At 62.3% G+C, this 108383-nt stretch carries 125 protein-coding genes (2 of these 125 only partly in view); 73 read left to right on the top strand and 52 right to left on the bottom strand.

Annotation, left to right across the window (positions count from 1 at the left end; all coding sequences use genetic code 11):
* Nucleotides 1-55: the beginning of a putative quinol monooxygenase gene (locus tag GQ59_RS01775; protein ID WP_037076757.1), read on the bottom strand. 266 nt of this gene lie to the left of the window's left edge; 55 of the gene's 321 nt are visible here — the first part of the coding sequence; the start codon lies at nucleotides 53-55; its stop codon lies off the left edge, out of view.
* 361 nt (nucleotides 56-416) lie between these two features.
* Between GQ59_RS01775 and GQ59_RS01770 the strand changes: the two genes are divergently transcribed.
* Nucleotides 417-1436 (top strand): sensor histidine kinase, encoded by a 1020-nt coding sequence (locus GQ59_RS01770; RefSeq protein ID WP_051903740.1) that lies wholly within the window; start codon nucleotides 417-419, stop codon nucleotides 1434-1436.
* A 177-nt stretch (nucleotides 1437-1613) separates the two neighbouring features.
* Here the strand turns inward: GQ59_RS01770 and GQ59_RS01765 are convergent, their stop codons facing one another.
* On the bottom strand, nucleotides 1614-2921 hold the full coding sequence (locus GQ59_RS01765; RefSeq protein ID WP_037076753.1) for a flagellin N-terminal helical domain-containing protein: 1308 nt from the start codon (nucleotides 2919-2921) through the stop codon (nucleotides 1614-1616).
* A 296-nt stretch (nucleotides 2922-3217) separates the two neighbouring features.
* Here GQ59_RS01765 and urtA point away from each other — a divergent pair, with 296 nt between their 5' ends.
* From urtA to ureG, 17 genes are all read left to right on the top strand, one after another.
* On the top strand, nucleotides 3218-4507 hold the full coding sequence (gene urtA / locus GQ59_RS01760; protein WP_037076750.1) for an urea ABC transporter substrate-binding protein: 1290 nt from the start codon (nucleotides 3218-3220) through the stop codon (nucleotides 4505-4507).
* A gap of 192 nt (nucleotides 4508-4699) precedes the next feature.
* Nucleotides 4700-6325, top strand: coding sequence for an urea ABC transporter permease subunit UrtB (gene urtB / locus GQ59_RS01755; protein ID WP_037078072.1), 1626 nt, complete (start codon nucleotides 4700-4702; stop codon nucleotides 6323-6325).
* Nucleotides 6322-7491, top strand: a complete 1170-nt coding sequence (urtC, locus tag GQ59_RS01750; protein WP_037076747.1) for an urea ABC transporter permease subunit UrtC — start codon at nucleotides 6322-6324, stop codon at nucleotides 7489-7491. The genes urtB and urtC overlap by 4 nt, the downstream gene beginning before the upstream one ends.
* 16 nt (nucleotides 7492-7507) lie before the next feature.
* Nucleotides 7508-8269, top strand: a complete 762-nt coding sequence (urtD, locus tag GQ59_RS01745; protein ID WP_037076744.1) for an urea ABC transporter ATP-binding protein UrtD — start codon at nucleotides 7508-7510, stop codon at nucleotides 8267-8269.
* 1 nt (nucleotide 8270) lies between these two features.
* On the top strand, nucleotides 8271-8966 hold the full coding sequence (gene urtE, locus GQ59_RS01740; RefSeq protein WP_007762131.1) for an urea ABC transporter ATP-binding subunit UrtE: 696 nt from the start codon (nucleotides 8271-8273) through the stop codon (nucleotides 8964-8966).
* Nucleotides 8967-9184: 218 nt separating this feature from the next.
* Nucleotides 9185-10342, top strand: a complete 1158-nt coding sequence (locus tag GQ59_RS01735) for a CE1 family esterase (RefSeq protein ID WP_162183275.1) — start codon at nucleotides 9185-9187, stop codon at nucleotides 10340-10342.
* Entirely contained in the window at nucleotides 10279-11124 is an 846-nt protein-coding gene (locus GQ59_RS01730) for an urease accessory protein UreD (RefSeq protein ID WP_037076738.1), read from the top strand. Before GQ59_RS01735 ends, GQ59_RS01730 begins: the two co-directional genes overlap by 64 nt.
* A gap of 18 nt (nucleotides 11125-11142) precedes the next feature.
* The gene (locus GQ59_RS01725) at nucleotides 11143-11445 is read left to right on the top strand and encodes an urease subunit gamma (RefSeq protein ID WP_007773806.1); all 303 of its coding nucleotides are present in this window, start codon (nucleotides 11143-11145) and stop codon (nucleotides 11443-11445) included.
* Nucleotides 11446-11456: 11 nt separating this feature from the next.
* The gene (locus GQ59_RS01720; protein ID WP_037076734.1) at nucleotides 11457-11708 is read left to right on the top strand and encodes a DUF1272 domain-containing protein; all 252 of its coding nucleotides are present in this window, start codon (nucleotides 11457-11459) and stop codon (nucleotides 11706-11708) included.
* Nucleotides 11709-11719: 11 nt separating this feature from the next.
* The gene (locus GQ59_RS01715; RefSeq protein ID WP_037076732.1) at nucleotides 11720-12025 is read left to right on the top strand and encodes an urease subunit beta; all 306 of its coding nucleotides are present in this window, start codon (nucleotides 11720-11722) and stop codon (nucleotides 12023-12025) included.
* An 11-nt stretch (nucleotides 12026-12036) separates the two neighbouring features.
* Nucleotides 12037-12435, top strand: a complete 399-nt coding sequence (locus GQ59_RS01710; protein ID WP_037078067.1) for a lysozyme inhibitor LprI family protein — start codon at nucleotides 12037-12039, stop codon at nucleotides 12433-12435.
* Nucleotides 12436-12462: 27 nt separating this feature from the next.
* Nucleotides 12463-13260, top strand: a complete 798-nt coding sequence (locus tag GQ59_RS01705) for a hypothetical protein (protein ID WP_037076730.1) — start codon at nucleotides 12463-12465, stop codon at nucleotides 13258-13260.
* A 13-nt stretch (nucleotides 13261-13273) separates the two neighbouring features.
* Complete coding sequence (gene ureC / locus GQ59_RS01700; RefSeq protein ID WP_037076726.1) at nucleotides 13274-14983, top strand: urease subunit alpha; 1710 nt, start codon at nucleotides 13274-13276, stop codon at nucleotides 14981-14983.
* A gap of 25 nt (nucleotides 14984-15008) precedes the next feature.
* Nucleotides 15009-15680 (top strand): TIGR02117 family protein, encoded by a 672-nt coding sequence (locus GQ59_RS01695; protein ID WP_037076722.1) that lies wholly within the window; start codon nucleotides 15009-15011, stop codon nucleotides 15678-15680.
* Between the two features lie 14 nt (nucleotides 15681-15694).
* Entirely contained in the window at nucleotides 15695-16159 is a 465-nt protein-coding gene (gene ureE / locus GQ59_RS01690; protein ID WP_037076719.1) for an urease accessory protein UreE, read from the top strand.
* Nucleotides 16160-16201: 42 nt separating this feature from the next.
* The gene (locus tag GQ59_RS01685; RefSeq protein WP_051903780.1) at nucleotides 16202-16834 is read left to right on the top strand and encodes an urease accessory protein UreF; all 633 of its coding nucleotides are present in this window, start codon (nucleotides 16202-16204) and stop codon (nucleotides 16832-16834) included.
* Between the two features lie 43 nt (nucleotides 16835-16877).
* Nucleotides 16878-17489 (top strand): urease accessory protein UreG, encoded by a 612-nt coding sequence (ureG, locus tag GQ59_RS01680; protein WP_037076715.1) that lies wholly within the window; start codon nucleotides 16878-16880, stop codon nucleotides 17487-17489.
* 128 nt (nucleotides 17490-17617) lie between these two features.
* On the opposite strand, the gene GQ59_RS01675 is transcribed toward ureG, so the two are convergent.
* The 8 genes from GQ59_RS01675 to GQ59_RS01640 form a co-directional block, all read right to left on the bottom strand.
* Nucleotides 17618-18301, bottom strand: coding sequence for a Crp/Fnr family transcriptional regulator (locus tag GQ59_RS01675; protein WP_037078064.1), 684 nt, complete (start codon nucleotides 18299-18301; stop codon nucleotides 17618-17620).
* 196 nt (nucleotides 18302-18497) lie between these two features.
* Nucleotides 18498-21833, bottom strand: coding sequence for an efflux RND transporter permease subunit (locus GQ59_RS01670; RefSeq protein WP_037076714.1), 3336 nt, complete (start codon nucleotides 21831-21833; stop codon nucleotides 18498-18500).
* 11 nt (nucleotides 21834-21844) lie between these two features.
* A complete protein-coding gene (locus GQ59_RS01665; RefSeq protein WP_084682935.1) occupies nucleotides 21845-23080 on the bottom strand; it encodes an efflux RND transporter periplasmic adaptor subunit in 1236 nt (411 codons plus the stop codon).
* A gap of 293 nt (nucleotides 23081-23373) precedes the next feature.
* Nucleotides 23374-24348: an ABC transporter substrate-binding protein gene (locus GQ59_RS01660; protein ID WP_037076711.1), complete on the bottom strand. Its 975-nt coding sequence runs from the start codon at nucleotides 24346-24348 to the stop codon at nucleotides 23374-23376.
* 60 nt (nucleotides 24349-24408) lie between these two features.
* The gene (locus tag GQ59_RS01655; protein WP_037076707.1) at nucleotides 24409-25536 is read right to left on the bottom strand and encodes an ABC transporter permease; all 1128 of its coding nucleotides are present in this window, start codon (nucleotides 25534-25536) and stop codon (nucleotides 24409-24411) included.
* Nucleotides 25533-26417, bottom strand: coding sequence for an ABC transporter permease (locus GQ59_RS01650; RefSeq protein ID WP_037076704.1), 885 nt, complete (start codon nucleotides 26415-26417; stop codon nucleotides 25533-25535). Before GQ59_RS01650 ends, GQ59_RS01655 begins: the two co-directional genes overlap by 4 nt.
* Nucleotides 26418-26465: 48 nt before the next feature.
* Nucleotides 26466-27257 carry an ABC transporter ATP-binding protein gene (locus tag GQ59_RS01645; protein WP_037076700.1) on the bottom strand — a complete coding sequence of 264 codons (792 nt, stop codon included), beginning with the start codon at nucleotides 27255-27257 and terminating at the stop codon, nucleotides 26466-26468.
* Nucleotides 27254-27634 (bottom strand): hypothetical protein, encoded by a 381-nt coding sequence (locus GQ59_RS01640; RefSeq protein ID WP_152564186.1) that lies wholly within the window; start codon nucleotides 27632-27634, stop codon nucleotides 27254-27256. The genes GQ59_RS01645 and GQ59_RS01640 overlap by 4 nt, the downstream gene beginning before the upstream one ends.
* Before the next feature lie 178 nt (nucleotides 27635-27812).
* Here GQ59_RS01640 and GQ59_RS01635 point away from each other — a divergent pair, with 178 nt between their 5' ends.
* Complete coding sequence (locus tag GQ59_RS01635) at nucleotides 27813-28226, top strand: cupin domain-containing protein (RefSeq protein ID WP_037076696.1); 414 nt, start codon at nucleotides 27813-27815, stop codon at nucleotides 28224-28226.
* Between the two features lie 56 nt (nucleotides 28227-28282).
* Here the strand turns inward: GQ59_RS01635 and hydA are convergent, their stop codons facing one another.
* The 3 genes from hydA to GQ59_RS01620 are packed head-to-tail and all read right to left on the bottom strand — an operon-like array spanning nucleotide 28283 to nucleotide 31678.
* Nucleotides 28283-29737 carry a dihydropyrimidinase gene (gene hydA, locus GQ59_RS01630; RefSeq protein ID WP_037076693.1) on the bottom strand — a complete coding sequence of 485 codons (1455 nt, stop codon included), beginning with the start codon at nucleotides 29735-29737 and terminating at the stop codon, nucleotides 28283-28285.
* The gene (locus GQ59_RS01625; protein ID WP_152564217.1) at nucleotides 29734-30366 is read right to left on the bottom strand and encodes an endonuclease domain-containing protein; all 633 of its coding nucleotides are present in this window, start codon (nucleotides 30364-30366) and stop codon (nucleotides 29734-29736) included. The genes hydA and GQ59_RS01625 overlap by 4 nt, the downstream gene beginning before the upstream one ends.
* Before the next feature lie 58 nt (nucleotides 30367-30424).
* On the bottom strand, nucleotides 30425-31678 hold the full coding sequence (locus GQ59_RS01620; protein ID WP_037076690.1) for a Zn-dependent hydrolase: 1254 nt from the start codon (nucleotides 31676-31678) through the stop codon (nucleotides 30425-30427).
* 256 nt (nucleotides 31679-31934) lie between these two features.
* Here GQ59_RS01620 and rutR point away from each other — a divergent pair, with 256 nt between their 5' ends.
* Nucleotides 31935-32579, top strand: a complete 645-nt coding sequence (gene rutR, locus GQ59_RS01615; protein WP_007773843.1) for an HTH-type transcriptional regulator RutR — start codon at nucleotides 31935-31937, stop codon at nucleotides 32577-32579.
* Nucleotides 32580-32654: 75 nt separating this feature from the next.
* Here rutR and GQ59_RS01610 read toward each other — a convergent pair whose 3' ends face one another.
* Nucleotides 32655-33692: a glutamine synthetase beta-grasp domain-containing protein gene (locus tag GQ59_RS01610; protein WP_037076685.1), complete on the bottom strand. Its 1038-nt coding sequence runs from the start codon at nucleotides 33690-33692 to the stop codon at nucleotides 32655-32657.
* Nucleotides 33693-34139: 447 nt separating this feature from the next.
* Between GQ59_RS01610 and GQ59_RS01605 the strand changes: the two genes are divergently transcribed.
* The gene (locus GQ59_RS01605; protein WP_037076682.1) at nucleotides 34140-34337 is read left to right on the top strand and encodes a DUF2735 domain-containing protein; all 198 of its coding nucleotides are present in this window, start codon (nucleotides 34140-34142) and stop codon (nucleotides 34335-34337) included.
* 63 nt (nucleotides 34338-34400) lie between these two features.
* Here the strand turns inward: GQ59_RS01605 and GQ59_RS01600 are convergent, their stop codons facing one another.
* Nucleotides 34401-35441: a YeiH family protein gene (locus GQ59_RS01600; RefSeq protein ID WP_037076679.1), complete on the bottom strand. Its 1041-nt coding sequence runs from the start codon at nucleotides 35439-35441 to the stop codon at nucleotides 34401-34403.
* Between the two features lie 114 nt (nucleotides 35442-35555).
* Here GQ59_RS01600 and GQ59_RS01595 point away from each other — a divergent pair, with 114 nt between their 5' ends.
* From GQ59_RS01595 to GQ59_RS01560, 8 genes are all read left to right on the top strand, one after another.
* The gene (locus GQ59_RS01595; RefSeq protein WP_037076676.1) at nucleotides 35556-36455 is read left to right on the top strand and encodes a LysR substrate-binding domain-containing protein; all 900 of its coding nucleotides are present in this window, start codon (nucleotides 35556-35558) and stop codon (nucleotides 36453-36455) included.
* Between the two features lie 225 nt (nucleotides 36456-36680).
* On the top strand, nucleotides 36681-36905 hold the full coding sequence (locus GQ59_RS01590; protein WP_037076672.1) for a DUF680 domain-containing protein: 225 nt from the start codon (nucleotides 36681-36683) through the stop codon (nucleotides 36903-36905).
* A gap of 87 nt (nucleotides 36906-36992) precedes the next feature.
* Nucleotides 36993-37220, top strand: a complete 228-nt coding sequence (locus GQ59_RS01585) for a hypothetical protein (RefSeq protein ID WP_037076669.1) — start codon at nucleotides 36993-36995, stop codon at nucleotides 37218-37220.
* A 97-nt stretch (nucleotides 37221-37317) separates the two neighbouring features.
* Nucleotides 37318-37545 carry a hypothetical protein gene (locus GQ59_RS01580; protein ID WP_037076667.1) on the top strand — a complete coding sequence of 76 codons (228 nt, stop codon included), beginning with the start codon at nucleotides 37318-37320 and terminating at the stop codon, nucleotides 37543-37545.
* Between the two features lie 87 nt (nucleotides 37546-37632).
* Nucleotides 37633-37860, top strand: a complete 228-nt coding sequence (locus GQ59_RS01575; RefSeq protein WP_037076669.1) for a hypothetical protein — start codon at nucleotides 37633-37635, stop codon at nucleotides 37858-37860.
* Between the two features lie 97 nt (nucleotides 37861-37957).
* Complete coding sequence (locus GQ59_RS01570; protein WP_037076667.1) at nucleotides 37958-38185, top strand: hypothetical protein; 228 nt, start codon at nucleotides 37958-37960, stop codon at nucleotides 38183-38185.
* Between the two features lie 87 nt (nucleotides 38186-38272).
* A complete protein-coding gene (locus GQ59_RS01565) occupies nucleotides 38273-38500 on the top strand; it encodes a hypothetical protein (RefSeq protein ID WP_037076665.1) in 228 nt (75 codons plus the stop codon).
* Nucleotides 38501-38641: 141 nt separating this feature from the next.
* On the top strand, nucleotides 38642-39124 hold the full coding sequence (locus tag GQ59_RS01560) for a hypothetical protein (protein WP_037076663.1): 483 nt from the start codon (nucleotides 38642-38644) through the stop codon (nucleotides 39122-39124).
* Between the two features lie 19 nt (nucleotides 39125-39143).
* Here GQ59_RS01560 and preA read toward each other — a convergent pair whose 3' ends face one another.
* Both preA and GQ59_RS01550 read right to left on the bottom strand, forming a co-directional pair.
* On the bottom strand, nucleotides 39144-40457 hold the full coding sequence (gene preA, locus GQ59_RS01555; RefSeq protein WP_037076661.1) for an NAD-dependent dihydropyrimidine dehydrogenase subunit PreA: 1314 nt from the start codon (nucleotides 40455-40457) through the stop codon (nucleotides 39144-39146).
* Nucleotides 40458-40472: 15 nt separating this feature from the next.
* The gene (locus GQ59_RS01550; RefSeq protein ID WP_037076659.1) at nucleotides 40473-41846 is read right to left on the bottom strand and encodes an NAD(P)-dependent oxidoreductase; all 1374 of its coding nucleotides are present in this window, start codon (nucleotides 41844-41846) and stop codon (nucleotides 40473-40475) included.
* Between the two features lie 226 nt (nucleotides 41847-42072).
* Between GQ59_RS01550 and GQ59_RS01545 the strand changes: the two genes are divergently transcribed.
* On the top strand, nucleotides 42073-42477 hold the full coding sequence (locus tag GQ59_RS01545) for a DUF2325 domain-containing protein (RefSeq protein WP_037078056.1): 405 nt from the start codon (nucleotides 42073-42075) through the stop codon (nucleotides 42475-42477).
* Complete coding sequence (locus GQ59_RS01540) at nucleotides 42458-42679, top strand: hypothetical protein (protein WP_037076657.1); 222 nt, start codon at nucleotides 42458-42460, stop codon at nucleotides 42677-42679. Before GQ59_RS01545 ends, GQ59_RS01540 begins: the two co-directional genes overlap by 20 nt.
* A 20-nt stretch (nucleotides 42680-42699) precedes the next feature.
* Here GQ59_RS01540 and GQ59_RS01535 read toward each other — a convergent pair whose 3' ends face one another.
* From GQ59_RS01535 to xylF, 6 genes are all read right to left on the bottom strand, one after another.
* Complete coding sequence (locus GQ59_RS01535; protein WP_244447897.1) at nucleotides 42700-43020, bottom strand: DUF423 domain-containing protein; 321 nt, start codon at nucleotides 43018-43020, stop codon at nucleotides 42700-42702.
* Nucleotides 43021-43075: 55 nt separating this feature from the next.
* Nucleotides 43076-43465 (bottom strand): group II truncated hemoglobin, encoded by a 390-nt coding sequence (locus tag GQ59_RS01530; protein ID WP_037076652.1) that lies wholly within the window; start codon nucleotides 43463-43465, stop codon nucleotides 43076-43078.
* 125 nt (nucleotides 43466-43590) lie between these two features.
* Complete coding sequence (locus tag GQ59_RS01525) at nucleotides 43591-43770, bottom strand: hypothetical protein (RefSeq protein ID WP_037076649.1); 180 nt, start codon at nucleotides 43768-43770, stop codon at nucleotides 43591-43593.
* 208 nt (nucleotides 43771-43978) lie between these two features.
* The gene (locus GQ59_RS01520) at nucleotides 43979-44764 is read right to left on the bottom strand and encodes an ATP-binding cassette domain-containing protein (RefSeq protein WP_037076646.1); all 786 of its coding nucleotides are present in this window, start codon (nucleotides 44762-44764) and stop codon (nucleotides 43979-43981) included.
* A 14-nt stretch (nucleotides 44765-44778) separates the two neighbouring features.
* Nucleotides 44779-46104 carry a sugar ABC transporter permease gene (locus GQ59_RS01515; RefSeq protein WP_037076644.1) on the bottom strand — a complete coding sequence of 442 codons (1326 nt, stop codon included), beginning with the start codon at nucleotides 46102-46104 and terminating at the stop codon, nucleotides 44779-44781.
* A gap of 195 nt (nucleotides 46105-46299) precedes the next feature.
* Nucleotides 46300-47340, bottom strand: a complete 1041-nt coding sequence (gene xylF, locus GQ59_RS01510) for a D-xylose ABC transporter substrate-binding protein (protein ID WP_037076642.1) — start codon at nucleotides 47338-47340, stop codon at nucleotides 46300-46302.
* Nucleotides 47341-47541: 201 nt separating this feature from the next.
* Here xylF and GQ59_RS01505 point away from each other — a divergent pair, with 201 nt between their 5' ends.
* Both GQ59_RS01505 and GQ59_RS01500 read left to right on the top strand, forming a co-directional pair.
* Nucleotides 47542-48768, top strand: coding sequence for an ROK family transcriptional regulator (locus GQ59_RS01505; RefSeq protein WP_037076639.1), 1227 nt, complete (start codon nucleotides 47542-47544; stop codon nucleotides 48766-48768).
* A 46-nt stretch (nucleotides 48769-48814) separates the two neighbouring features.
* On the top strand, nucleotides 48815-49039 hold the full coding sequence (locus GQ59_RS01500; protein ID WP_037076637.1) for a hypothetical protein: 225 nt from the start codon (nucleotides 48815-48817) through the stop codon (nucleotides 49037-49039).
* On the opposite strand, the gene GQ59_RS01495 is transcribed toward GQ59_RS01500, so the two are convergent.
* Nucleotides 49036-49518: a hypothetical protein gene (locus GQ59_RS01495; RefSeq protein ID WP_037076635.1), complete on the bottom strand. Its 483-nt coding sequence runs from the start codon at nucleotides 49516-49518 to the stop codon at nucleotides 49036-49038. The genes GQ59_RS01500 and GQ59_RS01495 overlap by 4 nt on opposite strands.
* A 116-nt stretch (nucleotides 49519-49634) precedes the next feature.
* Between GQ59_RS01495 and GQ59_RS30470 the strand changes: the two genes are divergently transcribed.
* A complete protein-coding gene (locus GQ59_RS30470) occupies nucleotides 49635-49856 on the top strand; it encodes a type II toxin-antitoxin system Phd/YefM family antitoxin (RefSeq protein ID WP_051903735.1) in 222 nt (73 codons plus the stop codon).
* Nucleotides 49795-49980, top strand: a complete 186-nt coding sequence (locus GQ59_RS30860; protein WP_244447887.1) for a PIN domain-containing protein — start codon at nucleotides 49795-49797, stop codon at nucleotides 49978-49980. The genes GQ59_RS30470 and GQ59_RS30860 overlap by 62 nt, the downstream gene beginning before the upstream one ends.
* A 1-nt stretch (nucleotide 49981) precedes the next feature.
* Here GQ59_RS30860 and GQ59_RS01485 read toward each other — a convergent pair whose 3' ends face one another.
* From GQ59_RS01485 to GQ59_RS01475, 3 genes are read right to left on the bottom strand one after another with little or no spacing between them, the layout of a single operon-like run.
* Complete coding sequence (locus GQ59_RS01485; protein WP_037076633.1) at nucleotides 49982-50830, bottom strand: transglutaminase family protein; 849 nt, start codon at nucleotides 50828-50830, stop codon at nucleotides 49982-49984.
* 27 nt (nucleotides 50831-50857) lie between these two features.
* Complete coding sequence (locus GQ59_RS01480; protein ID WP_037076631.1) at nucleotides 50858-51799, bottom strand: alpha-E domain-containing protein; 942 nt, start codon at nucleotides 51797-51799, stop codon at nucleotides 50858-50860.
* Between the two features lie 12 nt (nucleotides 51800-51811).
* The gene (locus GQ59_RS01475; RefSeq protein WP_037076629.1) at nucleotides 51812-53221 is read right to left on the bottom strand and encodes a circularly permuted type 2 ATP-grasp protein; all 1410 of its coding nucleotides are present in this window, start codon (nucleotides 53219-53221) and stop codon (nucleotides 51812-51814) included.
* A 345-nt stretch (nucleotides 53222-53566) separates the two neighbouring features.
* On the opposite strand from GQ59_RS01475, the gene GQ59_RS01470 reads away from it, so the two are divergent.
* Both GQ59_RS01470 and GQ59_RS01465 read left to right on the top strand, forming a co-directional pair.
* Nucleotides 53567-54442, top strand: a complete 876-nt coding sequence (locus GQ59_RS01470; RefSeq protein ID WP_037076627.1) for a DMT family transporter — start codon at nucleotides 53567-53569, stop codon at nucleotides 54440-54442.
* Between the two features lie 85 nt (nucleotides 54443-54527).
* Nucleotides 54528-55271, top strand: a complete 744-nt coding sequence (locus GQ59_RS01465; protein WP_037076624.1) for an SDR family oxidoreductase — start codon at nucleotides 54528-54530, stop codon at nucleotides 55269-55271.
* Between the two features lie 57 nt (nucleotides 55272-55328).
* Here GQ59_RS01465 and GQ59_RS01460 read toward each other — a convergent pair whose 3' ends face one another.
* The 3 genes from GQ59_RS01460 to GQ59_RS31710 form a co-directional block, all read right to left on the bottom strand.
* Nucleotides 55329-57035: a DEAD/DEAH box helicase gene (locus GQ59_RS01460; RefSeq protein ID WP_037076621.1), complete on the bottom strand. Its 1707-nt coding sequence runs from the start codon at nucleotides 57033-57035 to the stop codon at nucleotides 55329-55331.
* A gap of 408 nt (nucleotides 57036-57443) precedes the next feature.
* A complete protein-coding gene (locus GQ59_RS01455; protein WP_037076619.1) occupies nucleotides 57444-57800 on the bottom strand; it encodes a hypothetical protein in 357 nt (118 codons plus the stop codon).
* 158 nt (nucleotides 57801-57958) lie between these two features.
* On the bottom strand, nucleotides 57959-58267 hold the full coding sequence (locus tag GQ59_RS31710; protein ID WP_152564185.1) for a hypothetical protein: 309 nt from the start codon (nucleotides 58265-58267) through the stop codon (nucleotides 57959-57961).
* Between GQ59_RS31710 and GQ59_RS01450 the strand changes: the two genes are divergently transcribed.
* Nucleotides 58260-61970, top strand: a complete 3711-nt coding sequence (locus GQ59_RS01450) for a response regulator (protein ID WP_037076618.1) — start codon at nucleotides 58260-58262, stop codon at nucleotides 61968-61970. The genes GQ59_RS31710 and GQ59_RS01450 overlap by 8 nt on opposite strands.
* Nucleotides 61971-62087: 117 nt before the next feature.
* Complete coding sequence (locus tag GQ59_RS01445) at nucleotides 62088-62297, top strand: hypothetical protein (RefSeq protein ID WP_037076616.1); 210 nt, start codon at nucleotides 62088-62090, stop codon at nucleotides 62295-62297.
* A gap of 84 nt (nucleotides 62298-62381) precedes the next feature.
* Here the strand turns inward: GQ59_RS01445 and GQ59_RS01440 are convergent, their stop codons facing one another.
* Nucleotides 62382-62894: a chemotaxis protein CheD gene (locus GQ59_RS01440; RefSeq protein WP_051903734.1), complete on the bottom strand. Its 513-nt coding sequence runs from the start codon at nucleotides 62892-62894 to the stop codon at nucleotides 62382-62384.
* Nucleotides 62895-63308: 414 nt separating this feature from the next.
* On the opposite strand from GQ59_RS01440, the gene GQ59_RS01435 reads away from it, so the two are divergent.
* A complete protein-coding gene (locus GQ59_RS01435; RefSeq protein ID WP_037078052.1) occupies nucleotides 63309-63677 on the top strand; it encodes a hypothetical protein in 369 nt (122 codons plus the stop codon).
* 68 nt (nucleotides 63678-63745) lie between these two features.
* Here the strand turns inward: GQ59_RS01435 and mnmC2 are convergent, their stop codons facing one another.
* A complete protein-coding gene (mnmC2, locus tag GQ59_RS01430) occupies nucleotides 63746-64468 on the bottom strand; it encodes a tRNA (5-methylaminomethyl-2-thiouridine)(34)-methyltransferase MnmC2 (protein WP_037076614.1) in 723 nt (240 codons plus the stop codon).
* Between mnmC2 and GQ59_RS01425 the strand changes: the two genes are divergently transcribed.
* The 12 genes from GQ59_RS01425 to GQ59_RS01370 all read left to right on the top strand — a co-directional run bounded on the left by GQ59_RS01425 (nucleotide 64467) and on the right by GQ59_RS01370 (nucleotide 72310).
* On the top strand, nucleotides 64467-65657 hold the full coding sequence (locus GQ59_RS01425; RefSeq protein WP_037076613.1) for an NAD(P)/FAD-dependent oxidoreductase: 1191 nt from the start codon (nucleotides 64467-64469) through the stop codon (nucleotides 65655-65657). The genes mnmC2 and GQ59_RS01425 overlap by 2 nt on opposite strands.
* A 123-nt stretch (nucleotides 65658-65780) precedes the next feature.
* Entirely contained in the window at nucleotides 65781-66488 is a 708-nt protein-coding gene (locus GQ59_RS01420; RefSeq protein ID WP_037076612.1) for a DUF1045 domain-containing protein, read from the top strand.
* A gap of 97 nt (nucleotides 66489-66585) precedes the next feature.
* Nucleotides 66586-67407, top strand: coding sequence for an AraC family transcriptional regulator (locus GQ59_RS01415; RefSeq protein ID WP_037076611.1), 822 nt, complete (start codon nucleotides 66586-66588; stop codon nucleotides 67405-67407).
* 107 nt (nucleotides 67408-67514) lie between these two features.
* Nucleotides 67515-68183: an AzlC family ABC transporter permease gene (locus GQ59_RS01410; protein ID WP_051903733.1), complete on the top strand. Its 669-nt coding sequence runs from the start codon at nucleotides 67515-67517 to the stop codon at nucleotides 68181-68183.
* Nucleotides 68180-68482, top strand: coding sequence for an AzlD family protein (locus GQ59_RS01405; protein ID WP_037076609.1), 303 nt, complete (start codon nucleotides 68180-68182; stop codon nucleotides 68480-68482). The genes GQ59_RS01410 and GQ59_RS01405 overlap by 4 nt, the downstream gene beginning before the upstream one ends.
* 71 nt (nucleotides 68483-68553) lie before the next feature.
* Nucleotides 68554-69480 (top strand): allantoinase PuuE, encoded by a 927-nt coding sequence (gene puuE, locus GQ59_RS01400; protein ID WP_037076608.1) that lies wholly within the window; start codon nucleotides 68554-68556, stop codon nucleotides 69478-69480.
* Nucleotides 69477-69974, top strand: coding sequence for a 2-oxo-4-hydroxy-4-carboxy-5-ureidoimidazoline decarboxylase (uraD, locus tag GQ59_RS01395; RefSeq protein ID WP_037076607.1), 498 nt, complete (start codon nucleotides 69477-69479; stop codon nucleotides 69972-69974). The genes puuE and uraD overlap by 4 nt, the downstream gene beginning before the upstream one ends.
* A gap of 68 nt (nucleotides 69975-70042) precedes the next feature.
* A complete protein-coding gene (locus tag GQ59_RS01390; RefSeq protein WP_037076606.1) occupies nucleotides 70043-70333 on the top strand; it encodes a nucleotidyltransferase family protein in 291 nt (96 codons plus the stop codon).
* Nucleotides 70330-70692, top strand: coding sequence for a HepT-like ribonuclease domain-containing protein (locus GQ59_RS01385; protein ID WP_037076605.1), 363 nt, complete (start codon nucleotides 70330-70332; stop codon nucleotides 70690-70692). Before GQ59_RS01390 ends, GQ59_RS01385 begins: the two co-directional genes overlap by 4 nt.
* A 15-nt stretch (nucleotides 70693-70707) precedes the next feature.
* Nucleotides 70708-71208, top strand: coding sequence for an ureidoglycolate lyase (locus GQ59_RS01380; RefSeq protein WP_037076603.1), 501 nt, complete (start codon nucleotides 70708-70710; stop codon nucleotides 71206-71208).
* On the top strand, nucleotides 71205-71561 hold the full coding sequence (gene uraH / locus GQ59_RS01375) for a hydroxyisourate hydrolase (protein WP_037076601.1): 357 nt from the start codon (nucleotides 71205-71207) through the stop codon (nucleotides 71559-71561). The genes GQ59_RS01380 and uraH overlap by 4 nt, the downstream gene beginning before the upstream one ends.
* Entirely contained in the window at nucleotides 71561-72310 is a 750-nt protein-coding gene (locus tag GQ59_RS01370; RefSeq protein ID WP_037076599.1) for a metallophosphoesterase family protein, read from the top strand. Before uraH ends, GQ59_RS01370 begins: the two co-directional genes overlap by 1 nt.
* 4 nt (nucleotides 72311-72314) lie before the next feature.
* Here GQ59_RS01370 and GQ59_RS01365 read toward each other — a convergent pair whose 3' ends face one another.
* Together GQ59_RS01365 and GQ59_RS01360 are read right to left on the bottom strand one after the other, a co-directional pair.
* Nucleotides 72315-72716 carry a type II toxin-antitoxin system HicB family antitoxin gene (locus tag GQ59_RS01365; RefSeq protein ID WP_037076597.1) on the bottom strand — a complete coding sequence of 134 codons (402 nt, stop codon included), beginning with the start codon at nucleotides 72714-72716 and terminating at the stop codon, nucleotides 72315-72317.
* Complete coding sequence (locus tag GQ59_RS01360) at nucleotides 72713-72907, bottom strand: type II toxin-antitoxin system HicA family toxin (protein WP_037076595.1); 195 nt, start codon at nucleotides 72905-72907, stop codon at nucleotides 72713-72715. The genes GQ59_RS01365 and GQ59_RS01360 overlap by 4 nt, the downstream gene beginning before the upstream one ends.
* A 34-nt stretch (nucleotides 72908-72941) precedes the next feature.
* Between GQ59_RS01360 and GQ59_RS30855 the strand changes: the two genes are divergently transcribed.
* Nucleotides 72942-73070 carry a type II toxin-antitoxin system YoeB family toxin gene (locus GQ59_RS30855; protein ID WP_341872372.1) on the top strand — a complete coding sequence of 43 codons (129 nt, stop codon included), beginning with the start codon at nucleotides 72942-72944 and terminating at the stop codon, nucleotides 73068-73070.
* A gap of 72 nt (nucleotides 73071-73142) precedes the next feature.
* Nucleotides 73143-73886 carry a hypothetical protein gene (locus tag GQ59_RS30465; protein ID WP_051903732.1) on the top strand — a complete coding sequence of 248 codons (744 nt, stop codon included), beginning with the start codon at nucleotides 73143-73145 and terminating at the stop codon, nucleotides 73884-73886.
* 212 nt (nucleotides 73887-74098) lie between these two features.
* Here the strand turns inward: GQ59_RS30465 and GQ59_RS30850 are convergent, their stop codons facing one another.
* From GQ59_RS30850 to GQ59_RS01345, 3 genes are all read right to left on the bottom strand, one after another.
* Nucleotides 74099-74236 (bottom strand): DUF1127 domain-containing protein, encoded by a 138-nt coding sequence (locus GQ59_RS30850; protein ID WP_084682931.1) that lies wholly within the window; start codon nucleotides 74234-74236, stop codon nucleotides 74099-74101.
* 458 nt (nucleotides 74237-74694) lie between these two features.
* Nucleotides 74695-75840 (bottom strand): alpha-hydroxy acid oxidase, encoded by a 1146-nt coding sequence (locus GQ59_RS01350; RefSeq protein ID WP_037076593.1) that lies wholly within the window; start codon nucleotides 75838-75840, stop codon nucleotides 74695-74697.
* Nucleotides 75841-75952: 112 nt separating this feature from the next.
* Nucleotides 75953-76288, bottom strand: coding sequence for a winged helix-turn-helix transcriptional regulator (locus tag GQ59_RS01345; protein ID WP_037076592.1), 336 nt, complete (start codon nucleotides 76286-76288; stop codon nucleotides 75953-75955).
* Nucleotides 76289-76435: 147 nt separating this feature from the next.
* On the opposite strand from GQ59_RS01345, the gene GQ59_RS01340 reads away from it, so the two are divergent.
* The 4 genes from GQ59_RS01340 (at nucleotide 76436) to GQ59_RS01325 (ending at nucleotide 78373) form a co-directional block, all read left to right on the top strand.
* Nucleotides 76436-76762 carry a nuclear transport factor 2 family protein gene (locus GQ59_RS01340; RefSeq protein WP_037076591.1) on the top strand — a complete coding sequence of 109 codons (327 nt, stop codon included), beginning with the start codon at nucleotides 76436-76438 and terminating at the stop codon, nucleotides 76760-76762.
* Entirely contained in the window at nucleotides 76762-77565 is an 804-nt protein-coding gene (locus GQ59_RS01335) for an SDR family oxidoreductase (protein ID WP_037076589.1), read from the top strand. Before GQ59_RS01340 ends, GQ59_RS01335 begins: the two co-directional genes overlap by 1 nt.
* A 291-nt stretch (nucleotides 77566-77856) precedes the next feature.
* Nucleotides 77857-78102 (top strand): type II toxin-antitoxin system Phd/YefM family antitoxin, encoded by a 246-nt coding sequence (locus GQ59_RS01330; protein WP_037076588.1) that lies wholly within the window; start codon nucleotides 77857-77859, stop codon nucleotides 78100-78102.
* A complete protein-coding gene (locus GQ59_RS01325; RefSeq protein ID WP_037076585.1) occupies nucleotides 78092-78373 on the top strand; it encodes a type II toxin-antitoxin system RelE family toxin in 282 nt (93 codons plus the stop codon). Before GQ59_RS01330 ends, GQ59_RS01325 begins: the two co-directional genes overlap by 11 nt.
* 45 nt (nucleotides 78374-78418) lie before the next feature.
* Here the strand turns inward: GQ59_RS01325 and guaD are convergent, their stop codons facing one another.
* Both guaD and puuD read right to left on the bottom strand, forming a co-directional pair.
* Nucleotides 78419-79735 carry a guanine deaminase gene (gene guaD, locus GQ59_RS01320; protein ID WP_037076582.1) on the bottom strand — a complete coding sequence of 439 codons (1317 nt, stop codon included), beginning with the start codon at nucleotides 79733-79735 and terminating at the stop codon, nucleotides 78419-78421.
* Nucleotides 79732-80958 carry a urate hydroxylase PuuD gene (gene puuD / locus GQ59_RS01315; protein WP_037076580.1) on the bottom strand — a complete coding sequence of 409 codons (1227 nt, stop codon included), beginning with the start codon at nucleotides 80956-80958 and terminating at the stop codon, nucleotides 79732-79734. Before puuD ends, guaD begins: the two co-directional genes overlap by 4 nt.
* A 305-nt stretch (nucleotides 80959-81263) precedes the next feature.
* Here puuD and GQ59_RS01310 point away from each other — a divergent pair, with 305 nt between their 5' ends.
* Nucleotides 81264-81623, top strand: a complete 360-nt coding sequence (locus GQ59_RS01310) for a hypothetical protein (protein ID WP_037076577.1) — start codon at nucleotides 81264-81266, stop codon at nucleotides 81621-81623.
* 75 nt (nucleotides 81624-81698) lie between these two features.
* Here the strand turns inward: GQ59_RS01310 and GQ59_RS01305 are convergent, their stop codons facing one another.
* A complete protein-coding gene (locus GQ59_RS01305; protein ID WP_037076574.1) occupies nucleotides 81699-82595 on the bottom strand; it encodes a LysR substrate-binding domain-containing protein in 897 nt (298 codons plus the stop codon).
* A gap of 117 nt (nucleotides 82596-82712) precedes the next feature.
* Between GQ59_RS01305 and GQ59_RS32495 the strand changes: the two genes are divergently transcribed.
* Complete coding sequence (locus GQ59_RS32495; RefSeq protein WP_037076570.1) at nucleotides 82713-82940, top strand: hypothetical protein; 228 nt, start codon at nucleotides 82713-82715, stop codon at nucleotides 82938-82940.
* Complete coding sequence (locus GQ59_RS33525; protein WP_084682930.1) at nucleotides 82835-83452, top strand: nuclear transport factor 2 family protein; 618 nt, start codon at nucleotides 82835-82837, stop codon at nucleotides 83450-83452. The genes GQ59_RS32495 and GQ59_RS33525 overlap by 106 nt, the downstream gene beginning before the upstream one ends.
* Here GQ59_RS33525 and GQ59_RS01290 read toward each other — a convergent pair.
* Together GQ59_RS01290 and xdhC are read right to left on the bottom strand one after the other, a co-directional pair.
* Nucleotides 83433-84365 carry a LysR substrate-binding domain-containing protein gene (locus tag GQ59_RS01290; RefSeq protein ID WP_037076565.1) on the bottom strand — a complete coding sequence of 311 codons (933 nt, stop codon included), beginning with the start codon at nucleotides 84363-84365 and terminating at the stop codon, nucleotides 83433-83435. The two genes, GQ59_RS33525 and GQ59_RS01290, sit on opposite strands and share 20 nt — an antisense overlap.
* Nucleotides 84366-84681: 316 nt before the next feature.
* Nucleotides 84682-85515 carry a xanthine dehydrogenase accessory protein XdhC gene (gene xdhC / locus GQ59_RS01285; protein WP_037076562.1) on the bottom strand — a complete coding sequence of 278 codons (834 nt, stop codon included), beginning with the start codon at nucleotides 85513-85515 and terminating at the stop codon, nucleotides 84682-84684.
* Between the two features lie 223 nt (nucleotides 85516-85738).
* Here xdhC and GQ59_RS01280 point away from each other — a divergent pair, with 223 nt between their 5' ends.
* Complete coding sequence (locus GQ59_RS01280) at nucleotides 85739-86653, top strand: DMT family transporter (protein WP_037076559.1); 915 nt, start codon at nucleotides 85739-85741, stop codon at nucleotides 86651-86653.
* A 17-nt stretch (nucleotides 86654-86670) separates the two neighbouring features.
* Here GQ59_RS01280 and xdhB read toward each other — a convergent pair whose 3' ends face one another.
* From xdhB to GQ59_RS01265, 3 genes are all read right to left on the bottom strand, one after another.
* On the bottom strand, nucleotides 86671-89007 hold the full coding sequence (gene xdhB, locus GQ59_RS01275; RefSeq protein ID WP_037076557.1) for a xanthine dehydrogenase molybdopterin binding subunit: 2337 nt from the start codon (nucleotides 89005-89007) through the stop codon (nucleotides 86671-86673).
* Nucleotides 89007-90479 carry a xanthine dehydrogenase small subunit gene (gene xdhA / locus GQ59_RS01270; RefSeq protein ID WP_037076556.1) on the bottom strand — a complete coding sequence of 491 codons (1473 nt, stop codon included), beginning with the start codon at nucleotides 90477-90479 and terminating at the stop codon, nucleotides 89007-89009. The genes xdhB and xdhA overlap by 1 nt, the downstream gene beginning before the upstream one ends.
* A gap of 66 nt (nucleotides 90480-90545) precedes the next feature.
* Nucleotides 90546-91322 carry a 3-hydroxybutyrate dehydrogenase gene (locus tag GQ59_RS01265; RefSeq protein WP_037076554.1) on the bottom strand — a complete coding sequence of 259 codons (777 nt, stop codon included), beginning with the start codon at nucleotides 91320-91322 and terminating at the stop codon, nucleotides 90546-90548.
* Between the two features lie 202 nt (nucleotides 91323-91524).
* Here GQ59_RS01265 and GQ59_RS01260 point away from each other — a divergent pair, with 202 nt between their 5' ends.
* The 3 genes from GQ59_RS01260 to GQ59_RS01250 all read left to right on the top strand — a co-directional run bounded on the left by GQ59_RS01260 (nucleotide 91525) and on the right by GQ59_RS01250 (nucleotide 95458).
* A complete protein-coding gene (locus tag GQ59_RS01260; RefSeq protein ID WP_037076552.1) occupies nucleotides 91525-92451 on the top strand; it encodes a manganese catalase family protein in 927 nt (308 codons plus the stop codon).
* 118 nt (nucleotides 92452-92569) lie between these two features.
* Entirely contained in the window at nucleotides 92570-94063 is a 1494-nt protein-coding gene (glpK, locus tag GQ59_RS01255; protein ID WP_037076551.1) for a glycerol kinase GlpK, read from the top strand.
* Nucleotides 94064-94183: 120 nt separating this feature from the next.
* On the top strand, nucleotides 94184-95458 hold the full coding sequence (locus GQ59_RS01250) for a D-alanyl-D-alanine carboxypeptidase (RefSeq protein WP_152564215.1): 1275 nt from the start codon (nucleotides 94184-94186) through the stop codon (nucleotides 95456-95458).
* 57 nt (nucleotides 95459-95515) lie between these two features.
* Here GQ59_RS01250 and GQ59_RS01245 read toward each other — a convergent pair whose 3' ends face one another.
* From GQ59_RS01245 to GQ59_RS01230, 4 genes are all read right to left on the bottom strand, one after another.
* Complete coding sequence (locus tag GQ59_RS01245) at nucleotides 95516-95944, bottom strand: VOC family protein (RefSeq protein WP_037076546.1); 429 nt, start codon at nucleotides 95942-95944, stop codon at nucleotides 95516-95518.
* A gap of 92 nt (nucleotides 95945-96036) precedes the next feature.
* Complete coding sequence (locus GQ59_RS01240) at nucleotides 96037-96492, bottom strand: GFA family protein (protein WP_037076544.1); 456 nt, start codon at nucleotides 96490-96492, stop codon at nucleotides 96037-96039.
* Between the two features lie 50 nt (nucleotides 96493-96542).
* Nucleotides 96543-97250, bottom strand: coding sequence for a glutathione S-transferase N-terminal domain-containing protein (locus GQ59_RS01235; RefSeq protein ID WP_037076541.1), 708 nt, complete (start codon nucleotides 97248-97250; stop codon nucleotides 96543-96545).
* 85 nt (nucleotides 97251-97335) lie between these two features.
* Complete coding sequence (locus tag GQ59_RS01230) at nucleotides 97336-98205, bottom strand: N-acyl homoserine lactonase family protein (protein WP_037076538.1); 870 nt, start codon at nucleotides 98203-98205, stop codon at nucleotides 97336-97338.
* 135 nt (nucleotides 98206-98340) lie between these two features.
* Between GQ59_RS01230 and GQ59_RS01225 the strand changes: the two genes are divergently transcribed.
* The 3 genes from GQ59_RS01225 (at nucleotide 98341) to GQ59_RS01215 (ending at nucleotide 100917) form a co-directional block, all read left to right on the top strand.
* Nucleotides 98341-99204, top strand: a complete 864-nt coding sequence (locus GQ59_RS01225) for a helix-turn-helix domain-containing protein (RefSeq protein WP_037076535.1) — start codon at nucleotides 98341-98343, stop codon at nucleotides 99202-99204.
* A gap of 73 nt (nucleotides 99205-99277) precedes the next feature.
* Entirely contained in the window at nucleotides 99278-99667 is a 390-nt protein-coding gene (locus GQ59_RS01220; RefSeq protein WP_037076533.1) for a YciI family protein, read from the top strand.
* Complete coding sequence (locus GQ59_RS01215) at nucleotides 99664-100917, top strand: RNA polymerase sigma factor (protein ID WP_037076531.1); 1254 nt, start codon at nucleotides 99664-99666, stop codon at nucleotides 100915-100917. Before GQ59_RS01220 ends, GQ59_RS01215 begins: the two co-directional genes overlap by 4 nt.
* A gap of 20 nt (nucleotides 100918-100937) precedes the next feature.
* Here the strand turns inward: GQ59_RS01215 and GQ59_RS01210 are convergent, their stop codons facing one another.
* Nucleotides 100938-101237 carry a DUF1905 domain-containing protein gene (locus GQ59_RS01210; protein WP_037076526.1) on the bottom strand — a complete coding sequence of 100 codons (300 nt, stop codon included), beginning with the start codon at nucleotides 101235-101237 and terminating at the stop codon, nucleotides 100938-100940.
* Nucleotides 101238-101388: 151 nt separating this feature from the next.
* Between GQ59_RS01210 and GQ59_RS01205 the strand changes: the two genes are divergently transcribed.
* Entirely contained in the window at nucleotides 101389-101859 is a 471-nt protein-coding gene (locus GQ59_RS01205) for an SRPBCC family protein (protein ID WP_037076524.1), read from the top strand.
* A 120-nt stretch (nucleotides 101860-101979) separates the two neighbouring features.
* On the opposite strand, the gene GQ59_RS01200 is transcribed toward GQ59_RS01205, so the two are convergent.
* Nucleotides 101980-103344 (bottom strand): GGDEF domain-containing response regulator, encoded by a 1365-nt coding sequence (locus GQ59_RS01200; RefSeq protein ID WP_051903731.1) that lies wholly within the window; start codon nucleotides 103342-103344, stop codon nucleotides 101980-101982.
* 251 nt (nucleotides 103345-103595) lie between these two features.
* On the opposite strand from GQ59_RS01200, the gene GQ59_RS01195 reads away from it, so the two are divergent.
* Together GQ59_RS01195 and map are read left to right on the top strand one after the other, a co-directional pair.
* A complete protein-coding gene (locus tag GQ59_RS01195) occupies nucleotides 103596-104639 on the top strand; it encodes an LLM class flavin-dependent oxidoreductase (protein ID WP_037078044.1) in 1044 nt (347 codons plus the stop codon).
* Nucleotides 104640-104706: 67 nt separating this feature from the next.
* On the top strand, nucleotides 104707-105462 hold the full coding sequence (map, locus tag GQ59_RS01190) for a type I methionyl aminopeptidase (protein ID WP_037076521.1): 756 nt from the start codon (nucleotides 104707-104709) through the stop codon (nucleotides 105460-105462).
* Nucleotides 105463-105511: 49 nt separating this feature from the next.
* On the opposite strand, the gene GQ59_RS01185 is transcribed toward map, so the two are convergent.
* Nucleotides 105512-105727, bottom strand: a complete 216-nt coding sequence (locus tag GQ59_RS01185) for a hypothetical protein (RefSeq protein ID WP_037076517.1) — start codon at nucleotides 105725-105727, stop codon at nucleotides 105512-105514.
* 202 nt (nucleotides 105728-105929) lie between these two features.
* On the opposite strand from GQ59_RS01185, the gene GQ59_RS01180 reads away from it, so the two are divergent.
* On the top strand, nucleotides 105930-107108 hold the full coding sequence (locus GQ59_RS01180; RefSeq protein ID WP_037078041.1) for a YbfB/YjiJ family MFS transporter: 1179 nt from the start codon (nucleotides 105930-105932) through the stop codon (nucleotides 107106-107108).
* A 129-nt stretch (nucleotides 107109-107237) separates the two neighbouring features.
* On the top strand, nucleotides 107238-108383 hold the 5' portion of the coding sequence (sbmA, locus tag GQ59_RS01175) for a peptide antibiotic transporter SbmA (RefSeq protein ID WP_037076514.1). Its footprint extends 123 nt past the window's final position; only the first 1146 of its 1269 coding nucleotides appear in the window; its start codon is at nucleotides 107238-107240; the stop codon falls past the right edge of the window.

The raw sequence follows: 108383 nt of genomic DNA, 5'->3' as shown, positions 1-108383 counted from the left end.
AGCGGTCGCGCTGGCCTGGGAAGATATCGAAGCGAATGAGGTAGGTGACGGGCATGGATTGATCCTTTTCACGTTGCAGAGCCGGATCCTGGGATAGATGCCGTCGGTCGCCGCGTCGATTACCTGGCAGGTCATATATCGCACGCGCAATGCTCCTCGGGAGGATGTAGCACTTCACCAATCCGAGGCCTTGAACGGTGGAACGATGCCCACAGGCGCTCATGGCGGTTGGCAACTCGCACCGGCGAAAGCCTGATGCCTCGGGAATACTCCCATAGGTCGATTTCTTTGCGCATTTCGCTCATCTATGCTAACGTAGGTTGGCTTACAAAAAGGCTGACGCTTGCTCGAGCGAATTCCATGCCGGGGAAGGCTTTCGCTCCGCGAGCCTCCGGTCCCTTAAAGGGACATTATCCATGACTATCGCCGCTCCTCTTCCGCCAACAGGTGTGATGAGCCTTGGCCTCGCAATCGTTTCCACCTCCGCCGCGCCGCTCTTGCTGCTGGACGGGACGTTGATGGTGCTGGCCGGCAGTTCTTCGTTCTGCCGCGAATTTGAGATCGATCCCGCAGCTGTTTCCAACCGCCCGTTTTCCGAGCTTGGTGACGGTGAGTGGAATGTACGAAGCCTCTCGTCGCTGCTGGAGGCCACGGCGTCGGGAAGCGCAGATATCAACGCTTATGAAATGGACCTGAAACGAAAAGACCGTCCCCCCCGACAATTGGTATTGAGTGCCCAGAAGCTGGACTACGGCGATGTTGAAGGGGTCCGCGTGCTCCTTTCCATCGCCGACGTCACCGATGTGCGCCTCGCCGAAAAGCTCAGGGACGACCTGCTCCGGGAAAAGGAAATCCTGCTGCGGGAGATCCAGCATCGGGTTGCCAACAGTCTCCAGATCATCGCGAGCATCCTGTTGCAAAGCGCCCGCAAGGTTCAGTCGGAAGAAACCCGTTCGCATTTAACGCTCGCGCATGGACGCGTCATGTCGATCGCAGCGGTTCAGCGACAGCTGGCGGCAACAAATGCCGGCGATGTCGAACTGCGGACCTACTTCACGCAACTTTGCAAAAGCCTCGCCGCGTCGATGATTTTTGATCCTGAGGAAATATCGATCAAAGTGAATGTGGACGACAGTGTTGCGACGGCGAATGTGTCGGTCAGTCTCGGCCTTATCGTCACCGAACTCGTCATCAACGCGCTGAAACATGCGTTTCCCGACCAGCGAAATGGCAAAATCGTGGTTGATTACCGTTCTGCCGATGGGTTTTGGTCGCTTTCGGTGGACGACGACGGCGTCGGCATTCCAGACGATCCGGCACACTCGCAGCCCGGACTTGGTACGGGGATTGTCGAAGCGATGGCAAAACAGCTCGATGCGACATTCACTCTTCAAAGCCTTAACCCCGGCACCAGGGCCGAAATCGTGCACGCCTGAATTTCCCCCGCCATCGGTTGCCGGACACGAAGTCTTCCAGGCCGCGGCTGAACCGATCATCGCTGCGTTCAATCGCTCGTTGAACCTCTCACCTGATCCGGTCCTCAAAGTGTTACGTCTCACCTCCGGGGGGATCGACCCGGCGTTTCTTCCTTGCCGTCGAGGATGGCGGTCTCATTACTGGAAGAGAGACAGGATGTTTCGCGCGTCCGAATTGGCGATGGAAAGCGACTGGGTCGCCAGTTGCTGCTGAACTTGCAGTGCCTTGAGCCTGCTCGATGCCTCGCTCATATTCGCATCGACGAGGCGTCCGATGCCTCTGTCGAGACTGTCCGCGAGACTGTTTCCAAAGTCTTCCTGCATCGCGATCCTCGACCTCAGCGAGCCAAGGTAGGCACCGGCCGATATGACCTTCTGCTGCATCTCGTCGAGAACCAAGGTGATTGTCGGAAAGTCGATGTCGGGATCGGTAACGTCGATATCGAGAATATCGATACCCTCCGGCGGCAGCGTCCGGGTGTGGACGGGCGGCTGAACGGTGATCAGCTCTGCGGCGAGAGGAAGGGTGGCGCGAAAGAAGATATTCGGCGCGCCGCCCTGAGCCGCAAACAGGATGTCGGGGGGCGCCTTGTTGAGAAACGTTGCCTGAAGGAGGACTTTCGCCCAATCCGCCGTGCTTTCGATATCTCCGTCGAAGCCATATCCTATCTGGCCTCCGAGTGCCTGGTCGACGACAGTCTTGGTGATCACGAACGTGTCGTTGAACGTACCCACTGAAAAGGCGACCGTGACGACGTCGAATTTCGTAATCGTGAAGGGCTGGTCGAATACCGGGCCTGGCACGTCGCCATAACCCGATGTCGAAAATCCGAGCAATCCACCGATCGTGCCGAGGCCATAACCGAGATCCGGATCAGGTTCCTTCTGCAGAATTCCGCCGCCGCCATTCTTGAACAGGACGAGTTTCGACAGATCGACGTCGATGGTTCCGACGGAAACGGTCCCGTCCTCGCTGCGATTGAACGATGATACGACAGACGTCTTCGCGCCTGCTTCGCTGGCCTGACCCTGCATGTCCGACCGCAGCCAGTTCTGGCCGGCGAAGCTTGCGGAGTTGGATATCGAGACGATCTGCTGCTTCAACTGCTCCAGTTCTTCCTGGATCTTGTTCTTGTCTATTCCGTCCTGCTGGGCGGAGACGACCTTGGCCATGAACGCCGCCAGGATATCGGTGGTCGCAGCGATGCCTTCATAGGCCGTCTCGACCTTTGCGGCTCCAAGGCCAAGGGCGTCGTGCACGGCCGAGAGAGCACCATTGTCAGATCGCATGGTGGTGGCGATCGACCAATACGCCGCGTTGTCGGAGGCTTGTTCGATACGTAAGCCGGTCGCGACCTCCCGCTCTGCCCCGAACATCTGGTTGTCGAGGGAGCGAAGCATTTGGAGCGCAGAAGTAGCTCCAGCATTTGTGAGGATGCTACTCATAGTACCTTACACCGGAAACAACTCCTCACGCCCTAACTAAGCGTCGGATTATACAATCGAAATATAGTTAATATATCGTATATGGTTAATATATCATGAGGGCGCTCGTTACTGGCCGTGACGGCCTGTTTCGCCCGAAGATGCCACCCGGGCTCCCACCCCGGCGCCGTTCTTCCCCCTTCTCCCCCTCCGGTACGTCATTCGACGTATACGGTTTTGCGATGCAGCAACCGATAGTCGCTTAAGCAACGGTTAAGTTCTTCGTTGCGGACGAACGAGAAGAGGGGTTCGAACCAATGACATTCAAATCCAAACTGGGTGGCGCGCTGCTCGCTGCCGTAATGTCGACGACGGCGCTGCAGGGTGCTTTCGCCGCTGACGACACCATCAAGATCGGTGTTCTGCACTCGCTTTCGGGCACCATGGCCATCTCTGAGACCACCCTCAAGGATGTCATGCTGATGCTCGTCGCCGAGCAGAACAAGAAGGGCGGCGTACTCGGCAAGAAGCTCGAAGCCGTCGTCGTCGACCCGGCATCCGACTGGCCGCTGTTTGCCGAAAAGGCCCGCCAGCTGATTTCCAAGGACAAGGTTGCCGCCGTTTTCGGTTGCTGGACCTCGTCTTCGCGCAAGTCGGTCCTGCCGGTCTTCGAAGAGCTGAACTCGATCCTGTTCTACCCTGTCCAGTACGAGGGTGAAGAATCCTCGCGCAACATCTTCTACACGGGAGCCGCCCCGAACCAGCAGGCCATCCCGGCCGTCGACTACCTGGCGAAGGAAGAAGGCGTCAAGCGCTGGGTTCTGGCCGGTACCGACTACGTCTACCCGCAGACGACCAACAAGATCCTCAAAGCCTATCTGATGTCGAAGGGCGTTGCCGAGTCCGACATCATGATCAACTACACGCCGTTCGGTCATTCCGACTGGCAGACGATCGTCTCCGACATCAAGAAATTCGGCTCGGCCGGCAAGAAGACCGCCGTCGTCTCGACCATCAACGGCGATGCCAACGTTCCGTTCTACAAGGAACTCGGCAACCAGGGCATCAAGGCCGAAGACATTCCGGTCGTCGCCTTCTCGGTCGGCGAAGAAGAGCTCGCCGGTCTCGACACCAAGCCGCTCGTCGGCCACCTGGCCGCCTGGAACTACTTCCAGTCCGTCGATGCTGATGTGAATGCCGAATTCATCAAGGAATGGAAGGCTTTCACCAAGAACGACAAGCGCGTCACCAACGATCCGATGGAAGCCGCCTATATCGGCTTCAACGCCTGGGTAAAGGCCGTCGAGGCTGCCGGCACCACCAACACCGATGCCGTGCTGGACTCGATCATCGGCGTCTCCGTTCCGAACCTGTCGGGTGGCACGTCCACCGTCATGCCGAACCACCACATCACCAAGCCGGTGCTGATCGGTGAAATCCAGGCTGATGGCCAGTTCGACATCGTTCAGGAAACCGCACCTGTGGTCGGCGACGAGTGGTCCGATTACCTGCCGGACAGCAAGAACCTGATCTCCGATTGGCGCAAGCCGATGTCCTGCGGCAACTTCAACGTTGCTTCCGGCAAGTGCGGCGGCAAGGGCAGCTGATCCCAGTCTCTGCTGATTTGATGGGGCAGTCATTGCCCCTCACCCTAACCCTCTCCCCGCTCGCGGGGAGAGCGGAGTGCCTTTCGGCACAACGTTTCCTGAGCCGTCCACTGACGGGCAGGAGGTCGCCACGGATCTCCTTCGCCCCGCTTGCGGGGAGAAGGTGCCGGCAGGCGGATGAGGGGCGATGTCATGATGATAAAATTTTTTCTTCGCGTATTTTTTCTTTGCGTTGTGTCCGCGCTGGCGTTGCCGTCTTATGCACAATCCGGTGCAGGCGCCGATCCCAGGTCGCTGATCGACGCGCTTTCCAAGGCGGATTTTGGCGAAGCTGAAAAACTGATCGGCCAGCTCGCCGCCACCGGCGATGCCCGGCTCGTGCCGGCGCTCAATGCCTTTTCCGAGGGCGACCTCTATTTCCGAAAGTCCGACAACCTGGTGTTCATCGGCAAGTCGGCCGGCTCCAACTACGAGCTGATCGATCCGGTGACGGGCGCCTCCGCCGGACAGGCCGCCAAGAACGCGGTCACCAAGATCAAGATCAACAACAGCCTTCGCCGCGTCATCCGCTCGGCCATGGGTGGCCTGACGCTATTGAGCCCGGATCGTGGGGTCCGGCTGCAGGCGGCCGATGCGGTGCTCCGCTCGCCGAGCGCCGAAAACCTCGAGCTCCTCGAAACCGCAATCTCCAAGGAGACGGACGGCGAGGTCAAGGCCCGCATGGTAGAGGCGCGCGCCGTGTCGCTGCTCTCCTCCGACCGCTCTGTCGACGAAAAGCGGGCCGCGATCCAGACGATCAAGAATTATGGGGGCCGCAACGCGATCGGCATCCTGATGGGCGCATCCGCGTCGCTCGATCCGAGCCTCAAGGCTGACGTCGATGCGGCGATCGCCAGTATCGAAAGCGGGCAACGGCTCTGGGATATCGGCCAGAACGTCTGGTACGGCGTCTCGCTCGGTTCGGTCCTGCTGCTGGCGGCGATCGGGCTGGCGATCACCTTCGGCGTCATGGGCATCATCAACATGGCGCATGGCGAGATGGTCATGCTCGGCGCCTATTCCACCTTCGTGGTGCAGCAGGTCATCCGCGACAGCGCTCCGGGACTGTTCGACTGGTCGCTGGCGATCGCGCTTCCCGTCGCCTTCCTCGTCACCGGCGCCGTGGGCTTCGTCATCGAACGCGGCGTCATCCGCTTTCTCTACGGCCGGCCTCTCGAAACGCTGCTCGCCACCTGGGGCGTCTCGCTGATCCTGCAGCAGACCATCCGCTCGATCTTCGGCCCCACCAACCAGGAAGTCGGCAATCCGTCCTGGATGTCCGGCTCGTTCCCGGTCGGCGGCATGACGATCACCTGGAACCGCATGTGGATCATCGCCTTCTCGCTGTCGATCTTCGTGGCGCTGCTGGTGGTGATGAAAAAATCCTCCTTCGGCCTCAACATGCGCGCCGTCACCCAGAACCGCCGCATGGCGTCGTCGATGGGCATCAAGACGCCGTGGGTCGACGCCTTCACCTTCGCGCTCGGCTCCGGCATTGCCGGCATTGCGGGTGTCGCGCTTTCCCAGATCGACAACGTCTCGCCGAACCTCGGCCAGAGCTACATCATCGACAGTTTCATGGTCGTGGTGTTCGGCGGCGTCGGTAATCTCTGGGGCACGCTGGTCGGCGCGCTGTCGCTCGGGGTGCTCAACAAGTTCCTCGAACCCTCGGTCGGCGCCGTGCTCGGCAAGATCCTGGTCCTGGTGCTGATCATCCTCTTCATCCAGAAACGTCCGCGCGGTCTCTTCGCGCTCAAGGGAAGGGCGGTGGAAGCATGATTTCCGGCTTTGTTTTCCGCGCCCTCGAAGGCCGTATCGTCGCCGCCGTCGGCATCCTTCTGGCCATCGGCATCCTGGTGCCGGCACTCAACCTTTTGACCCCGCCCGACAGCGCCTTGCATATCCCGACCTATGTGATGTCGCTGTTCGGCAAGTATCTCTGCTATGCGCTGCTCGCGCTGGCGCTCGATCTCGTCTGGGGTTACTGCGGCATCCTCTCGCTCGGCCACGGCGCCTTCTTCGCGCTCGGCGGTTATGCGATGGGCATGTATCTGATGCGCCAGATCGGTTCTCGGGGCGTCTACGGCAACCCGATCCTGCCGGACTTCATGGTCTTCCTCAACTGGAAGGAACTGCCCTGGTTCTGGTACGGTTTCGACTGGTTCGTCTTCGCCATGGTCATGGTGCTCGTCGTGCCCGGCCTGCTCGCCTTCGTGTTCGGCTGGTTCGCCTTCCGCTCCCGCGTCAACGGCGTCTACTTGTCGATCATCACCCAGGCGATGACCTACGCGCTGCTGCTCGCCTTCTTCCGCAACGACATGGGTTTCGGCGGCAATAACGGCCTGACCGACTTCAAGGACATTCTCGGTTTTTCCGTCCAGGCGGACGGGACGCGTGCGGTCCTGTTCTTCATGTCGGCACTGATGCTGTCGCTCTGCCTCATCCTCGCCTCCGCCATCGTCCGCTCGAAGTTCGGCAAGGTGCTGGTCGGCGTGCGCGATGCGGAAAGCCGGGTGCGTTTCCTCGGCTTCCGGGTCGAGAACATCAAGCTCTTCACCTTCGTCGTGTCCGCCATGATGGCGGGGATTGCCGGCGCGCTGTTCGTGCCGCAGGTCGGCATCATCAATCCGGGCGAATTCGCGCCGGCGAACTCGATCGAAGTGGTCGTCTGGACGGCCGTCGGCGGGCGCGGCACGCTGATCGGGCCGATCATCGGCGCGATCCTCGTCAATGGCGGCAAGAGCTTCTTCACCGGTGCGTTCCCCGAGATCTGGCTGTTTGCGCTCGGCGGCCTGTTCATCGCGGTCACGCTCTTCCTGCCGAAGGGCATCGTCGGAACGATCCAGCACGGCTTCAAGGCCCGCAAGGCGCTGAAGGCTGCGGCGGAGGCCGAAAAGGGCAGGGGCGGTACTGAGACGGTCGCCCAGGCTCAGGCGGCGGAATAGGCGGGGACAGGACACCATGAACACGATTTCCGAAACACGACAGAAAAGCCTGCTCTATCTCGAAAACGTCTCGGTCTCCTTCGACGGATTCAAGGCGCTGAACTCGCTGTCCTTCGTCGTCGAGCCCGGGGAACTGAGGGCGATCATCGGCCCGAACGGCGCCGGCAAGACGACGATGATGGACATCATCACCGGCAAGACGAGGCCCGATACCGGCACCGTGCTGTTCGAGGATACGATCGACCTGACGAGACAAGACGAGGCGGATATCGCCCAGCTCGGTATCGGCCGCAAATTCCAGAAGCCGACCGTGTTCGAAAGCCACACCGTCTGGGACAATCTGGAACTGGCGCTCAACCGGTCGCGCGGGGTTTTCGCCACGCTGTTCTACACGCTGTCGCCGGAGGACAAGGCGCGCATCGAGGAGATCCTCGAGACGATCCGCATGATCCACCGTAAGGACGAATACGCCGCCAACCTCAGCCACGGCCAGAAACAGTGGCTGGAGATCGGCATGCTGCTCGCCCAGGAGCCGAAACTGCTTCTGGTCGACGAACCCGTCGCCGGCATGACCGATGCGGAAACGGCCGAGACGGCGGTGCTGCTCAAGGAAATCGCCAAGACTCGTTCGGTGGTCGTCGTCGAACACGACATGGGCTTCATCCGCGAACTCGGCGTCAAGGTGACCTGCCTTGCCGAAGGTTCGGTGCTCGCCGAAGGCTCGATCGATTTTGTTTCGAACGATCCGAAGGTGATCGAGAATTACCTGGGGCGCTAACATGCTGACAGTCAACAACGTCAATCTTCACTACGGCGCGGCGCAGGCGCTGCGGGGTGTCTCGATTCATGCGGATATGGGCAAGATCACTTGCGTGCTGGGGCGGAACGGCGTGGGGAAGAGTTCTCTTCTCCGCGCCGTCACCGGCCAGCATCCGGTCAGCGCCGGCACGATCAGCTTCCAGGGGGAGGTGCTGAACGGTCTTGCACCCTATAACCGCGCCAAGCATGGCATCGGCTACGTGCCGCAGGGCCGGGAGATCTTCCCGCTGCTCACCGTCCAGGAAAACCTCGAAAGCGGATATGCGCCGCTCGCCCGCAAGGACAAGTTCATTCCCGACGAGATCTTCTCGCTGTTTCCGGTGCTGAAATCGATGCTCGGCCGGCGAGGCGGGGACCTCTCCGGCGGCCAGCAGCAGCAGCTCGCGATCGGCCGTGCCATGGTCACCCGTCCGAAGATCCTCGTGCTCGACGAGCCGACTGAGGGCATCCAGCCGTCTATTATCAAGGATATCGGCCGGGCGATCCGCTACCTGCGCGATTCCACCGGCATGGCCATTCTCCTGGTGGAGCAGTATCTGGACTTCTGTCGGGAGCTGGCCGACCAAGTCTACATCATGGATCGTGGCGAGATTGTGCACGAAGGCGCGGCCGAGACTCTGGATACGGCAGAAGCAAGGCGGCATCTGACCGTCTGAGACTAGTATTTTTACTGGTGAATGTTTGTATCGCGTTGCAGCACTTCGTGCGTTTCAAAGCCAGCTAATATATGTTAACAACGCTGCGTTTTCAGGGCATTCCGCATCTTTGTTGACAACCCCCCGCACCCCATGATGAGGCGCTGATGGTCTTTGTACGCGTTGCCGGTTTCTCTCGTTCCGCTCTTACACGCATGGTTGCTGTAGGAGCGGTTTTTTTGGGCGCCACGACCTTTCTGGGGTCAATGACCGGCAGCGCCCTTGCCGCAGGCTGCGGCCAGCCAATGGAAGCCGGTCGCCACAGGATCACTATCGAGACCGACGGTATTGCCCGGTCGGCCATCTATTTCATTCCCTCATCCTATACCGGCAAGGACAAGGTTCCGCTGGTTTTCGATCTCCATGGTAGCCACAGCAACCCTGAAGGGCAGCTGAACAGAAGCTCCTGGGACAAGGTCGCGGAGAAACACGGCTTCATCGTTCTGGCCCTGCAGGGCAGCCTGTCTGGAAGCTCCGCCGGCACCTATGCCTGGAACGTACCTTTCGTCACCGCACAGCAGGGCGGTCTCGACGAGATTGCCTATATCAAACAGGCCCTGAACACCGCAAAGCAGCAATTCTGCATCGATCCGGCCCGCATCTATGCCTCGGGTTATTCCGGTGGCGGCCGCATGTTGTCGGCCTATCTCTGCTCCGGTCATGACGATTTCGCCGCCGCCGGCTTCGTGCATTCGCTGCGCGCCGGACGCCCGGTCGAGACCGACGGCAAATGGGGTCCGGATACACAGGGCTGCAATCCGGGCCGGCCCATCTCGATCATGGCTTTTGCCGGCGTCAAGGATGCAGCCAACCCTTACGCGGGCGGCGGCAGCGCCTATTGGCAGTACGGCTTCAAGACAGCAGTCCAGCGTTGGACCGAACTCGACGGCTGCAAGGGCAATGGCGACACCAAGACGGTCGACGGCGTGACCTTCAGTCTCTACAGTACCTGCAAGAACGGTGCACGCGTCGCATCCTACGTCTTCGCCGACGGCACGCATGACTGGCCGAAGCCGGTTGCCGCCACGGAAGCGGTGATCGCCGCTGCCAAGGACGGTGCCGCGAGCGTGACCAAGGTGGCCGCGGTCACCGTCGCCAAGCCGGCATTCGACGCCAATATTGATCCGGCCTCGCGGATGTGGGATTTCTTCGGCAAGGCCGACAGCACCGACGTCATCGCTACCGCAGCATCCGCCAGGAACGGTTCTGCGGCCAAGTCTGGCACGGGCGTTGCTTCGGGCTGCGGAACCGAAGCCGATCTTCAGGGGACGACGTGCAACAGCAACCAGCCGATCGATATGCGCCGCAGCGGGCAAGGGGTGCAGGACGCCTTGTAACCAAGGCTTTCGGCGGGCGGACACGGCTCGCCGAATTCTATCAGGAAGGCTGCGCAAAAATTCGCCTTCCGGAAACATTTTCGCCTGAAATGGAGGCGATTTTAATCAATACGTCGGGGGGGCTGACGGGCGGCGACGTGATCGAATGGTCCGTCGCCGCTGCCGCCTCCACAAGGCTGTCGGTCACCACCCAGGCGAACGAAAAGATCTACAAGGCCTCGTCCGGCACGGCCTCCGTCTCCACCCACGTCACCGTCGGCGAAGACGCCTCGGTCCACTGGCTTCCTCAGGAAACCATCCTTTTCGACCAGTCCTCGCTGACACGCCGGCTTGACGTCGATCTCTCCGAAACGTCGGAATTCCTGGCCGTCGAGGCGGTCCTGCTCGGCCGCAAGGCGATGGGCGAGGCCGTCGAGAACGGTTTCTTCCGCGACCGCTGGCGGGTGCGCCGCTCCGGCCAGTTGATCCATGCGGAAGAGATGAAATTCGAGGGGGAGATCGAGCAACTTTCCCAGGCCGCCGCCGTGCTTTCCGGCCAGGTTGCCTTCGCGACGCTGTTCTATACCGGCCCGCTCGCCGAAATGCTCTTCCCGAAACTCCGCCAGATTCTCGACGACACACCCGGCGGAGCCAGCCTGTGGACTGGCGGGGCCAGCCACTGGAACGGCAAGCTGATCGCCCGGCTGGTGGCGCCGACCGGCTTTGATCTGAGAAAAATCCTGACACCGGCAATTTCCGTATTGCGTAACGGCGCGCCAGTGCCGAAAGTCTGGAACATCTGATCTTACTGCGGGAACCCCATGAACCTGACGCCCAGAGAAAAAGACAAACTGCTGATTTCCATGGCGGCGATCGTCGCCCGCCGCCGGCTGGAACGCGGGGTCAAGCTCAACTATCCGGAAGCGATCGCGCTCATCACCGACTACGTGGTGGAAGGCGCGCGCGACGGCCGCTCGGTCGCCGACCTGATGGAAGCCGGCGCGCATGTCGTCACCCGCGATCAGGTGATGGAAGGCATCGCCGAGATGATCCACGACGTGCAGGTGGAGGCGACCTTCCCGGACGGGACCAAGCTCGTCACCGTGCACGAACCGATCCGCTGAGGAGGCGGCCCATGCTGGCACTGCGCCCGAACTGCGAATGCTGCGACAAGGACCTTGCACCGGACAGCCGCGAAGCAATGATCTGCACCTTCGAGTGCACGTTCTGCGCCGATTGTGCGACCGACGTGCTGGAAGGCACCTGCCCGAATTGTTCAGGCGAGCTGGTGCGCCGGCCGGTGCGTCCGGCGGCCGCACTGCTAAGCAATCCGGCATCCACCAAACGTGTTCTCAAGGCCGAGGGCTGCGCGCCCAAGGCGGCTTGAAGGAGAGATTCATGATTCCCGGTGAAGTGATTGCCGCAGAAGGCGAAATCGAGCTCAATTCTGGTGCTCCGACCGTGTCTATCGAGGTCTCTAATACCGGCGACCGGCCGGTACAGGTGGGCAGCCATTACCATTTCTTCGAGACCAATAACGGGCTTTCCTTCGACCGCGACAAGGCGCGCGGCATGCGGCTCGATATCCCGGCCGGAACCGCGGTGCGTTTCGAACCCGGCCAGACCCGCTCGGTGACGCTGATCCCCCTCTCGGGCAAGCGCGAAGTCTACGGTTTCCAGCAGAAGATCATGGGTGCGCTGTGAAATCCGTTTTCATGGCTGCTGCCGTCTGCCTGGGGTTCTGCGCCCTGCCGGCATTTGCCCAGGAGCCGAAGGCCAATTGCAAGAACCCTAAGACACAGATGGAGATGAACATCTGCTCGCAGCGGGATTTTGATGCAGCCGACAAGGCGTTGAACGCCCAATACCAGACAACCCGCAAGGCGATGAAAAACTGGGACACGGATAGTTCGGCCGATCTCAAGGGGGCCGAGGATGCGCTCGTGAAAGCCCAGCGCGCCTGGGTCGCCTATCGCGATGCTCAGTGCATCTCCTTCGGCTTCCAGGCCCATGGCGGCTCGATGGAACCGATGCTGATTTCAGGATGCCAGGCGGACCTGACCCGCAAGCGCACCGCCGAATTGAAAGAGCTGACCGAGGCGATGGGGAATTGATGCGGAACATGCTGAGCGAAGCGTCCGATGAATAGCGAACACATAGTCTATATTCCCCGTCGCGCGAAGGTTATCATAACGGTTCTTGCCTTCTTCATCTTCCTGCTCTCGATATCGGTTGTCTTGTTCTCGCTGTTGACCGGCGTCGATGCGAGTCTCGTGACGACCGCTTTGACACTTGCCCAGACATGTGCGGCGGGTCTCAGTGTCATCGCACTGATCTTCTATACGAAATTCAGTGTCGGCGTGGCGTTTCTCAAGGAGCGCACGGCAACCTATCTGATGAAGGAAATTCCCGAGGCGTTGCGTATCGTTGATTGCGACGAGGACGATTTTCGGGAGCTTGATGCTTCCTACTCCGCGAAACCTGTGTCATCGAGGACAAGGATTCTCATCAAATACGATGACGGCAACCACTATTGCCAATACCGAGTCCTCGCCTACGGCCTCGACCAGCGTCTGTATGTTCAGGTGAATGTCAAGAGAATGGTGGTTTCCTATTTTCTCGCCATCGGTTCAATGGATGACGAGGAGATCCGTAAGCGCCTGGAATATGTCGTCAAAGCGGCAGAAACAGCCGGCTACACCTATAAATACGAACACGTCCACGACAGTGCCGACAGAAGTGTGACCGTCCAGTTGCGGCTGTTCCGTTCGTTGCCCGATGAATTCCTCGTGAATGCCGGCGAGCGCCTGTATATTGCCAACGATTTGGCAAGCATGACGCGCGCGCTCATAAGGGCGCTGCCCGAGAGAGTCGTAGAATTGCCCCCGCCCCCGGCTGACGCGACCAATTTGCATAAAACACCGCAACCGTTGTCGTAATGGAGTCCATCCCATGCCCCACAAGATGTCCCGCGCCTCCTATGCCAGCATGTTCGGTCCGACCACGGGCGATCGGGTGCGGCTTGCCGATACCGAGCTCTTCATCGAGGTGGAGAAGGATTTCACCATCTATGGCGAAGAGGTGAAGTTCGGCGGCGGCAAGGTCATTCGCGACGGCATGGGCCAGAGCCAGGCGACGCGGGCGGAAGGCGCCGTCGACACCGTCATCACCAATGCGCTGATCGTCGATCATTCCGGCATCTACAAGGCTGACGTCGGTTTGAAGAACGGCCGTATCCACGCGATCGGCAAGGCCGGCAATCCGGATACCCAGCCGGGCGTGACGATCATCGTCGGCCCGTCTACCGAGGCGATTGCCGGCGAGGGCAAGATCCTGACGGCCGGCGGCATGGATGCGCATATCCACTTCATCTGCCCGCAGCAGATCGAGGAGGCGCTGATGAGCGGTGTCACGACCATGCTCGGCGGTGGCTCCGGCCCGGCGCATGGAACGCTTGCCACCACCTGCACCGGCGCCTGGCATATCGAGCGGATGATAGAGAGCTTCGACGCCTTCCCGATGAACCTGGCGCTGGCCGGCAAGGGCAATGCCTCGCTGCCGGCTCCACTCGAGGAGATGATCCTCGCCGGTGCCTCAAGCCTGAAGCTGCACGAGGACTGGGGCACGACGCCGGCCGCGATCGACAATTGCCTGACGGTTGCCGACGCCTTCGACGTGCAGGTGATGATCCACACGGATACGCTGAACGAGAGCGGCTTCGTCGAGGATACCGTCGCCGCCATCCGGGGTCGCACTATCCACGCCTTCCATACGGAAGGGGCGGGCGGTGGTCACGCGCCCGACATCATCAAGGTCTGCGGCAATCCGAACGTCATCCCGTCTTCCACCAACCCGACCCGGCCCTATACGGTCAACACGCTCGCCGAACATCTCGACATGCTGATGGTTTGCCATCACCTGTCGCCGTCGATCCCGGAAGACATCGCCTTTGCCGAAAGCCGCATCCGCAAGGAAACGATTGCTGCCGAAGACATCCTCCACGATCTTGGCGCCTTCTCGATCATCTCGTCCGACAGCCAGGCCATGGGCCGCGTCGGGGAAGTCGCGATCCGCACCTGGCAGACCGCCGACAAGATGAAGCGCCAGCGCGGCAGCTTGAAGGAAGAAACCGGCAATAACGACAATTTCCGCGTCAAGCGCTACATCGCCAAATATACGATAAACCCGGCCATCGCCCATGGGGTTTCCCATGAGATCGGTTCGGTCGAGGTCGGCAAACGGGCGGATCTCGTGCTCTGGAACCCGGCCTTCTTTGGCGTAAAGCCGGAAATGGTGCTGCTCGGCGGTTCGATCGCGGCGGCGCCGATGGGCGATCCGAACGCCTCGATCCCCACCCCGCAGCCGATGCACTACCGTCCGATGTTCGCCGCCTACGGCAAGCTGCGCACCAATTCGTCAGTCACTTTCGTCAGCCAGGCTTCGCTCGATGGCGGTCTTGCCCAGCGTCTCGGCGTCGCGAAGAAGCTGGTGGCGGTCAAAAACACCCGAGGCGGCATTTCCAAGGCCTCGATGATCCACAATTCGCTGACGCCGCATGTGGAGGTCAACCCGGAGACCTACGAAGTGCGGGCCGACGGCGAGTTGCTCACCTGCGAACCTGCGACCGTGCTGCCGATGGCGCAACGTTATTTCCTGTTCTGAGGCGCTGGCACCTCGGAGCCCATTGATGAAGACGTTCTTGCGCTGGCTCCTTGCCGCGGTTCTGTTCGTGGTTGTCGCGGGGGCCGTCGGGACCTTCATCCCGCGGCCGCTGTTTGCGCCGAGCCGGGCGGCGGAACCGGTGGCGCAAAGGCGCATTCTGGTTCTTTCCAACCCGATCCACACGGACATTGCCATTCCGCTCGCTGAAGATACCCGCGACGCCTTTGCTTTTTTGGGGCGGTCCGGAATCCCCGTTGCCAGTCCCGGTGCGGAATGGCTGGTGCTCGGTTGGGGTGGGCGGGCCTTCTATCTTGAAACGCCGACCTGGGCGGACTTGAAGCCGATTCCGGTATTGCGGGCACTGACGATCGACAGTTCGGTCATGCATGTGGACGTTGCCGGCGGGATCGATGAAAGCCATCCGGCGGTGATGCCGATCGACCTGGAGGCGGCGGAATTCCAGCGGCTTTTGGCGTTCATCCAGACGAGCTTCAGCCGTCAGGCAGGCGAGGTGGCTGTGGTGCCGGAGGCGGGCTATGGCGATAATGACCGGTTCTTCGAGGCGAATGGCTACTTCAACGCGTTTGCCGGCTGCAACACCTGGGCCGCCGCGGCACTTCGTGCCGCCGGATTGCGCACCGGCCTCTGGAATCCGCTGCCGCAGACGCTTACGCTATCCCTCAAGCTTTTCAATTGATCCCGGAGTTTTCCATGCAGCACGTCCATTCCTATCATCCGGCCGGCGTGGTCACCGACCCACCAGTCGATATCGTCACGCTGCCTCATGATCTGCGGCATCTGCGCCGCAAGCTGCTGCATCTCTCCAATGGCGAGATGGTGATGCTCGACCTCAAGGAGGCTGTGCTCTTTCATCATGGCGACCGGCTGGTGCTCGACAACGGCGACACGGTCGAGGTGCAGGCAGCCCCCGAAAAGCTCTTCGAAATCAAGGGCCGCGATACGCTGCATCTGATCGAACTCGCCTGGCATCTCGGCAACCGGCATCTCTCGGCGCAGATCGAGGAGGGGCGTATCCTCATCCTGCGCGATCATGTCATCCGGGCGATGCTGGAAGGGCTGGGCGCCACGGTTGCCGAGGTCGAGGAAGGTTTCCAGCCGGCCCGTGGCGCCTATCATTCGCATGGTTCTCACGGCCACGACCATCATGGACATTGAACCTTCGTGACCAACCTCGACACCAAGGTGCTTCTGAGGCTGATGGCCTGGCTCTCGCCGGCCTTCCCGATCGGCGGTTTCGCCTATTCGGGCGGGCTCGAACGGGCGGTGCACGATGGCCTTGTCAAGGATGCGGCGGGGCTGATCGCCTGGCTGTCGAGCCTGCTGCGGCACGGCGCCTTGTGGAACGACGCCGTGCTGCTCGGCGAAGCCTGGCGGCGGTTCGAGGACGGGGCTGCGTTGAAGGAGACAGCCGAACTGGGGCTGGCGCTTGCCGGCTCAGCAGAGCGCCACGCGGAGACGCTGTCGCTCGGCAAGGCGTTCGCCGCGGCGGCATCCGCATGGCCTCATTCGGTTCTCGACCGCCTGCCGCCGGCCGTGCCCTTCCCCGTCGCAGTCGGTGCGATTGCGGCAGGGCATGGCGTGCCGGCGGCCCAGGCGCTTGCCGCCTATCTGCATGCCGCCGTCTCGCAATCGGTGTCTGCCGGTATCAGGCTGGGGGTTTCCGGGCAGGTGGAAGGGGTGGCCGTGCTTGCGGACATCGAGGACCTGGTCAGCCAGATTGCAGAGCAGGCCAGCCGGACGACACTCGACGGTCTCGGCGGCGCGGCAGTGCAGGCGGAAATCGCCTCTCTCCGGCATGAAACACAGCATTCGCGGCTTTTCCGCTCCTGAAAGCGGGCCTAAGCTGGGACATGAAAGAATGAAAGGACGACACATGAAATCGACGAATGGACCTCTGCGCGTCGGCATCGGCGGCCCTGTCGGCTCGGGCAAGACGGCATTGACCGAGAAGCTCTGCAAGGCGATGCGGGAGGATTTTTCCGTCGCGGTCGTGACCAACGACATCTACACCAAGGAAGATGCCGAGGCGCTGGTGCGTATGCAGGCTCTGTCTTCGGACCGCATCGTCGGCGTCGAGACCGGCGGTTGCCCGCATACCGCCATCCGCGAGGATGCGACGATCAATCTGCAGGCGATCGCGGGCCTGAACGAGCGTATACCCGACCTCGACGTGGTGTTCATCGAATCCGGCGGCGACAATCTCGCGGCGACCTTTTCGCCCGATCTTGCCGACATCACCATCTATGTGATCTCCACCTGCCAGGGCGAGGAAATTCCGCGCAAGGGCGGTCCCGGCATTACCCGCTCCGATCTGCTGATCATCAACAAAAAGGATCTCGCGCCTTACGTCGACGTCGATCTCGACGTGATGGACCGGGACGCGTATCGCATGCGCGAGGCCAAGCCGCATCTGTTTACCGACCTGAAGCGCGGCGTCGGCGTGGACCATGTGGTCCGGTTCCTAAAGGAGCAGGGCGGGCTTTAAAGAATCGAGGCCGGTGGCTCCTCGAAGCCACCGGCCTTGTCCGCATGCCGCGGTCCCGCCGCCAGTGTCGCAGCATGCATCCAAAGAGAGCCCGGACCCGCCCGGCCGGTCTCGCTTTCCCTCGAATTTCAGATTTCGCGCAAGGCCTGCACGTCGCCGACCTGGATCACGCGCCCGCGCACCGTCACTCCGGTCCGCCGGAGAGTGGAAAATGCGCGGGAGAGCGCTTCGGGAGCCAATCCCAGCATGCCTGCGAGCAGGTTCTTCTGGAAAGGCAGGCGAATGGACGCCGGGCCGCCGTCCACCGGGCACCGGGTCAGGATATAATTTGCCACCCGCTGCGGTGCCGTATGCAACCTGTCGTTGGCTACACAGTCCATGGTGGTTATGAGGTGTTTCGAGAGCGAGGTGATCACCGCCTTGGCGATATCCCGCTCCTGTTCGGCTAGGTCCCGCACCGCCTGCATGTCGAAGCGGGCAAGCGTCGTAGCTTCGGCCGTCTGGGCATGATGGTGGTACTTGGTGCCGCCATAGAGAAGACATTCGGCGAACGTGTCGCCCGGGCTGCAGATACGGATGTCCGCCTCGCGGCCGTCACGATTGAGCTGGTAGAGTCGTACGTAGCCGCTGAGAACGCAGTAGAAAGCGTCGGCATCCTCGCCCTCGCGAAAGATCGACTTGCGGTTCGTCAGACTGACGACACTCATGGTCGACATCATCCGGACGAGAGAATTGCCGGTCAGACTGGTCAGGAAAGGCGTCTTCATCAGGACGGCCCGGTCCCTGTTGTTGAGCTTGAAATTGCTGTTCATCATGTCCGCCGTCTCTTCCATAACCTGAACCGCCGCGCATTCCCGATATCGCTAAAATAACAGGTTCATGAAATCTGAATTTGACATCGATCAAATCTGTAATTTTTTTCTGCAATCTCCGCGAGTTGGCCTGTTCCAACGAAAAACGCCGGGCCCAGGGGCCCGGCGTTGTCGAAAATACGGTTCGGAGATGGGGTTATTCGGCGGCCAGCGGCGGCAGGCGCAGCACCTTGCTGCTGGCTTGGGCACCGGGAGAACGATCGTCGTTGGCGCTCGTCTGCCGTTCCATTTGGTTGAGGCGTTCTTCCAGGGACGCGATCGACTGCGCGTTCTTGCGAGCCTCTTGGCTGAGTTCCTCGTTGGAAAGACCGAAGTCCTCCTCTTCCTTCTTGCCGACCATGCGGCCGAAGATCTTGCCGAGCAGGCGCGACAGGTCGTCCATGATCAGGAAGAAGGACGGCACGACGAGAAGCGAGAGCACCGTCGAGACGATGATGCCGCCTATCACCGCGATCGCCATCGGCGCACGGAAGGAGCCGCCTTCGCCGACGCCGAGCGCCGAGGGCAGCATGCCCGCAGACATGGCGATCGAGGTCATGATGATCGGACGGGCGCGCTTGCGGCCGGCTTCCACCATGGCATGGACCCGTTCCAGGCCTTGACGCTTCATTTCGATCGCGAAGTCCACCAGAAGGATGGCGTTCTTCGTGACGATGCCCATCAGCATCAGGATACCGATCAGGACCGGCATCGACAGCGCGTTCTGGGTAATGATCAGCGCCACCGCCACGCCGCCGATCGCAAGCGGCAGCGAGAACAGGATGGTGAAGGGCTGGATGACATCCTTGAAGAGCAGAATCAGCACCACGAGCACCAGCATCAGGCCCATCAGCATCGCGTTGCCGAAACTCTGCTGCATTTCGGCTTGCACCTTGGCATCGCCACTTTCGGCCAGACGAACCGTCTTCGGCAACTCGGTCTCGCTGACGATCCGCTTGAATTCGGCCGATGCGGTATCCAGCGCGGTGCCGAAGGGCACGTCGGAGCCGATCGCTACGACGCGGTTGCGGTCATTGCGCTTGATTGAACTCGGACCTTCCGAATAGTCGATGTCGGCAACGTTGTAGAGCGGCACACTGGCACCTGCGGCGGTCTTGATCTTGAGCGCCCGGATCGAGGCCAGATCGCGCCGGACGTCGAGCGAAGCCTGGACACGGATCGGGATCTGCCGGTCGTCGAGCGAGATCTTGGCAAGGTTGGCATCGACATCGCCGATGGTTGCGACGCGGACCGTCTCTGCGATCTGCTGCGGCGTGATGCCGAGGCGCGAAGCCTCCGCCATACGCGGCCGAATCTGCAGTTCCGGACGGGGCAGGGCGCCTTCCGAGGAGACGTTGAAAAGGACCGGCGAGGCCCGCAGCTTCGATTCCAGCATGCTGACGGCGTCGTTCAGGTCCGCCTCGTTGGTGGAGAGGAAGTTGAACGAAAGGTCGCGCTCGGCGCGGTCGTTGACCTTGGATATCCGCACGTCCGGAATGGAGCTGACGGCGGCGAAAATGTCCTTTTCGACATCCCATTGCGGACGCGTGCGGCCATTTTCCTTCAATCTCGGCACGACGTCGCGGATCAAGGGGATCGATCCCAGGCCCTTGTTGACCAGGGTCTTGACCAGCGAATGATCGATATTCTCCAGGATGACGCGCACGGTTGCGCGGCGCAGTTCGAGGTCGCCCTTCGGGGACGCTCCCCCGAGGATGAAGACGCTCTCCACACCGTCGATATGGCGAACCGCGTTATAGATGACGTCGGTGCTGGCGCCCGTTTCGTCGAGCGTCGCATTCGGCGGCAATTCCACCGACAGCACGACGCGCGAGGAATCGTCCGGCGGCAGGAAGCTGCCGGGGACCTGGGATAGCAGCATCACGGAGCCGATCAGGAAACCGATCGCGGCGAGCATCGTCGTATAACGCCAGTACCAGCGGCGGGTCGTGCCGGTGACAAGGCGCGTATAGGCCTTCATGATCCAGCCATCGTTGTCGTGATGGTCTTCCATCCCGTCTTCGGGGCTCATCAGATAGGCGGCCATCAGCGGCGTGATCAGTCGCGCAACCGCGAGCGAGAAGAACACCGAGAAAGCGACGGTCAGGCCGAACTGGATGAAGTACTGGCCCGGAACGCCCGGCATGAACGACACCGGCACGAACACGGCGATGATCGTGAAGCTGGTGGCGATGACGGCGAGGCCGATTTCGTCGGCGGCTTCGAGCGCGGCCTTGTAGGGTGTTTTACCCATCTTGATATGCCGCGCGATGTTCTCGATCTCGACGATCGCGTCATCGACGAGAATACCGGTCGCGAGCGTCAGCGCCAGGAAGCTTACGAGGTTCAGCGAGAACCCCATGAGGTCCATGATCCAGAAGGTCGGGATCGCCGACAGCGGCAGGGCGACCGCTGCGATCAGCGTCGCGCGCCAGTTTCTCAGGAACAGGAACACCACGATGACGGCGAGGACCGAGCCTTCCACCAGCGTGTGGAGGGCCGCTTCGTAATTGCCGTAGGTGAAGTAGACCGAGTCGTCGACCATTTCGATCGCGACGTTCGGATTGGCCTTGCGCACTTCGTCGAGGCTGGTGGCGACGGTTTCGGCGACCGAGACCTCGCTTGCGCCCTTGGCGCGGAACACGGCGAAGGTGACCGACGGCGTGCCGTTGAAGCGCGAGAAGGACTTCGGCTCTTCATAGGTGTCGGTGATGGTGCCGAGTTCGGTCAGCTTGACGAACTGGCCGTTGGGCAGCGTGATGGTCGTGTCGGCAAGCTGAGCGACGCTGCGGGCATCGCCGAGCGTGCGGATCGTCTGTTCGTTGCCGGCCACCTGGCCGCGGCCCGAGCCGAGATCGACGTTGGTGCCGCGCATCTGGGTGCTGACATCGGCAGCGGTAATGCCGTAGGCATCCAGCTTGGCGGGGTTCAGCGATACCCGGACCTCACGATCGGAGCCGCCGTAACGGTCGATACGGCCGACGCCGGCCTGGCCCTGCAGGGCGCGCTTGACCGTGTCGTCGACGAACCAGGAGAGTTCCTCGAGGGTCATGTTCGGCGAGGAGACGGCGAATGTCTGGATAGCCTGGCCTTCGACGTCGACCTTGGTGACGACGGGTTCCTCGATGCCGGCGGGCAGGTCGCTGCGGATCTTGTCGATCGCGTCCTTGGTGTCCTGCACGGCCTCGGCGGTCGGCTTTTCGATGCGGAAAACGACGACCGTCTGCGACTGCCCGTCCGTCACCGTCGACTGGATTTCGTCTATGCCGCTGATCGAGGCAACGGCGTCCTCGATCTCCTTCGTCACCTGCATTTCCAGCTCGGCGGGGGCAGCCCCGCTCTGCGTGACGGTGATCGACACGACCGGAACGTCGATATTCGGGAAACGGGTGATCGGCAGCGCGTAAAACGACTGAATGCCGACAACAAGCAGCAGGGCAAAACCGAGCAGCGGCGCAATCGGATTGCGGATCGACCAGGCGGAGAAGTTCATGCGGCTCAACCTCAGTTCGCGATGGTGGCGGGTTCGGCCGGGACCGGGGCGATCTTGTCGCCGTCCCGAACGAAGGCGCCGGCCTTCGCAACGACAATGTCACCGGCCGTAAGGCCGCTGACGACCTGCACGAAACCGCCATCCTGGATGCCGGTTTCAATCTTCACCTGCTTGACCACATTGTCCTCGACCTTGCGGGCGGTGGAACCGTTCCGCCCGGTGGTGACGGCGGAGAGCGGCAGCGCCAGGGCATTGGTCTCGGCGATGACGATCTCGGCACTGGCATACATGCCCGAGCGCGCGCCGCTCTTGTCGTCGATGACGATATGGACCGCCCCGAGGCGGGTCACCGGATCGACCGTCGGGGAGACGAGCCGAACCTTGCCCTCGATCTTCACCTTGCCGCCGGCGACCGTGACGATCGCCTTCTGGCCGGCCTTGATCTTCTGGATGTCGGTCTCGGAAAGATCGGCGACCAACTCGATTGCGCTATCCTTGATGATCGTGAAGAGCGGATTGCCGGTGCCGCTGGCGATGGCGCCGACCTTGGCATTGCGCACCGAGATCACGCCGGCGACGGGCGCCTTCACGCCGGTCCGGGCGAGCTTCAGATTGATGTCGTCGATCTGCGCATCCACCACCTTGATATCGGACTGTCCGACCGCCACCGCCTGCTTGGCGGCGTTCAGCTTGGCGTCGGATACCTCAACGAGCGCGTTTGCCTGTTCGAGTTGCGAAACCGTGCTGGTGCCGCTCTGGCTCAGGCGTTGCGTGCGGTCGCGCTGGCGCTTGGCGTCTGCCAGGTTGGCTTCGGCCTCGATCACCTGCGCTTTATATTGCGCAAGACCGGCCTCAGCTTTTGCCTTGTTGGCCTGCAGTTGGCTTTTCTCAAGGATCAGCGCGTCCTCGTTCAACGTGGCGAGCACGCTGCCTGCCTTCACCTCGTCGCCGACATCGGCATTCAGCGTCTTGATCGACAGGGCCTCGACAAGCGGCTGGACATAGACTTCCTCGACGGGCCTGACGGTGCCGGTCGCGATGACGCGGTCGATGAGCGGCTTTTCGACCGCTTCCGTGACAATGATCGAGGGCAGCTTGATTTCCGTCTGCGCCGGGGCCGGCGCCGCCGCGTCCTGCGCAACGGCAGAATTGGGGATCAATGCGGAGACCGCGGCAAGCGCGATACTGGCGCCGAGTGCAAGGCGAAGAGCCGGGATACCGGCAGACTTGGTAAACTTGCGAAACATGCGGTTACTTTCAAACTGAAGGTAAGGGGCAAATATTCCGCTGGGAACCGCTCCGGTCACGTAACGCCCCCTCAGCGTACGATGACCCGGATCAAGGTGGTAGCCGCGTAAAACGGTTACAAGACCGGCAGCGAAAGATTCATCAACGCTGCACTTTTACGTGTTTGCGTTGCACAAATCAATCCGTCGCCCTTATGAGACGAATGAGTTTTAGTTATGTTTTGAGTGAGAAAAATTTCAAAAACGCGCGGTGTGGAGCCGCGCGTTCTCTTTTAGTAGGTCGGCGGCGATTATTATTTCAATGCGGCGTCGGTGATCTCGCTCGTATAGGCGCCTTCCGGCTTCTTGGTGATGATCTTCTGGTCGAGCAGCGCCTTGACCGTTCGGTCGTAGGTGGCGGTGTCGAGCTTGCCGGTGCCGGTGCCGATCAGCTTGGCGACTTCACCCATCATCCGCTTCTGGTGGTTTTCGTCCTGGCCGCCATTGTCCATGACGATTTCGGCGGCTTCAGCCGGATTGGCGATGGCATATTTCCAGCCCTTCATCGACGCGCGGACGAACTTCACCATAGTCTCCTTGAACTTCGGGTCCTTGAGCTTGGTGTCCATCACGTAGAGACCGTCCTCGAGCAGGTCGTTGCCCATGGCGGAGAAGTTGAAGACGGTAAGCTGGTCCGGCTTGAAGCCGGCGTCGATCGCCTGCCAGTATTCGTTATAGGTCATGACCGAGATGCAGTCCGCCTGCTTCTGAATGAGCGGCTGCACGTCGAAACTCTGCTTCAGGACGGTGACGCCGTCCTTGCCGCCGTCGGTCTTGAGGCCGAGCTTGTTCATCCAGGCGAAGAACGGATATTCGTTGCCGAAGAACCAGACGCCGAGCGTGCGGCCCTTGAAGTCGGCTTCGGTCTTTACCGGGCCGTCCTTGGGGCAGATCATCTGCAGGCCGGATTTCTGATAGGGCTGTGCGATGTTGATCAGCGGCACGCCCTTTTCGCGGGCAACGAGCGCGCCGCCCATCCAGTCGACGATCACGTCGGCGCCGCCACCGGCGATAACCTGTTCGGGGGCGATGTCCGGGCCGCCCGGCTTGATGGTGACGTCGAGGCCTTCATCCTTGTAGAAGCCCTTATCCTTGGCAACGTAGTAGCCGCCGAACTGGCCTTGAGCCACCCATTTCAGCTGCAGGGTCACCTTGTCGGCGGCCATCGCCGCCTGGGCTGCGGCAAGCGACATGGCGCCCGCCATCAGTGCAACGAGAATTTTTCTCATGTTTTTTATCCTTCCCTCTGAGGTTTGCCGGACCCGCCGAAACGGGCCGGATTTCAGCGCCTAACCACCGCGGTTAGACGGATGCCAGAACGTCGTCGCTCTTTCGCCAAGCGCCACGACGCCATAAAAAACCGATCCGATGAGCGCTGCAACAGCGATTTCGGCCCAGACCATGTCGACATTCATGCGGCCGATCTCGGTCGAGATCCGGAACCCCATGCCGACGATCGGCGTGCCGAAGAATTCCGCGACGATCGCACCGATCAGCGCCAGCGTCGAGTTGATCTTCAGCGCGTTGAAGATGAAGGGCATGGCAGCCGGCAGACGCAGCTTGATCAGCGTCTGCCAGTAGTCGGACGCGTAGGAGCGCATCAGGTCGCGTTCCATGGCGCCCGAGGCACCGAGCCCCGCCACCGTGTTCACCAGCATCGGGAAGAAGGTCATGATGATGACGACCGCGGCCTTCGACTGCCAGTCGAAGCCGAACCACATGACCATGATCGGCGCGACGCCGATGATCGGCAGCGCCGAGACCATATTGCCGATCGGCAGCAGCCCGCGGCGCAGGAAGGCGATGCGATCGGCAAGGATCGCGACGACGAAGCCGGACGCGCAGCCGACCACATAACCGAACAGCACCGCCTTGAAGATCGTCTGCTGCACGTCGGCCCAGAGGATCGGCACCGAGCTTACGAGCCTTGCGCCGATCGAGGACGGGGGCGGCAGGATGATGAAGGGGATGCCGGCACCGCGCGTCGCTGCTTCCCAGAGGATCAGGATCCAGGCACCGAAGATCGCCGGAATCAGCAGCCGGAGGAACGTATCGCCGGCGCCGGACTTGGGGCTTATGTGGGACAACACAGTGACGCAGCGCCAGGCGAGCAGCCAGCAGGCCGCGACCAGCAGGAAGAAAGCAAGCGTCGCCTTGCCCTCGTTGCCGGTAATGCCCGCGAGCAGCAGCCAGACGGCCAGATGGGCCGCGACGAACAGGATCGTGGCGAGGAGGGGCTGGGAGAGCTTGGTGAACGACACCAGCGCCGCACCGGCAACCAATAGGAAAACCATGACGATGGCGCCGGTGCCGAAAGGTGAGGGTGCATCTTCCGCCATCAGCGGCAGGGACGTGAGGGCGACGAGGCAAAGGACCAGGGCAACTGCGCCCTGCCAGGAATGAAGAACGCGCTTCATGCCGGCCTCCCGCCCATGGAGCGATCGACGATCTTGGCGATGATGCCGACGATGGTGACCAGAAGTGCCGCAAGCACCGAGCCGGCGATCAGCGCCGCCCAGATATCGATCGTCTGGCTGTAATAGGCCGCGGCCAGCAGTTTCGAGCCGATGCCGGCGACGGCCCCGGTCGGCAGCTCGCCGACGATCGCGCCGACCAGGCTTGCGGCGATCGCCACCTTCATCGAGGTGAACAGGAAGGGGATCGAGGCCGGTACCCTCAGTTTCCAGAAGGTCTGGGCGCCGCTGGCATAATAGGTGCGCATCAGGTCGAGCTGTATGATCTCGGGCGAGCGCAGGCCTTTCACCATGCCGACCGCGACGGGGAAGAAGGAGAGATAGGTGGAGATCAGCGCCTTGGGGATCAGGCCGGTGATGTTGATCGCGCCGAGCACGACGATCACCATCGGCGCGACTGCAAGGATCGGCACGGTCTGCGAGGCAATGATCCACGGCATCAGGCTGCGGTCGAGCGCCTTCAGATGCACGATGCCGACTGCGATCAGGATGCCGGTCAGCGTGCCCATGGTGAAGCCGAGGACGGTCGAGGAGAGCGTCACCCAGGCATGGTAGACGAGGCTGCGGTTGGACGTGACGCTGCGCAGAAACGTGTTCTCGAACACGTTGCCGACCACCTGATGCGGCGCCGGCAGGATAGGCTTCGGCTGCACCATGGTCTTGCCGATGAATTCCACGGTGGTGGAGGTGACGTTCGCCCGCCGGTCGAGATCGCGCTGGAACGGCGCGTTCATGAAATAGGCGGCGACGTACCAGACGGCGACGATGGCGACGAGGATGGTGAGGACGGGGACGATGCGGTTCCGGAAGGAGTCGGGTTTCATGCCGCGGTCCTCCAAGGTTTCGGGGCGTGGCCACCGGAATGGGAAGCTCTACTCCTCATAACTATGCCCCGCCCTCAATCCCTCTCGCACCCGATGGGCTATCTCCAGGAACTCCGGCGTCTCGCGGATTTCGAGCGGGCGTTCCTTGGGCAAGGTCGATTCGATCACGTCCGTCACCCGGCCCGGGCGCGGCGACATGACGACGATGCGGGTGGAGAGGTAGACCGCCTCCGGAATGGAATGAGTGACGAAACAGATGGTCTTTTGCGTCCGCGCCCAGAGTTTCAGAAGTTGTTCGTTCAGGTGGTCGCGGACGATTTCGTCCAGCGCGCCGAACGGTTCGTCCATCAGCAACAGGTCGGCGTCGAAGGCGAGCGCGCGGGCGATCGAGGCGCGCTGCTGCATGCCGCCGGACAATTGCCAGGGGTATTTCTTGCCGAAGCCTGCGAGGTTGACGAGATCGAGGGTGCGCTCGATGCGGGCTTTACGATCGGCTGCCGAATAGCCCATGATCTCCAGCGGCAGGGCAATATTCTTCTCGATCGTCCGCCAGGGATAAAGCGCCGGCGCCTGGAAGACGTAACCGTAGGAGCGGGACTTGCGCGCCTCTTCCGGCGTCATGCCGTTGACGGTGATCTCGCCGGCCGTCGCCTTTTCGAGGTCTGCGATGACGCGCAGGAAGGTGGTCTTGCCGCAGCCAGACGGGCCGATGAAGGAGACGAAATCGCCCTTGTTCACCGTGAGGTCGACATTCGACAGCGCATGGACTGGCCCGTCACTGGTCTCGAAGGTGAGGCCAAGCTTTTTGGCCGAGACGACGGAGGATGGAGCATTGTTCATCGGCATTTCGGCATGGGTCCCAGTCTGGTGCCGTCGGTGAAGCTGACGGTGTAGCCCTTGGCGGATTTGGTGAGCGTCGCCGTGTCTTCCGGCCCTTTTTCCCCTTCGGCATCGCATTGTGCCTTGATGGTGAAACCGTTCGCCGTCTTTTTCGCCGCGCCCTTGAATTCGCATGCGGAAACGGAGGTCGTCACGCCATCATCGTTCAGCAGCAGGAAGTCGTCGGCGCCGGACGATTCGCCGGTCTTGGCGTAGGTGCAGCCTTCCTTGCTGCCATAGGCGCTGTCGAGGAAGGTCGCTGCCCTGGCGGGAACGGCAATCGACATTGCGGCAATGACCGCCGACGCGATGCTGAAGCAGATGGTATTCAACGACATTTCCAGAAAGTCCCCCATTCAAGTCCGTCTGCCAAGCGTACAGTATAGATATCGTCGTTGAGCAAGCTACCGATCATTGCCGCATGCGGGAGCGCGCGCTTTTCGGCTGTCCCGGCTCCCGTCCTCGCACCGCCATGATATGCTGACGGCAGATCCCGTTCGACAGAGGAATTTGCCAATGGACAGTGCATCAAAACCCACCTGCCGTGTCGTGAAGCCGGGCGCCGCCTATGACGGCAAGCAGGGCCTGAGCTATTTCGAGGGGATCGCTGCGGAAACGGTCGGCTCCAAGGGCATCTGCATGCATCTCCTCACCATCCCGCCGGGCGCGCGGGCCAAGGCGCATCTGCATGAAACCCACGAGACGGCCATCTACGTCCTCTCCGGCTCCGCCGTCACCTGGTATGGCGACCGGCTGGAGGAATGCGCCGAACTCTCGGCCGGTGAGATGATGTACATCCCCGCCGGCGTGCCGCATCTGCCGGCCAACATTTCCGACGCGCCCTGTTCGGCGGTGATCGCCCGCACCGACCCGAACGAACAGGAAAGCGTCGTGCTGCTGCCGGAGCTGGACGGGCTGGTGAAGGGGTAACGGCCGCGCCGCGGCACACCGGGGGGAATTCTGCGGAAAGAACATCGGTTTCCCGTTCAAACCCCACTGGCCGGAATGCCTGACCGTTCCACCTTGCGCGGCGAGGTCAGTTCCTTCCAGGTCGATAGCGCCTTGTTGACCGCAGGATAAGGCTCGCGCTTGACGAACTGGCCGTGGCCTTCCTGCGTCTTGACCGCCCCGTCCTCGATCGCGACCACGCCGCGGGTCAGGGTGTAGCGCGGCAGGCCGGTCACTTCCTTGCCTTCGAAGACGTTGTAGTCGATCGCCGACTGCTGGCTCTTGGCGGTGATGGTCTTCGAACGCTTCGGGTCCCAGACGACGATATCCGCGTCGGCGCCGACCAGGATCGCGCCTTTCCTCGGATAGACGTTGAGGATCTTGGCGATGTTGGTGGAGGTCACCGCCACGAACTCGTTCATGGTGATGCGGCCGGTCGCGACGCCATAGGTCCACAGCATCGGCAGGCGATCTTCGAGGCCGCCGGTGCCGTTCGGGATCTTGCGGAAATCGCCGAGGCCGGTGCGTTTCTGGTCGGTCGTAAACGCGCAGTGGTCGGTTGCCACCACCTGCAGCGAACCGGAGGCAAGACCCGCCCAGAGGCTGTCCTGATGCTGCTTGTTGCGGAAGGGCGGGCTCATCACCCGGCGGGCCGAGTGGTCCCAGTCCTTGTTGAAATATTCGCTCTCGTCGAGTGTCAGGTGCTGGATCAGGGGCTCGCCGTAGACGCGCATGCCGTTCTGGCGGGCGCGGCGGATCGCTTCATGGGCCTGTTCGCAGGACGTGTGGACGACGTAGAGGGGGACGCCCGCCATGTCGGCGATGATGATGGCGCGGTTGGTCGCCTCGCCCTCGACGGAGGCAGGACGGGAATAGGCATGCGCCTCGGGGCCGTTATTGCCCTCGTCCATCAGTTTGGTCTGCATGGCGGCGACCACGTCGCCGTTTTCGGCGTGAACCAAGGGGAGGGCACCGAGCTCGGCGCAGCGCTGGAAGGAGGCGAACATCTCGTCGTCGTTCACCATCAGCGCGCCCTTGTAGGCCATGAAATGCTTGAAGGTGTTGATGCCGTGATGGGAAACGACTGCCTTCATCTCGTTGAAGACCTGCTCGCCCCACCAGGTGACCGACATGTGGAAGGAATAGTCGCAATTGGCGCGGGTCGCCTTGTTGTCCCAGCGCTTCAGCGCATCGAGCAGCGACTGGCCGGGTTCGGGCAGGCAGAAATCGACGACCATGGTCGTGCCGCCGGCAAGCGCTGCCCGCGTGCCGCTCTCGAAGTCGTCGGCGGAATAGGTGCCCATGAACGGCATTTCGAGATGTACATGCGGATCGATACCGCCCGGCATGACATAACAGCCGGCGGCATCCAGCGTGGTGTCGCCGGAAAGGTTCGGCCCGATTTCGATGATCTTGCCGCCGTCGATCTTCACGTCCGCCTTGTAGGTCAGGTCGGCCGTGACGATGGTTCCACCCTTGATGACTGTGGTCATTGTTGTTCCCCTGTCTTTTCAATTTCGGTGAGATTTGACGGATAGTAGCGTGCTGTGTCGCAGCGCTCGGTCATTTGACCGTCCAATGCGGCTAATATCGTGTCCAGCACGGCGCGTCGTTCACGGGTGATCTCGTGGTTCCAGAAGCGCAGGACGGAGTAGCCTTTTGCGTTGAACCACCCTCTCCGGGTTATATCGGGTTGGCTTTCTGCGTGATGGAAGCCATCGATTTCGACGACCAAGCGTTCCTCGCGACAGATAAAATCGACCACATAAGGTCCAAGAGGAACCTGGCGCGAGAACTTGTAGCCGTTCAGGAGGCGGTTTCGCAGCTCACTCCAGAGGCGGTATTCTTCCTCGGTTTCGTTCTTGCGGAGCCGGCGCGCCTGCTTTGTTTTTCCGGGGCGCCGTTTGGTAATGTCATCTGCTGGCATGCTGCGCACCCCCTCATCCGACCCTTCGGGCCACCTTCTCCCCGCTGGGGAGAAGATGTTTCTTGCCTTACCGTTTTCGACCCTGCCTGAACCTCGCATGCGACGATGTGGATTTAAAGGTGCCAGCGCGGCGCACTCCCTCTTCTCCCCAGCGGGGAGAAGGTGGCCCGAAGGGTCGGATGAGGGGGAGCTCATCGAAGATGAGCAACTGTCCATCAAAGATGCGGACGTGTTCACCGAAAAGCGCATCAGCTCACACCACAATCTCCGCCGTCTCCAGCACGGCATGGAAGAGCACGTCCGCTCCCGCCGCCGCCCATTCCTTGGAAATTTCCTCCGCCTCGTTGTGGCTGAGCCCGCCCACGCAGGGGCACATGATCATCGTCGCGGGCGCCACCCTGGCGGCCCAGCAGGCGTCGTGGCCGGCGCCGGAGATGATGTTCATATGGCTGTAGCCGAGTTTTTCGGCCGCTTCGCGGACACGGCCGACCAGGACCGGATCGAAGGTCACCGGGTCGAAATGGCCGACCGCCTCGACCGAACAGCCGACGCCGAGCGGTTCGCAGATCTCGGCCGCCTGTTTCTCGATCACCGCCCGCATGCGGTCGAGCTTTTCCTGGGACGGGGTGCGGATGTCGACGGTGAAGACCACCTTGCCCGGCAGCACGTTGCGGGAGTTCGGCGAGAAGAACACCTGGCCGACGCCGCCGACGGCGCCCGGCTGTTCGGCCATCGCCACCGCCTGCACCATTTCGAGGATGCGGCCGAAGGCAAGGCCGGCATTGACGCGCAGGTTCATCGGCGTCGAGCCGGTATGCGCCTCGCGTCCGGTCAGGGTGAATTCCAGCCACCAGAGGCCCTGACAGTGGGTAACGACGCCGATCTGCTTGTTCTCGGCTTCGAGGATCGGTCCCTGTTCGATATGGTATTCGAAATAGGCGTGCATCTTGCGGGCGCCGACCTCCTCGTCGCCGAGCCAGCCGATGCGCTTCAGCTCGTCGCCATAGGTCTTGCCTTCGGGATCCTTGCGGCCATAGGCATAGTCGATCGAATGCACGCCGGCGAAGACGCCCGAGGCCAGCATGGCCGGCGCGAAACGCGCGCCTTCCTCGTTTGCCCAGTTGGTGACGACGATCGGGTGTTTCGTCCTGATCCCGAGGTCGTTCATGGTGCGCACCACTTCCAGCGCGCCGAGCACGCCGAGAACGCCGTCATATTTGCCGCCGGTCGGCTGGGTGTCGAGATGGCTGCCGACATAGACCGGTAGCGCATCCGGATCGGTGCCGGCGCGGGTCGCAAACATCGTGCCCATCTTGTCGACGCCGACGCTCAAACCTTCGGCCTCGCACCACCTCTTGAAGATGTGGCGGCCTTCGCCGTCCGCATCGGTCAGCGTCTGGCGATTGTTGCCGCCAGCAATGCCGGGGCCGATCTTCGCCATGTCCATGAGCATGTCCCACAGACGATCGCCATTGATGCGCAAGTTCTCGCCGGGTGCTGCCACCATTTTTTCATCCTCGCCTGTTTTACGTCCACCCGTTGCGGGCGGCATGCTTGTCGTTCCCGTCGGTCCTTCGCATGGCGCCCCGATCTGATAAGAGGGCATGCGAAGATCGGCATTGCGTTTATTCCGCTTGTCGCCGATAATTTGACCGCTTGGTAAAACATTACTATTTCCGCCGCGCCACTCAAGACGAAAATCACGAAAAATCCAGAGGAATTTCGAAAGCGCCGGGTGGACGCGGAAGAGGGCAAGGACAGGCATGGCCATCCCGAGGGCGGCGAAGACGCAGAGACGCACGCGCATCCAGGAGGAGAAGGAGGAGCGCATCCTCGAAGCGGCGCTCGACGTGTTTTCCCAGAACGGTTTCCGCGGCGCCACGATCGACCAGATCGCCGAGGCGGCCGGCATGTCGAAACCCAATCTCCTCTATTATTTCCGTACCAAGGAGGCGATCCACCGCCAGCTGATCGACCGGGTCCTGTCCACCTGGCTGGAGCCGCTGCGTGCCTTCGATGCGGAGGGCAATCCGGAATCGGAGATCCGCTCCTATATCCGCCGCAAGCTGGAAATGGCCCGCGATTTCCCGCGCGAAAGCCGGCTGTTCGCCAATGAAGTGCTGCAGGGCGCGCCGCATATCGAGGACGAGCTGAAGGGCCCGCTGAAGGCGCTTGTCGACGAAAAGGCGGAGGTAATCCGCGCCTGGGCACGATCCGGCAAGATCACCAAATGCGATCCATACCACCTGATCTTCTCGATCTGGTCGACCACCCAGCACTATGCCGACTTCGACGTGCAGGTGCGCGCCGTGCTCGGCCAGGATTATGCGGGAGAGGGGCGTTTCGAGGATGCGGCCCGGTTTCTCGAACAGCTCTTCATCGACGGGCTGCGGGCGCGCAAAGCCTGATCCTCACCTCAAGGCCGGAAACGAAAAACGCCGGCACAAGGCCGGCGTTTCCGTATTGTCGAGTACCGGCCTTTATCAGGCGGCGGCAGAAGCCCGGTTGGTCGGGACTTCGGCGATCGTCTTCAGAACCTGGGATGCGATCTGGTAGGGGTCGCCCTGGGAGTTCGGACGGCGGTCTTCCAGGTAGCCCTTGTAGTCGTTCTTGATGAACGAGTGCGGCACGCGGATCGAGGCGCCGCGGTCGGCAACGCCGTAGGAGAACTTGTTCCACGGAGCGGTTTCGTGCTTGCCGGTCAGGCGCTTGTCGTTGTCCGGGCCGTAGACGTTGATGTGGTCCATCAGGTTCTTGTCGAAGGCAGCCATGAGCGCTTCGAAATAGTCCTTGCCGCCGACTTCGCGCATGTACTTGGTCGAGAAGTTGCAGTGCATGCCCGAGCCGTTCCAGTCGGTGTCGCCGAGCGGCTTGCAGTGATATTCGATATCGATGCCGTACTTTTCAGTCAGGCGCTGCAGCAGGTAGCGTGCCATCCAGATCTGGTCGGCGGCTTTCTTGGAGCCTTTGCCGAAAATCTGGAATTCCCACTGGCCCTTGGCCACTTCGGCATTGATGCCTTCATGGTTGATGCCGGCGGCGAGGCAGAGATCGAGATGTTCTTCGACGATTTCGCGGGCGACGTCACCAACATTCGAATAACCGACGCCGGTGTAATACGGACCCTGCGGAGCCGGGTAGCCCTGTTCCGGGAAGCCGAGCGGGCGGCCGTTCTGGTAGAAGAAGTATTCCTGCTCGAAACCGAACCAGGCATCCTCGTCGTCGAGAATGGTCGCACGGGCGTTCGAAGCATGCGGCGTGACGCCATCCGGCATCATGACTTCGCACATGACGAGAACGCCGTTGGTGCGGGCCGGATCCGGATAAATCGCAACCGGCTTCAGCACGCAATCGGAGGAGCGGCCTTCGGCCTGCATGGTCGACGAACCGTCGAAGCCCCACAGCGGCAGCTGTTCGAGCGTCGGGAAGGTGTCGAATTCCTTGATCTGCGTCTTGCCACGCAGGTTCGGTACCGGGGTGTACCCGTCGAGCCAGATGTACTCGAGCTTATACTTGGTCATATTTTATCTCTCAGGCCGTGACGTTCATGGTTGAGCCATCCTGAGGAAGCGGCATCGCGACGATACCGCGCCTCCGGGGTAACCAGAAGAACGCATTTCCCGTGCCAGTTTGCATCGGAGCGACGGTTTTGGATTAAAAAAGTGTAAACGAGGGGTCGCAGGCGGAGCGCTGAGAGGGATTAAAGGTGCTGTAGATCAGCACGTTCTCATGGAATCTCCGAGTTTTAAAGGTTCTATCAAGATTGCTCGGAACCGGCGTCGGTTGGCACACGTTTCCCCGCCGGAGGTTCCTGTGAGCAAAATAGATCGCCGGGACCGCGCCACCACTCATTTAGCGCCTAGCGCGAGTCGCTAAAATGATATAAAATCGTGCAATAAGCACAAAAAATGTGCAGATTTGTGCTCTGTGTGTGTTTGAATGCACCTTTGGAGTTAGGAGACGATAGGATGACAATTCACATCCATCGTGAGTCAGCAACCATCTACCAGTTTCCGGTTCGTCCGAGACGGCGGCTGGATGACGGCCGGACCGTGCCGACTGGAATCCACGATGTCGCCCTGAGCGTCGTCGATACCAATTGCTGGTATCACGACGAGGCAGTGCGGGATTCCGAGCCGAAGAACGACCAGCCGAAGCCCTGCTGACCATAGATGACGAAAGGCCGCGCCAGTGGTGACGCGGCCCGTGTTTCTTCGATCTGTTTTTCCTCAAAATGCGAACAGCTTCAGCATCGCGTAGCCGAAAACCGCGATGAATAGCCAGCCGAACGCGCCGAGCGCGAGCGGCCGCCAGCCTTCCGCCTTCAATTTGCGGATATCGGTCTGCAGGCCCATGGCCGCCAATGCCATCGATAGCAGAAAACTCGTCGCGGTCACGAGCGTCTGGCTCACGCCGGCAGGAATGGCGACCGCGCTGTTGACCAGCATCATCCCGATAAAGCCGAGCACGAACCACGGCATCGGCGCCGAGGCCTTCGATGAGCCTTCAGCGCCGGAGCGCATGGCGAGCGCCAGCGTCATGATCAGCGGCGCCAGCATGACGACGCGGGCGAGCTTGGAAATGGTGCCGAACTGGCCTGCCACATCGCCGCCCTGAAAGGCGGCCGCGACGACCTGCGCGACTTCGTGGATGGTGGAGCCGGTCCATAGGCCATAACCGCGGGCGTCGAGCCCGAGCGGGGCGGCGAGCAGCGGATAGGCGAGCATCGACAGCGAACCGAACAGCGTCACGCAGGCGACCGCATAAGCGACATGCTCCTGCTTGCCGCGCACCACCGTATTGGCGGCGATGACGGCCGAGGCGCCGCAGACCGAGGTGCCGGCGGCGATCAGGTCGGTCAGCGACCTGTCGACGCCCATGGCGCGGCCGACCAGACGGATCGCCACGAAGGTGGTCACCAGCGTCAGCGCCACCATGGCAAGGCCTGCGCCGCCGAGGGAGAGGATCTGGCCGGCCGTCACCTGCAGGCCGAGTAGCACGATGCCGAAACGCAGGATTCGCTTCAGCGAAAAGCCGATGCCTGGCTCGACGGCTGTCGGGACAGGGGCCAGATTTCGGATCAGCATACCGAAGACGATCGACAGGATGAGTGGGCTCAGCGTCGTCCAGCCTGTGAGGTTGCGGACGGTGAGGGCGACCATAGCAATCGCGGCGGTCAGGAGAAGTCCAGGAAGAAGCTGAGTGAAAGCTGGCCAATAGGGAGAGGAGAGGTGGGCGCGCTGTTCCGCAGTCGGCTGGATCGGCTTCATGATTTTTCCACGAGAGTCTCAATTCGTCGAAAATCATTCTCTCTTTTACAAAAACACAAATCCAATTGATAAGTTTTCTGATATCGTTCGATAAAAACGAATGGTTTTGAGACGATGACCCTCGATCAGCTCCGAATTTTTCTCGAAGTCGCCACCCGCGAACATGTGACCCGCGCGGCTGAGGCGCTGAACCTCACGCAGTCGGCGGTGAGCGCGGCGATCTCGGCCCTGGAGGCGCGGCATGCGGTGATCCTGTTCAACCGGGTCGGGCGGCGGATCGAACTCACCGAAGCGGGAAAACTGTTCGTGCCAGAGGCGCGCGCCGTTTTGGAGCGGTCACAGACCGCCGAGCATGTGCTTGCCGATCTCGGCGGGTCGGCCTCGGGCATCCTGCGTGTCCATGCCAGCCAGACGGTGGCGAGCTATTGGCTTCCCGCCCGGCTGGTCAGCTATCACGAGCGGTTTCCGCGCGTCGATCTCCGGCTCACCGTCGGCAATACCCAGAGTGCTGCCGATGCGGTGCTGACCGGGGCGGCGGAACTCGCGGTCGTCGAAGGCGAAGTGTTTCTGGTCGGGCTCAAACGCCGAAAGGTGGCGGAGGACAGGCTGGTGCTGGTCGTCGGCAGCCGCCACCCCTGGGCGGACGGGCGAAAGATCCGCTCGAGCGATCTTCTGGAAACCAATTGGATCATGCGCGAACTGGGATCGGGCACCCGCTCCGCCTTCGAGGCGCAACTCATCAATCTCGGCATCGAGCCGCAGTCATTGTCGGTTGTCCTTGAAATGCCGTCGAACGAAGCGGCGATGGCGGCGGTGGAGGCGGGGTTGAGCGCCACGGTGCTTTCAAGCCGGGCAGCATCATCCCACTCCTTTTCCGGCCGGCTTCACATTGCCGATTTCCCGATGCCGCTGCGGCAGTTTTCGGCGCTTTTCCACGGCGAGCGCCACGTTACCCGCGCGCTGCGCGCCATGCTCGACCTGCTGAACGAGCCCGCTGAAGACAGCTCCCGGTAATCCTCCCGCCAAATCCCCACGCAGGTGCATGCTTTTTGTGTGAACGATAAAATTTAAATCGTTCAACATTTGCGAACAATACGTCCGCAACTTGCTGTCTATTCCCGACGGCCGACTTGCACCATCTTGAGCATCAGAAGCGCGGCAACGAGCTTCGGAAGACAAGATCAAACACACGGAGGGGCTTCGAGAAACTCGGCTCCACCCCATGCAAGGAACAAGACAATGACCAGAATTTCCTCCGCCATCGCCGCCGCCCTCATCGCTTCGGCTTCGTTCGGTTCTGCCGCTCTCGCCGAAGGGGACTACTACCAGGGCGCCGAGAAGAACGCTCCCGCCGCCTCCGCTACCGTCGATCACATCAGCACCGGCAGCATCGGCCAGAACGGCAAGCTCCAGGCCGACGTCAACAGCGGCGACTATTTCGACGGCGCAAACCGCCCGAACTAACTGCAGCTCATTCAAGATACCGAAACAATCTCCGCAGGCCAGGTCGCAAACTTTGAAGCCGCGGGTAACTCTGAAGGGACTACCATCATGACCAAGATCACTTCCGCCATCGCCGCAGCCCTTATCGCTTCGGCCTCCTTCGCTTCCGTCGCTCTTGCTGAAGGCGATTATTATGACGGCGCCTCCAAGGCTTCCGCCACCGTCGATCAGGTTCAGACCGGCAGCATCGGCCAGAAGGCCGACGCTCAGAAGGCCAACATCCAGGCAGACGCCAACAGCGGCGACTATTTCGACGGCGCCAACCGCCCGAACTAAAAATCGTTCGAGGCCGTGAAACTGAAATCCATCCGGCTCCGTATCCCAAACCGCACGTAACGCAGACCGGACTTCCAAACCTAAAAGGACCAAGACAATGACCATGATCACTTCCGCAATCGCCGCAGCTTTCATCGCTTCGGTTTCGTTCGCCGGTGCAGCTTTCGCTGACGAAGGCGACTATTTCCAGGGCGTTTCCAAGGCTTCCGCCATGGTCGACCACATGCAGACCGCCAGCATTGCCAAGGACCAGCAGAACGCCAACCAGATCCCGGCTCCCGTCGGCCGTGGCGACTACTTTGAAGGCGCAAACCGCCCGAACTAACTGCAGCTCATTCAAGACACCGAAACAATCTCCGCAGGCCAGGTCGCAAACTTTGAAGCCGCGGGTAACTCTGAAGGGACTACCATCATGACCAAGATCACTTCCGCCATCGCCGCAGCCCTTATCGCTTCGGCCTCCTTCGCTTCCGTCGCTCTTGCTGAAGGCGATTATTATGACGGCGCCTCCAAGGCTTCCGCCACCGTCGATCAGGTTCAGACCGGCAGCATCGGCCAGAAGGCCGACGCTCAGAAGGCCAACATCCAGGCAGACGCCAACAGCGGCGACTATTTCGACGGCGCCAACCGCCCGAACTAAAAATCGTTCGAGGCCGTGAAACTGAAATCCATCCGGCTCCGTATCCCAAACCGCACGTAACGCAGACCGGACTTCCAAACCTAAAAGGACCAAGACAATGACCATGATCACTTCCGCAATCGCCGCAGCTTTCATCGCTTCGGTTTCGTTCGCCGGTGCAGCTTTCGCTGACGAAGGCGACTATTTCCAGGGCGTTTCCAAGGCTTCCGCCATGGTCGACCACATGCAGACCGCCAGCATTGCCAAGGACCAGCAGAACGCCAACCAGATCCCGGCTCCCGTCGGCCGTGGCGACTACTTTGAAGGCGCAAACCGCCCGAACTAACTGCAGCTCATTCAAGACACCGAAACAATCCCCGCAGGCCAGGTCGCAAACTTTGAAGCCGCGGGTAACTCTGAAGGGACTACCATCATGACCAAGATCACTTCCGCCATCGCCGCAGCCCTTATCGCTTCGGCCTCCTTCGCTTCCGTCGCTCTTGCTGAAGGCGATTATTATGACGGCGCCTCCAAGGCTTCCGCCACCGTCGATCAGGTTCACACCGGCAGCATCGGCCAGAAGGCCGACGCTCAGAAGGCCAACATCCAGGCCGACGTCAACAGCGGCGATTATTTCGACGGCGCCAACCGCCCGATCTAATGTGCATCGCATCACTGAAACGAAGAAGGCCCGGCAACCGCCGGGCCTCTTTGTTTTTGTACTCGTTGTTCAGATAATTCGCATGTGCCCCGGGTCGTGATATAATCGCCGCATCGAAAGAAGTCTTGGGAGGCAATAGCCATGGAGAGACTGCTTTTTAGGAACCTGCGGCCGCTCTATGGCTGGCTTTTCATCGTTGCCTGGTTCGCCATTCTCGGATTGATGACCTGGGTGTTTTTCCGCAGCAGCGGCATAGCGCAAGAGCCGTTCAGGGCGCTCGTCCTCGCCTTCTTCTGGGGGGTGGGAGGCTGGCTGGCGTCCGGATCCCTTGCCCGGCCGATCGTCTCGGTCCGGCAGGAAAGCGACGGCGGCTGGATCGTCACCCGCCGTTGGCTCTGGACCCATGACGAGGAGCGTATCGATCCCGACCGTCTGCCGCCGCCAACGGTCGAGGCGGAAAGTGACGGCGAGGGCGGCATGCACTACCGCTGCTTTCTGAAGACGCCGGAACACGGCTCCGTGGAATTCAGCGAACACCTCAAGCTCGACAAGGCCGCGCTCGCCCGTGATCGCATGGCGTCGCTGATCAGGAGTGCCAGAACGAAAATGCCCCGGCCGAGCTGACCGGGGCATAGGATAGGGCTTACTCGGCGGCCTGCCTTGCCATCGGGTTGTTCGGATGCTGGGTCCAGTTGGCGTAGGTCGGGTCGACCACCTTGCCGGTGCGCTTGTCGAGTTCGCCGGCGGGCAGGGCTTCCATGGTGATGCAGTTCTCGACCGGACAGACGTTGACGCAGAGATTGCAGCCGACGCATTCCTCTTCCATCACCTCGAAATGGCGCACGCCATCGACCATGCTGGTGATCGCCTGGTGGGACGTATCCTCGCAGGCAATGTGGCAGCGGCCGCACTTGATGCAGGCGTCCTGGTCGATATGCGCCTTGGCGATGTAGTTGAGGTTCAAGTACTGCCAGTCGGTGACGTTGGGGACCGCGCGACAGATGACGTCGTCGAGCGAGCGGTGGCCCTTTTCGTCCATCCAGTCGGACAGACCGGTGATCATTTCCTGGACGATCTTGAAGCCGTAGGTCATCGCCGCGGTGCAGACCTGCACGTTGCCAGCGCCGAGTGCCAGGAATTCGGCCGCGTCACGCCAGGTGGTGATGCCGCCGATGCCGGAGATCGGCAGGCCGTAGGTTTCCGGATCGCGGGCGATTTCGGCCACCATGTTGAGCGCGATCGGCTTCACCGCCGGGCCGCAATAGCCGCCATGGCTGCCCTTGCCGCCGACCGACGGGTTGGGCGAGAATGTGTCGAGATCGACCGAGACGATCGACGAGATCGTGTTGATCAGGGAGACGGCGTCAGTACCGCCGCGCTTGGCCGCGCGGGCAGGGTGGCGGATGTCGGTGATATTAGGCGTCAGCTTGGTGATGACCGGCATGCGGGTGTACTGCTTGCACCAGCGCACCACCATTTCGATATATTCCGGCACCTGGCCGACCGCGGAACCCATGCCGCGCTCGGACATGCCGTGCGGACAGCCGAAGTTGAGCTCGATGCCGTCGACCTCGGTCTCTTCGACCAGCGGCAGGATCGCCTTCCAGGCCTGTTCCTCGCAAGGGACCATGATCGAGGCGACGATCGCCCGGTCCGGCCAGTTCTTCTTCACTTCCTTCATCTCGCGAAGGTTGGTGTAGAGGTCGCGGTCGGTGATCAGTTCGATATTGTTCAAGCCGAGCAGGCGGCGGTCGGCACCCCAGATCGCGCCGTAGCGCGGGCCGTTGACGTTGACGACCGGCGGGCCTTCCTCGCCGAGCGTCTTCCAGACCACGCCGCCCCAGCCCGCCTTGAAGGCGCGCTCGACATTGTAGGCCTTGTCGGTCGGCGGCGCGGACGCCAGCCAGAACGGATTGGGTGATTTGATGCCGACGAAGTTGTTGCGGATATCAGCCATTGTCTCGATCTCCCCTCAAGCCACTGCGGTTGCCGGCTGCCCCGCGGCAGCCAGGGCTTTTGCGATGCTTTCCGCGGCGTCGCGCCCTTGCGCGACGGCCGACACGGTCAGGTCCTCACCGGTGCCGATACAGTCACCGCCGGCCCAGACGCCCTCGATCGAGGTGCGGCCCTCGGCATCGACCACGATCTTGCCCTTCTCGAACTGCAGCGCGCCGAGGCCCGAGGCGGAGAAGGTCTGGCCGATCGCCTTGAAGATCTGGTCGGCGGCGATGACGCCGGTCTCGCCGGTGCCGATCAGCCGTCCGTCGCGGATCGCGGTGTATTCCACCTCGATGCCGGCCACCGTGCCGTCCTTGCCGATGATCGATTTCGGCGCCAGCCAGTGGCGGATGATGACGCCGTTGGCGGTCGCCAGATCCTGCTCGTAGGGCGAGGCGTTCATGTTCTCCTTGCCGCGGCGATAGCAGATCGTCACCTCTTCGGCGCCGAGCAGCTTTGACTGGATCGCGGCGTCGATGGCGGTCATGCCGCCGCCAAGCACGACGACGCGCCGGCCGATCGGCAGAACGCTCTTGTCCTTTGCCTGGCGAAGGGCTGCGATGAAATCCACCGCGTCCTCGACGCCTGCAAGCGCCTCGCCTTCGATGCCGAGGCCGTTGACCCCGGCAAGGCCCATGCCGAGGAAGACGGCGTCGTATTGCGCCGTCAGGTCGGAGAGCGAGAAATCCCGGCCGAGCGCCTGGCCGTTCCTGATCTCGATGCCGCCGATCGCGGTCACGTAATCCACTTCGCGGGCGGCGAAGTCATCGACCGCCTTGTAGGTGGCGATGCCGTATTCGTTGAGGCCGCCGGCCTTTTCGCGCGCTTCGAGAATGACGACCGAATGGCCGTGCATGGCGAGCCGGTGTGCTGCGGCAAGGCCGGCAGGGCCTGCGCCGACGACGGCGATCGTCTTGCCGGTCGGAGCCTTGCGGCTGTAGAACTGCCGGCCCTGTTCCATGGCGATGTCGGTTGCATAACGCTGCAGCTTGCCGATCTCGACCGGCTTGTCCTCGGCGGTGTTGCGCACGCAGGCCTGTTCGCAGAGCGTTTCGGTGGGACAGACGCGGGCACACATGCCGCCCAGAATATTCTGGTCGAAAATGGTCTTCGCCGATCCCAGCGGATTGCCCGTCTGGATCTGTCTTATGAACAGCGGGATATCGATGGAGGTGGGACAGGCCGTCATGCACGGCGCGTCGTAACAGAAATAACAGCGATCGGATTCGACCAGCGCCTCGTGCCTGTCGAGACGCGGGTGGAGATCGGCGAAATTCGCCTCATAGTCGGCAGCGGTGAGGCGGCCAGCCTCGATCCCGGCCTTCGGACCGTTTCCCAGTCGTTCCATCCTAAGTTCCCTCTTTTATGGATTCATGGACAACTATTGGGCAAAAGGTAGCACAGCATAAAAATTTATCAAACGGTAAATTTTTGGAAATGACGATGCCATGTCAGGCCTCCCGATATATCATGATAAAAAGAGTCCACTTTAATCTTTACTCTGAAAATCAACTTTAATATGGTGCCGGCCATCGAGGAACCGAAGCGTGAGCGGAATCGGCGGCGAGGGGCATATGGCCAAGAAGCAGAAGCACAGACACGGCAATTCCGGCGCGGAGGCCAAAGGCCCGGAAACGCGGGGACCGGGCGTGACGGACGTCCGCAGCTTTCTTTATGTCGGGGGCCGTGACTGTCAGGTGGCGCACCTGAGGGAGATCGCCAGCAATTTCGGCGCCGAACTGATCCACCACGACGGCGGACTTCGCGAGGCGGTCTCCCGTATCGACACGGTCCTGCCGTCGGTCGACTGCGTCTTCTGCCCCATCGACTGTATCAGCCACGATGCGTGTCTGAGGGTGAAGACCGGCTGCAAGAAGTTCGGTGTCACCTTCGTGCCGCTCCGCAACGGCTCCAAATCCAGTCTGGAGCGGGCGCTCCAGACCATGAAGGAACGCAATGATGAACGAAGAACGTCGTGACACCAGCCTTTTCATCGGCCTGCACAAGCTTGCCGAACAGAATGGCGACGGGCTGGTGCCGGAACTTTACGCACTGCTGACGGCCCGGGCCGAGGCGGCCGCGGATATGACCAATGTGGTGGTGCTGCCGAAGCCGGTTCGGGGAACGGTGGTGGAAGCCGCTTCGGCCGAGAGCGCTCGGGTGCTAGCGTTTAAGCGGTAGAGGGCAGGCCAGAAGGCGCCTTAAACCTCCCGCGCCTTCAATAACGCTCCCGCCGCCACGATCAGCCAGCCCAGCATCATCCCCGTTCCGCCGAGCGGCGCGGCCATCGGAAACAGCCGGTCGCCGAGATAGTGGCGCGAGACGAGATCGCCGGCGAAGATGATCGTGCCGAGGCCGAGCACCAGCGCGGCAAGCGTTGCCGTGCGAACATGCCGGTGGCCGAGATAGAGCCCGAGCAGGACCGGCGCATGCGCCAGACACATGGTCGAGGCGGAGCCTAAGAAAACCGTGTCGCCACCGTGGCTCGCCGCTGCGGCCAGAGCGACGCCCGCGGCGCCCATCAGCCCGCTCACAAACAGAATCAACGGCCGCAATTTATGGAGTCTTTGCAACGGCCTATTCCTTGTTCTGCATGTGGAAAGCCAGCCGCTCAATCGGCGGCCAGATGATCTCGCGCAGTTTCGGATTTTCGATCGTCTCGTCCATGGCGCGGCGGAAGCAGAGCATCCATTCGTCGCGCTCGAGAGGCCCGATCGCCGCGCCGAAATGGCGTGAGCGCAGCCGCGGGTGGCCGTGTTTTTCCACATAGACCGGCGGGCCGCCGAGATAGCCGGTCATATAGTCGTAGAGTTTCGCTTCGCTGCCTTCGAGGCTCGGCGGATGGACGGCGCGGCAATGGGCCGCTTCCGGCAGCGTGTCCATCAGCTCGTAGAAGCGTTTTGTCAGCGCCCGCACTGTCGCGTCGCCGCCGATCGCCTCGTAAAGTGTGATGGTCTCGTCTGCCATGCCCGTCCGGCCCGCTCGTTCTGATCGTTCCGAACGGTGTTACCGATCCGTGCCCGAGCGGGCAAGCGCCACGGCGTCGCACACAGCCTTGTTGTGCGGCCATGCGGCGCCGAATAGATCGTTTGCTATTCCGACCCCGCATCCACCTCTTTCGCATCGGGCTCGGCCATGGAGCCGGCGCCGGGCGTCTTCTCCCTGTCGATCAGACGCTCCTTGGCATATGGGCCGGCCGGCGAATGTCGTGCCGTCCTCAGCGGCTTTCCCCTGTGCTCGATGACTTCCTGCGCAGTCCGTTCTTCAGGCATTTTGATCCTCCGTGTTGGGGTTTCAGAAAAGCCAACGTTGGAGGAGGAGAGGAGTTCCAAGATGCCGGGACTGGCAACAGCCTGCCGATTTCGCAACGGGACGCGGCCTGCTGTGAAGAGAAGGCGGAACCGGGAGAACCCGGTTCCGCCTCTGCGCCACCCTTGATCAGCGGCGGGCTTCAAAGGGCGGCGCAATTCCGTCCGGCAGTCATGCCACTTTCATGGCGCCGGGGCCGGGCGTGGCGCCGGGCGGCACCTTGCCGAGGATGATCATGCCGAGCACCTCGTCCTTGGTGACGTCCTCGGTGCGGGCATGGCCGACCACCTTGCCGTTCTTCATCACGAAGACGCGGTCGGCGAGGTCGAAGACGTCGTGGATGTCGTGGCTGATCAGAAAGATGCCGATGCCTTCGCGTTTCAGTTGCTTGATGAGGTCGCCCACCTGCGCCGTCTCCTGCGGCCCAAGCGCTGCCGTCGGTTCATCCATGATCAGGATGCGGGCGTCGAACAGGATGGCGCGAGCGATTGCCACCGATTGCCGCTGCCCGCCGGAGAGCGCCTTCACCGGTTCCTTGAAGCGCTTGAAGTTGGGATTCAGGCGCCCCATCACCTCGCGGGTGCTGGCCTCCATGGCCACGTCGTCGAGCGTGCCCCATTTGGTCTGCAGCTCGCGGCCGAGATAGAGATTGGCGGCGGCATCGACATTGTCGGCAACGGCGAGCGTCTGGTAGATCGTCTCGATGCCGTATTTCTTGGCGTCGCGCGGGTTGCGGATATCGGCGGCCTCGCCGTTGATCATGATGTCGCCGTTGTCGCGCTTGTAGGCGCCCGACAGGACCTTGATCAGCGTCGACTTGCCGGCGCCGTTATGGCCTAGCAACGCCACGACCTCGCCGGGGAAAAGATCGACCGAGGCATTCTCGACAGCGTGAATCCCGCCGAAGGAGATGGAAATGTTCTTCATTTCCACGAGCGGAGTGTTTTGTTCCGTCACGATGAAAACTCCTGTTACTTGGCGCGAGCGCGGTAGACGGTGTCGAGCCAGACGGCGGTGACGAGCACCATGCCGACGACGATGCGCTGGAACGGCGAATCGATGCCGAGCAGCACCATGCCCGATTGAAGCGACTGCATGACGAGCGCGCCGAGCATGGCGCCGGCGATCGATCCCATGCCGCCGGCAAGCGAAGTCCCGCCGATGACCGCAGCTGCGATCGTGTAGAGCTCGTCGAGCTCGCCTTGCGCATTGGTGGCGGCGTTGAGGCGGGCGGTGGAGATCGCCGCGGCGATGGCGCAGAGCATGCCCATCAGCGCGAAGATCTTGACCGTCACCCAGCGGGTCTTGATGCCGGCGAGTTCGGCTGCTTCCGGATTGCCGCCGATCGCGAAGACGTAACGGCCGAAGCGCAGGCGTGTGGCGATGAAGGTCATGACGATGCCGACGGCGATCGCCATCAGCACCGGGATGGCGATGCCTTGGGAGATCAGCAGGCCACCTTCCGGCCAGGCAATGTTGTTTGCCTCGGCGTAACGCCGGGCGATGGCGATCGGCCAGTAATATTGGTTGGCGATCCACACCGCGCCGAGCACGACGATACAGCCGAGTGCGACCAGCACGTATTCGGCCCAGACCGGCCGGCGCGGGAAAGAGAAGCGCTTGCGCTGGTGGCGGGCGTTGATGATCGCCGCGATGATGGCGAGACAGGCGATGATGCCGACGATCCAGCTCCAGGTGGCGCCGATCGAGCCTTCCGTGCCGCCACCCATGAGGCGGAAGTTGACGTCCATCGGCGCGACCGTCTGGCCGCTCGTTACGAACCAGGTGGCGCCGCGCCAGATGAGCAGACCGCCGAGCGTGACGATGAAGGAGGGCACGCCGAGGAAGGCGATGATGACGCCGTGCAACGTGCCGATCAGCGCGCCGACGATCAGTCCACCGGCCAGCGCGATGATCCAGATGGCCGGGTGGTTGAAGCCGAACAGTTCCGGCAGGAGCCGGGCCTGCAGCACGCCCATGATCATGCCGGTGAAGCCGAGGATCGAGCCCACCGAAAGGTCGATGTTGCGGGTGACGATGACGAGCACCATGCCGGTCGCCATGACGGCGACCGAGGCGGTCTGCACCGAGAGGTTCCAGAGGTTGCGCGGCGTCAGGAAGAGGCCGCCCGTCAGGATATGGAACCCGACCCAGATGATCAGCAGTGCGCCGATCATGCCGAGCATGCGCGTGTCGATCTCGGTCGCGCGGAAGAAGCGGGCAACGATATTGCCTTCCGCCTGTCCTGCCGCTCCCGATGTCTTGGAATTCGTTGTGGACTGTATTGTCTCGGCCATGATTCGCCGTTCCCCACTTTAGCGAGGCGCTGCGGCTCGAAGATGTCGAGCCGGATCACGCCTGCGCGACGTTCAGCCGCCGAGTAACCCGCTGGGGGTCCCTTTTACGCGGCCGCGCCATCTTACGCCGAAAACCGACGCCGCGGCAGAAGTGCTGCGGCGTCGGTGAGTTTATCGTCTGCGCAAAGCCATGCGTTATTTGCAGGCAGCCACTGCGCCGGCCTTGACGCCCTGGCAGGCTTCAGCCTTGCTGATCCAGCCCGCTTCGATGACGACGTTCAGGTTGTCCTTGGTGATCGCCTGCGGCTTCAGGAAGACCGACTGCATCTTGACCTTCTTCGGACCGCCTTCGAAGGTCTGGACGCCCTTGATCTCGGTCAGCTTCTTGCCGCCGGCAAGCGCCAGAGCGATTTCAGCGGCGTTCTTGCCGAGTTCTCGGCTGTCCTTCCAGACGGATACGGTCTGGGTGCCGAGCGCCACGCGGTTCAGAGCCGCCTTGTCGGCGTCCTGGCCGGAGACCGGAACCGAACCTGCCAAGCCCTGAGCGTCGAGCGCCGCGATCGCACCGCCGGCAGTGCCGTCGTTGGATGCGACGACCGCGTCGACCTTGTTGTTGTTCTTGGTCAGGAACTGCTCCATGTTCTTCTGGGCGTTCTCCGGCTTCCAGCCGTCGGTATAGGCTTCGCCGACATTCTTGATCTTGCCGGCGTCGATCGCAGCCTTCAGCACTTCCATCTGGCCGGCGAACAGGAAGTCCGCGTTCGGATCGGAAGAGGAGCCCTTGATGAAGACGTAGTTGCCTTCAGGCTTTGCCTTGAAGACTCCCTGTGCCTGCAGGCGACCGACTTCCTTGTTGTCGAAGGTGATGTAGAAGGCGGCGGGGTTTTCGATCAGGCGGTCGTAACCGACGATCGGGATGCCTTCGGCTGCTGCCTTTTCGACCGCCGGGCCGATGGCGCTCGAATCCTGCGCCAGAACGATCAGGGCTTTGGCGCCCTGCGAGATCAGCGACTCGACGTCGGTGAGCTGCTTTGCCGCGGACGACTGGGCATCAGCGGAAATATACTTGGCGCCGGCAGCTGCAAGCGCCTTCTTGATGGCGGCCTCGTCGGTCTTCCAGCGTTCTTCCTGGAAGTTCGACCAGGAAACGCCGACGACGAGATCGGCCGCCATGGCGGCGGTATGCATGGAAACGAGGATGGCCGCGCCGGCCATCAGCTTTACGAATGATCTCATAATGTCCTCCCGAGTGACGGCGGATGGGCGCTAGCCTCCGTGCTCTCCCCCCGCCAGATAATCTGCCGGAGAAAGCATTCAGCTTTTTTCTCGACAGTCGAGAAATTAGATGTCAGAGATTCTGAGGGCTGTCAATCGGCACTTGTGGAGGGGAAGGCACTGCCGTATCGACAGATGGAGTGAGGGAGGCTGCAGGCGGGAATGCTGGCGAAATCGAGCACGGAACTGGTCCGGCAGCAGAACAGCGCGCTCGTGCTGTCTGCGCTGCGTCGCCACGGCCGGCTCGCGCATACGGAGATCTCGGATGCGACCGGCCTGGCGTCGGCCACGATCTCCTCTATCACCGCCGACCTGGAGCGTGCCCGCATCATCGAAAAGAGCGAGCAGCAGGCGACCGTCGGCCGCGGACGGCCGCGCGTGCTGTTCAGCCAGCGCCGCAATTGCGGTTATCTCATCACCGTCATCATCTCGTCGGACCTGATTCAATATTCGCTGATCGATTATGCAGGCACGCTGCTCGACCGGTTCAGCGAACCCCGCGGCGAAGGCGGCACGGCAGCCTTCCTGGCTGCCATCTCGGCGGGCCTGGAACGGGCCGTCGAACGCTCCCGCATCGACCGCGGCAGCGTGCTCCTCGTATCGGTCAGCAGCAAGGGGCTGGCGCATCCGAGCGAACCGGTGCTCGTCTGGTCGCCGGTCTTCGGTTCCCAGCCGGTGGATTTTGCCGCGGCGTTGAAGGACGGCTGGCATGCCAAGGTCATCCTCAACAACGAGACGCTGCTGGTGGCGGGCGCGCTGCTCGAACGCCAGGTGAAGACGCAGGGCGGCGGCGAGCCTGTTCTCGCGGCGCTTTCGCTCGGCCACAGCATCGGGCTCGGGATCGCACGCCGGGTCGCAGGCGGGGTTCCGGAAATCTCGGCGCCCAATTTCGGGCACATGCTGCATATGCCGAATGGCGGGCTCTGTCGCTGCGGTGCGCGCGGCTGCGTCGAGGCCTATGCCGGCTTCTATGCCATCCTGCGCGCCGCCTTCGAGGTGCCGTTGGATACGATCCCGGCGAAATTCGTGCCGGTTGCCGAAATCGACAAGATCGCCGCCCGCGCCCGGCAGGGCAATCGCATGGCACAGCTCGCGTTCCGCAATGCGGGTGCCGCGTTGGGCTATGGCCTCTCGCGGCTGCTCAGTCTGCATGGCCATATGCCGGTCTTCATCACCGGTCCCGGCACGCGCTACCAGGACCTGCTGCAGGCGGGCATAGAGGAGGGGCTGGCGCAGACGCATGTGGTGCGGCTCGGCGGCATGCCGGGCCTGACCGTCGTGCCGGACGAGCCTTCCCTGGTATTCGAGGGACATCTCAACCTTGCATTTTCGATCGTCGACCAGGATATCATCGGTTCACGCCAGAGCATGCAGGCTGCCGGAGAATGACTTACGGTGAAGGACTGGCAGCGAACGACTGGCCGGGAGTAATACTATGATCGATCCGAACCATCCCTTCTACGAGCCGCTCTGGCGCCGGGTGCTGATCCCGGCGGTCTGCGCCGCGTGGGCGATATTCGAACTGGTTGCCGGAGAACCCTTCTGGGCGATCATCGTCGGCGCCATGGGTGCCTACGCCGCCTACAAGCTGTTCATCGAAAGGAAAAAGCCGCCGGCGGAGAAACCTGTCGATGCGCCGCAGGACCAGGATCTGAGCTAGCGCCAGAAGAGGCCTTTGATCGCGGTGTCGATCAGCAGGTTGGCAGTCTTCATGCGGGTATTGGCATTCTCCCGGAATTCCGGCGCAACCCCGTCGGGATGGTTGGCCTTGGCGAAATGCCGGCGTTTTTCGCCGAGCGTCGCCTCCGTGTCGGCAGCCGTGATGTCAAGCTCCGCGGCGATCTCCTCGGTCGTCAGCCGCAACAGGTGGGCGGGGATGACCGGTGCCGGTGGTGGCTCTTGCGGCTCCTCTTGCGCCAGCACCGATTCGATTGCGATCTCGGGAACGTCGGGAAGGAAGGCGAAATAGGCCTCGGTCCCCGTGGCGGTCACCGCCGGGCCGTCATCCGCCGGCGCGACGAACCCCATGCCGAGCCCCTTGATGCGGAAGCCCGTGCCGGTCTCTTCGGCCTCGTCCTCGCCGTGCTCCTGCTTCAGTCGCGTCAGCACCGACTGGAAGACCGATTGCCCAAACAGCATGCGCCACCTCTTTTATGGGGCGGGACTAGAGCATGCGGAGATGGTGTCGAGCTTGCGACGTATTGAATGAAGCTGAATATGACTATTTAGTGGTAATCTGTACAGGAGATATAGTCATGAAAGCAAAGACTATTGCTGCTGCGGAGTTCAAGGCGACCCGCCTTCGCCTGATCGACGAAATGAACGAGAGTGGCGAGTCCATCACGATCACGAAGCGGGGCCGGCCGGTTGCTGTTCTGACACCGGTAAGGTTCTGGGACATCCAAGATAAGACTCGTGCCTTTGGAGCCGGCGATTGCGGTCGAAAGCGTAAGGCTGCCCGGTGGTTTTCACAATGATCCAGCGGATCGAATAATCGCAGCAACCGCGCGCCACCTGGGCGTACCGCTGCTGACAGCGGACGAAGCAATCCGTGCCTACAGTACCCTCGGCTATCTCAACGCTATAGACGCAAGAGTTTGAATCACGCCTGCGTCTGGCTCTGCTCCTGTCCATTCTGGCTTTGGCTCTGCCTCTGCCCCGCCGCCACCGTCAGCGAAACCTTGAGGTTCTCGCCGGCCGGGCCGAGGCGCATGCCGGAGACGGGGGCGCAGTCGCGGTAGCAGAGGCCGGAGGCGACCCGGACATAGCTGTCGTTCGGGCAGATCTTGTTGGAAGCGTCGAAGCCGACCCAGCCGAGGCCCGGCAGGTGCACTTCCGCCCAGGCATGGGTTGCCGCCTGTTCGGTCGTGCCTTCCATCAGCAGGTAGCCGGAAATATAGCGAGCCGGGATGTCGAGTACGCGGGCGGCCGAGATGAAGATATGGGTATGGTCCTGGCAGACGCCGGTCTTTGCCTCCAGCGCCTGTTCGGCGGTGGTCTCGGTGCCGGTCGTACCTGGCGTATAGGCGACGGTCTCGTGGAGCGTCTCCATCAGCGCATGCATCTTGGCAAGCTCGCTGTCGCCCTTGAGGCTCCTGGCGAGTTCGCGGATGAGCTTGCCGGGCTTGGTCAGTGCGGTCTCGCGCAGGAACAGCCAGAGCGGGCAGAAACCCTGGTGCGGGCCGAAGACGCCGGCGCGGTCGTGGGTCTCCACTTCCCCTGAGGCGACGATGCGGATCATATGTTCGGTGCCCTCGGTGGAGACCAGCTCGACCCGGTTGCCGAACTGGTCGGCGTAACCCGCCTCGATCTTGGCGCCATCGACGGTGATCGACCAGTTGATGACCTTCTGGCCGGGGCCGTCGACCGGGGTCAGCCTGAGCCGCTGCAGCGAATAGGGCACCGGCTCGTCATAGAGATATTCGGTCGTGTGGGAAATCTTCAGCCGCATGTGCGGTAAATCCTGTGCCTGTTGGGCCTACTGGTAAAAACGGTAGCCTTCGGTGATTTCGGCGCTGAGCTGGTTGTTGCGGCTGACGAAATCCTCCAGGAATTCGTGCAGGCCCTGGTCCATGATGTCGGAGATCGAGCCACGCTTCAGCGTCGAGCGGATTGCTGCCGCAGTCTCATGCGCCTTCAGCCGCTCGTCGTAGGTCTGCGCCAGATAATCGAGGTTGCTGGTGATCTTCTCGTAGCAGTAGGCCAGCGAACGCGGCATCTGGACCTTCAGGATGAGGAAATCGGCGATGTTGGCCGATTGATATTCGCCGTCATAGACCCATCCGTAGGAACGGTGGGCCGAGACCGAGCGCAGGATCGATTCCCATTGGAAATTGTCGAGCGCCGAACCCACCTGGCTGACGGCCGGCAGAAGCACGTAATATTTCACGTCGAGGATGCGGCTGGTGTTGTCGGCGCGCTCGATGAAGGTGCCGATGCGGGAGAAATTGTAGAGGTCGTTTCTCAGCATCGAGCCGTGGAAGGCGCCGCGGATGAGGCCGCAGCGGTGCTTGATGACGTCGATCAGTTCCGGCAGGTCCGTCTGCTTCAGCTTGCGGGAAAGCCGGGCCTTCAGGTCGATCCAGCATTCGTTGGTCGCCTCCCAGGTTTCGCGGGTCAGCGCGGTGCGCACCATGCGGGCGTTGTTACGCCCGAATTCGATGCAGGACATGACGCTCGACGGGTTCGACGTGTCGCGCAGCAGGTAGTCGATAGCATCCGCCGCGGTCAGTTCGGTATGCACTTGCGAAAAGGCTTCGCGCACGCCGGCGCTTTCGAGCACGCCGTGCCAGTCCTCGTCGGAGGAGCCGGCGCGGGTCAGCGATACGCGCAGGCCAGCATCGACGAGACGGGCGATATTTTCCGCCCGCTCGATGTAGCGGAACATCCAGTAGAGGCCGTTTGCAGTTCTTCCGAGCATGTATCTACGACCTCAATCTTCCAGTACCCAGGTGTCCTTGGTGCCGCCGCCCTGGCTGGAATTGACCACCAGCGAACCCTGTTTCAGGGCCACGCGGGTCAAACCGCCGGGGATGATCTTCACCTTGTCGGAAACGAGCACATAGGGGCGCAGGTCGACGTGGCGGGGGGCAATCCCCTTGTTGACGAAGATCGGCACGGTGGACAGCGCCAGTGTCGGCTGGGCGATGTAGTTGTCCGGCCTGGCCGCCAGTTTCTCGGCAAAGTCGGTGCGCTCCTTCTTGCTGGCGGTCGGGCCTACCAGCATGCCGTAGCCGCCCGAACCGTGCACTTCCTTGATGACCAGTTCCTCGATGTGCTCCAGTACGTATTTGAGGCTGTCGGGCTCGGAACAGCGCCAGGTCGGCACGTTTTCGAGCAGCGCCTTGCGGCCCGTATAGAATTCGACGATCTCGGGCATGTAGGAATAGATCGCCTTGTCGTCGCAGATGCCGGTGCCGGGGGCATTGGCAATGGTGATGTTGCCGGCCCGGTAGACGTCCATGATGCCGGGAATGCCGAGCGCCGAATCCGCGCGGAAGGTCATCGGATCGAGGAAGTCGTCGTCGACGCGGCGGTAGAGCACGTCGATCGCCTCGTAGCCGCGGGTGGTGCGCATCTTGACGCGTCCGTCGATGACCCTCAGATCGGCACCTTCGACGAGCTCGACGCCCATCTGGTCGGCGAGGAACGAGTGTTCGTAATAGGCCGAATTGAAGATGCCGGGCGTCAGCACCGCGACGCGTGGCCGGCCCTTGCAGCCGGGAGGGGCAAGCGAGGCGAGCGACTGGCGCAGCAGCCGCGGATAGTCCTCGACCCGCTGCACCTTGTTCAGCGTAAACAGTTCGGGGAACATCTGCATCATGGTTTCCCGGTTTTCCAGCATGTAGGAAACTCCGGACGGCGTGCGGGCATTGTCTTCCAGCACGTAGAACTGGTCCTCGCCGGTGCGCACGATGTCGGTGCCGACGATATGGGTGTAGACGCCGCCGGGCGGCTTGAAGCCGATCATTTCGGGAAGGAAGGTGACGTTCCTCTCGATCAGCGCGCGGGGAATGCGGCCGGCCTTGATGATCTCCTGCTTGTGGTAGATGTCGTCGAGGAAGGCGTTGAGCGCGAGAACCCGCTGCTCGATGCCCTGCGCAAGCTTGCGCCATTCGCGAGCCGAGATAATGCGGGGAATGATGTCGAAGGGGATGAGCTTTTCGGAACTGTCCGCGTGTCCATAGACCGCAAATGTGATGCCCGTCTTTCTGAATATGTTTTCCGCATCCTGGGTTTTGCGGATCAGGTGCGCAGCATCCTGACTGGCATACCATTCATGATAGGTCTTGTATGGCGGTCGCGGAAGGTTTTCCGCAGTCAACATTTCGTCAAATGCCAAAGGCGCATTCCCCTTTTTTGGCCATAAGAGTACAACGGTGAAGGCAATGCAAGAACTGTGCGCAATTGGCGGAAAAGAATTCCGCGCGTCAAAAAAATACAGCTTCGACGCTCCCCCCGCCAGTAAATGCGCTGATTCTGGCGCTCGGCAAGCTCCCTACTTTAGGAGGAGGTGAATAAGTCTCCTGCCTTGAAAAACATCAGCTGCCCAAGTCCTGTTCAGGCAGTGGTCAAGCGCCGCTCATTGCAATCATCAGTTTTTCTGCTTTGACGATGAAACGGGGTGGGAATAAGCAGGCGGCTTCCATGACAACGGCCGCTGCCGAAATCTCCGCCGGACATCCCCATCATGCTCGACCGCCTGGCTCCGGCCCTCTTCGTCTTCCTCTGGTCCACGGGCTGGATCGTCGCGAAATATGCGGCGGTGCACGCCGACCCGCTGACGTTCCTGGCCGGGCGGCACGCACTCGCCGCCGCGGCGTTTTTCGCGGTCTGCCTGATCATGCGGGCAAAATGGCCGAAGAGCCGGGCCCAGCTCGGCCATGCGATATTCTCGGGTGTTTTCCTGCACGGGCTCTATCTCGCCGGCGTCTGGTATGCGATCGGGCAGGGCGTGCCGGCCGGGCTTTCCGGCATCATCGCCGGCCTGCAGCCGCTGCTGACCGCCATGGTCGCACCGCTTTTCCTCGGAGAGCGACTCAAGCCCTTGCAGAAGGTCGGCCTGGCGCTCGGTTTTGCCGGCATTCTGATCGCGATCTCGCCGCAGCTTCTCGACCTCTTCGAGCGCGGACTGGCCGGACTTGCGGTTCCCGTGCTGATCAACCTCGTCGCCATGACGTCGGTTACCTACGGCACGCTCTATCAGAAGCGGCACCTGCAGGAGGGCGACCTGTTCTCGATCGCCACGCTGCAATTCGTCGGCGCGCTGATCGTCACCATCCCACTGGCGCTCAGCCTTGAAAACCTGCGCTTCGACTGGACGCATGAGGCGATCTTCGCCATGGCCTGGTCTGTGCTTGGCCTGTCCATGGGCGCCGTTGGCCTGCTGCTCTACCTCATCCGCCGCGGCCAGGTGTCCCGCGCCGCCTCGCTCATCTACCTGATGCCCCCGGTGGTGGCGATCGAGGCTGCCATCCTTTTCGGGGAACCGCTGACCCTGCCGATGATCGTTGGCACGGTGATCGTGGTGGCGGGCGTCTACATGGTGAACCGGAAGGCCTGAAGGGATTTCATTCGGTCAGGAAACGGGTGTCGGTGTGAACCGTGGCCCCTTAGACAGCGGATGTAAACCCAAGAGGAGCTACATCATGCTGACCAACAAAGTTGCCATCGTTACCGGCGCATCAAGCGGCATCGGCCGGGCCGCCGCCCTTCTCTTCGCCCGGGAAGGGGCTGCCGTTGTTGTCAACGCGCGAGGCGAGGCGGAACTCCAGAAGCTTGTTTCGCAGATCGAGGCGGCCGGCGGCCGTGCGGTCGCCGTGGCAGGCGACGTCGTGGACGAGGAGACCCACCGGGCATTGCTCGAAGCCGCGCTTGACCGGTTCGGTGGGCTCGACATCGCCCTGAACAACGCCGGTACGGTCGGGCCTTACAAGCCGCTAGGCGAAGTGACGCTGGAGGAGTGGCAGCATACCCTGACCATGAACCTCACGAGCGCCTTCCTCGGCGCCCGTTTGCAGATCCCGGCCATGCTCGAACGCGGCGGTGGGTCGATCATCTTCACCTCCACCTTCGTCGGCACCAGCGTCGGCATCCCCGGCATGGGGGCCTATGGCGCATCGAAGGCCGGGATCATGGGTCTGGTGAAAGGGATTACCGCCGACTACGGAGCGCGGGGCATACGCGCCAATGCGCTGCTGCCCGGCGGAACGGACACCCCCATGGGCGGCGACGCGGCGCAAAAGGAATGGGCGGCAGGCCTGCATGCTCTCAAGCGCATCGCTCAGCCCGAGGAAATCGCCCGGGCCGCACTGTTCCTGGCGAGCCCGATGGCGAGCTTCGTGGCAGGGTCGGCGCTCTATGCGGACGGCGGAAACGCTGCAGTCAAATGACAAAAAAAGAGGCCGCGCGAGCGGCCTCTTTAAGCTTGGTGCCTATGCGTGGTCTCGTTACGCCGGGCGGCGCGTGCGACCCTGCTGGCCGGAGCGGTTGTCGTTGCCGAACTTTACCGGGCCTCCGTTGCCAGTGGCCGGGCGGGCTGCTTCGACGCGCGGGCCGCGGTTGTTGCGCTGGGCAGCGGGTTCATGGGCGCCGTGTGCGGCATGGGGGTTCTGGGCCCCATTGCCGCCCTTGCGGTGTTCCTTGCGGGGCTCGGTGCGTGCCGGGCGGCCTTCGCCGTTCTGGGAGCCGAACTGCTTCTTGGCCGGGCGGAAATCCGACGTGGTCGTCAGGTCGTTGTCGACTTCCAGGCGCGGCGCGTCCTCACCGCGGCGCTGGCCGCGGAAATCGTCGTTGCGGCGGTTGTCGCGCTGCGGGCGGTCACCCTGGGGGCGGGCCGGACGCTGGGCACGATCGCCACCCTCGGCACCTTCCGCTGCGAAGAACGGCTTGCGGGCCGGACGTTCGCGGCGCTCGGGACGGCCTTCGCCGTTGCCGCGTGCCTGACCGTTGCCGCCCCGGCCGCGATTGGCCGCGCCGCCACGGTTGTTGTTGCCGGCACCGCCGCGTGGCTGACGACCGCCTTCGGGGCGTTCGCCGGATGCGACGGTGATCTCGATATTCATGAGGCGCTCGATGTCGCGCAGCAGACGCGCTTCGTCGGGAGCGCAGAAGGCAATCGCGATGCCGTCGCGACCGGCGCGTGCGGTACGGCCGATGCGGTGAACGTAAGCGTCCGGGACTTCCGGAAGATCGTAGTTGAAGACGTGGGTAACGCCGGGAATGTCGATGCCGCGGGCAGCAACGTCGGTGGCGACCAGAACGCGGATCTCGTTGTCACGGAAGGCCTTCAGGGCGCGCTCGCGCTGGCCCTGGCTCTTGTTGCCGTGGATCGAGGCAACCTTGAAGCCGATATGCTCGAGATGCTTGGAGAGCTTTTCGGCGCCGTGCTTGGTGCGCAGGAAGACCATGGCGCGGCCGGTCGGATTTTCTTCGAGCGACTTCTTCAGGAGGTCCGTCTTGTCGTTCTTGCCGACCACGAAGTGGACGAACTGTTCGACCTTGTCGGCAGCCTTGCCCGGAGGCGTGACAGAGACCTGGACCGGATCCTTGAGGAAGTCGGACGCAAGATCGGCGATTGCCTTCGGCATGGTGGCCGAGAAGAGCAGGGTCTGGCGCTTGTTCGGCACCATCTTGGAAATCTTGCGCAGATCGTGAATGAAGCCGAGATCGAGCATCTGGTCGGCTTCGTCGAGAACGAGGTAACGAACCGCGGTCAGGCCGATGGCACGGCGGGCGATCAGGTCGAGCAGGCGGCCTGGGGTGGCGACGAGAATGTCGGTGCCCTTTTCGAGCTGCAGCTGCTGCTTGTTGATCGAGGCGCCGCCGACGACGGCGTTGATCTTCATCGGCGTACCGCGCACGTAGCTCTTCAGGCTGGCGGCGATCTGGTTGACCAGTTCGCGGGTCGGAGCAAGGATGAGCGTGCGGGTGGTGCGGTTGTCAGGACGCTTCGGGTCCTTGGCAAGCATTTCGATGATCGGCAGACCGAATGCGGCAGTCTTGCCGGTGCCGGTCTGGGCAAGGCCGATCATGTCGCGGCCTTCGAGAAGCTGGGGGATCGCCTGGGCCTGGATCGGGGTCGGTGTTTCGTAACCGAGCGCAAACAGAGTGGCTACGGTCTGCTTGGACAGACCAAGCTCATGGAAATTCGTCAAGTCGAATACCTTTTCGGGGCGCCAAAAGCGTATCGCCGAACTGGCACCATGCCGTCCGGTCTGCCTTTGGCGTCAAGAACCCCGCGTGAAGTGGGAACTTGCAAGTTGGAAATTGCTCTCCAGCGCTTAAACCCTCCGGGATCGAGGGCGATCTATCTGTGCGCCTTGTTCCTTCTTCGCGGTGTCTTTAATGACGCGGGGCCAACTCACGCGGCGGCCGGAAGGTGAAAGCTGGAGCGCATTTGGTGGTTTTCCGGGCAAAAGTCAAGCAGATGTTTCGCCATCGCGAAATGGAGCGACTTCGCGGCTACGGCCGCAACGGCGCGCAGAATGTCTCCACCACAGCAAAAAGCCTGCCTCCGCCGGCGGCGGAAACAGGCTCTGTCGGTATGCGATAAACCTAGCGGATCAGCGCGAGCAGACTTCGACGCGATAGGGCTCGCCATAGCGGTTGCGGCGCCATTCGAGTTCGCAGACCGGCGGGTAGTCGCGATAATAAGCGCGGCGGTAATAGACAGGAGGCGGGGGCGGGGGAGCGTAGTCGTATTCCGGCTCCACGTATTCGGGCTCGGCATAGGCCGGCCGCTGCGATCCGGCGACGATCGCGCCGCCGATGATGCCGCCGGCAAGGCCTGCGGCCACGCCCGGCCAGACGTTGCGATTGTGGCGGTCGCGGGCTTCTGCCGCCGGAGCCGTCGCCGTCAGGGCGCCCGCTACGGACAGTGCGACGAGGCCGAGTGATATCGTCTTCTTCAATGCCGACATGTCTTTTCCTTTCCCTTTTTGTCCTCAAGGGGTCCAGAAATCGTGGCGTGCAAAGGCGGCGGATTGATGAAGACGATTTTCCGATAGTCTGAACGGACGTTCAGCTTGATGCCGCTTTCGGTTGATTTTCGTGAGGCCTGAGCAATCGCCGATGGGCATCATGGCGAGATCGTGGCAATCTCATGGAAAAGATTTGGCAGGGCAAATCCGGCTAAGCCTCCGATTTTCCTTCCGATCGCGCCGCTACGGCCTTCATCAGAGCCGCGGGCGACCAACACTGCTACTCGACCTGAGGCTGTATTTTCGGCAGCATGTCGGAGCTTCCGATTGATAAATGCCAAAAATGATAAGTCATACCGTTTCAACAACACGATATTAACACTCGCTATGGTGTTATCAGTCGATTGGGAGACAAACGAATCGAGCCGGATATCGGCCGGCACGAAGGAGCGGAGGAAGGTGGACACGGAAAGCGAACTCTTGAAAACGGCGTGCGAGCGGATCAACGATCTCGCCGAGCCCGCCTTCATCAAGGACAGCGCCCTCATCTACGTGGCGGTGAACGCCGCCTATGCACGCCTTTTCGGCATGCATCCGAGCGATTTTGCCGGCAATACCAGCCGCGGCCTTGCAGGCGTCTCGGAAGATGCCGACCGCAAGGAAAAGGAATGCCGGGCGATCGTATTCGGCACCGACGAGACGGCGCTCTGCTTCGACCGCTCGGGCGTCGTCCGCCATGAGATCCATATCGAGCGTTTCCTCACGGAGGACGACCACACCTATCTCTTCGGCACGTTTGCGGCGGTTCCGGGCATTGACGCCGTGTTCGAACCGAAGGTGGTTGCCCCGCATGCCGGCACCCCGCTCACCGGTGCAAAGTCCATCGCGCCGTTCAACAATGCGCTTCTCGACGACGCCCTCGACATGCTCGAAATGGGCATCGGCATCTACGACAAGCACAACGTTCTGCTCTACTGCAATTCCCAGCTCATCAACCATTTTGCGTCGATCTCGATCGATATCCAACCGGGGATCACCCTCAAGGATATCCTCGGATTTGCCTATGATCGCCGCCAGCGCGTGGCGCCGGCGAGTTTCGGTCCCAATGTGCCGAGCAAGGACGCGTGGATCGCCGAGCGAATGAAGCCGTTCGAGCTTCCCTATTCCGAAAGCACCGACCAGCTTTCCGACGGGCGCTGGCTGCGGAGCATCAACAAGCGCCTCGAAAACGGCCTGCTGATCGCCATCCGCCACGACGTGACCGAATTCAAGGAGCAGGAAATGCTCCTGCGCAGCCATGTCTCGGAGACGGACCTGTTCCGCGCCGTCCTCGAGGACTTGCCGGTGCCCGTGTTCGTGCGCAACAGCGACCGCCAGCTCACCTATGCCAATGCCGCCTACGAGACGATGCTCGGCAAGCCCAGAAGCCATTTTCTCGGCAAGACCGAAACGGAAATGTTCCCCGACGCGGCCGATCGCTTCCGCATCGAGAACGACCGGGTGATGACAGGCGAGGACATCGAGAAGTCGGAGGACATCACCTTTCCCGACGGAACAGTCGTCCCGGTCATCACGCATCTGCGCCGGGTGACCACCAATGACGGTGCACACAACCTCGTCGGTTCGCGCATGGACGTGTCCCGCATCAAGGAGGCGCAGAACAAGGCGGAGAAGATGGGCAAGGATCTGCAGACGATCCTGCACACCATGCCTGTGGGCGTGGCGATCCTCGACGAGCAGTTCCTGTTCGAATACGCCAACCCGGCCTTCTATTCCTTCTGGGATGCCGGAGAGCAGTTCGATCTGCCCGGCCGTTCCTACCGGGACTTCCTGAAGGTCAATTTCGACCACGGCATCTATAGTGGCTCGACGCAGAGCTTCGAGGAAATCTACCGGGAGCGCATCGCCGCCCTGACCGATGGCCAGGAGCGGCCGCCGATCGAAGTGAAAAGCGCCAACGGTCTGGTGATCGTCATCTCCGGCACCCGGCTCTCCGGCGGGAAGATCCTGCTGAGCTACATGGACATCACGGCTGTCCGCAAGCGCGAGCAGGAGATCCAGGAAGCCCGCGCCGCGCTTGAGACCCACGGCGCGCTGATGCGCGACGCGACAAGCGCCATGTCGCAAGGGCTGCTCATCCTGCATGACGGCGAGATCATCTTCTCCAACGACGCGCTGCCGGCCATGCTCGAAATGCCGGCCGAGATGGTGGGCGCCGGGGGGCAGTGGCGCGATCTCTTCCGCCATTGCGTCGAGCGCGGCGATCTCGGCACGCCCGAGGAGGCGACGGCGACGCTGCAAGCCTGGGAAGACAATGTCGCAGCCGGCAAGCCGGTCTTTGCCGCTTTCCGCATCGAAGGCCGCAGGTGGATCCATGTCGAGGCCAAGCTGACCGGCAGCGACCACTGGCTGGCAGTGTTCACCGACGTCACGGAAATGAAGAGCCGCGAGGAGGAACTGACCCGCCTCCTGCAGCGGGCCGAGGCCGCCGACCGGGCGAAGTCGGAATTCCTCGCCAATATGAGCCACGAAATCCGCACGCCGATGAACGGCGTGCTCGGCATGGCGGAACTGCTCGCCAAGTCCAATCTCGACACCCGCCAGAAGACCTTCATCGACATCATCGTCAAGTCGGGCAACGCGCTCCTGACGATCATCAACGACATTCTCGACTTCTCCAAGATCGATGCCGGCCAGATGAAGCTGCGCAAGGCGCCGTTCGATCCTGTCGAGGCGATCGAGGACGTGGCGACGCTTTTGTCTTCCTCCGCCGCCGAGAAGGATATCGAGCTCATCGTGCGCGGCGACGCGTCCATCCGCGAGACGGTGATGGGAGACGCGGGCCGTTTCCGCCAGATCATCACCAACCTGGTCGGCAATGCGGTGAAATTCACCGAAAAGGGACATGTCTTCATCGACCTGAGGTCGGAGGCGAAAGGCCCCGGCGAGATGATGCTGTCGATCCGCATCGAGGATACCGGGCTCGGCATTCCCGAAGAGAAACTGAAATCGGTCTTCGAGAAATTCTCGCAGGTCGATACGTCCTCGACGCGCCGCCACGAAGGCACCGGTCTCGGCCTGGCGATCACCGCCGGCCTCACCGAACTCTTCGGCGGCTATATCGACGTGACGAGCGAAGTCGGTCGCGGTTCGGTCTTCACCGTGCATCTGCCGTTCCAGGTGGTCAGCGAACGCAATGTGCTCACCACCCTGCCGATCAATACCAGCGGCGCCCGGATTCTCGTCGTCGACGACAATGCCGTCAACCGGCGTATCCTCACCGAGCAGCTCACCATGTGGGGCTTCGACACGGTCGCAGCCGATAGCGGCGCCGAGGGCCTGGCGATCCTCAGCGAAGCCGCCCGTATCGGCGTCACCGTCGATGCGATCGTGCTCGACTACCACATGCCGGAGATGAACGGGCTCGATTTCGCAAAACACCTCAGGCGCGATGCGCGCTTCGACGGAACCGGCGTGGTTTTCCTGACCTCGATGGACATGGCCGGCGACGACAGCATGTTTGCCGCCCTCAACGTCCAGGCCCATCTGATGAAGCCGGCGCGCGCCAACCTGCTGCGCAGCACGATCATCGACGTCGTCCGCTCGATCCGCACCAAGCGCCGGACGGTTGAAGCGGAGCAGGCGGCTGCTCGGCCTCAGGTGACGGTGCGGACCATCGCGCCGGTTGCCGCACCGACGCTGGTTGCTTCGACGCCGGTGATTGCCGAACAGCCGGCGGCGCCGGTCTCCACGCCACCCATGCAGGCGGCGCCGACGCTGGACGTGCTGGTTGCCGAGGACAACGAGGTCAACCAGATCGTCTTCACCCAGATCCTGCAGACCACCGGCTGGCTGTTCCAGATCGTCAAGAACGGTGCGGAAGCGGTCGAGGCGTGGAAAAAGCACGATCCGGCGGTGATCATCATGGATGTCTCGATGCCGGTCATGAACGGGCATCAGGCGACCCAGAAGATCCGTGAGCTCGAACAGGAGACGGGTACCCATACGCCGATCATCGGCGTCACGGCGCATGCGCTCGAAAGCGACCGCGAACTCTGCTTCCAGGTGGGCATGGACGACTATCTTTCCAAGCCGATCAGCCCGGAGGCACTGGAAGCCAAGGTCCGCAACTGGCTCGGCGGTGCGATCGTGAGTTCCGTTTCGAACTGAGCCGGGTTTGCGGCTCGAGGCGCTCGCCTGCTGCCACAAGGAAGTTAACCCTGGCGGAAGCTCGCGCTGGACAACTTGGCGCTGTGCGGTAGATCTCGGGAAGCTAGGAGAACCGTCATGATTACCCGCATCGTTTCCGTCCTTCGCCCCATCTGCGTTGCCGCGACGATCGCGCTTGCTGTCGTCCTGATCCTCTGCTTCTGGGGCATTCGGGTTGTAAGTTGGGACATGTTCTGGAAGCTGTTTTTCTCGTATGTCGCGTTGATGATCGCATCGACGCTGATCTGTTACATCGACGATCCCCGGCGGATTACGGGCCGGGAATAGCCGTCTCTCCGGGAGGTTGCCGGAACCCTTGGCCGGCAGGACTACAGTCCCAGCTCATGCGGCGAGGGGACGTCACCAAGCCGGTCAATATCGCCTCTCCCGCGCCGTCCCGGCAACCGAGGGAACGGGCATGGTGTCGGTAATCCTCATCTGCACTCTGCCCGTTGTCGGTTGAAAGCTGATCCAGCGCGCCAGATCGTCGCCGAGGCTGGTGTCGACAAGCTTGATGCCCTCCTCCAGAAGGAACCGTCTGGCGAACGCGGAATTGAGAGATCCCGGATCGTAGCCGCTCGATTTTCGCGTGCGGCCGCCAAAGAGCTTGGCCCTGAGGTTTCGGCGTTCGGCACCGAAATCATAAAGGTCGTCGACCAGCGTGCGCATGGCCAGATCACCATAACGTTCCGGGCGCTCGGCGACATCCAGCCCGCCGCTCGTCGGCAGGATGAAATGATTCATTCCTCCGATATTGGTGACCGTATCATAGATGCAGGCCGAGACGCAGGAGCCGAGCACGGTCATCAGGATCATATCCGGATCGGCAGACACCGCATATTGACCACCGAGGACATGAATATGGTGGGAGTCCGTGAAGTTCATCTAATGCTCCGATCCCGTGCATGCGTCGATAACTTTCCCGCAAAAGTATGAAGGCGCTACACGCACGGGAAGGCCCAACAATGAGTGGCGAGAAATACTGGCCGGCATGTGTTTTGTAATTCCAGGGGATGGGGTAGGGCGGTCCGGGCTCGAACGGGCGCGGCATGCGCGCGTTTGACCGTTAACCAGGGACAACCCAGTTACGCCGCCGGTCGGGGCGGGACGGGACCTCGCCCGGGCGCCCTGCTTTCCAGAGCCGGCCGGGACCTCCCCGTGGATCGTGTCACAGTGGCTTTCTGCCGCGAGCGGCTTTTCCGTTCAGGGACCGTTAAGCAGGGGATGTGCATTGTTCTGGAATATCGGGCCTTTTCCTGCCGTTTGCAGGCGCGCTCGGTGGAAACGGAGACGCTTGTGATGAAGAAGATAATTGTCTCGGCGCTGATCCTGGCCGCTGCCTGCACCAGCATCGTATTGCCGGCGAGTGACGCTGCGGCCCAGCAGTGGGACAGACACTACGATCGGTACGACCGATATGACCGATATGACCGTCGTGGTCCTCCGCCTCCTCGCAGACATCGTAACAATGACGGCGCCATTATCGCCGGCGGCCTGGCCGCAGGCGTCATCGGCGGGTTGATCGGCGGTGCCCTCGCCAATGACGGCGGGCCGCGTTACATCGATCCGCCACCGCCGCCTCGGCCGCGCTGCTGGTACGAGGACCGCCGCGTCCGCAACGCCTATGACGGCGGCTGGCACATGGAAAGCCTGCGCGTCTGCCAGTAGCTGACCGTGCGAGGTAATGGATTGCAGCCGGTCTCAGGGCCGGCTGTTTTGCGTTGGGCTGCCTTGGATCAGGGCGCCGGTTTGATGCCGCACAACATCTCGCGCTTGCCCGCAAAGCCCGGCCGCCGCTCGACCGTGAAACCGGCCGCCTGCAGGTTCCGCCGCACGAAGCCCGCGGCCGCATAGGTGCCGAACGTACCGCCGGATAAGGTCTTGTCGTAGATCGCCTGCATGATTTCCGGCGACCACATGTCCGGATTGCGCGACGGCGCAAATCCGTCGAGGAACCAGGCGTCGAAATCCGCCTCGGCCACGGTGACGCCTTCGAGCGCGGGGCCGCAGACGACCGTCAGCCGGGTCTGGGCGTCGGCGTCGATCACGACATGGCCGGCGGGTGCATCCAGCCAGGCCTCGATCAGCGCCTGCCGCTCCGCATCGATCTCCGGCCAGCGGGCGAGTGCCCGGTCGATTTCGTCGCGTTGCATCGGGTAAAGCTCGAACGAGGTGAAATGAAGCTTCGCGCCTGCGGGGCGGACAAGCTTCCACTGCCGCCAGGTCTCGCAGAAGTTCAGCCCGGTGCCGAAGCCGAGTTCGCCGATCCGGAAAGTTCGATGCCTTTCCCAGCGCTCCGGCAGGCCGTTGCCGGCCAGAAACGTGTGGCCGCATTCCAGCCGACCGTCAGTGCGGCAATAAAAGTGGTCGCCAAACTTTTGCGAATAGGGCATATCGCCGTCATGCCAGTCCAAGGTCTGGCTTTCGGTCACACGAATTTCAGGATCACGGTCGCTCATGGGACATGCGGATAATCCTGCCGGCTCCGGCGGTCAATCTCATGTCCTTCCCGCCTCCGCCGATCTCGTCATCCTCGGCGGCGGTGTCATGGGGCTGTGGGCGGCGGTCAAGGCCGAGCGGCTCGGTATCCGTACCGTGCTTGTCGATTCGGGACGGCTGGGGCAGGGGGCGAGTGGCGGGCTGCTCGGCGCCCTGATGCCGCACATGCCCGACAAGTGGAACGACAAGAAACAGTTCCAGTTCGATGCGCTTCTATCGCTGGAAGACGAGATCATCGAGCTCGAAGCCGAGACCGGCGTCGTCTGCGGCTACCGTCGCTCCGGCCGGCTGATCCCTCTGCCGAAGCCGCACTTACGGAAGATCGCGCTCGGGCACTCGGCCGATGCGGAAGCCTGCTGGCGGCGCGGCGATCGCCGATTCCATTGGCATGTCCTCGACCGTCCCCCGCAAAAAGGGTGGCCGGATGCCTCATTCGCGGCTGCCGGGCTGGTGCATGACACGTTTGCCGCCCGGCTTTCGCCGCGCGGCCTCGTCGCGGCGCTGGTCGCTTATCTGCGGACGGCCGGCAATGTTCGGATCGTCGAAGGCCTGGAGGCGGAGGCGATCGACCCCTCGGGGAATAGGATTATATTCCGCAACGGCGAAACCGTCGCCTTCGGCCACTGTATCGTCTCGGCCGGCCACGGATCTTTTTCGCTGCTTCATGGCATTTCGCCGCCGCTGAAGCATCCGCTCGGCCAGCCGGTCAAGGGGCAGGCAGCGCTCCTCAAGGCCGATATCGACCCCGCTCTGCCGGTGATCTTCCTGAACGGCCTTTATGTGGTCGCCCATGAGGGCGGCCACGTCGCGGTCGGCAGCACCAGCGAAGATGTCTTCGACGACCCGTCCTCGACCGATTCTCAGTTGGACGAGCTCATCGCGCGCGCCCGGGCGCTGGTGCCGGCCCTGGCCCGGGCCCCGGTCGTCGAACGCTGGGCGGGCTTGCGGCCGAAGGCGATCGACCGCGATCCCATGGTTGGCGCCCATCCCGATCACGCCCGAGTGATCACGCTCACAGGTGGTTTCAAGGTGAGCTTCGGTATCGCGCACAGGTTGGCCGATGCCGCCCTCAACGCCCTGAACGGCCGGGAAATGCGGCTTCCGGCGTCGTTCACGCTCGCCAGTCACCTTGCCGTCGCCTCGCGTTAAACGCGAACTTTCGGTCCTTCGCGTCGTTATTCTGTCACGCAAATCACTTAACCCCCACGGCAGGGATTGTTGAGCAATGCGTAAAACACGGGGTTGCTGAAAAGGACGTTCAGAAGGTGACGCATGCGCTATGCCATTCATTTCACGCCTCCGGCGCATGATCCGTTGACGCTTGCCGCGGCCCAGTGGCTCGGTCGCAATGCCTTTTCGGGCGAGGCGATGGAACCGCCGGCGATCCGCGGCATCGGCATTCACGACATCGCCTTCAATACCGCGCTGCCGCGTCGCTACGGTTTCCATGCGACGCTGAAGGCGCCGTTCCGGCTGGCGCCGGACGTCACCGAGCCGATGCTGCTGCGCCACCTGATGCGTTTTGCGGGTACCCACAGCCCGTTCGAGCTGCCGAAGCTCGAAGTCGTCCGGCTCGGCAATTTCTTCGGCCTTGCGCCGGTCGTCCCGTGCGATACCGCCCGGTTTCTCGCCGCTTCCGTCGTCCAGGAGTTCGACAATTTCCGCACGCCGCTGAGCGAAGCCGAGCTGGAGCGCAGCGATTCTGGTGATCTCTCGGCGCCGCAATTCGCCAACCTGCACCGCTGGGGCCATCCTTACGTGATGGACGAATTCCGCTTCCACATGACCCTGACTGGCCCGCTGTCGCCGGTCGAAATGCCGCGTTTCGATCTGGCGCTTCGCGATTATTTCGAGCCCTATCTGAAAAAGCCGGTCGAAATCGCCAATCTGGCGCTGTTCATCGAGGAGGAGCCCGGCGCGCCCTTCCAGGTGCATTCGCTGCACCCGATGGGCCGCGTGGCGGCACGCAAGATCGCCTGAAAGGGCTCAAACGGTCACTTTTGTTCAAGAGAGCGGCGCGGAAATCTGCTATATCCGCGCGACGCAGAATGTCTCCCAGGAACAGGCAGCCGACCACATGCCGCTCGCCCCGGCGGAAATCACCCGCTTTTGGCGCGACAGCCGTTTCGGCGGCATGGAATGCCTGTCCGCCACATTCCTCACCCATGAATTCGCGCCGCATGCGCATGACACGTTCAGCATCGGCGCCATCGAACGCGGCGCGCAGGTGGCGACCATCCGCGGCATAAGCGAAAGCTCGGGGCCGGGTGATCTCTATCTCATCAATCCCGGCGAGATCCACGACGGCGCGCCCGGCGACGGCGGTTATCGCTACCGGATGATCTATCCGGACATGGCGCTGTTTCGCGAAATCCTCGAAGACGTCACCGGCAAATCCTTCCAGGGCACGCCGGCCTTCGGCAAGCAGATCCTTCACGACCAGGCGCTCGCCGACGCTTTCCACAAGGCGCACCGGACGCTGGAAGAGGGCTCCGGCGCGCTTGAGACCAGCCAGGCGATGTTCCTGGTGCTGGATGCGATGTTCTGCCGCCATGGCAGCTCGATCATCGTGCCGGTCGATACCACCGAGCGCACCGCCGTGCGCCAGGCTCGCGACTACCTGGTCGAGAATTTTGCTTCCGATGTGGGGCTGGAGGAGTTGGCAACGGTCGCGGGTCTCAGCCGCGCCCATCTCATCCGCGCCTTCCGCAAGGAATTCCACATCACCCCGCATTCCTTCCTCACGGATATCCGCATCCGTGCCGCGCGACGTCGCTTGAGGGAGGGTGGCCAGCCTGCCGAGATCGCCCTTGAATGCGGTTTTGCCGACCAGGCGCATTTCACCCGACACTTCAAGGCCCGCACCGGGCTGACTCCGGGACAGTATCGGGCCCGCTGATCACTTTCGTTCAAGACGGTTATCCGCCTGATCTTTAAAGACCTCCGCCTCATCGGAGGTTTTTCGACGTGAATGACAATACAAGATTTCAGGAGTTTCTGGGCGGCATGCGGGCGATCTCGCCGCTGATCGCCGCCGTCATCCCGATCGGTCTCGTCTTCGGCGCGGTTGCGGCCACCAAGGGCCTGTCGCCGGTGGAAGCAGGGCTCATGAGCGCGCTGGTGTTTGCCGGTGGCTCGCAATTCGTGGCGATGGATATCTGGACCTATCCGGCCTCCTGGACCGGCGTCGGTTTCGCAGCCCTGCTGGTCAACATCCGCCACGTGCTGATGAGCGCCTCGCTCGGCACCAGAATGGGCGGTTTCCACCAGCCGGCGCCTTACCTCTCGATGCTGTTCCTCGCCGACGAGATCTGGGCGATGGCGGAATTCCGGGCCAAGGTAGCAAAGCTTACCCCCGCCTGGTTCGCAGGCCTCGTCGCGCCCTTCTACCTCGCCTGGGTGTTTTCGGGGTTCGCCGGCGCTGCCCTCGGCGCCTTTCTCGGCGATCCGGTGGTGCTCGGGCTCGACTTTGCCTTTCCGGCGGTTTTCATCGTGCTGGTCATGGGCTTCTGGAAAGGGCCGGAGACCGGGGCCGTGCTGCTGGCGAGCGGCGCCGCCGCCGTCGCCACCCAGCATTTCATCCCCGGCGTCTGGTATATCGCCGCCGGCGCCGTCGCCGGGCTCGCAGCCGCGATGATTACCGGCAAGACCCGGGACGTGGAGGTGACGCCATGACCGTCGATCTCGCCACGCTCGTCGCCATCCTCTCCATGGCCGCCGCCACCGTGATCACCCGCCTGAGCGGCCTCGTCCTCATTCGCCACGTCTCGCTGGAAGGCAGCCGCCGCAAGGTGATCGAATCGATACCGCCCGCCGTGCTGATGGCCGTCGTCGCGCCGACCGCTTTTGCCACCGGGATTGCCGAAACCATGGCCTGTGCCGTGACTGCTTTTGCGGCACTTCGGCTGCCGATGCTCGTTTCCGTGGCACTCGGCGTCGCCTCAGTCGCGATCCTTCGGGCGCTCGGCCTCTAAGAGGACGTTTCCATCTCGACATGGCCGGAACGGGTGCGCTACCGTCCGGCCTCATTCGTCGAAGGTGATCCATGCAGGCAAAAGACTATCCGCGCGAACTCGTCGGCTACGGCCGTTCCACTCCCGATCCGAAGTGGCCCGGCGGCGCCCATGTCGCGGTCCAGTTCGTGATCAATTACGAGGAGGGCGGCGAAAGCTCGATCATGGACGGCGATCCGGCCTCGGAGAACCTGCTGTCGGAAATCGTCGGTGCCGCGCCCTGGCCGGGTCAGCGCAACCTCAACATGGAGTCGATCTACGAATACGGCTCCCGCGCCGGCTTCTGGCGGCTCTGGCGAATGTTCACCGAGCTCAAGGTGCAGACCACAGTCTATGGCGTGACACTCGCCATGGCCCGCAACCCGGAAGCCGTCGCCGCCATGAAGGAAGCCGGCTGGGAAATCGCGAGCCACGGTTATCGCTGGCTGGAATACAAGGATTTCCCGGAAGCGAAGGAGCGCGAACATATCTTCGAAGCCGTACGCCTGCATACCGAGCTCGTCGGCGAGCGCCCCTACGGCATGTACCAGGGCAAGCCTTCCGACAACACGCTGAGGCTGGTCATGGAGGAGGGCGGTTTCCTCTATTCCTCCGACAGTTATGCGGACGATCTGCCCTATTGGGTCAAGGGCCTCGACGGCAAGCCGTTCCTGATCATCCCCTACACGCTGGAGACCAACGACATGCGGTTTGCGACGCCGCAGGGTTTCAATGCCGGCGACCAGTTCTTCACCTATCTGAAGGATGCCTTCGACGTGCTCTACCAGGAAGGCAAGGAGGGCGCGCCGAAGATGATGTCGGTTGGTCTCCACTGCCGCCTCGTCGGGCGGCCCGGCCGCGCTGCCGCTCTGAAGCGTTTCATCGAATATGTACTCAGCCACGACAAGGTCTGGATCCCGCAGCGCATCGAGATTGCCAGGCATTGGCACGAACACCACAAGCCGGTGGGCACGCCATGACCGCCCGCGGGGATTTCGTCGCGATGTTCGGCGGCGTGTTCGAGCACTCGCCCTTCATCGCCGAACGGGCCTACGATTCCGGGCTGATGCTGGTGCCGCTGACATCGAAGAGCGTGCATGACGCGCTGACCTCGACCTTCCGGAAAGCCAGCCGTGAGGAACGCCTCGGCGTGCTGCGTGCCCACCCGGATCTCGCCGGAAAGCTGGCGATTGCCGGCGAACTCACCGAGGACAGCAAAAAGGAACAGGCCGGCGCCGGGCTGGACCGCTTGAGCGCTGCCGAGCACGCCCGGTTCACGGAGCTTAACAGCGCCTATACGCAAAAATTCGGTTTCCCCTTCATCATCGCGGTCAAGGGCCTGACCAAGGACGACATTCTCGCCGCCTTCGAGAAGCGCATCGACAATTCGGTAGACGAGGAGTTCGACACCGCCACCGCCCAGGTGGAAAAGATCGCGCTCCTGCGCCTGCAATCGCTGCTTCCGGGACATTGAGGTCTTGGAGGCTGCTTTCCTCGATCCCTTCCGTCGCTTATATTGGCGACATCAGGAGTGACGCCGTCATGAGACCGTCGGAAGTGCTGGAAAAAAACCGGGAAGCGATCCGCGAAGCGACAAAACGCTTCAATGCGACCAACCCACGCGTCTTCGGCTCCGTGGCCCGTGGCGAGGACGGACCGGACAGCGATATCGACATCCTTGTCGATGCGCTTCCCGGCGCCACCCTGTTTGACCTCGGCGGGCTGCAGGACACGCTCGAAACGCTGCTGAAGATCAAGGTCGATCTCGTCACGTCCGGGGGCATCCGCCATTCGATGCGTGACCGGATCCTGTCGGAAGCAGCGCCCATATGAGTGCTGACCGACTGAGGGAATATCTCGACCAGATGCACTCCGCAGCACTTCAGGCCTGCGAGTTCGTGGCCGGCATGGAGCAGGAAACGTTTCTCGACGACATTCGCACGCAGATGGCGGTCGGCATGGCGTTGATCCTGATCGGCGAGAGTGCCGCCAGGATCATGACCCATCATCCAGACTTCCCCGTCGATCATCCGGAAATTCCCTGGTCGAAAATGAAGGGCATGCGCAATTTCGTCGTCCATGATTATTACGAGCTGGAGCTTCCCATCGTTCTGGATACGGTGAAAACCTCCCTGCCGCTCCTGGTTTCGCAGCTCGACTCCCTGCGCAACTGGCGTGCCCAAGGTGAATGACTTAAGGCGAATAAATTGACCGAATACCTGGAAATCCTGCCCCTCACCAGAGAAGCTTTCGCGCCCTTCGGCGATGTCATCGAGGCGGATCCGGCGACCATGCGGCTGATCAACGGCGGCACGACCGAGCGTTATCACGCGCTCGCCGAGCCTGTGGTGATCGGCGAGCCCGAGCGGCTGATCTTCAGCATCTTCCGCAGCAAGCCGCGGCAGTTCCCTTACGCGATCACCATGATGGAACGGCATCCTTTCGCCAGCCAGAGCTTTTCGCCGATCTCGGGCCAACCGTTCCTGATCGCGGTTTCCCATGACGAAGACGGCCGGCCGGGCAAACCGCAGGTTTTCCTCGTGCAGCCGCACCAGGGCGTCAACTATTTCCCAAAGGCCTGGCATCATCCGCTGATGGCGATCGGCGTCGTCAGCGATTTCCTGGTGGTGGACAGGGACAATACCTCTGCGAACTACGAGGAGGCCTTCTTCGACACCCCCTATTTTATCGCGGAGCCAAGCCTATGACGGGCCTCACCACCCACGTCCTCGACACTGCGAGCGGTACGCCTGCGGAGGGGCTTTCGATCGACCTCTACCGGCTGAACGGCGAGACTCGCGAAAAACTCAAGACCATTGTCACCAATAGCGACGGCCGCGTCGATGGCGGGCCGATCCTGATCGGCGAGACCTTTCTTGCCGGCGAATACGAACTGGTTTTCCATGCCGGCGCCTATCTTCGAGCCCGGGGCGTTGCACTTGCCGAGCCGGCCTTTCTCGACGTGATCCCGATCCGCTTCGGCATTTCCGACACGACGGCGCATTATCACGTGCCGCTGCTGCTCTCGCCCTATGGTTATTCCACCTATCGGGGGAGCTGATGCGCTTTGCCGTGATCGCCGATATCCATGGCAACTGCGCGGCGCTCGAGGCGGTGCTTGCCGATATCCATGCGCAAGGCATCACCGACATCGTTAATCTCGGCGATTGCCTCAGCGGCCCGCTCGAAGCCGGGCGCACCGCCGACCTGCTGCTGCTTCTCGATACGATGGCGACGCTGACGGTGCGCGGCAATCACGACCGCTACCTGATCGAGAACCCGGCGGATGCCATGCCGTCCTGGGAGGTGCATGCCTTTTCCCAGCTCGCCCCGCGCCACCTGCAATGGCTGCGCAAGCTGCCGTTCAGCGCCGTCTATCGGGACGAGGCCTACCTCTGCCATGCGACGCCGCAATCGGACAACGTCTATTGGCTGGAGCAGGTGTCCAGCGAAGGCCATGTCTTCCTGAAGCCGCTGGAAGAGATCGAGGCGCTGGCGGCAGGCATCCAGCAGCCGCTGATCCTGTGCGGCCACAGTCATATTCCTCGGGCGGTGCAGCTCTCCGACGGTCGGCTGATCGTCAATCCCGGCAGCGTCGGCTGCCCGGCCTATAACGACGACATGCCCTACATCCATAAGGTCGAGACCGGCCACACGATGGCGTCCTACGCGATCCTGGAAAAGACCTCCGCCGGCTGGACACCGCAGTTCCGCAACGTCGCCTACGACCATCTTGCGATGTCGCGCCTCGCCGCCGAAAACGGCCGCGCCGACTGGGCGGTGGCGCTCGCCACGGGCAGGGCGGGGTAGGTCTTCAGCCGGCGTCGCGTTCGATCTCGCGGCTTGCGGCGCGGGCAAGGAAACCCGATCGCGACAGACCCTGATCCGCGGCGAAACGGTCGATCCGTTCCAGCACGTCTTCGGGCAGCGTGATGTTGATGCGTACGGCCTTGGCCGCCTGGGTTTTCAGCGTCACCAGGATCGCCACGCCATCAAGGTTGGCGGGATCGGCCATCACGCTTTCGAGGCTCGACGGTTCGGGAATGGCCTCGCCATCCTCGACCATGCCTTCGACATGAAAGGCAAGCGCTTCCTCCGCCATGATCCGCGCCTCGTCGAGCGTCGAACCCGCGGTCACGACACCCGGAAAATCCGGAAAGGAGACGCCGTAACCGCTTTCCGTGTCCTTGTGGATCAGGCCGATATAATTGCTCATGATAACCTCAATTTCAGCCCGACCTTTTTCTCGATGCTTCGCAGCGTGCCGAGCGGAATATCGCGTTTCGGATGGGGCACGGTCACACGGCCGGGCTTTTGCGGATGCTTGAACTGCATGTGGCTGCCCTTTTGGGCGACCTCGATCCAGCCATCCTTGCGCAGCAGCGCAATCACCTCAGCGCTCTTCATCTGGTGATTTTATACACACTGATACACAATATCAATGATACGCTTTCCATCTGGTTTTTTCTGGTCCCGCCGCATAACCCAGGAACACCGGCTGGTCTACCGCGTGGAGAGCAGCGAAGATCAGCCGCGGCTGATCTTCCTCCAATGCCGTTTCCACTACTGAACCGCTTTTCCCGAAACCTTTCGGCAATCCTTCCCTCCGATACTTCTTTCCGATTCGACAGGAGAGATCGTCATGGCTCAAACGCGCGGCAAATCCGGTTCTCGGCGCAGAAGCGCGCCCAAGCGGTCGTCGGGCTCCGGTTCGTCGCTCTGGCCTTGGCTCGGGGCGCTGGCGCTGGTGGCCGGCGGCATCGCGCTTTATGAGAATTCTGCGGAGGCGAGGCGTTTCGTCGCCGGCCTGACTTCGGGCAAGCCGGTCCAGGTTGCGGCAAAACCGGTGCCGGCGAAGCCTGTCCAGGCGAGTTCCGGGCCGTCGCATCGGCCGGTACCGCCGAAGCCGATCGCTGTTCCCGACCAGAGCCACACCGCCGCGATCATCCCGCCGGCGCCGATCGGCAAGCCGATCCTCGACGAGATACAGAAACCTGCCGAACCGCCGAAGAGCAATGAGAACCTTGCAGGCGCCTATCAGGCGAAATTCTATCTGTGCGGTTCGGCCAAACAGGACGACTGCGTCGTGGCCGCCGACCGTTTCGTGTTCCACGGCCAGAAGATCCGCTTGGTCGGCATCGAGGTACCCGACATCAAGAAGCCGCGTTGCGAGGCGGAACGGATCAAGGCGAGCGATGCGGAGCTGCGGGTGCGCGCCTTCCTCGATTCCGGCCCGTTCGAGCTGGTCACCTGGCAGGGCAACGAGGATGAGGTCGAAGGCCACAAGCTGCGCGAAGTGACGCGCAACGGCCGCTCGCTCGCCGATGTCCTTGTCAACGAGGGCCTCGCCAGGCGGCCGGGCGCCGGCAAGGGCGGCTGGTGCTGAGATAGCGGCAGCTATCCCCCCGCCGGGTCGTTGGTTGGTAAGCCGGCTGTCCTCGATCGCCCTTACGTTTACTGTCGATACAGCGCGATCGCTTGAGCCATGGGCACGGGAAACTCCGCGACGGTCACGCTACGGCAGCGGACCATTCGATCGATCATTTAACGCTCTGCGGCTTCAGGCATGGCTCTCATACCCCAAACCACAGCGCGCATTCAGCGGCCCTCGACGGCACCGCGGATATGAGATCGGGCTACTCCGATATCGTGAAGGGTTCGATCATCGAGACCCTCGAGCTCGCGGACGGCGCGTCGTAGCTCTACATACTTTCTCAGTCTTTCGCCGAGCTTCATTCTATCTCTCCGTGGTTCACTGATGCCCATGCTATAGGCTCATCGCCGCTCACAATGTATGCATTTGCCATCAATGCAGGCGGATCTGCGGCGATGTGCGAGCTATGGTCGACAGGCACCTCAATCGACGTAATTCGATTGACGGCCCGGTGATGTCTGTCCGGGACGAACTTTTCATCCCGGATGGAGACAATTGATTTTGGGAATTGCGATCGTCGTCGGATCAACTTCCATCCGACACGCAGGGAGGAAACAATCCGTTCATGTTGGGCGACATTTCGCCTTGAAATTTGATGTTGCCGCCACCGTCACGGACCGGTATCGCAAACGCCGTTTCCCTGTCGATTTAAAGTGAGCCTTTCAATTCCATTATTTGCTGACCGTGTCGCCAATGACCGGGCGATCGTGACTTAAAACCCGGGTTTCGTGACACTTCTAAGCGGGCGGCTTCTCAGTCGTCAGAACGGCATGTTGGCGAGGATGTTGCGGTCGATATGCTGGATATCGCGTTTTCCGCAGAGCGCCATGGTGATGTCGAGTTCCTTGCGGATGATCTCGAGCGTTGTGGTGACGCCTTCCTTGCCCATGGCGCCGAGGCCGTAGAGGAAGGGACGGCCGATATAGGTGCCGCGGGCGCCGAGCGCCACGGCCTTCAACACGTCCTGGCCCGAGCGGATGCCGCCATCCACATGCACCTCGATCCGGTCGCCGACCGCTTCGACGATCCTCGGCAGCATGCTGATCGAGGACGGAGCGCCGTCGAGCTGGCGACCGCCGTGGTTGGAGACGATGATCGCATCCGCGCCGGTGTCGGCGGCGGCGCGCGCATCCTCTTCGTCGAGTATGCCCTTGATGATCATCTTGCCGCCCCAGAGGTCCTTGATCCAGCGGATATCGTCCCAGGACAGCCGTGGGTCGAACTGTTCCGCCGTCCAGGCGCCGAGCGAGGAGAGGTCCGAAACATTGCTCGCATGGCCGACGATATTGCCGAAGCCGCGGCGCTTGGTGCTAAGCATTTCCAGGCACCATCTCGGGCGCGTCACGAGCTGCAGCGCCGCGTTGAGCGTCGGCTTCGGCGGAGCGGCGAGGCCGTTGCGCAGGTCCTTGTGGCGCTGGCCGAGGATCTGCAGGTCGGCTGTGACGACCAGCGCCGAGCATTTCGCCGCCTTGGCGCGGCCGATCAGCCGTTCCACGAAGCCGCGGTCCTTCATCACGTAGAGCTGGAACCAGAAGGGTTTGGTGGTCACCGAGGCGACGTCCTCGATCGAGCAGATGCTCATCGTCGACAGCGTGAAGGGCACGCCGAATTCTTCCGCCGCCTTGGCGGCCAGCATCTCGCCGTCGGCATGCTGCATGCCGGTCATGCCGGTCGGGGCGAGCGCCACGGGCATGACCGCCTTTTCGCCGATCATGGTGGTTTCGAGCGTGCGGTTGGTCATGTCGACCAGCACGCGCTGGCGCAGCTTGATCTTCGAATAGTCTTCCTCGTTCGCCCGGTAGGTCCCCTCGGTCCAGGCGCCGCTGTCGGCATAGTCGAAGAACATTTTTGGCACACGGCGCCGGGCAAGATTTTTAAGGTCTGCGATGGTCAGCGGTTTGGACATCAGTCGGATTGCTTTCGAAGGCGGGGAGACAAGGCGGCCAAGGAATTAGCACAATTTTTGAGCGCCGGTCATCGAAAATGATCGGCATCCCGGCCTTGTCCGCCGGCTTTCCTCAGGCAATCGCGGGGGGCTCTGCTTCCGGCTTCATCGCCGCCCATTTCAGCAGCGCGTCGAGCGCCGGGCAGAGCGACTGGCCCCAGTCGGTCAGGCAATATTCCACCTTGGGCGGCACCTGGTGATGGACGATCCGCCGCACGATACCGTCCGCCTCCATCTGCCGGAGCTGCTGGATCAGCATTTTCTGCGAGATCGCCGGGATCGCCCGTTCGAGGTCGGAGAAGCGCAGCACCCTGCCGCCGAAGAGGTGGAAGAGAATGACCAGCTTCCAGCGTCCTTCCAGCATGCGCAACACGTTCTCGACGCCTTCGGCCGCGCTCGACGGCGTCATGGTCTCGGCGGCCTTACGTTCGGGTAAGTACCCTACTTTTTCGTGCGTACTTGTCATCGTTGAAGCCTAACGCCATCTTGGCCGTGAAGCAACGCGATTGCATTCCGGACGGCGGCGCCCCGTTCTTTCGACAGATAGAGGACAGATATGACCCAGCCATTGCCCGAGGCACTGGCAGCCTATTTCGCTGCCCAGAACCGACACGATATCGATGACATGCTTGCCTCGTTTCCCGAAACCGCCGTGGTGAAGGACGAGGGCGAGGAGATGCGCGGCCCCGCCGAAATCCGCGCCTGGATGGAGGAGACGACGCGCAAATACCGCGCCACCGTCGAGGTGAAAAACGTCGAGAAGGATGGCGAGACCTATGCCGTCGCGGCCCTGGTCAGCGGCACGTTCCCGGGCAGCCCGGCCATGCTGCACTATCACGTCACGCTGGCCGGCGGCCGCATCGCGCATCTGGAGATCGGCTGATGGGCCCCGCACCGAAATTCCCGATCATCGCCGACGAGTTTTCCGGCCGGCGGGTGCTCGTCACCGGCGGCACGAAGGGGGCGGGGGCGGCGATCCTGCGCCGGCTTTCCGCAGCTGGCGCCGTCACCGCCACCGCCTCACGCTCCACGCTTCCCGAAGGCCTTGCTCCGGACCTCTACGTCCAGGCCGACCTCTCGACGCCGGAAGGCGCACAAAAACTCTCCGACGCCGTGCTGGAGGCTTTTGGCGGTGTCGATATCGTCATCCATACGCTCGGCGGCTCGTCGGCGCCCGGCGGCGGTTTTGCGGCGCTCACCGAAGAGCATTGGCGGGCCGAATTCGACCTCAACCTTATGCCCGCCGTCCGGCTCGACCGGCTGCTGCTGCCGCAGATGATCGAGCGCGGTTCGGGCGTCGTCATCCACGTCTCGTCGATCCAGCGCCGGCTGCCGCTGTATGAGGCGACGACGGCTTACGCCGCCGCCAAGTCGGCGCTCACCAGCTATAGCAAGGCGCTGTCGAAGGAACTCGGGCCGAAGGGCGTGCGGGTGACGGCCGTGGCCCCCGGTTGGATTCTCACCGAGGCGTCCGAAGCCCTGGTCGAACGCATCTCCATCGCCAACGGCATCGATGCGGACGCCGCCCGCCAAAGCATCATGGACGCGCTCGGCGGCATCCCCATCGGCCGCCCGGCCTTCCCCGAGGAAATCGCCGAACTCGTCGCCTTCCTGGCATCGGACCGCGCGGCGTCGATCCACGGCGCCGAATACACGATCGACGGCGGCACCGTGCCGACGGTGTGAGCGAAGGCTGGGGCATCGCTTCCGGTTTGCCCCTCACCCTCTCCCCGGACGCGGGGCGAGGGGACTTGCCCCGCGCATCGTTGGACAGGATTGGAGACCGCGCGGCATACCCCTCTCACCCCGCAAATGGAGAGACGGTGCCGGCGGCGGATGAGGGGGCGGAGCCTTCCGCGCGACCTTCGCGAACAGATCATTTCACCCCTGTCGATTTTTCCTGAAAGATATGATATTCCATGCGGAAATTGACACTCAAATCCGGTCCAAATTCAGGTTTATTCAGCAGGGAAAACCATGCAGCGCGTCGAAGCCGAGATTGCCGTCAGCGTTTCCGACCTGAAGAAGAACCCGACAGCCATCGTTGAAGATGCCGTCGGCGCTCCGGTCGCCATCCTCAATCACAACCGAATCATGGCCTATATGGTGCCAGCCAGCACCTACGAAGCGATGATCGATGCTCTCGACGATCAGGCGCTCGCCGAGATCGCAAAGGCGCGGGCAACGGAAAAGGGCGTGCCGGTCAGCCTCGATGACCTATAGGCTGGAATTTCTTCCCTCCGCCCGCAAGGAATGGGACAAGCTCGGCGCGACGCTCCGGGAGCAATTCAAGAAGAAGCTGGCGGAAAGGCTCTTGCATCCGCGCGTACCGGCCGATGCCCTGAGGGGCATGGCCGACCTCTACAAGATCAAACTGCGGCCGGCCGGATATCGGCTGGTCTATCGTGTCGAGGATGAGAGGATCACCGTGGTGGTCGTTGCCATCGGCAGGCGGGAGCGCTCCGAGATCTACAAGGCCGCGAAAAAGCGCTGAGGCGGCGCGTCCCAACCAACTCGGCCGCGGCCATGGTCTCAGGCGTCAGGCCGCCGCCAGCCCACCCTTCATCGCCTTGCCTGCCACGTAGGTCTCGACCACCGCGCGGTCGTCGCCCATGGTCTGCAGCAGGAAGAGTTCTTCGACCAGCGTCTTCACCGTTTCCATCCGCAGCCGCATGGCCGATGTCGAGGCGGCGTTCAGCACCACCAGGTCGGCATCGGTGCCGGGGTCCAGCGTGCCGATATTGTCCGCCATCGACAGAGCTTCGGCATTGCCTCTTGTCATCAGGTAAAAGCTTTCGAGCGGGTTCAGGCGCTCGCCGAGAAGCTGCTGGATCTTGTAGGCCTCGTCCATGGTCCGCAGCATCGAATAGCTCGAGCCGCCGCCGATGTCGGTCGCGACCGCCACCCGGACCGGCTTTTCCCGCCGCATCAGCGATTTCATCGGGAACAGGCCGGAGCCAAGGAAGAGGTTGGAGGTCGGGCAGTGGACGGCGACGGCGCCGGCTTCCGAGAGCGCATCGGCTTCGCGTTCGGAGAGGTGGATCGCGTGGCCGAGCAGGGTTTTGGGGCCGAGAAGGCCGTAATGGGCATAGATGTCGGTATAGTCCCTGGCGTCCGGATAGAGTTCGCCCGTATAGCGAATTTCCTCGTGGTTTTCGGAAAGATGGGTCTGGATATGCAGATCCGGAAATTCCTCAGCCAGCGCCTGGGTCGCCTGCATCTGGCCGGGCGTCGAGGTGATTGCGAAGCGCGGCGTGATGGCGACGTGGTTGCGCCCCTTGCCGTGCCAGTCTGCGATTACGGCCCGCGTCTCGTCATAGCCCATCTGCGGGGTGTCAAGCAGGCCCTGCGGTGCGTTGCGGTCCATCATCACCTTGCCGCCGACCATGCACATGCCGCGCTTCAGCGCTTCCGCAAAAAATGCGTCTGCCGAGGTCTTGTGCACGGAGCAATAGGCCACCGCGGTCGTCGTGCCGTGGCGCAGCAGCTCGTCGTAGAAATGCGTGGCGATGCGGGCCGCGTGCTCGCTTTCGACGAACCGGCATTCCTCCGGAAACGTATAGGTATTCAGCCATTCGAGCAGATTGGCGGCATAGGAGGCGATCACCTGCATCTGCGGGAAATGCAGGTGCATGTCGATGAAGCCCGGCAGGATCAGATGCGGCCGGTGGTCGATCTCCTCGACGCCCTCGGGCGCAATCGCCCTGACGGTTCCGTAACTGCCGGCCACGGAAATCTTGCCGTCCTCCACCAGCAGCGCACCGTCGCTTTCATAGAGGTAGCTGTCGGTATCGGTGAGCGACAGGGGCGCGCGTTTGAAGGAGAGCAGCCGGCCGCGGATCAGCATCTGGGTCATCGGGATATCGCGCTTTCGTACCAGGCCACCAGAAGCTTGCGCTCTTCCGGCGAGATGGCCGTGACATTGCCCGGCGGCATGGCGTGGCTGCGGCCGGCCTGGATGTAGATTTCCCGCGCGTGGGCGGCAATTTCGGCATCCGTCTCCAGCCTGACGGATTTGGGGGTGAAACTGACGCCCTCGTAAACGGGTTCAGCCGCATGGCACATGGAACAGCGCGCCTGCACCACGTCCCTCGCTGCGACGAAATGAGCGTTGGCGGCGAATTTCTGGGCGGCGGGGGTCATAGAGGTCTCGGTCTCGCCGGTCAGCACTTTCGGAACGGTCGAAAGCCACATGATGACGATGAAGAGCAGCACCGTCACCAGCCAGGTCCAGGTCGGCTTGCCCTTGCGGGCATGGGTGGTGTTGAACCAGTGCCTTATCGTCACGCCCATCAGGAAGACCAGTGCGGCGATCACCCAGTTGAAATGGGTCGCGAACGCCAGCGGATAGTGGTTCGAGAGCATGAAGAAGATGACGGGCAGCGTCAGGTAGTTGTTGTGCAGCGAGCGCTGCTTGGCGATGGCGCCGTATTTCGGATCCGGCGTGCGTCCCGCGATCAGGTCGGCGACGACGATCTTCTGGTTGGGAATGATGATGAAGAAGACATTGGCCGACATGATCGTCGCCGTGAACGCGCCGAGATGCAGGAAGGCGGCACGGCCGGAGAATATCTGCGTATAACCCCAGGCCATCACGATCAGCACCAGGAAGAGCAGGGCCATCAGCCCCCAGGTATTGTTGCCAAGCGGCGACTTGCAGAGCAGGTCATAGATGATCCAGCCGACAGACAGCGATGCGAGCGACAGGCCGATCGCCTGCCAGGGGGCGAGATCCATCACGGTGCGGTCGATCAGGAACAGGTCGGCGCCGCCGTAATAGACGATGCAGAGCATCAGGAAGCCGGAAATCCAGGTGAAGTAGCTCTCGTATTTGAACCAGGTCAGGTGCTCGGGCATCTGCGCTGGCGCCACCAGGTATTTCTGGACGTGGTAGAAGCCGCCGCCATGCACCTGCCATTCCTCACCATAGACGCCGGCGGGCATGTTCGGGCGCTTCGTCAGCCCCAGATCGAGCGCGATGAAATAGAACGACGAGCCGATCCAGGCGATCGCCGTGATGACATGGAACCAGCGGGCGGCGAAACTCAGCCACTCCCAAGCAATGGCATATTCGTACATTCAGTCTTCCCCTTTTGCCCCCCGACTCGTCACTTTGGGGAAAAAAGCCGGCCAAGGGAAGAGGGGGTTGTCTGGAACACTTTTTGTTCCGGCACGGAACTGTGGCTATCGACTTCGAGTTCACTCCGCGCCATCCTGCAGGATTGGCAATAGTAGCAAGTTCTGAATTGTGCATCGCGATAAGTAAGGGTTCGTACGTCAAGCCGACTCACGTATTGTGACAATTGCAAGTCAGCCGGCGAAAGCTTGGTAATGCGTGCGGTTTGAGCCGGTGATGGGGGCATTCATCAACGGAGACTAAGCACATGCGTGGTATTCTGACAGGTGTGATGATTGCGTACGCGTCCTGCGTCCAGGTTGGTTCGGCCAGTGCCCACGAGGCACACGGTTCGAACGGCTCGACGTGGAAATATGACGGCTTCTGCTGTAACGGCGACAACCATACCGGCGACTGCCAGATGATCTCGACCAAAAACGTCAAGATCATCGAAGGTGGCTACGAGATCATCCTGGGTCCCGGGGATCATCGGTTGATCACCCGCCCGCATGATTTCAGATTGCCGCAGAGCCAGGCCAGGCGGAGCCAGGACGAGGAATATCATCTCTGCCTCTACCCAACCGAAGATACGCTGCGCTGTTTCTACGCGCCGGATATGAGCTACTAGCCGCTGCCAGCGGCCAGGAGCGAACATGTCGAGCCAGTTTTCCGTCCAGCAAAGCGGCGGATAGAAAACTGACTGCTAGTCCCGGAACGTCGGCATGGTTTTCCGCATGAAGTCGCGAAAGGCACGGATTTTCTTGGAGTTCCTGCGAGCTTCCGGATAGACGAGCCAATAGTCGCTGCCGTCATAGCCGAGAATGTCGAACGGCTGGAGCAGCCGCCCAAGGGCGATGTCATCGGTATAAAATTCCGGCTGCAGGATCGCGACCCCCTGGCCGGCGACCGCGGCGGCAGCCTCGAAGACCTGTGCCCCCATTCTGCTCACGGGCCGACCGCTGAGGTCGACCTTCGGCACGCCGGCTGCGGCAAACCAGAACGGCCACCACGGATCGCCGGGATCGATGATCCTGAGCTTCAGGATATCCTCCGGCCTCGTCACGCCGCCGATCGTGGCAGCCAGATCCGGGCTCAGCATGGGCGTGAAATGATTGCGCATCAGAAAATGCCCGCGCAGGCCCGGCCATTCGCCCTTGCCGCTGCGGATCGCGATGTCCGCCTGCGCCCGCGAAAAATCGATCATCTCCTGCGATGTCTCCAGCCTGACGGCAATGCCCGGATTTTCGAGCTGGAAGGTGCCGAGATGGCGCGCCAGCCAGCGCGAGGCAAACGTCGCCGTCGAATGGATGATCAGGGTGCCCTCCGATGCGTCGTGAAGCGTGGCGAGCGCATCGCCCATGATCGCGAATGCTTCCGCGATCCTCGGGGCCAACCGTTCTCCCGCCTCCGTCAGCGAAACCTGCCTCGGCCGGCGCAGGAAGAGCTGTTCGCCGAGCGTGTCCTCCAGCAGCTTGATCTGGTAGCTGACCGCCGTCTGGGTGAGCCCCAGCTCCTCGCTGGCCCGGGTGAAACTCATCAGCCGGGCCGCGGATTCGAACACCCGCAAGGCATTCAGCGGGAACTGCTTCGACATCTTCATGGATAAGTTCTCTTGATCCGTACAGACGGTAATTCGATTGGATTGACGAGATTTTCCGGCGCAATCTACCTCCACAATCATCAAATGAAAACGGGGTATCCCCGTTGGAGGCAAGAGATGTTTTCCATCCTCAACTGGCCCTTCGATCAGTTTTTCCCGAAGCTCGGCATCACGGATGCGATCCGCCGCCGGCTGGCGGTCCGCCGCAACAATCTCGATCTCGAGGAGATGCCGCAATCATGGCAGCGCGACCTCGGCCTGCTCGACGGTCGCGACAGGCGCGGTCCGCAGGACGAGGGCGCCTTTCACGCGACCAGGCGCATTCAGTCGCAGCGGAATCTTTGAACGGGCAGCCAATGAGGCCTGTCTGCCTGACCTGCCTGCTTGACGGGACGCCATCCGCCGGCTTCTATCCGGTGCAGGCCGATCAGGCCTGCTTCGACTTTAAGGGATGTGGAATGGCAGCTCAGCCTTTGGACCTCGACGATCATATAGCCGAGCTCCTGCAGGCGAGGACCTCCGCCCTCATGCGGCAGTCCCGGGCGGACATGGAAGCTCTCCTTGGCAGAGAGTTTACCTATATCGACGCGCACGGCGAGGTCTGCGACCGTTGCCAGTATCTGGATCGGTATTGCTCCGGAAACGGCCCGCGTTTCCTGAAGCTGGAGATGGACATAGTGCGGATTATCGCGCGCGATCACGCCGTCGCGGTCCTGCTTGATTGCCGGGAAGAAATCGAGTTTGCGGGCGAGCAATCGAACGGCCTCCACCGGGCGCTCTACATCTTCCGAAAACAGGCGGACCGCTGGCTCTGGTGTGAAGGGCAAGCCACAGAGATCAGTCCGCCGGTTGTTTAGCACGGGTTGTCCCCATGGCCGCGAGGTCTTGGGCAAGGGCCGTCTGGATCCAGGCTGCGAAGGCCTTGATCTTGGCGGTGTTTCGCCGCGCCGGCTGGTAGCCGAGCCAATAGGTCTTGCCGTCGCCGACGCGGAGATCGAAAGGCTGCACGAGGCGCCCCGAGGCGAGGTCGTCCCGGAAGAGGAACGGGCTCAGCATCGCCACGCCGTCGCCTGCAATCGCGGCCTTGGCTTCCAGGTCAAGCGCGCCGAAGGCGTTGAGACCCGTCTGCCGGATCGATTCCGGGCCGATGCCGGCGGCATCGAACCACTCGCGCCACCACCCCCTCGTGTCGGAGATCCATGGCAATTTCAGAAGATCCGTCGGCTGCCTGATGCCGCCGGCGCGGTCGGCAAGCTGCGGCGCCAGCATCGGCGAATAGTCCAGCCGCAGAAGCGGATGGCAGACCAGGGCCTCCAGCGGTTCAGCGCCGATATGGATGGTGATGTCGGGCCATGTGCGCTGCTGGTCGGCGGCGTCCATCTGGCGCACCAGGCGCACGGCGATCTGTGGATATTCGGTCTGGAAGGCGCCGAGGTGCGGTGACAGCCATTGCGACGCGAATGTCGGCGGCGAGTGAATTTCCAGCATCTCCTCGATGCCGTGCCGTGTCGATTGCACCGCCTCGGTCAGCAGGGTGAACGCTTCCGCCACCTTGGGAAGCAGTTTTTCGCCGGTTTCGGTGAGTTGCAGTGCCCGCGGCCGGCGCAGGAACACCGTGTCGCCGAGAAACTCCTCCAAGAGCTTGATCTGGTAGGTCACCGCCGTCTGGGTCATGCCGAGTTCTTCCGCGGCGCGGGTGAAATTTTCCAGGCGTGCGACGGCCTCGAAGACCCGAAGTGCATTCAGCGGAAACCGGCGTGACAATTTCATCGATAAGTTCTCTTGATCGCGACCCACTGTATTTGAATTGGAATTTTCCGGCAATCGGCTCCATTCATGATTGCAACCGATCCATCCTCACTGTCGATGTGGAGCAACCATGCTGTCCGCAAGCGCCCCTGCCTTGCCTTTGAAACCCTCCCGCCCGGTCCTTGCGTGGCGGCAGTTTCGCCGGTTCTTCCAGCGGCTTCTGCGACCCGGGAGCCCACGCATCCCGGCGCTGCCGGACGATCTGCGCTGTGATCTCGCGCTCCCGGAAGCCGGGCCGCAAGACCGTGAGGCGGCATTCTGGGACGGGAAACGGCGCTCAGACGGTCGGGATCTGCCGCTTTGAGGTCCGCGCCTGCCGAGCGGCGTAGGTTTCCAGCAATTCGGCGGCGACGAGTGCCGCGATCACGGCCGGGCGCTTGTCCCTGACCGCCGTGCCGCCGATCGGCAGCACCAGGCGGGGCAGCATGTCATCACCGCAGCCCTCGCGCTTCAACCAGTTGGCGAAGGTGGCCCGTTTGGTCCGCGAGCCGATCATGCCGACATAGGCAAGGTCGGTGCGCGCCAATGCACGCTGGGCGATCAGGAAATCCAGCGCATGGTCATGGGTGAGGATGATTGCCGCGCCGCCGGCGGGAATCTTTTCGACAAAGGCTTCCGGCATCGCGGTCAGGCGTGTTTCCGTTTCGGCCGGCAGGTCTTCCAGTGCCTCGGCGCGGGTCTCGACGACGGTTACCGCGAAGGGCAGGGGGGCCAGCGCCCTTGCGAGCGCCTGGCCGACATGGCCCGATCCGAACAGCGTCACCGCCGGCCGGTCGTCTTCTTCGTCGCGCAGGCGCCTTTCCAGCATCTCCGCCAACTCCGGCGTCAGCGGCCGGAACGCAAGCCGGGTATGGCCGCCGCAGCACTGGCCGATCTCCGGGCCGAGCGGGATGTCCATTACCGCCTCGCCGCCGCCCGACAGCATCGCCCGGGCATTGTCGATCGCCATATATTCGAACTGCCCGCCGCCTATCGTCCCCCAGATCGCCTTGGTCGCCACCAGCATGAAGGTGCCGGCCTCGCGGGGGGTAGAGCCCTTGGCCTCGCGGAGTTCGACGAGGATTGTGCGCGGATGAGCGGCGATGAAGGTGGGGAGGGCGGGCTGAAGCATCCATATCCTGCCGATGCGGTTCTACGACATCACTTTAAACTGGCCGGCCCCCACACGGCAACCATATCCGCGATACTGTTCTGCGATCGGACGAGACCGAGACGCGCTTCACGTTCCGGATGCCGGCGCATTGACGCCACGGGGCTTCTTATTCCATGGGAGGGCAAAGGATGTTTCGGGCTCCGACGTCCAAGCATCGTAACGCTCGAAACCGAAGATCTTCATGAAGCCTCGCGATCTCGCCATTTATGTTTTCCTCGCCACGGCGTGGGGATTGTCCTTTCTCGTCGTGCTCAAGGTGGTTGCCGCCTTCGGCTGGGTCGGGGCGGTGACCATTCGCGCGTTCATCGCGAGCTTTACGCTGTTTGCCCTGGCTCGGCTGACGCGCCGCCGGCTGGATTTCGGTGTCGGCTGGAAGCCCTTCCTGATCGTCGGGGCGACGACGGTCGCGGGCCAGCTGATCGGCCTGTCCTACGCGACGCCGCTGATCGGCACCGCGATGGCCGCGATCCTGGTCGCGTCGATCCCGCTGTTTTCGATGTTGATCAGCCATGTCTGGGGGCTGGAGCGCATCGGCGCCACCGGGCTTGCCGGACTTCTGCTCGGTGTCGTCGGGATATTGCTGCTCGTCGGCTTTCCGGCGGTGCCGGTCACCACGTCCTTCGTGGTCGGCTGCGCCGCGGCGCTCGCCGCCTGCTTTTCTGCCGCGTTCGGCAGCAATTACGCCAGCCACCGGTTGCGCGGGGCAGGGCCGTTCGAAGTGACGATCGGGTCGTTCCTGTTCGGCGGGATCATCACCCTGCCGCTTCTGCTCGTCATTCCGGTCCCGGCCATGCCTTCGGCGACCGATTTCCTCTACCTTCTCATCTCCGGCTGCGTGATGAGTGCAACGACCTATGTGCTCTACTTCCAGCTCGTCGCCTCGATCGGTGCGACCAGGGCGATCAGCGTCGAATTCGTCGTCACCGTGGTTGCGGTGTTCGTCGGCGCCGTCGTGCTCCACGAACCGCTGTCGGCGATCCAATTCGTCGGCGCTGCGGTGATCATCTCAGGCTGCGCGCTGGTGCTCGGTTTCGTTCCGTGGCGGGTCCGCAGATTGGCGCAAACCCCCATCCCGCATCAGGATGGGGTGCCTTGAGGCCTTAGCCGGCGTCCTCACATCGCCTTCAGCCGCTCGACCGCCATCAGCACACGTTCCGGCGTCGCCGGCGCGTCGAGCCTTGGGCAGACCGAATAATCCGCCACGCTCGCCACCGCCATCGACAAGGCCTCGAGCACCGAGATCGCCAGCATGAAGGGCGGTTCGCCGACGGCCTTGGAGCGGCCGATGGTGGGTTCGGCGTTTTCGGCCCATTCGGCGAGCTGCACGTTGAAGATCTTCGGCCGGTCGGAGGCGAGCGGGATCTTGTAGGTGGAGGGCGCGTGGGTGCGCAGCCGCCCCTTGTCGTCCCACCACAGTTCCTCGGTTGTCAGCCACCCCATGCCCTGCACGAACGCGCCTTCCACCTGGCCGATGTCGATCGCCGGATTGAGCGACTTGCCGACGTCGTGAAGGATGTCGGTGCGCTCGATCATGTATTCGCCGGTCAGCGTGTCGATCGAGACTTCCGAAACGGCGGCGCCATAGGCGAAGTAGTAGAACGGCCGGCCGCGGCCTGCCTTGCGGTCCCAGTGGATGCGCGGCGTCTTGTAGAAGCCGGCGGCAGACAGTTGCACGCGGTCGTAATAGGCGGCCCGGACAAAGGTGTCGAAGGGCACGATCTCGCCTCCGATGCGCAGCCGGTTGGGCAGGAACTCGACCTTGTCGCGGCCGACCTTCCACTGGCGCATGGCGAAATCGATCAGCCGTTCCTTGATCTGGCGGGCGGCGTCATAGGCGGCCATGCCGTTGAGGTCAGTGCCGGACGAGGCGGCGGTGGCGGACGTGTTCGGCACCTTGCCCGTGGTCGTCGCGGTGATCTTCACCCGGTCGATATCGACCTGGAACGTATCGGCCACCACCTGCGCCACCTTGGTATAGAGGCCCTGGCCCATTTCGGTGCCGCCGTGGTTCAGGTGGATCGAGCCATCATTGTAGATATGCACCAGCGCGCCCGCCTGATTGTAGGCGGTCATGGTGAAGGAGATGCCGAACTTCACCGGCGTCAGGGCGATGCCCTTGCGGATCACCGGGCTGTGCGAATTGAATTCCAGGATCGCCTGCCGGCGGGCCTGGTAGTCCGACGAGGTTTCCAGCTCGTCGACGATGCGGGCGATGATATTGTCCTCGACGTCCTGGTGATAGGGCGTCATCGTTCGGTTCGAACCGCGCTGGCCGTAAAAGTTCAGCTTGCGGATGTCGAGCGGATCCTTGCCGACCGCATAGGCGATCTCCTCGATGATCCGTTCGCCGCCGAGCATGCCCTGCGGCCCGCCGAAACCGCGAAACGCGGTGTTGGAGACCGTATGGGTCTTCAGCGGCTGCGAGGTGAGGCGCACATGCGGATAGAAATAGCTGGAATCCGCATGGAAGAGGGCGCGGTCGGTGACCGGGCCGGAAAGGTCGGCGGAAAAGCCGCAGCGCGCCGCATAGGTGGCATCGACCGCATGGATGCGGCCTTCCCCGTCGAAGGCGACGTCGTAGTCGACGCGGAAATCGTGGCGCTTGCCGGTGATCGACATGTCCTCGTCGCGGTCGGGGCGGAATTTCACCGCCCGCTTCAGCTTCTTGGCGGCGATTGCCGCGAGTGCCGCGAACTGGTTGCCCTGTGTCTCCTTGCCGCCGAAGCCGCCGCCCATGCGGCGGGTCTGGACGGTCACCGCGTTGTTGGCCACCCCGAGCACATGCGCCACCATGTGCTGCACCTCGCTCGGATGCTGGGTGGAGGACCAGACGATCACCTCGTCATCCTCGCCGGGAACGGCGAGTGCGATGTGGCTTTCCAGGTAGAAATGCTCCTGGCCGCCGATATACATGTGGTTCTGGACGCGCAGGGGCGCGTTTTCGATCTCCGTTTCCGGCTCGCCGCGCTTCAGCGTCATCGGCTCGACGACATAAGGCGCGTCGTTCTCGCGGGCGCTGTCGATATCGGTCCAGTGCGGCAGATCGCGGTATTCGATCTTTGCAAGTTTTGCGGCGCGGCGGGCCTGATCGCGGGTCTCGGCGATGACGGCGAAGATGATCTGGCCGTGAAACTGCACGTTGGTGGTGGCGAGCAGCGGCTCGTCGTGCTGGCCGGTCGAGGCGACGTCGTTGAAGCCCGGAATGTCTTCCGCGGTGATTACCCAGACGACGCCGGGCGCGCTCTTGACCGCCGAAAGATCGATCGAGACGATGTCCGCATGCGCCCGGTCGGCAAGCCCGAGGCCGCCGTGCAGCGTACCTGAGGGTTCGGGAATATCGTCGATATATTCGGCGGTTCCGGTGACGTGCTTATGTGCTGAATCATGTTTCAGCGAGACATGCATGCGGCCGTTGATGATCGGTTTGGTATCGAACGTGGTCTTGTCCATCACGCTTCCTCCAGCTCGAAACGGCGCAGTTCCGCAGGTGCGCCGGCGGTTTCCAGGAAGAAGCGGGTGAGCAGGTTCTTGGCCGTCAGGCTGCGGTATTCCGCGGTCGCCCGCCAGTCGGTCAGCGGCTGGTAATCCTCCGCGAAAGCGTCGCGCACGGCCGAGACGGCGCCCCAGTTCCACTCCTGGCCGAGAAGCGCATCCTCGACGTGTTTCGCCCGTTTCGGGGTCGCCGCCATGCCGCCGAAGGCGATGCGGATGTTTGCGACCTTGCCGTCAGCATCGAGCGTCAGGTGGAAGGCGCCGCAGAGCGCGGAGATGTCCTCGTCGCGGCGTTTGGAGATCTTGTAGACGGCGAAATGGCTGCCTTCCGCCGGGCGCGGCACGAAGACCTTTTCGACAAACTCGGTGGGCAGGCGGTCCTGCTTGCCGTAGCTCAGGAAATAGTCCTCGAGTGCGATGGTGCGGCGGCCGGAATGGGAGCGCAGCGTCAGCTCGGCGCCGAGCGCGATCAGCGGCGGCGGCGTGTCGCCGATCGGCGAACCGTTGGCGATATTGCCGCCGATCGTGCCCATGTTGCGGACCTGGCAGCCGCCGATCCGATCGATCAGCCGGCCGAGCGAGGGGATCTCGTCCGAGAGGACGTCGAAAGCCTGGGTATAGCTGACGCCGGCGCCGATGGTGATGCCGGTCTCGTCTGATGTGATCGACTGCAGTTCGGTCAGGTGGTTGATGAAGATCACAGGGTTGAGGAGCCGCATCTGCTTGGTGACCCACAGTCCGACATCGGTTGCCCCGGCGACGATCGTCGCCTCGGGTTCGTCGGCGAGGATATCGGCAAAGGCGGCGACGGAAGCCGGCACGATCGAACGGGCGCCATCCCTGATGATGGTGATCGTGTCGTTGCCCGAGTGGATGCCCCAGAGTTTCGCCATGATCTGGATGCGGTCGCGTTCCAGCGGATCGAAGAGCGAGCTCGGCCGGTTGACGGAGATGTGCTCGGCCGCCTTGATGATCGGCTCATAGCCGGTGCAGCGACAGAGATTGCCCTGCAGCGCGCTTTCGATGTCGGCGCGCGTCGGCGTGCCGTTCGAAAGCCACAGGCCATAGAGGGACATGATGAAGCCGGGGGTGCAGAAGCCGCATTGCGAGCCGTGGAAATCGACCATCGCCTGCTGCACGGGATGCAGCGCGCCGTCGCGGCCGGCCAGGTGTTCGACGGTGACCACATGGGTGCCGTGCAAGGAGCCCAGGAACCGAATGCAGGCGTTGACGCTTTCGTAGCGCAGGCCATGTTCCGTGAGCCGCCCGATCAGCACCGTGCAGGCGCCGCAGTCGCCCTCCGCGCAGCCTTCCTTGGTACCTGTCAGCCGCCGCCTCAGGCGAAGATAGTCGAGAAGGGTTTCCGTCGGACCGAAATCTCCAAGGGTTATCTCTTCTCCGTTCACGATGAAGCGGATGGCTTCGCTCATGTCTCTCCTTCGTCCGCCGTTGCCGGCTCTTGTATTCCGTTACTGGTCCATCCAGTTACTCGCCAGTCACTGGGCGGTCCAGCCGCCGTCGATCGAGATATGCGTGCCGGTAATGCTTCTTGCCGCATCGCTGGCGAGATAGATCGCCGCCTGCGCGACCTCGTCGATCGCCACGAATTCCTTGGTCGCCTGCAGCTTCAGCATCACCTCGGTCTTTACCTGAGCCTCGGTAATGCCGCGCTCGCGGGCGGTGTCGGGGATCTGCTTCTCGACCAGCGGCGTCAGCACGTAGCCCGGACATATCGCATTAACGGTAATCCCGAATTCCGCAAGTTCCAAGGCCGCCGTTTTGGTTAGTCCCAAAATACCATGTTTTGCGGCCACATAGGCGGATTTGAACGGTGAGGCGACCAGCGCGTGGGCGGACGCCACGTTGATGATGCGGCCCTTGCCGGCCGCTTTCATCAGGGGAATGGAATGACGCATGGTGTGGAAGGCCGATGTCAGCAGGATGGCGATCAGCTGATCCCATTTTTCCGGCGGAAAGTCCTCGATCTTCGCCACATGCTGGATACCGGCATTGTTCACCAGCACGTCGACCGTGCCGAAATTCTTGACCGCCGTCGCGATCAGGTCCTCGATCTCGTCCGGCCTGGTCATGTCGGCGCCGTGATAAAGCACGCGGCCGGACCCAAGCGCATCGAGTTCCCCGCGGGTCGCTTCGATCGCATCCGCCGGTCCGAAACCGTTGATAATCACATTGGCGCCTTCGGCCGCGAATGCCTTTGCAACACCGAGCCCGATGCCGCTTGTGGAGCCGGTGACGACGACGGTTCTGCTCATGCCCAATCTCCCTGCGATCCAGCCTTCCTGGGCGGCGTTCTTGTGCGCCGCAATGATCACAACAGGTTATGCGCAAATTCCGCCTTCTTGCAATCGGCATCGTCAGGAAGCCTTACCGGTCAAAACGGACGCTGGTCGAAATGGCGAGGAACATTCGAGCAAGTGGCCGGTTGGGCGATATCTCCAACGAAAGGACCACCCAATGTTCATGCGCGTCGACAAGCTGCAGGCGGAACTTCCTGCGCCAAAGCGGGCCGATCCCAATGCGGCCGCTGCCCTCCAGGAGCTCCTGGGCGGCAAATACGGGGAAATGTCCACGCTCGGGAACTATATGTTCCAGAGCTTCAATTTCCGCTCCAAGGAAAAGCTGCGTCCTTTCTACAGTCTGGTGGCCAGCATAACGGCCGAGGAACTCGGCCATGTCGAGCTCGTCAGCAACGGCGTGGCGATGCTCAACAACGGCCCTGACATTCCCGACGGCGATGCCGGCAACGGTGGCGACATTTCCGGAGCGCCTTTCGAGGATATGAAGGACATTCGCCTTGCTGCCGCCTTCCTCTCCGGGGCCGGTGGTGCGATGCCTGTCAACAGCAATGGCGTCTCCTGGAACAACGACTTCATCACCACGACTGGCAATGTCGTGGTCGATCTGCTTCACAATTTCCACCTGGAATGCGGTGCGCGTCTTCACAAGCTGCGTGTCTATGAAACGCTTTCCGACCCGACCGGCCGTGAAGTCTGCGGCTACCTCCTCGTGCGGGGCTCGGTCCACGCGCACGCCTATGCGCTGGCACTGGAAAAGATCACCGGCGTCGACATCAAGAAGTTCCTGCCGACCCCCAACATTCCGCTCGGCAATATCCCGGAATGCCAGAAGTATCTGGACGAGGGGTCGCATCGTCGCCTCTACACGTTCAGCCCGGGAGACTACAAGGAAATGGCGGGCATCTGGGGCAATGGCGAAGTCGCCCTGCCGCTCGACCCACCCGGCGAACTTGAAGTCGTCGACGGCATGCCCGAGGGCGGCAAGATCCATCAGCTCGTCGGAGTGCCCTCCGCCTTCACACCGGACTACGCGCCGGAGGAAATGTTCGAGATCGCCGAGAAGCTTTACAAAAAATCGCGGTGATCTCTGCCTCGGGGGCACGCAGACTGCGTGTCCCCTTCAGGATTTGCCATTTTCGTTGACCCTTTCCGCTCCTTCTGCTCAAACCGTCCGGCGCATTGCATGGACTGGGAGGAGCGGCATGGCGGGTTATGTTCTGGCGATCGATCAAGGGACGACCTCGACACGGGCGATCGTTTTTGATGGTAACATGCGGATTGCCGGGATCGGCCAGAAGGAATTCACCCAGATTTTTCCGAAATCCGGCTGGGTCGAGCATGATCCGGAGGAGATCTGGGAAACCGTTCTGTGGGCCGTCAGGCAGGCGTTGAAGGAAGCCAAGCTCAAGGCCTCCGAGATTGCCGCGATCGGCATCACCAACCAGCGCGAGACGGTCGTCGTCTGGGAACGCGAGAGCGGCAAGCCGATCCACAATGCCATCGTCTGGCAGGACCGCCGCACCGCCAGCTATTGCGAGAAGCTGAAACGGCAGGACCTCGAAAAGCTGTTCACCCGCCGCACCGGCCTTTTGCTCGATCCCTATTTTTCCGGCACCAAGCTTTCCTGGATGCTCGCCAACGTGAAGGGTGCGCGGGCGAGGGCTGCCAAGGGCGAGCTTTGCTTCGGCACGATCGACACCTTCCTGATCTGGCGCCTGACGGGTGGAAATAGCTTCGTCACCGATGCGACCAATGCCTCGCGCACCCTCATCTACAACATCGCCGACAATCGCTGGGACGAGGATCTTCTCGACATCCTGCGCATTCCCGCCGCCATGCTGCCGGAGGTCAAGGATTGCGCCGACGAATTCGGCATCACCGACGAAAGCCTGTTCGGTGCCGCGATCCCGATCCTCGGCGTTGCCGGCGACCAGCAGGCGGCGGTCATCGGCCAGGCATGTTTCGAACCGGGCATGATGAAATCCACTTACGGCACCGGCTGTTTCGCGGTGCTCAATACCGGCGCCGACATGGTTCGCTCCAAGAACCGCCTGCTCACTACCATCGCTTATCGCCTGAACGGCGAGACGACCTATGCCCTGGAGGGCTCGATCTTCATCGCCGGCGCCGCCGTGCAATGGCTGCGCGACGGGCTGGGCATCATCGAAAGAGCTTCCCAAACCGGGGAGTTGGCGGAGCAAGCCGATCCTCAGCAGGAGGTCTACCTGGTGCCCGCTTTCACAGGGCTCGGCGCACCTCACTGGGACGCGGAGGCGCGCGGCGCCATGTTCGGCCTGACGCGTGCGACCGGTCCCGCTGAAATCTCCCGCGCCGCGCTGGAGGCGGTCTGCTACCAGACCCGTGACCTCTACGACGCGATGCAGAAGGACTGGCGCAACGCCAACGGCAACACCGTGCTGCGCGTCGATGGCGGCATGGTCGCCTCCGACTGGACGATGCAGCGGCTCTCCGATCTCCTCGACGCGCCCGTCGACCGGCCGACCATCCTCGAGACGACGGCGCTTGGGGCGGCCTGGCTTGCCGGCTCCAAGGCAGGTGTCTGGCCGGACCAGAAGGCGTTCGCGAAAAGCTGGGCGCGGCAGCGGCGATTCGAGCCGCAGATGGACGAAAAGACCCGCGCTTCCAAGATTCGTGGCTGGAAGGATGCGGTCAGGAGGACGCTGACAAATGCCTAAGTCCTTATTTTCAATTAACCATCTTGTTAAAATTAGACTTAAATCCGCAATGCGTCATTTTCGCACCATGTTCGTTGCCTTATCTTCGCCGGCGACTTAAAGAGGGCGGGCATGTTTCGAATTCAGCAGATTTTGGCTTTCCTTTTGGTGCTTGGCGCCTCTGTGGCGGTCAGCCGTACGGCCGAGGCCGGCTACGCCCATTTCATCTATGATGTGAAGAGCGGCAAGGTTCTGGCGTCGGAGAATGCCGACGAAATCAACCATCCTGCGTCGCTCACCAAGATGATGACGCTCTACATGACCTTCGAAGCGCTGCGCGAGGGCCGCCTCAAATGGGACCAGGACATCCCCATGACGCCGAATGCGGCGTCCAAGATCCCCTCCAAGCTCGGTGTGCCCGCGGGTCGGACGATCACCGTGCGCGAGGCCGTCAACGGCATGATCGTGCGCTCGGCCAATGACGCGGCGGCGACGATGGGCGATTATCTCGGCGGTTCGGAAGACCGTTTCGGGGAGATGATGACCCGGAAGGCCCGCGCGCTCGGCATGAGCCGCACCGTGTTCCGCAACGCGTCTGGCCTGCCGGACGACTCCCAGGTGACCACGGCCCGGGACATGGCGCAGCTGGCGCTTGCGCTCATCCGCGACTTTCCCCGGGAATACCAGCTGTTTTCCGCCAGGAACATGGAGTTCCGCGGCAAGCGTCTGCGCGGCCACAACAACCTCATGTATCGCTATCCCGGCATGGACGGAGTCAAGACAGGCTTTACCAACGCCTCCGGCTACAATATCGCCAGCGCCGTCACCATCGACGGCCGGCGGGTGATCGGCGTCGTCATGGGCGGCAAGACCGCCCGCAAGCGCGACGACCAGATGGCGGCGCTTCTCGACCGGTATGTGCCCGGCAACAATGCGGCATCCGGCGGTCTGGTGGCATTCGAAACCCAGAAACGACCGGCCGAAGACACGATGCCGCTGGCCTTTGCGACGCCTTCGCCGCGCAAGGAGATCACGCTCGGCGTTGCGCCGAAGACCGTGATCGCCAACCTCTATGCAACGCCCCGGGCCACTGTTCCGGACACTGTGCCATCCCCGACCGCACCATCCAGGACCGCGTCGTCTCAGACAATGACGCCCCCTCAACCGGCGGGCGCGGCTTGGCGCATCCAGATCGCCGCTGCCACCAGCCGCGATCAGGCATCCGCGTTGCTCGAAAAGGCAGTGCCGCTGCTCGCCCAGGGGTATGGCCGTCTCACGCCGAGCGTCGAAAGTTATGCCGACGGCGGCAAGCAAATCTACCGCGCCCGTTTCGCCGGTTTTGCGGATGGCGATTCAGCGACGCGGGCCTGCTCGGTCCTGCAGGCCAAGGCGATCAGCTGCTTCGTGGTGCGATAGGCCGATAAAGCCCCGCCGCCGGATCACCGGCGGCGTGCCGGTTTTTTGTGGAAGAGGTCAGCCCTTCACCGGCGCGTTCATCGCCCAGGCGACGCCGAAAGGGTCGCGGACCTGGCCGTAGCGGTCGCCCCAGAACATCACCTGCAGCTCAGTCTCCACCGTCATGCCGGCGTCGACGGCGCGTTTCCACCAGAAATCGATATCGTCGACCGGCAGCATCATGGTGAAGGCCTGCGGCTTTTCGAGGGGATGGCCGTAGTCCGGATAGGGATCGCAGAGCATGACCGAGCTGTCGTTGATATAGAGATGGATGTGCATCGTGCGGCCCTGGTCATCCACCGGATGAAAGGATTCGATCTCGGCGCCGAGGGCCTTCTTGTAATACTCGGCCGCCTTCATCGCGCCGTCGACCTGAAGATAGGCGACCACACCGCCGCGGACGGGTGAAGCTGCCTGATTGTCGTTCGTCTGGGCATTCGTATCCATGATTTTCCCTCCTGTTCGGATCGTTCTCGTCCATGCCGGACGACACTAGGACGAAGGAGGGATGGGGATTCCGACAGGGGGCGGCGAAAAAATCAATCCCGTTCCGCAAATTCCTTCACCAAGCCCTCATAGGCCTCCATGGGCGGAAAATTCTCGTAGGAATGCACGGCCGGAGTGGCCGCCCAGGGCAGCTTTTCGGATGTGTAGGTTTCGATGAAGGGCGCGAACCATTTGGGGTCGTCGAGCATGGTCGGACGGAGGTTGACGAACCAGTCCATGCCGACCGGCCTGGTGAACATCCAGCTCTTGCAGTGCGGGCAGTGATAGTGGTGGGCGTCGCTGCCATGCAGGCCGCCGATCACCGGCTCGCCTTGCGTCACCTCGAAACCTTCAGAGGGGATAGCTGCGGAGAGCGAGAAGGCGCTGGCGCTCATCTTCTGGCAGCCGGTGCAATGGCAGGCCATGGTCAGGATCGGCGGCGCGCTGATCTTCAGCCGCACCTGTCCGCAGCGGCATGACCCTTCCATGGGAAGCGTGGGTTTGGGCATATTGTTGTCACCTCCATCTCCCCATGAATTAGGGCCGCTGCGGTATTTGATCAGGCCGGACGTTTCGGAATGTCGAGACCCCGCTGGACGGCGGGCCGTGCGAGGCCGCGTTCCAGCCATTCCGGCACACGCTTCAGCTTGTCGTATTCGACGAGTTCGCCGGCGCCGTAGAAGCCGATCAGGTTTCGGACCCAGCCGAGCATGGCGATGTCGGCGATCGAATATTCGTCGCCCATAATCCAGTCGCGGTCCTCAAGCCGGGTTTCCAGCACGCGGATGATGCGGTGCGATTCCTTGGCATAGCGGTCGCGCGGGCGCTTGTCCTCGATGTCCTTGCCGGCGAACTTGTGGAAGAAACCGAGCTGGCCGAACATCGGCCCGAGGCCGCCCATCTGGAACATCACCCACTGGATCGTCTCGTAGCGCTTGGCCGGATCGGACGAGATCAGCTTGCCGGTCTTTTCGGCGAGATAGATCAGGATCGCGCCGCTCTCGAACAGCGCCAGCGGCTTGTCGCCGGGGCCATGCGGATCGAGGATCGCCGGGATCTTGCCGTTCGGGTTGAGCGACAGATATTCCGGTCCCCAGGTCTCGTCGGCGCCGATATTGATGAAATGCGGCTCGTAGGGCAGGCCGATTTCTTCGAGCATGATCGACACCTTCACGCCGTTCGGCGTCGGCGTCGAATAGAGCTGCAGCACGTCCGGGTTTTCGGCGGGCCATTTGGACGTGATCGGGAAGGCGGAAAGGTCGGCCATGTAGGGGTTCCTTGGGAGGTGGAGATTTTGTTCCCGCGGAATATAGCCACCGGCGCGCGATGCGCCAGTGGCGATCTCATCGAAGTCAGCGGGCGCTGGCCGGGAAGGTGGGCAGTTTTTTGATGTCGTCGGCGTCGTGCTGGATGATCAGCTTTGCGTTCAGTTGCTTGGCGATCCCGTTCATGCGCTCCATCGAGGCGAGGCTTTCGGCCCGGTCGATGTTGAAGGGCGGCACGCCGTTATTGGCGATCTGCTCTTCGAAATGCACGACGTCGCCGGAGAGCAGCACCGGTCCGCTTTGCGGCAGTTTGACGAGCAGCGCGGTCTCCCCCTTGGTGTGTCCGGGCATGGCCAGCATCATCACCGAACCGTCGCCGAACACGTCGCGGTCGCCCGAGACCGGATCGAGCTTCGCCTTGCCGTCCATCCAGGGCTGGACGAGCGCCGGCATGACGCCGAAGGGCAGGGGATTTTCGTGCAGGCTTTCCCAGTCGCCGGCACCGATCATCAGCGTTGCCTTCGCAAATGTCGAGGCCTGGCCCATATGGTCGAAGTGGTTGTGGCTGATGCCGACGATGCCGATCTGGTCCGGCTTGATGCCGATCTTTGCAAGCTGCGTCGGGATGTCGATGGTGAGCGACGGTGCCAGCGGCTGTGAGAGGTCCGGCGCCTTGCCGATCAATGCCACCGGCAGGCCGGTATCCCAGAGCAGGTAATCGGCGCCGTGGCGGATCACGTAGCAGCTGTCGGTCAGGGTGCGGGTCTGGCCGGCATAGGCGAACGTGTCGGAAAAGCTCGACAGGTCCTTGACCACGACCGAGCCGCAATCGAGCCGCCACAGTTCGAGATCGGTTGCGGCATGGGCAGGGCCTGAAAGGGCGAACAGGGCCGCGCCCGCGGCGACAAGGGACGTGCCCAGGGCGGAAAGAGTGGAAAGGGTGGCTAAGGTCTTCATCAAAAGTCTCCTGCGTTGAAGCCACCGCCTTCTGCCCGCATTCCGTCATCCGCCCGTGCCGGATTTTTGCCGGCTTGAGCCCGAAACGCTCAACAGGCATGTTTTTCGTTTCGCATCCTGCGCTATACTGCGGCCATGAACCTGATCGTCACCCAGCGCTTTCCCGATTTTTCCCGCCGTCTGCTCGACCGCCTGCGCCCGATGGTGGCACGCAAGCTCGAGCCCGGCATGAACGCCTATGCGGAGCAGCTGTTCATCTATTGCTGTTTCGACCGGGAAAAGGTGAAGGCGCTGGAACTGGACTGCCCGATGGTCTGCATCGTTCTCCACGGCCAGAAGGAAGTCTGGCTTGGCGACCGGACGCAGGTCTTTCCGGCTGGGTCGGTGTTCGTCCTGCCCGGCGGAGTGCCGATGGATGTCGTTAACATACCGGACGAAACGAACGGCCTGTATGTGGCGCTGCGGCTCGACGTTCCATCGCTGCCGGAGGGGATTGCGCCGCTTTCGGCAACGGAGCGAATGGAAGGCGGCGAGGCGGGTTCATTCGGCCTGCCGCTCGGCGAAGATCTGGTGGAAGCGCTCTGCCATGCTGCAACAACGATTGCCGACGGCACGATCGGCGAGACGATCAAGCGGCTGCGCATGACCGAGGTTCTGGCCCTGCTGCGGCCGATGCCGGAAGCGCGGATGCTGTTCCGCCAGAGCCTTTCGGAGGAGATCGCCTGGCTGATCGCCACCGCCCCGTCCGAACCGTGGAGCGTCGCCGATGTGGCGGAACAACTCGGGATCGGTGCCTCGACGCTGCGGCGTCGGCTCTCCCTAGAGGGCGCCTCGTTCCGGGCCATCCTGCGCCGGGAGCGGCTGAAGGCGGGGCAGAACGCGATATCCTCGGGCGCTTCCAGCGTCGCTGCGGCAGAGGCCGCGGGCTATGCGTCTCGGTCGCATTTCTCGCGCCGTTTCCGCGAAACGTTCGGCACCAGCCCGACCGGTCGGCCCTGATCCATCAAAAAATTGCTGCGTCCTGTCGGGTGAGCCGCTAATCCTTCGTCATCTATGTGAGAGGGAGACACGCATGCTTTACGCCATCCTTTGCTACGCCCATGAGGAAACTGTCTTCGCCTGGTCCAAGGAAGAGGAGGATGCCGTCATGGCACGGCTCATCGAGGTGCAGACACCCTATGCGCAGGCCGGCAAGCTCGGTCCGGTCGGGCGGCTGATGCCGACGACGGCGGCCACCACCGTGCGAAAAGGCAAAGACGAACCGCTGGTGCTCGACGGGCCGTTTGCGGAAACCAAGGAAGTGCTGCTCGGTTTCTACACGCTAGAGGTAGAGGCACTGGAAGAGGCGGTCAGCTTCGCGAAGAAGCTTTCGGCGGTCAATCCCGGCTCCAGTTCCTATGAAATCCGGCCCTTCTACGTCTTCCATCCCGGCGAGTTCAAACATAGCGAGACCAAGACATGACGGATATTGCCTGGGTCGAACTTGCCCTGACGGCCGCCCGGCCGCAGGCGCTCGGCGCGCTCCTTCGTTACTTCCGCGATCTCGATACCGCGGAAGAGGCCTTTCAGGAGGCGTGCCTGCGCGCCATCAAGACCTGGCCGGACAAGGGGCCGCCGCGCGATCCGACCGCATGGCTGATCTTCGTCGGCCGCAACAGCGGCATCGACGTGGTCCGCAAGCGCTCGAAGAACGATCCATTGCCGGAGGAGGAAGCCTTCTCCGATCTGTCAGATGCCGAAGGCGACATGGCCGAGCGGCTCGACAACTCCCATTACCGCGACGACATCCTGCGGCTGATGTTCATCTGCTGCCATCCGGACCTGCCGGCGACCCAGCAGATCGCGCTGGCGCTCCGGATCGTCTCTGGGCTCAGCGTCGCGCAGATCGCCCGGGCCTTCCTCGTCGGCGACAGCGCCATGGAACAGCGCATCACCCGTGCCAAGGCGCGCGTCGCCAAGGCCGGCGTGCCTTTCGAGACGCCGGGGCCGGCGGAACGGGCAGAACGCCTCGGCATCGTTTCGGCGATGATCTATCTCGTCTTCAACGAGGGTTATTCCGCCGGCATCACCAATCCCGACAGCGCCGCCTTCTGCGACGAGGCGATCCGGCTTGGCCGGCTGCTCTTGCGCATCTTCCCGGCCGAGCCGGAGATCATGGGCCTTTTGGCGCTGATGCTGCTGCAGCATTCGCGTGCCAAAACGCGCATCGACACCAACGGCCAGATCGTGCTTCTCGAGGACCAGGACCGCAGCCGCTGGGACAGCAAGCTGATCAACGAGGCGCTGGCGCTGCTGGACAAGGCGATCCGCCACCGCAAGCCCGGCCCCTACCAGGTCCAGGCGGCGATCTCGGCGCTGCATGCCCGCGCCCCGACGCCGAAGGATACGGACTGGAAGGAGATCACCATGCTCTACGGCCTCCTGGAACGCATCCAGCCGTCGCCGGTGGTAACGCTCAACAAGGCCGTCGCGGTCTCCAAGCTTGAAGGCCCGGAGGCGGCGCTCGACATGATCGCGCCGCTTGCCGAAAAGCTTGACGGCTATTTCTATTTCCACGGGGTCAAGGGCGGGCTGATGATGCAGGCCGGCCGCAGACCCGAAGCCCGCGAGGCCTTCGACCGGGCGATCGCACTTGCCAATTCCGCCGCCGAATGCGCCCATATCCGCCAGCAGATCGACAAGCTCGGCGCGGTCACGCCGCCGGCGGTGTAGACGGGCGAGTCACGCCCCTGCTACCGCCGCGGCGGCCGAAGCGTCATCTCGACCGCGATCGTATCGCCGGCCGTGATGCCGGTCTTTTTCCGCACGGCGTCCTTCAGCGGCAGGAGATAGGTTTCGTCCTTCGGGAATAGCGAGGTGTAAAACGAAACGCCGCCGATCGTGGCATCGACCGGGATCACGCCCCAGCCGTAGCTCAGAAGCTTTGACAGCCGCCTGATTTCTTCGGCATGGTCCAGGGGAAGCGGCGCGAAGAAGAAGGGCGAGGGCCCACGCCAATGGATGATTTCAGCCTCGAATCTGAACTCGGTCACGGTTCCCTCCCGATGCCTGCCATCCCGTTCCCGAGGATATTTGGCCCATGGGCCGAAAAAATTCCATGACACTTGTCGGATATCGTGCTCGCCACACGTCCTAGGTTCAACATCGGATGAGATGTTTTGTAAAACCTCAAGGGAGACGACAATGACCGCCAATACCGCCAAGCACGCCCTGCAGATCGTCCGCGAAATGGACGTTCCGGCCGACAAGCTCTACAAGGCCTGGACCACGCCGGAACGGATGGGCGAGTGGTTCTGCCCGCTGCCGTGGAAAGTGACGGAGGCCCGAATGGACCTGCGGGCCGGCGGATCGAGCTTCATCCTGATGGAAGGGCCGAACGGCGAGAAGATCCCCAATTACGGAATCTACCTGGAAGTCGTACCCAACAGGAAGCTGGTCTTCACCGACGCCTATACCAGCGCCTGGGTGCCGTCGGAAAAGCCGTTCATGACCGCGGTCGTCGAATTCGAAGACCTCGGCAACGGCCGCACGAAATACACGGCAACGGCCTTTCATTGGACGGAGGAAGACAAGCAGGCCCACGAGCAGATGGGTTTCACGGACGGCTGGGGCATCGTCGCCGACCAGCTCGAACAGGTCGCCAAGACCTTCTGAAGCATGAGCCGCCGCCCGGGCCAGGCTTGGGCGGCTTCGCCCGCCTTGAGGCGCTTTCGGGATTGATTCAAAAGGCCGCCGGAAGTCCTTGAAAACGGATTCGAAACGTCGTTTGGCAATTCACCGGGTGCCGGGGCGCCGGGTCACTGAGTTATGGGGTTCGTGTGGCTGAGGGATCAGCGCTTCCGGTATCGTCAGGCTCGAATAGACCCGGTTGCGGCCGTTCATTTTCGCCATGTAGAGAAGCTGGTCGGCGGCGTTGAGCTGGTTTCCGAACGTTTCTCGCTCCTCCATCTCCATGACGCCGATGGAGATGGTCACCGATATGTCCTTGTCCTGCAACGGGATGCTCGTCGCCTGGACGCGGCTGCGTACCTGCTCGCAGAAGGAATGGGCCTGGAAGGCATTGGTATCCTTCATGTAGATTGCGAACTCTTCGCCGCCGAGGCGGGCTGCGAGGTATCGCTTGTCGACGGTCATCTCCCTGAGGGTGCTGGCAAGACGCTTCAGCACCTGGTCGCCGGCCTCGTGGCCGTAGGTGTCGTTGACCGACTTGAAATGGTCGATGTCGAGGATGGCAACCGCGTCGTTTGCCGGTGCAGGCTCCAGGGGCGGGTTCTTCTCGAAGAAAAAGCGGCGGTTTGCGAGACCTGTCAGATGATCTCGTTCCGCCAGGTAACGCAGCCGCTTCAGTTGGGTCAGCGTTTCGACATTGTTGTCGATGCGGCACTGCAGCTCTTCCGGGACGAAGGGACGGTAGATGAAATCGGACGCGCCGGCTTTCAGGAAACTTGCGGAAAGGCCGCGGTCGGACGAAGAGGAAACCCCGATGATACGCAATTCGTCCGAAGGCCGGGTTGCGCGAATGCGCCTCGTCAGCTCGTGTCCGTTCATGTCCGGCATGTTGTAGTCGGTGATGACCAGTTCGATTGATGGGTTGTCGGCAAGCATGTCCAGGGCCTCCTTGCCCGAAAGGGCTTCGAGGACACGGAAGTTCTGCCGCTGCATGATCTCGACCAGACCGGAGCGGGCCCATCTCGCGTCATCGACGACGAGAACGGAAAAGGCGCTGTTGGTCAGGATGCGGTTCACCGTCCTGACGACCGTATCCACCGTCGTGTTGTCGCTCTTGACGATGTAGTCGATGATCTTCCGCTCGGAGTAGCGGATCGTAGCGTCCGCCTCGGAGGTTGCCGTGAAGACGATTGTCGGAACCGCGTATTCGGCAAGCAGGGCAAGGATTTCACCGTTGGGCGCGTCGGGCAGGTTGAGACCGGTCAGCGCCAGGGTGAATTTCTGTCCCGCCAGCAGCGTGCGAGCTTGCTCCAGGCTCGCACAGCAAAAGGTCCTGCCGGCAGTCTCCCGCTCGAGCCGCTGTCGCAGCAGGGCCGAAAGCGCGGCGGAATCCTCGACGATAAGGATGTCGTTCGATGATTGCAGGTTCGGAAAGTCCGAGTGAGGCCGATTTCCGGTGCCGTCATTCATTCGATTGCCTAAACGCTGTTCCTGTTGGCCGGGAAGAATATGCCCGATGGATTACCATTTTCTTAGAATCTAAACCTATGTTTGCGCCCAAAATCTCATAGTCCCGTGCCGGTTGCCAAATCACGGGACCGGCGGCGCCCGCCGCATCCGTACCCATCCATTCCATCGAACGTTCCCTTCGAAAGAATAGCATTTGCGCCGAACGCGCCCGATAACTATCTGACGGGCATCAACGAATGGATTTTTGCAAGATGGAACTCGGGCTTCATACTTTTGGCGATGTCGATGCCGCAGCACTGGACAAGGGTGCGGAAGGCGCAAGGCGGATCAAGGATCTGCTGGAGGAGATCGCGCTTGCCGATCAGGTGGGGCTCGACGTGTTCGGGCTCGGCGAACACCACCGCCCCGACTATGTGGTTTCGTCGCCGTCTACCGTGCTTGCCGCAGCTGCGGCGATCACCAAAAACATCCGGCTGACCAGTGCCGTCTCGGTGCTCTCATCCGACGACCCGGTGCGGGTTTTCCAGCAGTTTTCCACCGTCGATCTCATTTCGAATGGAAGGGCGGAGATCATGGCGGGCCGCGGTTCGTTCATCGAATCCTATCCGCTGTTCGGCTACGACCTCGGCGACTACGACGAGCTGTTTGCCGAAAAGCTCGACCTGCTGCTCGCCATCCGCGACGAGGAGATTGTCACCTGGCAGGGTGAGAAGCGCGCGCCGATCAACGGCCGCGGCGTCTATCCGCGCCCGCTGCAGAAGGAACTGCCGATCTGGATCGCCGTCGGCGGCACACCGCAATCGGTGGCGCGGGCAGGAGCCATGGGTCTGCCGCTCGCGGTCGCCATCATCGGCGGCGAATATCCGCGCTTCGCACCCTTCTTCAACCTCTACCGGGAGGCGGCTCGCCGCGCCGGCCAGGATCCGGCCAAGCTGAAAACCAGCATCAACGTGCACGGCTTCATCGCCGATACGACGCAGGCGGCCGCCGACCAGTTCTACGGCCCGCAGGCGGAGGTGATGAACCGCATCGGCCGCGAACGCGGCTGGGGTCCCACCAACAGGGCGCATTTCGACGAGGCGCGCTCGGCGCTCGGCAATCTCTTCCTCGGCGAACCGGAACTGGTGGCCGAAAAGATCATCGCCGCGCACAAGGTTTTCGGCATGGACCGGTTCCTGCTGCAGATGGCGATCGGTCCGATGCCGCATGACCAGGTGATGCGCGGCATCGAGCGCTACGGCACGAAAGTGGCACCGCTTGTCAGAAAAGAACTGGGGTCGTCAGAAAAGAATTGACGGGCTCGGCCGATGGCGCGAAACCGGCGCCTGATCGAGTTAGGACGCGTAGGACGTTAGGCAGACCATGGTTATCTCCACCGAAGACGAACTGGCCAAGCTGAAGGATATCGGCAGGCTTTGCGCGCGGGCGATGGAGACGATGGCAAAGGCACTGGAGCCGGGCATCACCACCCGGGAGCTCGACGCGATCGGCCGCAAGTTCCTGGAGGACAACGGCGCGCAATCGGCGCCTGAGACCTGCTACCAGTTTCCCGGCGCCACCTGCATCAGCGTCAACGAGGAAGTCGCCCACGGCATTCCAGGCGACCGGGTGATCCAGGCGGGCGACCTCGTCAACATCGACGTGTCTGCGATGAAGGACGGTTTCTTCGGCGATACCGGTGCCTCCTACGCGGTGCCGCCGGTGAAGCGCGAGATCGAAAAACTCTGCCGCGACGGCCGCCGCGCACTGTGGACCGGGCTGCAGCAGGTCAAGGCCGGCAAGCCGCTTTCCGGCATAGGCAATGCGATCGGGACCTTCGCCAAGAAGAACCGCTATACGCTGATCACCAATCTTTCGAGCCACGGCATCGGGCTGACGCTGCATGACGAGCCGAAGGAAATCCCGACCTGGCCGGACCGCCATGAGACGCGTTCGATGGAAGACGGACTGGTCTTCACCGTCGAGCCGTTCCTGTCGCTCGGCGCCAACTGGGCCGAGGACGGCGGCAATGGCGATCCCTGGACGCTTTACAGCGATCCCAAGGCGCCTACCGTGCAATACGAGCACACGATCGTCGCGACCCGCAACGGGCCACTGATCCTGACGCTTGCGGATTGAGCGAATACTTCTGCCGTTACGGAAAAGTGCTGCCGTTACGGCAGATCGGTCAGTTGTGTTTGTTGCCGCCAGACGCGGCATCGACACGACGATGGAAGGCGTCGGTACGCTCGGTCTGAAGGTTTCCAAGCATCTGGCGCGTATGGACGCGTGCCGCGCTCTGCAGCAATTGTGCAAAAGCGGCGTAACCGACAGCGTCGGCCTGGCGAAGCTGGGTGATCAATGGATCGACGAGTACTTCGGATAGGGTCAGGTCATGTTCCATGCGCATGCCTCCGCGCCCCGATGGCGATGGGTCGGAGCTTGGCTCGCTTTCATGTCAGCAGCAAGACAGTTTCGGTCTTGCGCTGCACCAAATCGTCGCGGCACATGCACGATCGCTTGTATACCGATCCATCATTCCGGTGCATCGCTGCAATGAAAATTCCTCATTTGCCGCGGCTGGGCGCGGCTGCGATAACCGTGCCATGCTTCAGATCAATACGAGTTATTCGCACCGCCCCCTGCTGATCGGCTTTGCCGGCTCGATCGCCATGGCGGCGGCGATGGGTTTCGGGCGCTTCTTCTACACGCCGATCCTGCCCGGGATGATGACGGGCATCCCGCTTTCGGCAGCGTACGCGGGTTATATCGCCGCGGGTAATTTCGCCGGTTACCTCGCCGGCGCCATCCTGTCGGCCTATGGCTGGGCGGCCGGGCGCGAGCGCAAGGTGGCGCTCGGCGGGCTTCTGGCGACCGCGATCCTGCTCGCTGCCATGACGGTGACCGATTCCGTCGTCGCCTTCATCGTCATCCGGTTTCTGGCAGGGCTTGCGAGCGCGCTTGCGATGATCTTCACCTCGTCGATCGTGCTGCCCTATGCTGTCGGCCGCGACAATGTGAACGTCCTGCATTTCGGCGGTGTCGGGCTCGGCATCGCACTGTCTTCGGCGCTGGTCTTCGTCGTCAACGCGATGGCCGGCGATGGCGCACATGGATGGCGGATGAACTGGCTTGCCGGTGCGGGGATCGTGCTCGTCGTGCTCGCCGCAGTCGCCTGGATCCTGCCGAAACAGGCGATCGGCACGGGTTCGACGGTCGAACCGCCGCTCGAATGGCGCAGGCCACTCGTGCTGCTTACCGCCTCCTACGGCCTGTTCGGCTTCGGCTACGTGATCACCGCGACCTTCCTCGTCACCATCGCCCGGATCGGCAATGCCGGTCCGATCGTCGAATTCCTCGCCTGGTTCCTGACCGGTTCGGCTGCCGCCGTCTCGCTGATCCTGTGGCGGCCGGTGGTCAATCGCCTGGGGCTCGCCAAGGCCTATACCGCGGCGCTCGGGCTGCAGATGGTTGGGGTGCTCGGTTCTGTCATGCTGCCGCCGACCGCCGGGGCGCTCGTCGGAGGCCTGCTGCTCGGCGTCACCTTCATGGTGATCACCGCCTATGGGCTGCAGATCGGCCGGAAACTCTCGCCGGAAAGCCCGCGCCGCGCGCTCGCCTCCGCCACCGCCGCCTTCGGCACCGGCCAGATCATCGGTCCGCTTGTGGCCGGCTGGATCGCTGAAGCAAGCGGCGGCAGTTTTGTCGCCCCGACGCTGATTGCGGCGGCGGCACTTGTCGTGTGCGTTCTCCTCGCACTCCCGGTTGCGCGCAGCGCTTCCTAATAATCCCGCGGTTACAATTGTGTAACAAAGCGGCGCGGCCATTGCCGCTCCCTTGGAACTGCCTTAGTTTCCGGCTCAACAGTCGTTTCCGACATCCAGCCGACTCGAACTCAGGAAAGCCAAAGCTCCGTGTTCCATTCCTTCTTTCCCCGGCCCAAAGTGTTTTTCATCTCGGCCTTTCTGTGGGCCGTCCTAGCCATAGGACTCTGGTATGGGGGCGGAAATGCAATCGGTCCAGCCCTTGGTTTTGCTCCGCGTGATGCCAATGCCGAAGTGGACGTCTCGCTTTTCTGGTCGGGGCCGTTTCTTTGGTTCTACTTGTATTATATCCTGGCCACTGCGATTTTTGCTGCCTTCTGGTTCTGGTATGCTCCTCACCGCTGGCAATATTGGTCGGTGCTGGGAAGCGCACTGATCGTATTCGTTACGTATTTTTCCGTACAGGTCAGTGTTGCGTTCAATGCTTGGTACGGTCCTTACTACGATCTTGTTCAGCAGGCGCTTGCGAAGACTGCTCCGGTTACCGCAGGCCAGCTTTATACCGGCCTGCTGGGCATCACGGGTATTGCTTTCGTGTCCATCACCGTGAGCGTGTTGAACCTGTTCTTCGTCAGTCACTACATCTTTCGCTGGCGTACCGCGATGAACGAATTCTACATGGCGAACTGGTCCAGGCTGCGCCACATCGAAGGGGCGTCACAGCGCGTGCAAGAAGACACGATGCGTTTTTCTTTGACTGTCGAAGGACTGGGCGTAGGTTTTGTCAGGGCGATCATGACGCTGATCGCCTTCATGCCGGTGCTGTTTTCCTTCTCGAATACGATTACCGAACTGCCGGTTATTGGCGAAATCCCCCACGCTCTGGTCTGGGCGGCGATCGTGTGGTCGTTGTTCGGTACTCTTTTCCTGGCGCTGGTCGGAATCAAGCTGCCTGGTCTTGAGTTCCGCAACCAGCGCGTCGAGGCCGCCTACCGCAAGGAACTGGTCTACGGTGAAGACCATGAGGATCGCGCCCAGCCGGCAACCGTGGCGGAGCTTTTCGCTAACGTCCAGAAAAACTATTTCCGCCTTTATTTTCACTATCTCTATTTCAATATCGCCCGCTTCTTCTATCTCCGCGCGGACGACCTCTACAGCCTTATGGTATTGATTCCGTCGATCGCGGCCGGGAAAGTTACGTTGGGGATTTTCACCCAGGTCGGCAATGTTTTCGATCAGGTGCGCACGTCGTTCCAATATCTCATCAATTCCTGGACGACGATCGTCGAGCTGATG

Source organism: Neorhizobium vignae (assembly GCF_000732195.1).
In the GTDB taxonomy this organism is placed as follows: Bacteria; Pseudomonadota; Alphaproteobacteria; order Rhizobiales; family Rhizobiaceae; genus Neorhizobium; species Neorhizobium vignae.
This window is presented reverse-complemented; position numbering and strand designations above follow the sequence as displayed.

Bases quoted from the DNA above. Each gene is read 5' to 3' on its own strand.
- GQ59_RS01770 (WP_051903740.1), top strand. From the start codon at position 417: ATGACTATCGCCGCTCCTCTTCCGCCAACAGGTGTGATGAGCCTTGGC.
- GQ59_RS01765 (WP_037076753.1), bottom strand. From the start codon at position 2,921: ATGAGTAGCATCCTCACAAATGCTGGAGCTACTTCTGCGCTCCAAATG.
- urtA (WP_037076750.1), top strand. From the start codon at position 3,218: ATGACATTCAAATCCAAACTGGGTGGCGCGCTGCTCGCTGCCGTAATG.
- urtB (WP_037078072.1), top strand. From the start codon at position 4,700: ATGATGATAAAATTTTTTCTTCGCGTATTTTTTCTTTGCGTTGTGTCC.
- urtC (WP_037076747.1), top strand. From the start codon at position 6,322: ATGATTTCCGGCTTTGTTTTCCGCGCCCTCGAAGGCCGTATCGTCGCC.
- urtD (WP_037076744.1), top strand. From the start codon at position 7,508: ATGAACACGATTTCCGAAACACGACAGAAAAGCCTGCTCTATCTCGAA.
- urtE (WP_007762131.1), top strand. From the start codon at position 8,271: ATGCTGACAGTCAACAACGTCAATCTTCACTACGGCGCGGCGCAGGCG.
- GQ59_RS01725 (WP_007773806.1), top strand. From the start codon at position 11,143: ATGAACCTGACGCCCAGAGAAAAAGACAAACTGCTGATTTCCATGGCG.
- GQ59_RS01720 (WP_037076734.1), top strand. From the start codon at position 11,457: ATGCTGGCACTGCGCCCGAACTGCGAATGCTGCGACAAGGACCTTGCA.
- GQ59_RS01715 (WP_037076732.1), top strand. From the start codon at position 11,720: ATGATTCCCGGTGAAGTGATTGCCGCAGAAGGCGAAATCGAGCTCAAT.
- GQ59_RS01710 (WP_037078067.1), top strand. From the start codon at position 12,037: ATGGCTGCTGCCGTCTGCCTGGGGTTCTGCGCCCTGCCGGCATTTGCC.
- GQ59_RS01705 (WP_037076730.1), top strand. From the start codon at position 12,463: ATGAATAGCGAACACATAGTCTATATTCCCCGTCGCGCGAAGGTTATC.
- ureC (WP_037076726.1), top strand. From the start codon at position 13,274: ATGCCCCACAAGATGTCCCGCGCCTCCTATGCCAGCATGTTCGGTCCG.
- GQ59_RS01695 (WP_037076722.1), top strand. From the start codon at position 15,009: ATGAAGACGTTCTTGCGCTGGCTCCTTGCCGCGGTTCTGTTCGTGGTT.
- ureE (WP_037076719.1), top strand. From the start codon at position 15,695: ATGCAGCACGTCCATTCCTATCATCCGGCCGGCGTGGTCACCGACCCA.
- GQ59_RS01685 (WP_051903780.1), top strand. From the start codon at position 16,202: ATGGCCTGGCTCTCGCCGGCCTTCCCGATCGGCGGTTTCGCCTATTCG.
- ureG (WP_037076715.1), top strand. From the start codon at position 16,878: ATGAAATCGACGAATGGACCTCTGCGCGTCGGCATCGGCGGCCCTGTC.
- GQ59_RS01675 (WP_037078064.1), bottom strand. From the start codon at position 18,301: ATGAACAGCAATTTCAAGCTCAACAACAGGGACCGGGCCGTCCTGATG.
- GQ59_RS01670 (WP_037076714.1), bottom strand. From the start codon at position 21,833: ATGAACTTCTCCGCCTGGTCGATCCGCAATCCGATTGCGCCGCTGCTC.
- GQ59_RS01665 (WP_084682935.1), bottom strand. From the start codon at position 23,080: ATGTTTCGCAAGTTTACCAAGTCTGCCGGTATCCCGGCTCTTCGCCTT.
- GQ59_RS01660 (WP_037076711.1), bottom strand. From the start codon at position 24,348: ATGAGAAAAATTCTCGTTGCACTGATGGCGGGCGCCATGTCGCTTGCC.
- GQ59_RS01655 (WP_037076707.1), bottom strand. From the start codon at position 25,536: ATGAAGCGCGTTCTTCATTCCTGGCAGGGCGCAGTTGCCCTGGTCCTT.
- GQ59_RS01650 (WP_037076704.1), bottom strand. From the start codon at position 26,417: ATGAAACCCGACTCCTTCCGGAACCGCATCGTCCCCGTCCTCACCATC.
- GQ59_RS01645 (WP_037076700.1), bottom strand. From the start codon at position 27,257: ATGAACAATGCTCCATCCTCCGTCGTCTCGGCCAAAAAGCTTGGCCTC.
- GQ59_RS01640 (WP_152564186.1), bottom strand. From the start codon at position 27,634: ATGTCGTTGAATACCATCTGCTTCAGCATCGCGTCGGCGGTCATTGCC.
- GQ59_RS01635 (WP_037076696.1), top strand. From the start codon at position 27,813: ATGGACAGTGCATCAAAACCCACCTGCCGTGTCGTGAAGCCGGGCGCC.
- hydA (WP_037076693.1), bottom strand. From the start codon at position 29,737: ATGACCACAGTCATCAAGGGTGGAACCATCGTCACGGCCGACCTGACC.
- GQ59_RS01625 (WP_152564217.1), bottom strand. From the start codon at position 30,366: ATGAGCTCCCCCTCATCCGACCCTTCGGGCCACCTTCTCCCCGCTGGG.
- GQ59_RS01620 (WP_037076690.1), bottom strand. From the start codon at position 31,678: ATGGTGGCAGCACCCGGCGAGAACTTGCGCATCAATGGCGATCGTCTG.
- rutR (WP_007773843.1), top strand. From the start codon at position 31,935: ATGGCCATCCCGAGGGCGGCGAAGACGCAGAGACGCACGCGCATCCAG.
- GQ59_RS01610 (WP_037076685.1), bottom strand. From the start codon at position 33,692: ATGACCAAGTATAAGCTCGAGTACATCTGGCTCGACGGGTACACCCCG.
- GQ59_RS01605 (WP_037076682.1), top strand. From the start codon at position 34,140: ATGACAATTCACATCCATCGTGAGTCAGCAACCATCTACCAGTTTCCG.
- GQ59_RS01600 (WP_037076679.1), bottom strand. From the start codon at position 35,441: ATGAAGCCGATCCAGCCGACTGCGGAACAGCGCGCCCACCTCTCCTCT.
- GQ59_RS01595 (WP_037076676.1), top strand. From the start codon at position 35,556: ATGACCCTCGATCAGCTCCGAATTTTTCTCGAAGTCGCCACCCGCGAA.
- GQ59_RS01590 (WP_037076672.1), top strand. From the start codon at position 36,681: ATGACCAGAATTTCCTCCGCCATCGCCGCCGCCCTCATCGCTTCGGCT.
- GQ59_RS01585 (WP_037076669.1), top strand. From the start codon at position 36,993: ATGACCAAGATCACTTCCGCCATCGCCGCAGCCCTTATCGCTTCGGCC.
- GQ59_RS01580 (WP_037076667.1), top strand. From the start codon at position 37,318: ATGACCATGATCACTTCCGCAATCGCCGCAGCTTTCATCGCTTCGGTT.
- GQ59_RS01575 (WP_037076669.1), top strand. From the start codon at position 37,633: ATGACCAAGATCACTTCCGCCATCGCCGCAGCCCTTATCGCTTCGGCC.
- GQ59_RS01570 (WP_037076667.1), top strand. From the start codon at position 37,958: ATGACCATGATCACTTCCGCAATCGCCGCAGCTTTCATCGCTTCGGTT.
- GQ59_RS01565 (WP_037076665.1), top strand. From the start codon at position 38,273: ATGACCAAGATCACTTCCGCCATCGCCGCAGCCCTTATCGCTTCGGCC.
- GQ59_RS01560 (WP_037076663.1), top strand. From the start codon at position 38,642: ATGGAGAGACTGCTTTTTAGGAACCTGCGGCCGCTCTATGGCTGGCTT.
- preA (WP_037076661.1), bottom strand. From the start codon at position 40,457: ATGGCTGATATCCGCAACAACTTCGTCGGCATCAAATCACCCAATCCG.
- GQ59_RS01550 (WP_037076659.1), bottom strand. From the start codon at position 41,846: ATGGAACGACTGGGAAACGGTCCGAAGGCCGGGATCGAGGCTGGCCGC.
- GQ59_RS01545 (WP_037078056.1), top strand. From the start codon at position 42,073: ATGGCCAAGAAGCAGAAGCACAGACACGGCAATTCCGGCGCGGAGGCC.
- GQ59_RS01540 (WP_037076657.1), top strand. From the start codon at position 42,458: ATGAACGAAGAACGTCGTGACACCAGCCTTTTCATCGGCCTGCACAAG.
- GQ59_RS01535 (WP_244447897.1), bottom strand. From the start codon at position 43,020: ATGGGCGCCGCGGGCGTCGCTCTGGCCGCAGCGGCGAGCCACGGTGGC.
- GQ59_RS01530 (WP_037076652.1), bottom strand. From the start codon at position 43,465: ATGGCAGACGAGACCATCACACTTTACGAGGCGATCGGCGGCGACGCG.
- GQ59_RS01525 (WP_037076649.1), bottom strand. From the start codon at position 43,770: ATGCCTGAAGAACGGACTGCGCAGGAAGTCATCGAGCACAGGGGAAAG.
- GQ59_RS01515 (WP_037076644.1), bottom strand. From the start codon at position 46,104: ATGGCCGAGACAATACAGTCCACAACGAATTCCAAGACATCGGGAGCG.
- xylF (WP_037076642.1), bottom strand. From the start codon at position 47,340: ATGAGATCATTCGTAAAGCTGATGGCCGGCGCGGCCATCCTCGTTTCC.
- GQ59_RS01505 (WP_037076639.1), top strand. From the start codon at position 47,542: ATGCTGGCGAAATCGAGCACGGAACTGGTCCGGCAGCAGAACAGCGCG.
- GQ59_RS01500 (WP_037076637.1), top strand. From the start codon at position 48,815: ATGATCGATCCGAACCATCCCTTCTACGAGCCGCTCTGGCGCCGGGTG.
- GQ59_RS01495 (WP_037076635.1), bottom strand. From the start codon at position 49,518: ATGCTGTTTGGGCAATCGGTCTTCCAGTCGGTGCTGACGCGACTGAAG.
- GQ59_RS30470 (WP_051903735.1), top strand. From the start codon at position 49,635: ATGAAAGCAAAGACTATTGCTGCTGCGGAGTTCAAGGCGACCCGCCTT.
- GQ59_RS01485 (WP_037076633.1), bottom strand. From the start codon at position 50,830: ATGCGGCTGAAGATTTCCCACACGACCGAATATCTCTATGACGAGCCG.
- GQ59_RS01480 (WP_037076631.1), bottom strand. From the start codon at position 51,799: ATGCTCGGAAGAACTGCAAACGGCCTCTACTGGATGTTCCGCTACATC.
- GQ59_RS01465 (WP_037076624.1), top strand. From the start codon at position 54,528: ATGCTGACCAACAAAGTTGCCATCGTTACCGGCGCATCAAGCGGCATC.
- GQ59_RS01455 (WP_037076619.1), bottom strand. From the start codon at position 57,800: ATGTCGGCATTGAAGAAGACGATATCACTCGGCCTCGTCGCACTGTCC.
- GQ59_RS01445 (WP_037076616.1), top strand. From the start codon at position 62,088: ATGATTACCCGCATCGTTTCCGTCCTTCGCCCCATCTGCGTTGCCGCG.
- GQ59_RS01440 (WP_051903734.1), bottom strand. From the start codon at position 62,894: ATGAACTTCACGGACTCCCACCATATTCATGTCCTCGGTGGTCAATAT.
- GQ59_RS01435 (WP_037078052.1), top strand. From the start codon at position 63,309: ATGAAGAAGATAATTGTCTCGGCGCTGATCCTGGCCGCTGCCTGCACC.
- GQ59_RS01425 (WP_037076613.1), top strand. From the start codon at position 64,467: ATGGGACATGCGGATAATCCTGCCGGCTCCGGCGGTCAATCTCATGTC.
- mnmC2 (WP_037076614.1), bottom strand. From the start codon at position 64,468: ATGAGCGACCGTGATCCTGAAATTCGTGTGACCGAAAGCCAGACCTTG.
- GQ59_RS01420 (WP_037076612.1), top strand. From the start codon at position 65,781: ATGCGCTATGCCATTCATTTCACGCCTCCGGCGCATGATCCGTTGACG.
- GQ59_RS01415 (WP_037076611.1), top strand. From the start codon at position 66,586: ATGCCGCTCGCCCCGGCGGAAATCACCCGCTTTTGGCGCGACAGCCGT.
- GQ59_RS01410 (WP_051903733.1), top strand. From the start codon at position 67,515: ATGCGGGCGATCTCGCCGCTGATCGCCGCCGTCATCCCGATCGGTCTC.
- GQ59_RS01405 (WP_037076609.1), top strand. From the start codon at position 68,180: ATGACCGTCGATCTCGCCACGCTCGTCGCCATCCTCTCCATGGCCGCC.
- puuE (WP_037076608.1), top strand. From the start codon at position 68,554: ATGCAGGCAAAAGACTATCCGCGCGAACTCGTCGGCTACGGCCGTTCC.
- uraD (WP_037076607.1), top strand. From the start codon at position 69,477: ATGACCGCCCGCGGGGATTTCGTCGCGATGTTCGGCGGCGTGTTCGAG.
- GQ59_RS01390 (WP_037076606.1), top strand. From the start codon at position 70,043: ATGAGACCGTCGGAAGTGCTGGAAAAAAACCGGGAAGCGATCCGCGAA.
- GQ59_RS01385 (WP_037076605.1), top strand. From the start codon at position 70,330: ATGAGTGCTGACCGACTGAGGGAATATCTCGACCAGATGCACTCCGCA.
- uraH (WP_037076601.1), top strand. From the start codon at position 71,205: ATGACGGGCCTCACCACCCACGTCCTCGACACTGCGAGCGGTACGCCT.
- GQ59_RS01370 (WP_037076599.1), top strand. From the start codon at position 71,561: ATGCGCTTTGCCGTGATCGCCGATATCCATGGCAACTGCGCGGCGCTC.
- GQ59_RS01365 (WP_037076597.1), bottom strand. From the start codon at position 72,716: ATGAGCAATTATATCGGCCTGATCCACAAGGACACGGAAAGCGGTTAC.
- GQ59_RS01360 (WP_037076595.1), bottom strand. From the start codon at position 72,907: ATGAAGAGCGCTGAGGTGATTGCGCTGCTGCGCAAGGATGGCTGGATC.
- GQ59_RS30855 (WP_341872372.1), top strand. From the start codon at position 72,942: ATGATACGCTTTCCATCTGGTTTTTTCTGGTCCCGCCGCATAACCCAG.
- GQ59_RS30465 (WP_051903732.1), top strand. From the start codon at position 73,143: ATGGCTCAAACGCGCGGCAAATCCGGTTCTCGGCGCAGAAGCGCGCCC.
- GQ59_RS30850 (WP_084682931.1), bottom strand. From the start codon at position 74,236: ATGAAGCTCGGCGAAAGACTGAGAAAGTATGTAGAGCTACGACGCGCC.
- GQ59_RS01350 (WP_037076593.1), bottom strand. From the start codon at position 75,840: ATGTCCAAACCGCTGACCATCGCAGACCTTAAAAATCTTGCCCGGCGC.
- GQ59_RS01345 (WP_037076592.1), bottom strand. From the start codon at position 76,288: ATGACGCCGTCGAGCGCGGCCGAAGGCGTCGAGAACGTGTTGCGCATG.
- GQ59_RS01340 (WP_037076591.1), top strand. From the start codon at position 76,436: ATGACCCAGCCATTGCCCGAGGCACTGGCAGCCTATTTCGCTGCCCAG.
- GQ59_RS01335 (WP_037076589.1), top strand. From the start codon at position 76,762: ATGGGCCCCGCACCGAAATTCCCGATCATCGCCGACGAGTTTTCCGGC.
- GQ59_RS01330 (WP_037076588.1), top strand. From the start codon at position 77,857: ATGCAGCGCGTCGAAGCCGAGATTGCCGTCAGCGTTTCCGACCTGAAG.
- GQ59_RS01325 (WP_037076585.1), top strand. From the start codon at position 78,092: ATGACCTATAGGCTGGAATTTCTTCCCTCCGCCCGCAAGGAATGGGAC.
- guaD (WP_037076582.1), bottom strand. From the start codon at position 79,735: ATGACCCAGATGCTGATCCGCGGCCGGCTGCTCTCCTTCAAACGCGCG.
- puuD (WP_037076580.1), bottom strand. From the start codon at position 80,958: ATGTACGAATATGCCATTGCTTGGGAGTGGCTGAGTTTCGCCGCCCGC.
- GQ59_RS01310 (WP_037076577.1), top strand. From the start codon at position 81,264: ATGCGTGGTATTCTGACAGGTGTGATGATTGCGTACGCGTCCTGCGTC.
- GQ59_RS01305 (WP_037076574.1), bottom strand. From the start codon at position 82,595: ATGAAGATGTCGAAGCAGTTCCCGCTGAATGCCTTGCGGGTGTTCGAA.
- GQ59_RS32495 (WP_037076570.1), top strand. From the start codon at position 82,713: ATGTTTTCCATCCTCAACTGGCCCTTCGATCAGTTTTTCCCGAAGCTC.
- GQ59_RS33525 (WP_084682930.1), top strand. From the start codon at position 82,835: ATGGCAGCGCGACCTCGGCCTGCTCGACGGTCGCGACAGGCGCGGTCC.
- GQ59_RS01290 (WP_037076565.1), bottom strand. From the start codon at position 84,365: ATGAAATTGTCACGCCGGTTTCCGCTGAATGCACTTCGGGTCTTCGAG.
- xdhC (WP_037076562.1), bottom strand. From the start codon at position 85,515: ATGCTTCAGCCCGCCCTCCCCACCTTCATCGCCGCTCATCCGCGCACA.
- GQ59_RS01280 (WP_037076559.1), top strand. From the start codon at position 85,739: ATGAAGCCTCGCGATCTCGCCATTTATGTTTTCCTCGCCACGGCGTGG.
- xdhB (WP_037076557.1), bottom strand. From the start codon at position 89,007: ATGGACAAGACCACGTTCGATACCAAACCGATCATCAACGGCCGCATG.
- xdhA (WP_037076556.1), bottom strand. From the start codon at position 90,479: ATGAGCGAAGCCATCCGCTTCATCGTGAACGGAGAAGAGATAACCCTT.
- GQ59_RS01265 (WP_037076554.1), bottom strand. From the start codon at position 91,322: ATGAGCAGAACCGTCGTCGTCACCGGCTCCACAAGCGGCATCGGGCTC.
- GQ59_RS01260 (WP_037076552.1), top strand. From the start codon at position 91,525: ATGTTCATGCGCGTCGACAAGCTGCAGGCGGAACTTCCTGCGCCAAAG.
- glpK (WP_037076551.1), top strand. From the start codon at position 92,570: ATGGCGGGTTATGTTCTGGCGATCGATCAAGGGACGACCTCGACACGG.
- GQ59_RS01245 (WP_037076546.1), bottom strand. From the start codon at position 95,944: ATGGATACGAATGCCCAGACGAACGACAATCAGGCAGCTTCACCCGTC.
- GQ59_RS01240 (WP_037076544.1), bottom strand. From the start codon at position 96,492: ATGCCCAAACCCACGCTTCCCATGGAAGGGTCATGCCGCTGCGGACAG.
- GQ59_RS01235 (WP_037076541.1), bottom strand. From the start codon at position 97,250: ATGGCCGACCTTTCCGCCTTCCCGATCACGTCCAAATGGCCCGCCGAA.
- GQ59_RS01230 (WP_037076538.1), bottom strand. From the start codon at position 98,205: ATGAAGACCTTAGCCACCCTTTCCACTCTTTCCGCCCTGGGCACGTCC.
- GQ59_RS01225 (WP_037076535.1), top strand. From the start codon at position 98,341: ATGAACCTGATCGTCACCCAGCGCTTTCCCGATTTTTCCCGCCGTCTG.
- GQ59_RS01220 (WP_037076533.1), top strand. From the start codon at position 99,278: ATGCTTTACGCCATCCTTTGCTACGCCCATGAGGAAACTGTCTTCGCC.
- GQ59_RS01215 (WP_037076531.1), top strand. From the start codon at position 99,664: ATGACGGATATTGCCTGGGTCGAACTTGCCCTGACGGCCGCCCGGCCG.
- GQ59_RS01205 (WP_037076524.1), top strand. From the start codon at position 101,389: ATGACCGCCAATACCGCCAAGCACGCCCTGCAGATCGTCCGCGAAATG.
- GQ59_RS01200 (WP_051903731.1), bottom strand. From the start codon at position 103,344: ATGAATGACGGCACCGGAAATCGGCCTCACTCGGACTTTCCGAACCTG.
- GQ59_RS01195 (WP_037078044.1), top strand. From the start codon at position 103,596: ATGGAACTCGGGCTTCATACTTTTGGCGATGTCGATGCCGCAGCACTG.
- map (WP_037076521.1), top strand. From the start codon at position 104,707: ATGGTTATCTCCACCGAAGACGAACTGGCCAAGCTGAAGGATATCGGC.
- GQ59_RS01185 (WP_037076517.1), bottom strand. From the start codon at position 105,727: ATGGAACATGACCTGACCCTATCCGAAGTACTCGTCGATCCATTGATC.
- GQ59_RS01180 (WP_037078041.1), top strand. From the start codon at position 105,930: ATGCTTCAGATCAATACGAGTTATTCGCACCGCCCCCTGCTGATCGGC.